The 88,588-nt window shown below is 44.2% G+C and carries 76 protein-coding genes and 2 tRNA genes; 45 read left to right on the forward strand and 33 right to left on the reverse strand.

What is annotated here, in order from left to right; genetic code table 11:
* The first annotated feature begins 34 nt into the window (after positions 1–34).
* From betI to choV, 6 genes are read left to right on the forward strand one after another with little or no spacing between them, the layout of a single operon-like run.
* Positions 35–628 (forward strand): transcriptional regulator BetI, encoded by a 594-nt coding sequence (gene betI / locus AACT18_RS00135; protein WP_017046103.1) that lies wholly within the window; start codon positions 35–37, stop codon positions 626–628.
* A 21-nt stretch (positions 629–649) separates the two neighbouring features.
* Positions 650–2,110 carry a betaine-aldehyde dehydrogenase gene (gene betB, locus AACT18_RS00140; protein WP_094124678.1) on the forward strand — a complete coding sequence of 487 codons (1,461 nt, stop codon included), beginning with the start codon at positions 650–652 and terminating at the stop codon, positions 2,108–2,110.
* Between the two features lie 18 nt (positions 2,111–2,128).
* Positions 2,129–3,829 (forward strand): choline dehydrogenase, encoded by a 1,701-nt coding sequence (gene betA, locus AACT18_RS00145; RefSeq protein ID WP_094124677.1) that lies wholly within the window; start codon positions 2,129–2,131, stop codon positions 3,827–3,829.
* A 36-nt stretch (positions 3,830–3,865) separates the two neighbouring features.
* Positions 3,866–4,810 carry a choline ABC transporter substrate-binding protein gene (locus AACT18_RS00150; RefSeq protein ID WP_094124676.1) on the forward strand — a complete coding sequence of 315 codons (945 nt, stop codon included), beginning with the start codon at positions 3,866–3,868 and terminating at the stop codon, positions 4,808–4,810.
* A 49-nt stretch (positions 4,811–4,859) separates the two neighbouring features.
* Positions 4,860–5,708, forward strand: coding sequence for a choline ABC transporter permease subunit (gene choW, locus AACT18_RS00155; protein ID WP_013867935.1), 849 nt, complete (start codon positions 4,860–4,862; stop codon positions 5,706–5,708).
* 2 nt (positions 5,709–5,710) lie between these two features.
* Positions 5,711–6,898 carry a choline ABC transporter ATP-binding protein gene (choV, locus tag AACT18_RS00160; protein ID WP_094125136.1) on the forward strand — a complete coding sequence of 396 codons (1,188 nt, stop codon included), beginning with the start codon at positions 5,711–5,713 and terminating at the stop codon, positions 6,896–6,898.
* 132 nt (positions 6,899–7,030) lie between these two features.
* Here the strand turns inward: choV and AACT18_RS00165 are convergent.
* The 4 genes from AACT18_RS00165 to AACT18_RS00180 all read right to left on the reverse strand — a co-directional run bounded on the left by AACT18_RS00165 (position 7,031) and on the right by AACT18_RS00180 (position 10,694).
* Positions 7,031–7,104, reverse strand: a tRNA-Cys gene (locus AACT18_RS00165).
* Positions 7,105–7,141: 37 nt separating this feature from the next.
* Positions 7,142–7,228, reverse strand: a tRNA-Leu gene (locus AACT18_RS00170).
* Positions 7,229–7,580: 352 nt separating this feature from the next.
* A complete protein-coding gene (gene viaA / locus AACT18_RS00175) occupies positions 7,581–9,026 on the reverse strand; it encodes an ATPase RavA stimulator ViaA (RefSeq protein ID WP_019283198.1) in 1,446 nt (481 codons plus the stop codon).
* Positions 9,027–9,035: 9 nt separating this feature from the next.
* Entirely contained in the window at positions 9,036–10,694 is a 1,659-nt protein-coding gene (locus AACT18_RS00180; protein ID WP_013867938.1) for an ATPase RavA domain-containing protein, read from the reverse strand.
* 277 nt (positions 10,695–10,971) lie between these two features.
* Between AACT18_RS00180 and AACT18_RS00185 the strand changes: the two genes are divergently transcribed.
* The 3 genes from AACT18_RS00185 (at position 10,972) to AACT18_RS00195 (ending at position 13,435) form a co-directional block, all read left to right on the forward strand.
* On the forward strand, positions 10,972–11,487 hold the full coding sequence (locus AACT18_RS00185; RefSeq protein WP_094125723.1) for an NUDIX hydrolase: 516 nt from the start codon (positions 10,972–10,974) through the stop codon (positions 11,485–11,487).
* A gap of 109 nt (positions 11,488–11,596) precedes the next feature.
* Positions 11,597–12,610 carry a low-specificity L-threonine aldolase gene (gene ltaE, locus AACT18_RS00190; protein ID WP_094125724.1) on the forward strand — a complete coding sequence of 338 codons (1,014 nt, stop codon included), beginning with the start codon at positions 11,597–11,599 and terminating at the stop codon, positions 12,608–12,610.
* 114 nt (positions 12,611–12,724) lie between these two features.
* Positions 12,725–13,435 carry a TetR/AcrR family transcriptional regulator gene (locus AACT18_RS00195; RefSeq protein WP_094125725.1) on the forward strand — a complete coding sequence of 237 codons (711 nt, stop codon included), beginning with the start codon at positions 12,725–12,727 and terminating at the stop codon, positions 13,433–13,435.
* Between the two features lie 10 nt (positions 13,436–13,445).
* Here the strand turns inward: AACT18_RS00195 and AACT18_RS00200 are convergent, their stop codons facing one another.
* Entirely contained in the window at positions 13,446–14,711 is a 1,266-nt protein-coding gene (locus AACT18_RS00200) for a DEAD/DEAH box helicase (protein WP_094125726.1), read from the reverse strand.
* A gap of 606 nt (positions 14,712–15,317) precedes the next feature.
* On the opposite strand from AACT18_RS00200, the gene AACT18_RS00205 reads away from it, so the two are divergent.
* On the forward strand, positions 15,318–16,535 hold the full coding sequence (locus AACT18_RS00205; RefSeq protein WP_017047351.1) for an aromatic amino acid transport family protein: 1,218 nt from the start codon (positions 15,318–15,320) through the stop codon (positions 16,533–16,535).
* Positions 16,536–16,722: 187 nt separating this feature from the next.
* Complete coding sequence (locus AACT18_RS00210) at positions 16,723–18,150, forward strand: methyl-accepting chemotaxis protein (protein WP_026029078.1); 1,428 nt, start codon at positions 16,723–16,725, stop codon at positions 18,148–18,150.
* Positions 18,151–18,245: 95 nt separating this feature from the next.
* Here AACT18_RS00210 and galE read toward each other — a convergent pair whose 3' ends face one another.
* A complete protein-coding gene (galE, locus tag AACT18_RS00215) occupies positions 18,246–19,262 on the reverse strand; it encodes a UDP-glucose 4-epimerase GalE (RefSeq protein ID WP_029189705.1) in 1,017 nt (338 codons plus the stop codon).
* 208 nt (positions 19,263–19,470) lie between these two features.
* Here galE and AACT18_RS00220 point away from each other — a divergent pair, with 208 nt between their 5' ends.
* From AACT18_RS00220 to AACT18_RS00230, 3 genes are read left to right on the forward strand one after another with little or no spacing between them, the layout of a single operon-like run.
* Entirely contained in the window at positions 19,471–20,214 is a 744-nt protein-coding gene (locus AACT18_RS00220; protein ID WP_026027410.1) for a 5-oxoprolinase subunit PxpA, read from the forward strand.
* Positions 20,215–20,267: 53 nt separating this feature from the next.
* Positions 20,268–20,987, forward strand: a complete 720-nt coding sequence (locus tag AACT18_RS00225) for a 5-oxoprolinase subunit B family protein (RefSeq protein WP_094124661.1) — start codon at positions 20,268–20,270, stop codon at positions 20,985–20,987.
* Positions 20,984–21,913, forward strand: coding sequence for a 5-oxoprolinase subunit C family protein (locus tag AACT18_RS00230; protein WP_176428370.1), 930 nt, complete (start codon positions 20,984–20,986; stop codon positions 21,911–21,913). The genes AACT18_RS00225 and AACT18_RS00230 overlap by 4 nt, the downstream gene beginning before the upstream one ends.
* Before the next feature lie 44 nt (positions 21,914–21,957).
* Here the strand turns inward: AACT18_RS00230 and AACT18_RS00235 are convergent, their stop codons facing one another.
* The 3 genes from AACT18_RS00235 to AACT18_RS00245 form a co-directional block, all read right to left on the reverse strand.
* Positions 21,958–23,439 carry an FAD-dependent oxidoreductase gene (locus tag AACT18_RS00235; protein ID WP_094124659.1) on the reverse strand — a complete coding sequence of 494 codons (1,482 nt, stop codon included), beginning with the start codon at positions 23,437–23,439 and terminating at the stop codon, positions 21,958–21,960.
* A 275-nt stretch (positions 23,440–23,714) separates the two neighbouring features.
* Positions 23,715–26,156: an ABC transporter permease gene (locus AACT18_RS00240; protein WP_094124658.1), complete on the reverse strand. Its 2,442-nt coding sequence runs from the start codon at positions 26,154–26,156 to the stop codon at positions 23,715–23,717.
* Positions 26,156–26,830: an ABC transporter ATP-binding protein gene (locus AACT18_RS00245; protein ID WP_013867953.1), complete on the reverse strand. Its 675-nt coding sequence runs from the start codon at positions 26,828–26,830 to the stop codon at positions 26,156–26,158. Before AACT18_RS00245 ends, AACT18_RS00240 begins: the two co-directional genes overlap by 1 nt.
* Between AACT18_RS00245 and tesA the strand changes: the two genes are divergently transcribed.
* The 4 genes from tesA to AACT18_RS00265 all read left to right on the forward strand — a co-directional run bounded on the left by tesA (position 26,829) and on the right by AACT18_RS00265 (position 32,566).
* Positions 26,829–27,431 carry a multifunctional acyl-CoA thioesterase I/protease I/lysophospholipase L1 gene (gene tesA, locus AACT18_RS00250; protein ID WP_094124657.1) on the forward strand — a complete coding sequence of 201 codons (603 nt, stop codon included), beginning with the start codon at positions 26,829–26,831 and terminating at the stop codon, positions 27,429–27,431. The two genes, AACT18_RS00245 and tesA, sit on opposite strands and share 2 nt — an antisense overlap.
* Before the next feature lie 81 nt (positions 27,432–27,512).
* Positions 27,513–28,712 (forward strand): enoyl-ACP reductase FabV, encoded by a 1,200-nt coding sequence (gene fabV, locus AACT18_RS00255; RefSeq protein ID WP_094124656.1) that lies wholly within the window; start codon positions 27,513–27,515, stop codon positions 28,710–28,712.
* 200 nt (positions 28,713–28,912) lie between these two features.
* Entirely contained in the window at positions 28,913–30,823 is a 1,911-nt protein-coding gene (locus tag AACT18_RS00260) for a bifunctional diguanylate cyclase/phosphodiesterase (protein WP_094124655.1), read from the forward strand.
* Positions 30,824–30,910: 87 nt separating this feature from the next.
* Entirely contained in the window at positions 30,911–32,566 is a 1,656-nt protein-coding gene (locus AACT18_RS00265) for an ABC-ATPase domain-containing protein (RefSeq protein WP_094124662.1), read from the forward strand.
* A 166-nt stretch (positions 32,567–32,732) separates the two neighbouring features.
* Here the strand turns inward: AACT18_RS00265 and AACT18_RS00270 are convergent, their stop codons facing one another.
* The gene (locus AACT18_RS00270; protein ID WP_013867958.1) at positions 32,733–33,395 is read right to left on the reverse strand and encodes a DNA-J related domain-containing protein; all 663 of its coding nucleotides are present in this window, start codon (positions 33,393–33,395) and stop codon (positions 32,733–32,735) included.
* A gap of 267 nt (positions 33,396–33,662) precedes the next feature.
* Here AACT18_RS00270 and AACT18_RS00275 point away from each other — a divergent pair, with 267 nt between their 5' ends.
* Both AACT18_RS00275 and AACT18_RS00280 read left to right on the forward strand, forming a co-directional pair.
* Complete coding sequence (locus tag AACT18_RS00275) at positions 33,663–34,331, forward strand: DUF2238 domain-containing protein (RefSeq protein ID WP_064626276.1); 669 nt, start codon at positions 33,663–33,665, stop codon at positions 34,329–34,331.
* 114 nt (positions 34,332–34,445) lie between these two features.
* Positions 34,446–34,658: a hypothetical protein gene (locus tag AACT18_RS00280; RefSeq protein WP_010318303.1), complete on the forward strand. Its 213-nt coding sequence runs from the start codon at positions 34,446–34,448 to the stop codon at positions 34,656–34,658.
* On the opposite strand, the gene AACT18_RS00285 is transcribed toward AACT18_RS00280, so the two are convergent.
* From AACT18_RS00285 to AACT18_RS00295, 3 genes are all read right to left on the reverse strand, one after another.
* Positions 34,615–35,307 (reverse strand): HAD family hydrolase, encoded by a 693-nt coding sequence (locus AACT18_RS00285; protein WP_176428356.1) that lies wholly within the window; start codon positions 35,305–35,307, stop codon positions 34,615–34,617. The genes AACT18_RS00280 and AACT18_RS00285 overlap by 44 nt on opposite strands.
* Before the next feature lie 140 nt (positions 35,308–35,447).
* On the reverse strand, positions 35,448–37,238 hold the full coding sequence (locus AACT18_RS00290) for an HD domain-containing phosphohydrolase (protein ID WP_094124772.1): 1,791 nt from the start codon (positions 37,236–37,238) through the stop codon (positions 35,448–35,450).
* 70 nt (positions 37,239–37,308) lie between these two features.
* On the reverse strand, positions 37,309–37,818 hold the full coding sequence (locus AACT18_RS00295; protein ID WP_094124771.1) for a hypothetical protein: 510 nt from the start codon (positions 37,816–37,818) through the stop codon (positions 37,309–37,311).
* 188 nt (positions 37,819–38,006) lie between these two features.
* On the opposite strand from AACT18_RS00295, the gene AACT18_RS00300 reads away from it, so the two are divergent.
* The 3 genes from AACT18_RS00300 (at position 38,007) to AACT18_RS00310 (ending at position 41,910) form a co-directional block, all read left to right on the forward strand.
* Complete coding sequence (locus tag AACT18_RS00300; RefSeq protein ID WP_026028212.1) at positions 38,007–38,483, forward strand: CreA family protein; 477 nt, start codon at positions 38,007–38,009, stop codon at positions 38,481–38,483.
* Between the two features lie 113 nt (positions 38,484–38,596).
* Positions 38,597–39,901, forward strand: a complete 1,305-nt coding sequence (locus AACT18_RS00305) for an inosine/guanosine kinase (RefSeq protein ID WP_019283210.1) — start codon at positions 38,597–38,599, stop codon at positions 39,899–39,901.
* 293 nt (positions 39,902–40,194) lie between these two features.
* On the forward strand, positions 40,195–41,910 hold the full coding sequence (locus AACT18_RS00310; RefSeq protein WP_094124770.1) for a putative bifunctional diguanylate cyclase/phosphodiesterase: 1,716 nt from the start codon (positions 40,195–40,197) through the stop codon (positions 41,908–41,910).
* Positions 41,911–42,030: 120 nt separating this feature from the next.
* Here AACT18_RS00310 and AACT18_RS00315 read toward each other — a convergent pair whose 3' ends face one another.
* The 6 genes from AACT18_RS00315 to AACT18_RS00340 form a co-directional block, all read right to left on the reverse strand.
* Positions 42,031–42,750 (reverse strand): carbonic anhydrase, encoded by a 720-nt coding sequence (locus AACT18_RS00315; protein ID WP_094124769.1) that lies wholly within the window; start codon positions 42,748–42,750, stop codon positions 42,031–42,033.
* Between the two features lie 158 nt (positions 42,751–42,908).
* Positions 42,909–44,591 (reverse strand): pyridoxal phosphate-dependent decarboxylase family protein, encoded by a 1,683-nt coding sequence (locus AACT18_RS00320; protein ID WP_094124773.1) that lies wholly within the window; start codon positions 44,589–44,591, stop codon positions 42,909–42,911.
* Positions 44,592–44,644: 53 nt separating this feature from the next.
* The gene (locus tag AACT18_RS00325) at positions 44,645–46,555 is read right to left on the reverse strand and encodes a methyl-accepting chemotaxis protein (RefSeq protein WP_020977858.1); all 1,911 of its coding nucleotides are present in this window, start codon (positions 46,553–46,555) and stop codon (positions 44,645–44,647) included.
* A gap of 269 nt (positions 46,556–46,824) precedes the next feature.
* Positions 46,825–47,754 carry an agmatinase gene (speB, locus tag AACT18_RS00330; RefSeq protein WP_013867969.1) on the reverse strand — a complete coding sequence of 310 codons (930 nt, stop codon included), beginning with the start codon at positions 47,752–47,754 and terminating at the stop codon, positions 46,825–46,827.
* Positions 47,755–49,665 (reverse strand): arginine decarboxylase, encoded by a 1,911-nt coding sequence (gene speA, locus AACT18_RS00335; RefSeq protein WP_026027469.1) that lies wholly within the window; start codon positions 49,663–49,665, stop codon positions 47,755–47,757.
* 187 nt (positions 49,666–49,852) lie between these two features.
* Positions 49,853–50,689: a tetratricopeptide repeat protein gene (locus AACT18_RS00340; RefSeq protein WP_202599017.1), complete on the reverse strand. Its 837-nt coding sequence runs from the start codon at positions 50,687–50,689 to the stop codon at positions 49,853–49,855.
* Between the two features lie 327 nt (positions 50,690–51,016).
* On the opposite strand from AACT18_RS00340, the gene proV reads away from it, so the two are divergent.
* The 6 genes from proV (at position 51,017) to AACT18_RS00370 (ending at position 56,898) form a co-directional block, all read left to right on the forward strand.
* Positions 51,017–52,204 (forward strand): glycine betaine/L-proline ABC transporter ATP-binding protein ProV, encoded by a 1,188-nt coding sequence (proV, locus tag AACT18_RS00345; protein ID WP_013867972.1) that lies wholly within the window; start codon positions 51,017–51,019, stop codon positions 52,202–52,204.
* 2 nt (positions 52,205–52,206) lie between these two features.
* Positions 52,207–53,313 carry a glycine betaine/L-proline ABC transporter permease ProW gene (gene proW / locus AACT18_RS00350; protein WP_094123258.1) on the forward strand — a complete coding sequence of 369 codons (1,107 nt, stop codon included), beginning with the start codon at positions 52,207–52,209 and terminating at the stop codon, positions 53,311–53,313.
* Positions 53,310–54,317 (forward strand): glycine betaine/L-proline ABC transporter substrate-binding protein ProX, encoded by a 1,008-nt coding sequence (gene proX, locus AACT18_RS00355; RefSeq protein WP_017043349.1) that lies wholly within the window; start codon positions 53,310–53,312, stop codon positions 54,315–54,317. The genes proW and proX overlap by 4 nt, the downstream gene beginning before the upstream one ends.
* 58 nt (positions 54,318–54,375) lie before the next feature.
* Positions 54,376–54,852 carry a MarR family winged helix-turn-helix transcriptional regulator gene (locus tag AACT18_RS00360; protein ID WP_038148324.1) on the forward strand — a complete coding sequence of 159 codons (477 nt, stop codon included), beginning with the start codon at positions 54,376–54,378 and terminating at the stop codon, positions 54,850–54,852.
* A 136-nt stretch (positions 54,853–54,988) separates the two neighbouring features.
* Positions 54,989–55,555, forward strand: coding sequence for a mechanosensitive ion channel domain-containing protein (locus tag AACT18_RS00365; protein WP_013867977.1), 567 nt, complete (start codon positions 54,989–54,991; stop codon positions 55,553–55,555).
* Positions 55,552–56,898: a magnesium transporter gene (locus tag AACT18_RS00370; RefSeq protein ID WP_047689959.1), complete on the forward strand. Its 1,347-nt coding sequence runs from the start codon at positions 55,552–55,554 to the stop codon at positions 56,896–56,898. Before AACT18_RS00365 ends, AACT18_RS00370 begins: the two co-directional genes overlap by 4 nt.
* A 134-nt stretch (positions 56,899–57,032) precedes the next feature.
* Here AACT18_RS00370 and AACT18_RS00375 read toward each other — a convergent pair whose 3' ends face one another.
* The 6 genes from AACT18_RS00375 to AACT18_RS00400 all read right to left on the reverse strand — a co-directional run bounded on the left by AACT18_RS00375 (position 57,033) and on the right by AACT18_RS00400 (position 62,289).
* A complete protein-coding gene (locus tag AACT18_RS00375) occupies positions 57,033–58,448 on the reverse strand; it encodes an aspartate kinase (RefSeq protein ID WP_094125790.1) in 1,416 nt (471 codons plus the stop codon).
* A gap of 48 nt (positions 58,449–58,496) precedes the next feature.
* Complete coding sequence (locus tag AACT18_RS00380; protein ID WP_013867980.1) at positions 58,497–58,883, reverse strand: ectoine synthase; 387 nt, start codon at positions 58,881–58,883, stop codon at positions 58,497–58,499.
* Positions 58,884–58,892: 9 nt separating this feature from the next.
* Positions 58,893–60,158 (reverse strand): diaminobutyrate--2-oxoglutarate transaminase, encoded by a 1,266-nt coding sequence (gene ectB / locus AACT18_RS00385; RefSeq protein ID WP_047689962.1) that lies wholly within the window; start codon positions 60,156–60,158, stop codon positions 58,893–58,895.
* Positions 60,159–60,169: 11 nt separating this feature from the next.
* The gene (gene ectA, locus AACT18_RS00390) at positions 60,170–60,736 is read right to left on the reverse strand and encodes a diaminobutyrate acetyltransferase (RefSeq protein WP_094144318.1); all 567 of its coding nucleotides are present in this window, start codon (positions 60,734–60,736) and stop codon (positions 60,170–60,172) included.
* A gap of 490 nt (positions 60,737–61,226) precedes the next feature.
* The gene (locus AACT18_RS00395) at positions 61,227–61,736 is read right to left on the reverse strand and encodes a hypothetical protein (RefSeq protein WP_017046067.1); all 510 of its coding nucleotides are present in this window, start codon (positions 61,734–61,736) and stop codon (positions 61,227–61,229) included.
* 40 nt (positions 61,737–61,776) lie between these two features.
* A complete protein-coding gene (locus AACT18_RS00400; RefSeq protein ID WP_010318565.1) occupies positions 61,777–62,289 on the reverse strand; it encodes a nicotinate-nicotinamide nucleotide adenylyltransferase in 513 nt (170 codons plus the stop codon).
* 104 nt (positions 62,290–62,393) lie between these two features.
* Here AACT18_RS00400 and nadE point away from each other — a divergent pair, with 104 nt between their 5' ends.
* Entirely contained in the window at positions 62,394–63,224 is an 831-nt protein-coding gene (gene nadE / locus AACT18_RS00405; RefSeq protein ID WP_026028381.1) for an ammonia-dependent NAD(+) synthetase, read from the forward strand.
* A gap of 103 nt (positions 63,225–63,327) precedes the next feature.
* On the opposite strand, the gene AACT18_RS00410 is transcribed toward nadE, so the two are convergent.
* Positions 63,328–63,789 carry a TetR/AcrR family transcriptional regulator gene (locus AACT18_RS00410; protein ID WP_013867986.1) on the reverse strand — a complete coding sequence of 154 codons (462 nt, stop codon included), beginning with the start codon at positions 63,787–63,789 and terminating at the stop codon, positions 63,328–63,330.
* Between the two features lie 510 nt (positions 63,790–64,299).
* Here AACT18_RS00410 and AACT18_RS00415 point away from each other — a divergent pair.
* Both AACT18_RS00415 and AACT18_RS00420 read left to right on the forward strand, forming a co-directional pair.
* Positions 64,300–64,602, forward strand: coding sequence for a YfcZ/YiiS family protein (locus AACT18_RS00415; RefSeq protein ID WP_010318562.1), 303 nt, complete (start codon positions 64,300–64,302; stop codon positions 64,600–64,602).
* A 121-nt stretch (positions 64,603–64,723) separates the two neighbouring features.
* Entirely contained in the window at positions 64,724–65,350 is a 627-nt protein-coding gene (locus AACT18_RS00420; RefSeq protein ID WP_094124668.1) for a hypothetical protein, read from the forward strand.
* 69 nt (positions 65,351–65,419) lie between these two features.
* On the opposite strand, the gene AACT18_RS00425 is transcribed toward AACT18_RS00420, so the two are convergent.
* The gene (locus AACT18_RS00425; RefSeq protein WP_026028217.1) at positions 65,420–66,526 is read right to left on the reverse strand and encodes a 1-acyl-sn-glycerol-3-phosphate acyltransferase; all 1,107 of its coding nucleotides are present in this window, start codon (positions 66,524–66,526) and stop codon (positions 65,420–65,422) included.
* Between the two features lie 176 nt (positions 66,527–66,702).
* Here AACT18_RS00425 and AACT18_RS00430 point away from each other — a divergent pair, with 176 nt between their 5' ends.
* On the forward strand, positions 66,703–67,311 hold the full coding sequence (locus AACT18_RS00430) for a hypothetical protein (RefSeq protein ID WP_017043337.1): 609 nt from the start codon (positions 66,703–66,705) through the stop codon (positions 67,309–67,311).
* A gap of 97 nt (positions 67,312–67,408) precedes the next feature.
* The gene (locus AACT18_RS00435; protein ID WP_094146625.1) at positions 67,409–69,277 is read left to right on the forward strand and encodes a methyl-accepting chemotaxis protein; all 1,869 of its coding nucleotides are present in this window, start codon (positions 67,409–67,411) and stop codon (positions 69,275–69,277) included.
* Positions 69,278–69,363: 86 nt separating this feature from the next.
* On the opposite strand, the gene AACT18_RS00440 is transcribed toward AACT18_RS00435, so the two are convergent.
* Positions 69,364–70,725 (reverse strand): alpha-amylase family protein, encoded by a 1,362-nt coding sequence (locus AACT18_RS00440; protein ID WP_094123592.1) that lies wholly within the window; start codon positions 70,723–70,725, stop codon positions 69,364–69,366.
* 272 nt (positions 70,726–70,997) lie between these two features.
* Here AACT18_RS00440 and AACT18_RS00445 point away from each other — a divergent pair, with 272 nt between their 5' ends.
* The gene (locus tag AACT18_RS00445) at positions 70,998–71,678 is read left to right on the forward strand and encodes a DsbA family oxidoreductase (protein WP_013867994.1); all 681 of its coding nucleotides are present in this window, start codon (positions 70,998–71,000) and stop codon (positions 71,676–71,678) included.
* Positions 71,679–71,797: 119 nt separating this feature from the next.
* Here the strand turns inward: AACT18_RS00445 and AACT18_RS00450 are convergent, their stop codons facing one another.
* Entirely contained in the window at positions 71,798–71,998 is a 201-nt protein-coding gene (locus AACT18_RS00450; RefSeq protein WP_013867995.1) for a restriction endonuclease subunit S, read from the reverse strand.
* 58 nt (positions 71,999–72,056) lie between these two features.
* Positions 72,057–73,973 carry a methyl-accepting chemotaxis protein gene (locus tag AACT18_RS00455; RefSeq protein ID WP_094125443.1) on the reverse strand — a complete coding sequence of 639 codons (1,917 nt, stop codon included), beginning with the start codon at positions 73,971–73,973 and terminating at the stop codon, positions 72,057–72,059.
* Positions 73,974–74,255: 282 nt separating this feature from the next.
* On the opposite strand from AACT18_RS00455, the gene AACT18_RS00460 reads away from it, so the two are divergent.
* From AACT18_RS00460 to AACT18_RS00490, 7 genes are all read left to right on the forward strand, one after another.
* On the forward strand, positions 74,256–75,212 hold the full coding sequence (locus AACT18_RS00460) for an AAA family ATPase (RefSeq protein WP_094125442.1): 957 nt from the start codon (positions 74,256–74,258) through the stop codon (positions 75,210–75,212).
* Between the two features lie 20 nt (positions 75,213–75,232).
* A complete protein-coding gene (locus tag AACT18_RS00465; RefSeq protein ID WP_017048975.1) occupies positions 75,233–76,159 on the forward strand; it encodes a DUF58 domain-containing protein in 927 nt (308 codons plus the stop codon).
* Positions 76,156–76,626: a DUF4381 domain-containing protein gene (locus AACT18_RS00470; protein ID WP_013867999.1), complete on the forward strand. Its 471-nt coding sequence runs from the start codon at positions 76,156–76,158 to the stop codon at positions 76,624–76,626. Before AACT18_RS00465 ends, AACT18_RS00470 begins: the two co-directional genes overlap by 4 nt.
* A 7-nt stretch (positions 76,627–76,633) precedes the next feature.
* A complete protein-coding gene (locus tag AACT18_RS00475) occupies positions 76,634–77,602 on the forward strand; it encodes a vWA domain-containing protein (RefSeq protein WP_094125441.1) in 969 nt (322 codons plus the stop codon).
* Positions 77,595–79,556 carry a vWA domain-containing protein gene (locus tag AACT18_RS00480; RefSeq protein ID WP_094146626.1) on the forward strand — a complete coding sequence of 654 codons (1,962 nt, stop codon included), beginning with the start codon at positions 77,595–77,597 and terminating at the stop codon, positions 79,554–79,556. The genes AACT18_RS00475 and AACT18_RS00480 overlap by 8 nt, the downstream gene beginning before the upstream one ends.
* Positions 79,550–81,202 (forward strand): BatD family protein, encoded by a 1,653-nt coding sequence (locus AACT18_RS00485; protein ID WP_094125439.1) that lies wholly within the window; start codon positions 79,550–79,552, stop codon positions 81,200–81,202. The genes AACT18_RS00480 and AACT18_RS00485 overlap by 7 nt, the downstream gene beginning before the upstream one ends.
* 118 nt (positions 81,203–81,320) lie before the next feature.
* A complete protein-coding gene (locus tag AACT18_RS00490; RefSeq protein WP_026027736.1) occupies positions 81,321–82,037 on the forward strand; it encodes an SIMPL domain-containing protein in 717 nt (238 codons plus the stop codon).
* Between the two features lie 47 nt (positions 82,038–82,084).
* Here the strand turns inward: AACT18_RS00490 and AACT18_RS00495 are convergent, their stop codons facing one another.
* The gene (locus AACT18_RS00495) at positions 82,085–84,232 is read right to left on the reverse strand and encodes a GGDEF domain-containing protein (protein ID WP_094125438.1); all 2,148 of its coding nucleotides are present in this window, start codon (positions 84,230–84,232) and stop codon (positions 82,085–82,087) included.
* 290 nt (positions 84,233–84,522) lie between these two features.
* Between AACT18_RS00495 and AACT18_RS00500 the strand changes: the two genes are divergently transcribed.
* The gene (locus AACT18_RS00500) at positions 84,523–85,005 is read left to right on the forward strand and encodes a L,D-transpeptidase family protein (protein ID WP_013868005.1); all 483 of its coding nucleotides are present in this window, start codon (positions 84,523–84,525) and stop codon (positions 85,003–85,005) included.
* Between the two features lie 121 nt (positions 85,006–85,126).
* Positions 85,127–85,471 (forward strand): YajD family HNH nuclease, encoded by a 345-nt coding sequence (locus tag AACT18_RS00505; protein ID WP_010318547.1) that lies wholly within the window; start codon positions 85,127–85,129, stop codon positions 85,469–85,471.
* Positions 85,472–85,488: 17 nt separating this feature from the next.
* Here the strand turns inward: AACT18_RS00505 and AACT18_RS00510 are convergent, their stop codons facing one another.
* Both AACT18_RS00510 and AACT18_RS00515 read right to left on the reverse strand, forming a co-directional pair.
* Complete coding sequence (locus AACT18_RS00510) at positions 85,489–85,704, reverse strand: DUF3820 family protein (RefSeq protein WP_026028221.1); 216 nt, start codon at positions 85,702–85,704, stop codon at positions 85,489–85,491.
* A 110-nt stretch (positions 85,705–85,814) separates the two neighbouring features.
* The gene (locus AACT18_RS00515) at positions 85,815–87,770 is read right to left on the reverse strand and encodes an LTA synthase family protein (RefSeq protein ID WP_088729693.1); all 1,956 of its coding nucleotides are present in this window, start codon (positions 87,768–87,770) and stop codon (positions 85,815–85,817) included.
* Positions 87,771–88,043: 273 nt separating this feature from the next.
* Here AACT18_RS00515 and AACT18_RS00520 point away from each other — a divergent pair, with 273 nt between their 5' ends.
* The gene (locus AACT18_RS00520; protein ID WP_094145934.1) at positions 88,044–88,553 is read left to right on the forward strand and encodes a cytochrome b/b6 domain-containing protein; all 510 of its coding nucleotides are present in this window, start codon (positions 88,044–88,046) and stop codon (positions 88,551–88,553) included.
* Positions 88,554–88,588: the final 35 nt, after the last annotated feature.

An 88,588-nucleotide genomic window follows, 5' to 3' on the forward strand; every position in this document is an offset into this window, starting at 1 on the left:
CTAATCGTTCAATATAAAATAATCAGGATGAATTATGCCAAAGGTAGGGATGCCAGACATACGCAAACCTCAACTTGTTGCCGCAACAATGACAGTCATTGAGCGCGTTGGATTACATGGCGCAAGTATCGCTTTAATCAGCAAAGAAGCAGGTGTCTCGACAGGGATTATCAATCACTACTTTGGCGGCAAGCATGGATTATTGGAAGAGACAATGCGTGTTGTTTTACGTGAGCTTTCAACCACCATCACTCAGCATTTAAACCAACTCCCAAAAGAGGCTCATTACGAACGCATTAATGCCATCGTAACCGGCAATTTCAAAGGGTTCCAAGCGGAAAACCAAGTTGTTAAAACATGGTTAGCGTTTTGGGCTTACTCCATGCACGACGCACAATTAAATCGCCTGCAATACGTCAATGAACAGCGTTTACTTTCTCACCTTAAGATTGAACTCAAGCCGCTGCTCCCATCAGAACAAGTCAACCTCGTGGCTCATGGTATCGCGTCATTGATTGATGGCATTTGGCTACGCGGAGCATTAAACCCCAAAGGGATAGACCCTGCTCAAGCACATTCCATCATTAACGATTACCTCAATAAACAATTAGCGTTTTACGCGCAATAACAACCCACTTCAGGCCTTAAAATGGAAATACAATCGCTTTATATCAACGGAACGCTCCGATCTGCGACTTCAGGAGAACGTTTCGATACCTACAACCCAGCAACAGGTGAAGTGATAGCAAGATTGCAGCACGCCAGTGCCAATGACGTTGAACAAGCTATCACCTCAGCCAAGCAAGGATTCGCGGTATGGTCAAGAATGACCGCGACAGAACGCAGCCGTATTTTGCTAAAAGCAGTAAAAATACTTAGAGAACGAAACGATGAACTTGCTGTACTTGAAGTTCTCGATACCGGTAAGCCGATTCAAGAAGCCAATTGCGTTGATATTGCTACTGGCGCAGACGTCATTGAGTACTTTGCAAATTTAGCCCCATCGCTTCAAGGCGAGCAACAACCGCTCAACGACCATCAGTTTTTTTATACTCGCCGCGAACCATTAGGCATCTGCGCGGGCATTGGCGCATGGAATTATCCGATTCAAATCGCGATGTGGAAATCAGCGCCAGCACTGGCTGCCGGCAATGTGATGATTTTCAAGCCCTCAGAGGAAACGCCATTAAGCGCATTAAAACTGGCAGAGATCTTCAGTGAAGCCGGAGTGCCAGACGGCGTCTTTAACGTGGTTCAAGGTGATTACCGCGTAGGTCAAATGCTGACAGCCCACCCTGACATTGCCAAAGTCTCTTTTACCGGTGAATCGGGTACCGGGAAAGCCGTAATGGCGGACAGCGCTCGCAGCTTGAAGTCTGTCACCATGGAATTGGGTGGCAAGTCACCGCTCATTATTTTTGATGATGCCAAGCTTGATCAAGCTGTCTCCGCTGCCATGGTGGCAAACTTTTATACCCAAGGCGAAGTGTGTACCCATGGGACGCGCGTTTTCGTGCACAACAGCCTCTACGATGCGTTTGTCGCTCAGCTTAAGCTGCGTACTGAACAATTAGTGATTGGCGATCCTATGGATATCAACACCCAGATTGGCGCGTTAATTTCCAAACCTCATTTAAGCAAAGTACTCACAGCGATTGAGCAAGCCAAAGCTAGCCAAGCAACTTTGCTCACTGGCGGTTATCAAGTTACCGATAACGACCTAGATAAGGGCAACTTTGTTGCACCAACTGTTTTCATTGATTGCACTGATGACATGCCTCACGTGCAGCAAGAAATCTTTGGCCCTGTAATGTCGGTACTTAAGTTTAGCGATGAAGACGAAGTGATCGCGCGCGCGAATGGCACTCAATATGGCTTAGCTGCAGGAGTGTTCACACAGAACCTTTCACGTGCACACCGAGTAATTCACCAACTTCAGGCCGGGATCTGCTGGATAAATACTTGGGGAGACTCTCCGGCAGAAATGCCTGTTGGTGGTTATAAGCATTCTGGGATTGGCCGTGAAAATGGCATAGAAACCCTTAAGCACTATACCCAAACCAAAAGCATTTTAGTGGAGCTAGATGATTTTGCTAGCCCATATGCTTAATCGTCAAAGGAGCCTTCTATGTTAAATCACTTTGATTACATTATCGTCGGTGCGGGCTCAGCAGGCTGTGTTCTTGCCGATCGCTTAACCGAGTCTGGCGAGCATCAAGTTTTACTGCTCGAAGCTGGCGGAAGCGATAAAAGCATTTTTATTCAAATGCCAACCGCCCTTTCTTACCCGATGAACAGTGACAAATACGCATGGCAATTTGAAACCGGATCAGAATCTGATCTCGATGGGCGTAAATTGCATTGTCCACGAGGCAAAGTGCTCGGTGGCAGCTCGTCTATTAATGGCATGGTATATGTTCGTGGTCACGCTTGCGATTTTGATGAGTGGGAATCACTGGGCGCTGAGGGTTGGAATTATCAAAATTGTTTACCCTATTTTCGCCGCGCTGAATCTTGGATAGGTGGCGAGAACGCTTATCGTGGCGGCAACGGGCCCGTCGGTACTTGTAACGGTAACGACATGCAATTGAACCCACTTTATCAAGCCTTCATCGATGCGGGCAAAGAAGCCGGTTATCCAGAAACTGACGATTACAATGCTTATCAGCAGGAAGGTTTCGGACCAATGCATATGACGGTAGATTCTGGAGTTCGCGCCTCAACGTCCAATGCCTATTTACGCCGCGCGATGAAGCGACCGAACCTCACCGTAAAGACAGGAATTGTGGCACATAAGATCTTGATTGAAGAGCAAAAGGCCATCGGCGTTGAGTTTGAAAAATCAGGCAAGATCCAACAAGCGTTTTGCTTGCGAGAAGTGATGTCAAGTGCTGGTTCTATAGGATCTCCTCAACTTTTGCAACTTTCGGGTATTGGCCCTAAAGCGCTGCTTGAACAAGTTGGTGTGAAACTGAAGCAAGACCTGCCTGGCGTGGGTCAAAACCTGCAAGATCACTTAGAGATCTATTTTCAATACCACTGCAAACAGCCGATCACACTAAACAGTAAACTCGGTTTAATCAGCAAAGGGCTTATCGGCACTGAATGGATCTTAACTCGTAAAGGATTAGGGGCAACCAACCACTTCGAGTCGTGCGCGTTTATTCGCTCTCGCGCAGGGCTCAAATGGCCAAATATTCAATACCACTTTTTACCTGCTGCGATGCGGTACGACGGCCAAGCGGCCTTTGATGGTCACGGCTTCCAAGTTCATGTGGGGCCCAATAAGCCAGAAAGCCGAGGACAAGTACAAATTGTCTCTCGCGATCCAACGGTTTCACCCTCTATCGCATTTAATTACCTATCAACCGAACAAGATCGCCAAGATTGGCGCGATTGCATTCGTCTCACCCGCGAAATTCTAGCGCAACCAGCATTGGATAGTTATCGGGGCGAAGAAATTCAACCGGGTGAAGAGATCCAAAACGATGACGATATTGATTCATGGGTCAAACAGAATGTGGAAAGCGCTTATCACCCCTCTTGCAGCTGCAAAATGGGCGCAGATGACGACCCAATGGCCGTGGTGAATGAACAATGCCAAGTGCGCGGAATTCAAGCTTTACGCGTGGTGGATTCCTCGATATTCCCAAGCATTCCCAACGGAAACCTGAATGCGCCAACCATCATGGTCGCAGAGCGCGCCGCCGATCTTATTTTAGGCAAACCGCTATTAGCCAGTACTGAAGCTCCAGTATGGATTGCACCAGACTGGCAAACCAAACAAAGAATAAAACCACCAATGAGAAAGCCGGACGCTTACTCATAAAATTTATAAAGTCAGTCAAAAATACAAGGAAATAACATGTCTATTACTAAAAAAACCGTGCTCACACTTACAATGACGACTCTGCTCAGCGCCAACGCTTACGCCAATCAATGCGATACGGTGCGCTTTGCTGATGTGGGTTGGACAGACATTACCGCCACGACGGCAATAACCACAGAGCTGCTCAAAGGGTTAGGCTATCAGACAAAAATCGATTTACTCTCAGTACCCGTGACCTACTCATCTATGGCGAACGGTGACATTGATGTATTCCTCGGTAATTGGATGCCAACCATGGAAGGTGATATTGCCAAATACCGTGAAGCTGGAACGGTTGAAACTCTACGCGCTAACTTGGAAGGAGCAAAATACACACTCGCTGTGCCTAAGTACGTTTATGATGCCGGTGTCCATTCGTTTGCTGATATCGCTAAATTTTCAGATAAATTCCGCGACAAAATCTATGGTATTGAACCGGGCAATGACGGTAATCGCTTAATCCAAACGATGATCGATGAAAACGCTTTTGGACTGAACGATTTTAGCGTTGTTGAGTCAAGTGAGGCGGGCATGGTGTCACAAGTAGCACGCTCGGTACGTCGTAATCAGTGGATTGTGTTTCTAGGTTGGGCTCCGCACCCGATGAACAGCAATGTTGAAATGGAATACCTTGATGGCGGTGACGATTACTTTGGCCCAAACTACGGTGGTGCAAATGTCTACACCAATGTTCGTCAGAATTACCTAGCACAATGCCCAAATGTCGGTAATTTATTAAAAAACCTATCCTTCTCGCTTGAAATGGAAAACCAACTGATGGAATCCATTCTCAACCAAGGCGTGTTACCAGAACAAGCCGCTCGCCAATGGTTAATCAAACATCCAGAAAGTATTGTTCCATGGCTAAAGAATGTAAAAACCAAAGCTGGAACACCTGCACAACAAGCTATCAGCAACTATTTAGCGCTATTTAAAGCATAAATTAATTTAAAGGAGGAGGTGAGCATTTCACCTTCCAAAAGGCTATACCGTGAATTTTATTACAGAGAACAAAATCCCCTTAGGTCGTTGGATGGAAACTGGCGTTGACTGGCTGACCATCCATGCAGCCACATTTTTTGATACTGTTTCCTACTTACTTGAGACCATCATTTTATCTTTAGTTGATGTGTTTAAATGGATGCCCCCTGCCGTGCCGATTTTAGTCACCGCAGCCATTGCATGGTATCTGCATCGTCAGATTTCATTGGTGGTATTTGTTATTGCTGCCCTACTGCTTATTCTAAACCTTGGCTACTGGCAAGAAATGCTGGAAACCTTTGTCTTGGTGTTTGCCGCGACAACGATTTCCGTATTAATTGGCGTACCATTGGGCATTATCGCCGCGCATCGACCATGGCTTTATACGCTGATGCGCCCAATTCTTGACTTAATGCAAACGGTACCAACCTTTGTTTACCTCATTCCAACGCTAGTTCTGTTCGGTTTGGGTATTGTTCCGGGGCTCATTTCGACCATTATCTTTGCCATCGCCGCCCCCATTCGCCTCACCTATCTTGGGATAACTAAGGTACCGGAAGAGTTAGTTGAAGCGGGTAAAGCGTTCGGCTCTAGTCGTATGAATTTGTTGCTTAAAGTAGAGTTACCAGCGGCTCTGCCTAGTATCATGGCGGGGATAACACAATGTATTATGTTATCACTTTCCATGGTTGTGATTGCCGCCTTAGTTGGGGCTGACGGCCTTGGCAAACCCGTAATTCGTGCACTCAATACCGTCAATATTTCTCAAGGTTTTGAAGCTGGTTTAGCCATTGTTTTAGTCGCCATCATTCTGGATCGTTTATGCAAAACCCCACATCAAAATAATAAGGACGCATAATCATGGATGCAATTACCATTAAAAACCTCGATGTTATCTTTGGTCAGAACCCAAATGAAGCACTGCAACGACTCGACGCGGGTAAATCTCGCCAAGAGATTATCGATGCCTGCGGTCAAGTCGTAGGGGTAAACAATGTCAGCCTTACTGTTAAAGAAGGCGAGATTTGCGTCTTGATGGGGCTGTCTGGTTCAGGGAAATCGAGCTTGCTACGCGCGGTGAATGGCTTGAATACCATCAGCCGAGGATCATTAGAATTAAAAGATGGCGAACGCTTTGTTGACCTTGCCAGCTGTGATAAAGCAACGCTTCAGCATTTAAGAACAAATCGTGTCTCGATGGTGTTTCAAAAGTTTGCCCTTATGCCTTGGTTATCGGTTTTAGATAACGTGGCGTTTGGCTTAGACATGCAAGGAATGGGTAAGAAAAAACGCCACCAACGTGCTCGTGAACAGCTAGCAATGGTTGGCCTTGCTGAGTGGGAAGATAAATTCCCCCACGAACTTTCTGGCGGCATGCAGCAACGTGTCGGTTTAGCGCGTGCTTTTGCAATGGACAGTGACATCCTATTAATGGATGAACCGTTCTCAGCACTTGATCCGCTGATTCGTGCGCAACTGCAAGATGAGTTATTAGATCTACAAAGCAAACTCAACAAAACCATCTTATTTGTTAGCCACGATTTAGATGAAGCACTAAAAATAGGTAATAACATCGCGATTATGGAGTCAGGTAAGCTGATTCAACACGGTAAGCCTGAAGAAATAGTCCTTACTCCCAAAACGGACTACGTCAAAGAGTTCGTGGCACACACTAACCCTCTTAACGTACTGAAAGGACGTTCGTTAATGCAGCCCATCGAACAGTTAAAGCAACAAGACGAACGTTGGCAGGTCTGCAAAAAGCAGGATGTTTGGGTCGCACAACATGATAAAACTCTGACGCTATATGGAGCAACGTCGACCGCTCTTATCAACTGGGATACCCAAGTCAGCGATATGTCGAACATTGATTCATCGATGATGATCATTACAACACCTGATATTGATATGCGTAGCGCGATTGAGTTGAAACATCGAACTCAAAATCCGATTCTTCTGATGGAAAATAATCAGCTCGTCGGCGTCTTAAGCGACCAAGAAATTTACAGTGCCCTACTGGGAAATTATCAAACCGAAAAGGCGGCTTAACACTCACCTCTGTACATTGCTGTCAATGTCATGTTAACGCCATCATACCGATGGCGTTATTTTCTAAGCAGGCTGTTGATTCTTAATCACACAGATCAAAAAAAGACGCTAAAAAGCGTCTTTTTTTGTTTTTGGAGGCGCGACCCGGAGTCGAACCGAGGTCCACGGATTTGCAATCCGCTGCATAACCAGTCTGCCATCGCGCCTTTAATTTTTTGTTGCTCTTAATGAGCAAAGAATAGATGGTGCCCCGGGCCGGACTTGAACCGGCACGACTCGAAAGTCGAGGGATTTTAAATCCCTTGTGTCTACCAATTTCACCACCAGGGCACGCAATTCTGGATTGCGATGCCGTCAACTGAATCAGTTACACACCATCGAAAATTTTTTGCAGTACATTCGCTAGCTTTATTATTAATAATAATAACATTTGGTTATTAACAACATTTGTTATTAAACATTGCTTTGCAGCTTTTAATAACTCTGCTCACTTTGTTGAGCAACTAACTCCTGACATTGTTCTTTCGAGCTTTGCCGTGAGAACGAGGCGTACTTTAACGGATTAAGAAAATGAGTCAACAATAAATTTTCCACTTATGAATCAAGTGACTAAGAATCGACCCGCAAAGGATAGAAGGCGAACAATTAGAGCAACAATCCATCAGTTTTTATCAAGTGATCGTTACCATTTTTTCATCAGTCGCCCGACGAGATTAGGATGGTATGCCCAGCAGTGATCAAACATCGCCATCAACTGTGGATTACCATAGCGAGACAAACTCACCGCATGGAAACGATTTTTTTGATGTTTTAAGGTCGCGATTTTTTCTAGTAGAGCTTCCGGCGGTTTAGGTGCGATGAAATCCGACAATACGACCAAATCTGCATTGCGGTATTTGTCACTGTTCATTAGTTCAACCGATTGTTCTAGCACAGGGTCTAAATCCGTTCCGCCGTGAAATGAATAACTTAAAAAATCACTCGCTTCACGCAAGCCATCTTGCTTGGTCAGCTCATAGGTAATTTGCTGAGTAGAAAACAGCATCACGTAGCACTCGCGCCTCTCAGCAAGCGCAATCTGCATCAGAGCATAAGCCATCGCTTTTGCACACTGTTCTGGGAAACCACTCATGGAACCAGAAGCGTCCACACATACGATGAACGGCCCTTTTTCAATCTCAAACTGTTTGTGTTCTGGTTGGTACGCTTTGACTTTACGCAAGGTGCGAGACTTGCCTTGCATGCGATAGTTCATCAAGCGCTTATCCACTAAATGCTTGTAGAAAACCACCTCAAGTTCAGGATAGGCAAGAAACATGGTTTCGTTGGGCAGTAGCTTGTTCAGATCATCACTTTCGTGGATGCCGACGATGTCATCCGTCGCTTCGTCCGATTTCTCCTCCACCATTTGCAGCGCTTCGGCTGGAGTGCGGTTGAGATCCGGGTCATCTACTTCGCCAGCCATGCGCCCAAGCTGTTCAGCAATCTCTTGCAATCCTTTGTTCTTTTTCAAAAATTCTGCATGGCGTTTCATGACACTAATGTCTGTTTTACTGAGCTTCGCCGATGCCATATCCCACAAGCGACCGACGCTGCTTTCATCACCCGATTCCGTGACTTTATCCATGTTTTTCATGGTTTCCATACGCTGGTACAAATCGGCCAACACTTTTTCTTTGTTACTTTCAAGTTCGTTGATTTGCGCTTGTTTAATCGCATGGCAAAGGCTTTGATACCATTGATCACAAAAGAAATGAGGGAACATGGGGTTATGCAACCCCTTGTTTTTTTCGATTAAACGACGTGCTTGGAGATAAAATGCTGAGTGCCATTCCAACTGTTTGATTATCTCGTTAATTCGAGTAAAGAAGGTCTCTTCATCCCAGTGAATTACCTCTTGGTATAAGGTCAGCTCTTGTTGAAAACGCTCAGTTTCACACACTTTTGTAATGCGTTTTTTGACACTACCACGCCACTTAGTTAGGTGATTTTTAACTGAATTCGCCACGCCGCGATTTTCAGCCATCATCATCACTTGCGAGCGCGCAAGCAAATCATTCACTGCCGTATCAATGATGCCCGAATCGGCAATCATTAACGCTAAATTTAAACCATCGGCACCAAGCATCTTCTCTCCTTACGCAAAAAACTGGTTTAGGTTTTTAAAACGAAGCACCGTTTTTTCGCATTCGGTATGAGTCGATTCAAGTAATTGCTGCAGATGCTGCAGCGTCGCTTCCATAGCGGTGGGCAGCTCCGGATCAATGAAGTTATGCGGCAAAGCGCCGTGAAACTTAGAACGTACTTTACGCAAATGGTGTTCGGCATGTTGCAACTGTGCAACGGCTTGATCCGCTTTCGTAAGCCACTCTTGATAAAGACTTTCGTCTAAACCTTGCTCAGTCACCAAACTCACCAACACCGAGCGATTAGCAATATCTTTAAGAACGAGGTTATTACCAGCATCTAAATCAAATCTTAAACGGCACAAATTGGTATTTTGATTCACATAACCATACACATCGCCATGCCCCTCTTTGATCGTTCTTTCAAGCTCGCTTTTAGGCACATAAACCCAGCGGCTATCGCCTTTTTCGGCCTCAGAGACGGACATATTGCTTTGCAGCAATACCAATTTGACCAAGTCATGAGCGGTACCTACCTGATAGGTTTTTGCCGATTTGGTATCAAACTGATGCACTTGCTTTTTAATCAAACCGGATGATGTTTCCAGCGAGAGCAACATGCCAAATTCAGACTCTAGCTCTTCTTGAATCTCAGCCAGCTCTTCACGGCACACTACGATTTGATGTTCAACTTCTTGTTGGTCAAAAGCATGTTTCAACGCAAAGTCGCGGATAACGCGGCGTACAATATCGCGAGAATCGGGGCTATTCCAAAGACAATCTTGCAGCAGCAGTAAATCAAGTGGGTTGATTGAGTCGCGGCCATTAAAAAACGCACTCGCTTTGAGCAGCTTCACCGCTTTTTTCCAACGGCGGTCTGAAACGTACATATCAATACTTGCCGCAGCGGGCTGGTTTTCAACGGCATGCTCTAGCATGTTTTTCAGCTCAAATAACTTTTCAAACACGTCATCTGTCAACAGTAAATCGTCAAGTTGTCGCTGCCATGAGTGGTACTCTTCATCGGTAATCGCAAGCCCTTCAGGGATGCGCGCTTCTTGTGGCGTACCGACGGTCAGCATCGATTTGAAATTCTGCTTATTTTGAATACGGTTGACAAACACACGCACTAACATGCGATCGTACAAGGCGTCTAAACCACTCTCTTCATCCGGTAATTCGTTCGATGCCGAAACCAGAAGACGCATTGGTACACGTTCAATATCGCTCCCATTTTTGAAGGTCTTTTCATTCACAACCGTTAATAAGGTGTTCAAAATGGCGGGGCCTGCTTTCCAAATTTCATCAAGAAAAACCACTTGTGCGGTAGGAAGATAGCCTTTGGTTAGGCGAACATAGCGCCCATTATCTTTTAATTCTTGAATGCTTAATGGACCAAATACCTCTTCTGGTGTTGAGAAACGCGTCATGAGGTATTCAAAATAACTGCTGTTATCGAAGGCTTGGATCAGACGTTTCGCAATCAAACTTTTTGCAATGCCAGGAGGGCCGAGTAGGAAAACACTTTCCCCCGCTAAAGCAGCCAGTAGACAAAGTTTGATGGTGTCTTCACGCTCATAAACACCATCCGATAAAGCCTTAGCAAGCTTATTTATGCGCTCTGAAAGTAGCGCTTTTTGCGCATGAGATGCAGGAGTAAAATTGATCACTTAAGCGCTCCAAATGGTTTGTATACATAACTTTATACGACTGCTATTGTTTTGTTACAAATAGATTTTAGTATAAGCGCCCACTTATAGCAGATCTCTTTTCTGTGAAATTCTTCGAAATCAATGTTTGCATATATGAGACTGACATCACTGATTGTGCAAGTAATATTGATACTTAGGTTATCGTTTTACTTTGTCTTAGCCACAGATTCTCGGTAAGGTTGAACCCTTATCACCATATCAGTCATTGGCTAGCCACAATTAAAGAAGAGTTTGCATGAGCAAAACCATACATACATGGAAAACCATTTCATTAGTGCAAGAGGATGTCACCCTTCCTACAGGCAAAAGCATTGAGCACACCACCATCGTCCATCCGGGCGCGGCCGTGATTTTGCCGATCACAGAACAAGACGATATTATTCTGATTAATCAGTTTCGCCCCTCACTCAAAAAGTGGTTGTTAGAGCTCCCAGCAGGCACTTTAGAAAAGGGGGAGCTTCCAGCCGAATGCGCGCACCGTGAGCTTGAAGAAGAGACAGGATACAGCGCAAGTGAGCTGATCACTTTAGGGCAAGTCACACCATTAGCTGGATTTTGTGACGAAATACAGCACCTGTTTGTCGCTAAACAGTTGAGCAAAACTGCACGATTATCATGCGACGATGATGAAGTCATTGAGGTGGTGACGCTTTCGATCCAGGAATTGGAGCAAAAAATCATCACTGGGCAAATCACAGATTCAAAAACCATTGCCTGCCTAAGTAAGGCGAAGCTGTGTGGCTATCTATAAAATACTTAGCTATCGATAAAGTGCTTAGTTATCAATAAAGCACAAGCACAGATAAACATTGAAGTGAAAATGCTTCTAGCAAAAATAGAAAAACGCATGAGGAGATTATATGGATTTTCGATCAGATACCGTTACTAAACCCACCGCCGCGATGCGTGAAGCAATGGCTAATGCCGACGTGGGTGATGATGTGTATGGCGATGACCCAACCGTCAACGCCTTAGAAGAGTGGGCCGCGCAGCGACACGGTTTTGAAGCGGCGCTATTTACCACGTCAGGCACACAAGCCAACCTGCTGGGTTTAATGTCACATTGTGAGCGTGGCGATGAGTACCTGTGTGGCCAACAAGCGCACAACTACAAATATGAAGCGGGTGGCGCCGCGGTTCTTGGCTCTATTCAGCCGCAGCCAATCGAAAATAACCCTGATGGCACGTTAGACTTCGATAAACTGCGCGCGGCCATTAAACCTGATGATGCCCACTTTGCTCGCACTCGATTACTTAGCCTTGAAAACACCATCAATGGCAAAGTTCTACCACTCGCCTATTTAGCGCAAGCGCGAACGTTTGTTGATCAACACCATTTGGCACTGCATTTAGATGGCGCGCGCGTATATAACGCCGCTGTAGCGCTGGATGTGGATGTTAAAGAGATTGCGCAATACTTTGACTCAATGACGGTCTGTTTATCTAAAGGGCTTTCAGCTCCTATCGGCTCGCTACTACTAGGTTCAAAAACCTACATTGCCAAGGCTCGACGTTTAAGAAAAATGCTCGGTGGCGGCATGCGTCAAGCCGGCATTTTGGCCGCAGCAGGCCACCTTGCATTGACTGAACAAGTCACTCAGCTGAAGACTGATCACGACAATGCCCAATATTTAGCGCGCAAATTAGCGGACTTAAACGGGTTTTCCGTCAATCCAGATTTAGTGCAAACTAACATCGTATTTGCCAAATTAGCTGATTCTATCGATATCCATACAATTACCAATCAGTTGGCGCAAGATGGAATAAAAGTTTCGCCAGGTAATCCGGTACGTTTTGTGACCCATAAAGACGTCTCACGCGATGATATTGATTTTCTAATCAGCAAACTCTCCCTTTATCTCCGATCCAATTAACATTGTGCAGTCATAACCTTATCATCGGTTATGACTGTCAAAGCGTTTTTTCCGTGAAACTACCTCTCAAATCTGGTACAACTGCGCTCGTTAAAAAATGAGACGAGTTAAAAAATGACCAAAAGACAAGGCCGCCGAAGTGCCACTGATGCCCAAAAAACCAAAAGAGACATTCTAGTGGTCGCTGCGGATCTGTTTTGCGAGCTAGGTTATGCACGAGTGTCATTACGAACGATCAGCGAAAAAGCTGGGGTTTCGCACAGTTTGCTGCGTCATCATTTCGGTAGTAAAGAGCAAATATGGCGCAGTATCAGCGATGGTCTCCATCTTTATATGGAGAATTATTTACGTCATATATTGAAAGAGATCCCAGCCAACACCGCCGCCAACGTGCAGTTGTATTTGTTCATTGTACGGCTGCTCGCGCATATGCTGACCGTCAAACAGCCGATTCAACTGATCGCCGATGCGGTAAGGCAAGAAGATGCTCTGTTTGATTATTTTATCGACAGTGCAGGTGAAATTGAGCAGCTCGTCGAACAACTTGCCGAGCAATACAACCGTGAATTTTCAGCCACACCAATAAAGGTGTGGGAGATAAAATGGCAGATGATCATGTACGCTCACGGCGCGGCAAGTCTCACACCATTTTTAAAAGAAACATGGTCAGATGAAACTCAAGATGTGAACCAATGCTTACTAAAACATTGGCAACTCTTTAATGACTTGATGATCGCCAAGTTCCATATCGACGAAGCTCAGACGCTCTGTCCGAACTCCATCAATGAGTTGCTGTATGATATTGAATGTGACTGGGCCAGATAAAGCGGGCGCTTTATCGCTTACCTCTACCTGCATGGATGTTTAGTTTTGCTTTCATCTTTCTTTTTTCCGCTGAACGGCTAGGTTTACGACTGCTACGCTCAGTCGGTAAGGCTTCCAACAAACTCGGCTCAAACCCTTTTAACCACTCTTGCGGCAGGCGTTGATTGAGTAAGGCCTCTATCGCTTCAAGCAGATACTCTTCATCTCGGCTCATCAAAGAGACCGCGAAACCCGTTAGCCCGGCCCGGCCTGTGCGACCAATACGGTGCACGTAATCTTCCGCTTTATAGGGCATGTCGTAGTTAACCACTTGCTCAAGTTGCTGAATGTCAATTCCACGAGCCGCAACATCGGTAGCGATCAACGCTCTAACTTTACCTGATTTAAAATCATCCAATGCTTTTTGGCGCGCCCCTTGGCTTTTATCGCCATTGATCGAGGCCGCTTTGATGCCGTCCAATTTCAGTTCTTTGGCTAGCTCATCGCTGCCTTGTTTGGTTTTGGTAAATACCAAGACTTGCTGCCAATTACGTGAACCAATTAGATAAGCTAATAACTCGCTTTTACGTTTTTTATCCACTGGATAAACGATCTGTTTTACAGTATCAGCGGTCGCATTGGCTGGTGAAATTTGCACGCCGACAGGGTCACGCATCATTTTGTGTGCTAATGCTTTGATTTTGTCATCAAAGGTGGCCGAGAAAAACAGCGTTTGGCGTTCATCATTCATGCGTTTCAAAATACGTTGGATATCAGGCAAAAAACCCATATCGAGCATGCGATCGGCTTCATCCAGCACCAACACTTCGGTTTGCGTCAGGATAATGTTGCGCACAAACAGATGGTCAATTAACCGCCCAGGCGTCGCAATTAAAATATCCGCACCGCCACGTAAATTACGTGTTTGCACTTGCATGCTGGTTCCACCGTACGCGGTGACGATCTTCAATGTAGTGCTTTGTGCATAAGCACTTAAGCTATCAAAAACTTGTTGAGCCAGCTCACGAGTCGGAACCAAAACAAGCGCGCGCACAACTTTACTATTGGTTTCTCGCTCGGCTTGGTTATCAAGAAAACGTTGCAAAATAGGTAAACCGAAAGCTGCCGTTTTGCCGGTACCCGTTTGCGCCCCAGCCATGACATCTTTACCAGCCAAAACATGCGGGATAGCTTGAGATTGAACATCCGTCGGTTGTTCAAAACCTAAAGATTGCAGAGCGCTAACTAATGTGGTTGAAAGTCCTAAACGTTGGAATGGGTGCACAGTATCAGACATTGCAGCTTACCTATTGGAAATCAGGGCGCGGATTGTAACAAAGCGCAAGGTAATCGCCTATTCAAAATCAGCGGAAATCAACAGTGTTAGGGAATTGATACATGAGGGGGGAATGTAAGGAGCATAGCCAGCATAGGCTGCTGGCTGGTACTATTCTGCGCTCTGTTCAGAACATTCATGAGATACAGAGTCATAATCGGATAAATCAAATCCGATCTCCATGGCGTCGAGCCACTCTAAGCACTCATCGTTTTTATATTGGTCACTCATTAATCGACCTCCTTTGATATTTACTGAGACGGGATTATCACGTCGCAAGATCCTTTTTAAATGATTTATATGACAGTTTTTTGAAAGCGAATGGTCAAATTAATCATCACCACAATATCTATCACAGCGAAACGATTTCGACCACTCTTATTTAGCCGCTACCCGCCATGTAAACAAAAAAATACACTCATGGATTTTTATTTTTACAAAGCTGTTGAAAATGAATCCGAAGTTCTACAATATAGCCCAAAATGAGTGGATTAATGGTCAACACCCCGTTGTATTCATATATATCACTCCCTGAAACACAACATAACGTATAAAGAACTTTACACCATGACTCAATCAAAGATTTTCGGCAGTACTTTGATCATCGCAGGGACCACTATCGGTGCAGGCATGCTAGCTCTACCGCTCGCTTCTGCAGGTATCGGCTTTGGCACATCATTACTGATTATGATCGCCCTTTGGGCATTAATGGCTTTCACTGCATTGTTAATGGTTGAAATCCATCAATATGCAGACAAAGACGCCACCTTACATACATTGGCTAAACAGATCTTAGGGCAAAAAGGAAAATGGGTAGCGAGCTTTGCTATGCTATTTTTGTTCTATTCGCTTTGTGCAGCTTACATTGCCGGTGGCGGCGCACAATTCACTCATCGCCTGACAGAGTTTGCTGGCATTGAGATCAGCAATCCGCTGGGCACCTTGCTTTTTACTTTACTGGTTGCACTTGTGGTGACGATCGGCACCAGCACGGTTGATAAAGTGAACCGCCTGCTGTTTGCCGGTAAAATGGTCGCGATGATTATAGTGCTCTCATTTCTTGCACCTAATGTTTCTCAGTCATACTTGCTTAGTATGCCACTTGAGCAAGGCTTAATCGTTGCTGCAATTCCCGTCATTTTCACCTCATTCGGTTTCCATGGCAGTATTCCGGCGATTGTGAATTACTTAGATGGCGACACCCCTTCGCTGCGCAAAGCCATCTTAATTGGTTCTGCTATCCCGTTGATTATTTACATTTTTTGGCAGATCGTCACGTTAGGTGTCGTTAGCCAACCTCAGCTGGTTGAGAATTCCGGCCTGAGTGCGCTAATTGTGACATTAGGGCAAACCGTTCATCAATCCAATTTAAGCAGCATTATTGGCGTGTTTGCCGACCTTGCACTTTTGACGTCATTCTTAGGCGTAAGCTTGGGCTTGTTTGAATTCATGGGCGATACGATTAAGAAAAAGAACATTCCATTGCACCGTATGGCTGCCTCCGTCATCACCTATCTGCCACCATTAGTCTTTGCGCTATTTTACCCTCAAGGCTTTATTATGGCGCTCGGTTACGCGGCTATTGCGTTGACTATTTTGGCCATATTCTTACCGATTGTGATGGTGATTAAAGTGCGTTCAAACCAAGTATTCCAACCGCAGGGTGGAACACAATATCAAGTCAGAGGCGGCAAACTGGCTTTGACCATGACAGCAACCATTGGTTTGATGATCGTCACTTCGCAAATCTTTATTAGCCTTGGTGTACTACCCGCCCTGGGTTAATCAATTAAAGTTAAAAGTGGGGAGAGTAATATTACTCTCCCCACTTTTTTTAACCTAAAATAAGATCAAAGTCTCAATCTTGATATTTAAGTCAACATTCATTTCATAAAATTCTGCACGAACACACACATTTAGCCTTAGTATATTTATAAAATTTACTATTACTTTTTTGCATATCGGAGCAGCAATGAAAGAAGTTCAGTTCAGGACGATTGACCGCGTGTTCATTAAAATGTCAATTAATGACAAGATGTGGGTGATCTTCGCTTTATTCCTCACCGCTTTAAGCTTTGTCGCAGGAAATCGCTATGTTGATTCACTGGCCCAGATAGAAGCGCAATCGAAGTTAGCTGTTGAGTACAAACTGCAAGGTCTGCTTGCCAGCGGTGCAGATCCACAAACCCTTTCAGCGGTTGAAACTCGCCATTCTTTAGCCGCAACTAGTTATCAAAAAGGGGTGATTACCGCCACAGCAAAACACAGCGATGGCAAAGTTTACGCACTGACAGAGAATCTCTCTTATCTTGAAAAAGACGCTCAGCGATCGGCACTCTCGACTTTTCTGTTGAGCTATTTGTGGGCAATCCCTTTTGCTATTTTCCTCTATTGGGTCGCTACTTTTATTGGCGGTGCATTGTGGGTGCTGTACACAACAACCTTGAAAATTTCAAAAGGTGATTTAACTTCACGATTAGGTTTTCATCCCGGTCGCGATGAGTTTGGCACCATTGGCTGCGCGCTCGATAACGCCATGGACACCTTGACCGAACTGGTAGTTTCAGTAAAACAAAACGCCACCACTCTCGGTGAAACATCCAGCTCTTTTGCCCATGAGATGAAAGAGAGCGAGCAACAAATCAGTAGCCAATACGCTTCCTTGGATTCCGTCGCCACGGCCATGGAAGAGATGACGGCCTCGGCGCAAGAAGTGTCGACCATTTCCCAACAAGCCAATCAGCAAGCCGAGCAAGATTCAAAACAAGCGGAAGAGAGCTCACAGCTAGTTCAGCAAGCGATTAATGAAATTTCCCAGTTGTCAAAGTTCATTGAACAAGCCTCTCATTCGGTGTCTACATTGAATGAAAATACAGCGCAGATTAATGATGTGATCACCACCATCAATGCCATTTCGCAACAGACGAACTTATTGGCACTGAACGCTGCAATAGAAGCGGCACGTGCTGGTGAACAAGGGCGCGGTTTTGCCGTGGTAGCTGATGAAGTTCGCACCTTAGCTAGCCGCACGCAAGCGGCTACTGTTGAAATTCAATCCATGATTGAGAAGCTGCAAACCGAAAGTCAAGATATCGCACGCATTACTGAGCAAACGGTTAGTCAAGCTCAAACCAGTAGTGATTTAGTCGCTAACATCGGCAATAACGTCAATCAAATTGCTGAATCAGCAAAAATGATCAATGACATGAGTATTCAAATTTCAACTTCAGCCGAAGAGCAAAGCGCCGTTGCTAATGATATTGCTGCTGAGCTGAGCGATATTCGTACACAATCCAATGCGATTCGCAGTGTTGCGCAAACCTCATCGCAAGGTGTCGCTAGCCTTGCAAACGCTTCGCGCAACCTTGGTGAAATTTTAAGCCGTTATCGGACTAACTGATCATTGGATTGCTTGAGTAACCAAGTCAGATCAAAATAGCCAGTCATTTGACTGGCTATTTATTTCATTCATCGCAAAGAAGTTGAAGCAAGAGCTTAAGACTCAGGATAACCTTGTGGATTATTTGACTGCCAACGCCACGTATCTTGTGTCATCGCTTCTAGGCTGCGAGTCGCTTTCCAACCTAGATCCGCCATCGCTTTGCTTGGATCTGCCCAACACTCCGCAATATCACCAGCGCGGCGTTCGACCAATTGGTACGGCACGCTTTTACCTGACGCTTGTTCAAACGCTTTCACCATCTCTAGTACACTGTAGCCATTTCCTGTGCCTAGGTTATAAATGTGCAAGCCTGCTTGTTGGCCTACTTTTTCCAGCGCAGCAATATGACCATCGGCTAGGTCCATTACGTGAATATAATCGCGAACCCCTGTGCCGTCTTTAGTTGGGTAATCACTGCCAAAAACAGAGAGAAATGCTCTTCGACCCACGGCCACTTGCGAGACAAAAGGCATTAGGTTGTTCGGAATACCTTGTGGATCCTCACCTAACTCGCCTGATGGATGTGAACCTACAGGGTTAAAATAGCGCAGCAGTGTAATGCTCCAATCTGGGTTGGCTTTATGGAAATCGGCCAAGCACTCTTCAACCATTAACTTACTACGGCCATAAGGGTTGGTCGCACTGGTTGGGAAATCTTCGGTAATAGGCACTGAGGCTGGGTCACCGTATACGGTTGCAGATGAACTAAAAACAAGTGCCTTCACGCCAGCTTCACGCATGGCCGCCACCAGTACCAATGTGCCATTCACATTGTTATCGTAATATTCCAATGGTTTTTCTACTGACTCACCGACTGCTTTTAAGCCTGCGAAATGGATCACCGCTTGAATATTTTGCGCTTTCATCACTTCAACCAGTTGTGCTTGGTTGCGTACATCACCATGGACGAACAGCGGCTTCACACCGGACACTTTTTCGATGCGCTCTAAAACCGATGCTTTACTATTGTATAAGTTGTCAAAAATTACGGGTGTCATACCGGCGTGGATCATTTGAATGCAGGTATGGCTACCGATATACCCCATCCCGCCTGTCACTAATACTTTCATTGTTTTTACCTTCTGACATTGGTTGTGCAAGTTTAACGACTTTCAACCTAAACTTCACTTATAAATCAATCTGCTTTAATGTTTGTCTATCAGGCCAATTCGCTATCTTTCGGCCCATACTTATCGCCAAACAATGAATCGGATCACTGTATATTGCCTTTGATTACGGCAAGTTACTCAACATGGACACTCAAGGATGATGCAACCCGTGACAAAAAGAACAATCACTCTCAATTGTGACATGGGCGAGAGCTTCGGTGCATGGCAAATGGGCGCTGATGAGTTGGTGATGCCTTGGATTGACATGGCCAATATTGCGTGTGGCTTTCATGCCTCTGACCCGCACGTGATGAGCCGAACGATTGAGCTGGCGATTCAATTTGATGTAATGATTGGCGCTCACCCGGGTTACCCCGATTTGCAAGGTTTTGGTCGCCGTTCAATGAGTTTTAGCGAAGAAGAGATATGCGAGTTACTGATTTACCAGATTGGCGCACTCAAGGCATTATGTGAGAGCAAAAATGCCGAGATAAGCTACGTTAAACCTCATGGGGCTTTATATAACGATATGATGCGTGACAAATCTGTCTTTCGCGCAGTGGTCGATGCAGTTTCTTGCTTCAATGTGCCCTTGATGATCTTAGCTTCAGGCAATAACCAGGATTACCTTGATATCGCCGATATTTATGACGTGCCATTGCTGTTTGAAGCCTTTGCCGACCGAACTTATCTCGCTAATGGTATGCTCACTCCAAGAGGCCAAGCCAATGCGGTGCTGACTAATGAAGAGGCGATCATCAATCAAATTAAACAACTGGTTGATTACGGAAAAGTGACCAGTTCGGATGGCTTTGTGATCCCTATCGAAGCCGATACGATTTGCGTGCATGGCGATAATCCGGCAGCGATTGAACTGATAGAGAAAATCCGAATTTGTCTACGAGAGCGTTGAACCATTACTCGTATATCTCCTAGCAGCCACAACGTCATCACAAGGAGTGTTAAGTGACATTGAACTACAGCATTGAGCCCGTTGCGGAATGCAGCCTCTTATTGCGTTTTACTCACCCGCCATCGGCCGATCTCTCACTCGATATCGGACAAATTGCGCAACAGATCATGGTGCAGTTTTCTGCTTACCTGATGAATGTCACCCCTTCTTACACTACCATTTTGATCGATTACCTTCCTTATCGTATAAGTCAAAGGGAGCTAGAGCTGCAATTGATCACAGCGATCGCGGCCTTATCTTTAGCTGTGGAAGCCACCCACAATTTGGTTGAGCTTGGCGCTTACTACGATGAAAGTGTCGGCCCAGATTTGAAGCGATACCATGCGCTTGGTTTATCCACGCAACAAGTTATCGCGCTGCACACTCAAACGGTCTACACCGTTTGTGCCGTCGGTTTTGCACCAGGCTTTGCCTTTATGGCTGGAGTAGATGAACAATTACGCTTACCGCGCCATACCACCCCACGCCTTAGTGTGACCAAAGGCAGCGTCGCGATTGCAGAACAGCAAACGGCCGTCTATCCGAACAACTCTCCCGGAGGATGGAATATCATCGCCAATTGCCCCCATGCGCTCTTTTCTCCTCATCAAACACCAATGACGCCTTTTTCGATTGGAACTAAAGTGAAGTTTACAGCGATGACTCGCGAGGAATTTTTATCATTAGGAGGTGAAATACCTCAATTAGCCGCGCAGTGGGAGCACCATTCATGAGCCCCCTACTACAGGTGATAAAACCCGGTCAACTGAGCTTAATTCAAGATTTTGGCCGCTTTGGTCTCAGTCATATCGGTGTTACTCAATCAGGACCAGTCGATGATTATGCCTACAGTTGGGCCAACCATTTACTGGGTAACCGAGTCAATTTAGCAACGCTTGAAATCACGCTTGGTCAGGCGGAATTTCATGTTGAACACCCATGTATGCTGGCAATTGCAGGTGGTGATTTATCGGCCACGTTAGATGGAAAACTGATTGGTAATTGGCAAAGCTTTAGCACGCAAGCTGGGCAAACACTAAAATTTGGCCTAGCCAAAAATGGCTTAAGAGCTTATTTGGCCATGCGCGGAGGGTTCATTGTGCCTCACCATTTAGGTAGTGTTGCCACCGTACCCAAAGAACAGCTTGGTGGGTTAACGCAAAACGGCGTACCACTGCAAGCGGGCGATTCACTGCACTTTAATCCACACGCTATCGATAACAAACCCGTACACATCACTTTTCGTTATAAGCCTGATTATAATCTGCCACTTAAATTACGCGTCATTGAAGGCTACCAAGCCTTGCAATTTTCATCGCAGCAACTCGATCGCTTTTATCAAACCAGCTTCACTGTCAGTCAGCATGCCGATCGCATGGGCTATCGTCTTAATGGCGATACGGTTACCCCACCCGCGACACCTATTTTATCGGAAGGAATTGCTTTGGGGGCGATTCAAATCCCGCCAGATGGCCAACCGATCATTTTACTCAACGATCGCCAAACCATCGGCGGTTACCCTAAATTAGGGTGTGTGGCTCGCATTGATCTGCCCCGTTTGGCACAAGCAAAACCGGGGCAGAAAATACGTTTTGTCAAAGGTGATATACAAGGCCTGCAAGAGGTTTGGTGCCAATGGGCGCGTTATTTCGGCTACTAACAACTATCACCTTGCTCCTTTAGAAAACCGCAAGGTGTTACCAATCAAACCATACCGACAATTTTTGCTAATTCTTCAGGATAAGCACGTGCCTTAGCTAACGCGATGGCTTTCTCTTCCACCTGTTCAAGAGACAAACTCATGCTGATTGGGTGACGAACTTCTATCGATTGTAGTAAATCTTCATCATTAACTAACTGCCAATGCTGAACAATTTTAGTTGCAGCTTCCAACGCGGATGAACCTTTGACCACTTCGATTCGCGCATAATTATGAGCTTCAAACGTAACATCAGCGGCTCGTAATGTGGCATCTTGGCCGGGAATTTGCTGCGCACCAAACAGTGGCTTACCAGCCACTTGTGCTTGAATATACTGTGGGATGAACTGACTCATGTGGTGTATGGCTCGTTCACTGCGCTCTTGCAGTGCGTCCTGTTGCCAACCGTTCTTAATTTTGCGTTCGAGATAATCAGGCAATACGGGCTGTGATGATCCAGCTTGCGAGGCCACTAACCCATCTTTAAATAACGTGATTCCCTCGGTCATACCATGCAACTGAAATAGACCATCAGCATACGGTGTTAACTGAGCCATTCCTTGTGGGGTGCCTCTTGGCCCGTGAAAAATCACTTCTGGCCATTGCTGATCGCATTCTGCCCAACGGGTAACGTAGGCCGCTTTAAATTCCACCAAGCGTTGACGGGGAGCCTTAGCCAAATCGTCGACTATTCCCGTTTCATAACCACATGCATTGACTAAATAATCGGCATGGATAACGTGTTCATGCTTATGAGCATCCAAATAAACGAGCTGCCATTGCTCATCAATAAAATCAGATTTGATTAATTTAGCGTGCGTTAAAACTTGGCAATGAGGCATCGCCGCTAACGCAAGCTCAGCACTGGCCGCCAGCCGAAAAACACTCCAACCGTATTCCTGCACCGCAATGACTGGGTACTTCAACTGATTTAAATCTGCATGTTGAGCAAAAGGGATCACCCAATCATCGAATGATGTCGGTTGATCACTCTGTTGCTGAGTTGCTAATACCTGCAGTGCTTCACGGCTGTAGAGTTTGAAATACTCTTGGGGTTGACCAAGCTGCTGATTACGTGGGTCTTCATCAACCAATTGTTGATAGCTGCGCTGAATAAGCTCTAGCCTTGGTAATAAGGCTTGCGGCTCACCGCCATCACTATGCGGAACAGCAATCACAGTAGGTCGCTTATTCAGCGTGTGGGGGTAGAGCCTGACGGTTTCAATCGACTGCTTAAGTAACTCAAGACACTGCTGCTGCGAAATTTCACGATAGAGGTTACCGCCCGCGTGCAGATGGCAAATCGGCGGCCCATTAACGAGGCCAGCGCTTTTTTCCAAAAGCAGCACATTGAGCCCCAGTTCTCCCATATGAACGGCGGCAGTGGCACCAGCCACACCCCCACCAATAATTGCGACACACGGAGAATCTGTATTGAACTTTTTATATGACATAAGATACGAGTACTCTGGAAAACCCGGATGCATTCTAAAGCTTGTAAAGCGTTATTAAAATCACATTTTTCACGTGGTCTTATCTGTTTTACGACTAACAAGCAATACGCATAATCGACAAATAACTTAAAAAATTGCTTGACTCAATAAAGCCAAAACGACGTTTTTTCAACCTTGTGAATAACAAAACTGCGCAACCCAAGGTAACTACGGGGCTAAGCGCAAATAGGCCGTTATCAAGCCGTCGAGTTATCCCAAACTTTATCCACTGTTTTTGTGGATAACTCAGTCTGGGATTATCGATACCGCTAGTTAAAGTCTTTATTTATAGGGGTTAACAGCCGCTTAATTAAACTACTCACGACCAGCGATAATGTGCAAAACGTCGCCAAGGGTAGCACCAACCACATGCTGTAATGCGCCATAGGTTCTAGTTCAAAACCGAACTTCATGACGCTGGCCACCACCGCGTCAGAGCCAAGGCTTGCGACAACTCCGGCAATGAGCGCCATCAAACCGTATTCAGCCCAAATAGTCTGCTCAACGCGGCGCTTGCTGGCCCCTAAAGTGCGGTATAAGCGAATTTCTTGTTGCCTCTGGCTTAAACTTAAACGCAACAGGGTAAAAATCAGTAAAATACCAGCAATCACGCCCATTGCAGCCAGCACTGTCACTGACCAGATAATTTGCGTCAGCAAAGTTTGAATCTTATCGCCCATTGCCCGGATATCCATCAAACTGACCGTAGGGTAAGTGCGAGCAAGGGTGGCAAGCGAGGCGTTATCTTGATCTTGCGCTCTGAAACTCACCAGCCACGTGGCAGGGATCTCCTGCAATAGGTCTGGGGTAAAAATGAAATAGAAGTTAGGCTTCATTTCTCGCCACTCGACTTGGCGAATGGAATTTACTTTCGCTTCCACGGTTTGGCTATTGATCACAAAGCCTAAACTATCACCCAGTTTCAGCCCCAAATCACGAGCAACGTCCGATTCAACCGAAACGCCACCTTGCTCTGTCCACACTCCTGCCGTCAGTTGGTTATTGCTGGGTAGCGATTCTCCCCAAGTGAAATTGAGCTCTCGCCTCAACGCATCACTCCCCTCTTCACCTTGAGCTTGTTGCTTGGCCTCTATGCCATTAATAGTCGATAAACGCCCTCGGATGATCGGATAGGCTTGCGAACGCACAATGTTGGCGCTGTCTAACGTGTTAAGGTAATCATTAACTTCATTTGGTGAAATGTTGAGTGCAAATGCGTTATGAGCATCGCTGGGTAAGGTTCGCTGCCAATCAGAGAGTAAATCGGTACGCACTAACCAGATGATCGCCAATAACATTAACGATAGTCCTAACGCGCCGAACTGGACTCCGGTCGTGATTGCCGAACGATTGATTCGGCTGAGCGCTAATTTAAGCGCGGTAGAGAGCGGAAGACGTCCTAAACTACGAGCAACCAAAACACTGACCACAGCAAGCACTGCAAAAAGCGTCACTATCCCAGCCAACACAATCCACACTAAGAGATTATTCCAATAAGCCCACAGCATCGGCACTAACGGAATCAAGATGAGCAACCCATTACGGCGATGATTCGGTTTCGCTCGCTCTGTTTGCATGACATTGAGCGCACTGGTATCTAGCAAATGCAGTAAAGGAATGCCGAGTGCAGGAAAAGCGATCAATACACTCGCCATCAGCGCAATAAAAGCGGGTTTAGCGCCATAACTCGGTAAAGGCGTAGGCAATAAATCCACCAGCGGCACGCGTAATAAAGACTCTAGGCCAATGCCGATCAATACCCCAAGCACCGCAGCAGAAACAAACAAAATCACCACTTGTACGATCAACCATTGGCGGATCCAACGTTTGCTCGCTCCAAGGCTTTTTAACATGGCGATGGTTTTTTGCCGCGTAGAAACATAGTGCTGACAAGTCAGGACTAATGTGGTTGCCGCCATGATGATCACAATCGCTACGGTTAACGACAAATATTGCTCTGTGCGTTCAAAAACCTCATTCGTTCGGCTGGCGCTATTTCGGTCGCGCCAACGATCGCTAGGCGTTAAAGTAACGGGCTGTTTTACTGCTTCAATCTGTCCATCATCACCATTAATGAACACGCTAAATTGCACTCGGCTCCCCAATTGAAGTGCACCAGTACGAGCCACATCGTCTTGGTGGATCAACACCGCGGGCATCTGTTGAAACGGATTAAAGCTGAGTCCCGGCTCCTCAAGGATGCGTCCCGATACCGTAAAGTCGGCATCGCCCAGCGTGACCTGATCACCAATTTGAACGTCTAATTGCGCAAACACTCGTTCATCTAACCACAATTGATTCGGCGCAAGGTGCTGAAATGTCGTCACATCATCAGAAAGACGCATTTCACCGCGTAGCGGATAAGCACTATCCACTGCTTTGACAGTGACTAACTGCATACCGCGCTCACTGAATGCCATTGTCGCGTAACGCGTAAGTTGTGAAGACGGCAGTTGCAAGCGCTCGATCTGATCGAGCAATGACGCTGGGGGTGGGTTTGCGGAAACAAACACACTATCGGCAGTGAGTGCGTCTTTACCTTGTTTAACAATCACTTGCTCCATACGCTCAGCTAAGGCAGTCAGCGCAAAAATACAAGCAATGATCAAGGTTAGCGCCACTGAAATAGGCCACAACTGTCCGTGGCGGATTTCACCTAAGCTCCAGCGAATTAATCGTTTATTGAGTGAACGGCTCGACATCTCGCTCATTACCGCTCCTCCAACATACCAGCTTGCATGTGGAAAATACGATCACATTGAGCCGCAAGAGCGGGATCATGGGTAACCAGCACTAAGGTCGTTCCGTGCTGCTTATTTAATTCAAACAATAATGAAACCACTTTTGCCGCGGTTTCTTGATCAAGGTTGCCAGTAGGCTCATCGGCAAACAGCACTTTCGGATTGATCATAAAGGCTCTTGCTAGCGCGACTCGTTGCTGCTCGCCCCCTGAAAGTTGTGCAGGAGAGTGATGCATTCGATGTGATAACCCGACGGCCGTCAACAAGGATTTAGCACGATCTACATCCTCTTTTTCACCTTTTAACAAACAAGGTAGCGTCACGTTCTCTAACGCAGACAAGCTTGGGATCAGTAAAAAACTTTGAAACACAAAGCCAACCGATTGACTGCGGATCGCCGCACGTCCTTCATCGTCCAGTTGAGACAATGGCTGACCCAATAGCTCTACCTCTCCGCGTGTCGGCGTATCAAGCCCAGCCAACAGCGTCATCAGGGTTGATTTCCCCGCACCAGACGTTCCGACTATCGCCACGCTTTCACCACTTTTGATCTCTAGGTTTACCTCTTTTAGGATTGTTAAATGCTCTTGATTGGTAGAGACTGTTTTAGATAATGAATGTGCTCTAATAACGGATGTTTGCATGACTCGACTTCTTTCCTTGATTTGTATTTTATTATTCTCGGCTAGCGCTAGTAGTACCACACTCTTGATATTGGGTGATAGTTTAAGCGCCGGTTACCAAATGCCGATTGAAAACGCTTGGCCTAGCTTGCTACCTAATGCGTTGCAAGCTGAAGGTAAATCAAACATTGATGTCATTAATGCCAGTATTTCTGGCGATACAACGGGCAATGGCCTAGCCCGCTTACCGTCACTACTCACCCTGCATACCCCTGATGCGGTGCTTATTGAGCTTGGTGCGAACGACGGATTGCGTGGCTTTCCACCTCAATTGATCAGCAGCAATTTAACCGCCATTATTGGCCAAATAAAAAAAGCAGGCTCAACCCCTCTTTTGATGCAGATTCGCATTCCACCAAATTATGGCAAACGCTACAGCGATGCCTTTTATAGCCTCTATTCTGAGCTTAGCCTCCAACATACTGTGCCGTTACTGCCCTTTTTCTTAGAGCAAGTGATCATTAAACCCGAGTGGATGATGGCCGATGGCTTACATCCGACGGTCGACGCTCAGCCGTGGATCGCCAATTTTGTTGCGCAACATTTAGCAGAGCATCTCTGATTTTAATGCCTCAGCTCAATGAACTTTACCTAGTTTTACGATATTTTTTAGACCATTCCCCTAACCGCAAAGGTACAAACTATGCACATTGAACCTGTGATCAAAGGTGTGGTCGCTCGCTCTGCTCATCCACTCGGATGCGAACAAGCTGTGTTACAACAGATTAATTACGTAAAATCTTGCAGACCGATCACTCACGGGCCAAAACGAGTCCTTATTTTAGGCGCATCTTCAGGCTTTGGGCTCGCCGCCCGCATTGCCCTGACCTTTGGTGGTTCAGAAGCCGATACGATTGGCGTTTCCTTTGAAAAAACGCCATCAGAAAAAGGGGTTGGTAGTGCTGGTTGGTACAACAATCTCTTTTTTAAACAACAGGCCGAGCAAGCGGGTCGAGTCGCCGTCAATATCGATGGGGATGTTTTTTCACCATCAGTACGCGAGCAAGTGATTGAAGCGATAGAGACCTATTTTGAAGGGGAAGTCGATTTAGTCATTTACAGTATCGCCAGCGGCATGAGACCAAAACCCAATTCAGATCAGTATTGGCGCTCCGCCATTAAACCGATTGGTGAGGCCGTTTCTGGTGCGACAATATTACTAGAAAACGATACGTGGGTAGAAACCACCATTGCTCCTGCAAATGACGAAGAGATCGAAAGTACACTGAAAGTGATGGGTGGCGAGGATTGGGAAAATTGGATAGATACGCTGATCAACACTGAATCGATTTCACAAGGGTGTAAAACCATTGCTTTTTCATACATCGGCCCTCAGATTACTCACCCCATTTATCTTGACGGTACACTGGGGCGCGCCAAAATTGATTTGCACCAAACCAGCCACTCTCTCAACCTAAAATTGTCTAACTATGGCGGCGGGGCTTACGCAACTGTTTGCAAAGCTTTAGTCACGAAGGCGAGCGTGTTCATTCCCAATTTAAGCCCTTACATTGTCGCATTGTATAAGGTGATGAAAGAAAAAGAGACGCACGAAGGATGTATCGAGCAAATGCAGCGTCTGTTTAGCGAAAAACTCTCTAGCAAAGGCAAGATACCCGTTGATGGCGAACGACTGATCCGTATGGACGATTGGGAGCTCAACCCAGATACTCAGCAAAAAGTGGCCGATTTACTTGAGAAAATGGATCAGCACAACTTTAAGCAACTAGGTGACTATAAGGGCTTTAAGCGAGAATTCATGCAGCTCAATGGCTTCGACTTTGATTGCGTTGATTATGCTCAAGAAATTAATATCGACCAATACATCAAGCAAGCCAATTAAAAACATCTGTATCATTTACGAGACACAGTTAACTATCTCAATGCCCCAATATTTTATTGGGGCTTTTTTTTGTTACATTGGCGGCGCGTTCTTATTCTTAATACCATACTATGGTCATAGGAGCGGATCTTGTCATCGTCAGTCTAGAGCAATGAATGCTCGGCTTTTTTAAGCTTTGTCGTCCAAAGGAATTTGATAATATGTCGAAAATAAAGACACATGAGATGCTCATCCCCTCTTCAATGATGGATGGATGGCAGCGCATTGTGAATTTACTCGCTGAAATTTTAAACGTTCCGAGCGCATTGATCATGCGTGCTAGCCAGCAAAAACTCGAAATATTCTGTAAAAATACCAACGTCGACAACCCCTATCAAACCGGACATAAAGAACCCTTAGGACAAGGTCTGTACTGTGAAACTGTGATGCAAACACAGCAGGAACTATTGGTCCCGAATGCTTTAGTCGATAAAAAATGGATGCATAATCCAGATGCACCACTGGGCATGATTGCCTATTGTGGCATCCCATTAAAGTGGCCGAATGGTGATATATTTGGCACCATTTGCGTACTCGATAACAAGGAGAACCATTTTGGCCCCACCTATCGGCAGTTACTGGAGAGTTTTCGCGATACCATTGAATCCCATCTCACCACCTTATACCAACAAGTAAGACTTCAGCAGCTCAATGATGAGCTTCAGCTTCGCGTCGATAACCGAACACAAGATCTTGCTGATCTCAACTACTCGCTCACGCAAGAAATCGATAAACGCCGCGCCGCAGAACAACAGATTCAATATCAAAAGTGGCATGACATCAGCACAGGTTTTTTAAATCGCAACGCACTTGAACTGGAGCTCAAAAATAGCCTTTTACAAGCAACAAAGCAGCACACCGAAGTTGCCGCCATTCATATTGGTTTCACTAATGCTCGTCATATTCAATCTCACTTTGGCTACCGAGCATGGGATCAAGTCATCGCTCGATATCGTGAGCGACTAGGCCGCTGCGATAAAATTGAAATATTGACCGCTCGACCCACGTCGACAGATTTAGTCTTGATCGTCAAAACAAAACTATTAGCGCGTCACCTGGAAAAGTTGTGCCATAAATTGGTCGAAATCGGTCATTCTGAATTTAAGCTCGATGACCATAATGTTCATCTTCATTCCTATATTGGTATTGCAACGAGTTTAGACACTGACAATGCTATAGAACTGCTCAAACAAGCTTCTGCTGCCATGGTCTCTTGCAAAGATTCCGGTCATAAATTTTGCTATCACTCGCAAGTATTCAGTGACTCACTCCGGCAAATCAACCAATTAGAAAGCTACTTATTACGAGCAGTGCGCAACGATGAGCTCATGCTCTATTTTCAACCTAAGGTCTCTCCAACCACTCATCGCTGGACGGGGGCAGAAGCGCTACTACGTTGGCGGCATCCCGTATTGGGCGATATATCCAATGAAACCTTAATTCACATGGCCGAACAAAATGGACTGATTTTTGAAGTGGGTAACTTTGTCCTGCGATCGGCCATCGAAAAAACGAGCCAATGGGCAAAACAGGTCGATAATTTCAAAATGGCCATTAACGTTTCAGCCGTCCAATTAAAGAATGCCCAATTCGCAGACCAAGTTCGTGAGCTACTGAACACCTACCAACTTCCAGCTCGGTACTTAGAGTTGGAAGTAACAGAAAGCTGTTTGATTGCGGATGAAGTGGTGGCTCGCAACACACTGCGAATTCTACACCAACTGGGTGTGACGTTGTCACTTGATGATTTCGGCACGGGCTACGCCTCTTTCAGCTATTTGAAAAAATTTCCCTTCGATTGCATAAAAATAGATAAAAGCTTTGTACATCAATTGGATCAAAGTGAGGAAGATAAAGAAATTGTTCGCTCAATCATTCACGTTGCCAAAAAATTAAAGCTGAAAGTGATCCTCGAAGGGATTGAAAATCAAAGCCAAGAAGACTTTATCATCAGTGAAGGGTGTGAGTTTGGCCAAGGCTATTTCTATGGTAAACCAATGCCTTGTGACGAGTTTGAGGCTGGGCTACTGAACCAAAATTATGCACACCCTGCCAAGACAAAGGTTTTGTAGGATAAAGGAATCCCTTATCATGTCTTTACTCTCAGTGTGGCGGTTCCTATAATCGCCGCCTTTCCTTTCCAAACGAGCGATATCGAGATGGATTTATTAACATCAATTCTCAAAAAGCTAGAAAAACAGAACTACCGCGCCTATCAGCAGATCAAAGGTCAATACGAATTTGGTGATTTCACCTTGCATATCGATCATATCCAAGCGGACCCTTATGCTTCTGCATCTCGCTTTCGCGCTACTCGAGCATGGTCTCTGACCGGTCTGGAATGGTTAAAAGAGAAATCACCTGCTTATCAAATGGCTGCAAGAGATTTTATCGCTCGTAGTTTTGCGGAGTTTGCTAAGCAAGAGAACCATATTGCCATCGCATTGACGGGCCAAACGGTGCTTGATAGTACAGCTGTTCTCTTTACGGAGCATGGTATTGAGCTTCGTTTTCGCATCAATTTACCCGCTGAAGGTCGTGACATTCTGGCCAAGAAAGCGCTCAACATCATCACCTTCTACCTGCCAAAATTCATTCGCCGGGCCACCATTGAACGTGAACTGGATAAAGATGCCCTACTTGAGCATTGCGCTGTGATCGAAGATCAAGAAGCAATGCGTGCACAACTGGCACAGCACAATCTGGTTGCTTTTGTGGCTAATGGCAGCGTATTACCTCGCTTGGCAGGTAACTGTGATCTGCCGATGAAAGACGCCGTTACTTTCCAAGCCCCCACATCGCTAGAAGTCGAGCTTGAGACACCAAACCAAGGCAAAATTAAAGGACTCGGTATCCCCAAAGGTATAACCCTTATCGTCGGCGGTGGTTTTCACGGTAAATCGACTTTGTTAACGGCGATTGAGCGTTCAATTTACAACCATATTCCCGGCGATGGCCGTGAGCGAATTGTTACGGATCATCAAGCCATGAAAATTCGCGCTGAAGATGGCCGTTGCGTACATAATTTAAATTTGTCCAACTACATCAATCACCTACCTATGGGTAAAGAAACCTCCGATTTCAGCACTCAAGATGCGTCCGGTTCAACATCGCAAGCAGCGTGGTTACAAGAATCCATTGAATCTGGCGCTAGTACATTACTGATTGATGAAGATACTTCCGCCACCAACTTCATGATCCGTGATGAGCGTATGCAAGCGCTGGTTAGTAAAGGTGATGAGCCCATTACACCATTGGTTGATCGTATCGGGCAACTTCGCGATGATTTGGATATCTCGACACTGATCGTCATGGGGGGATCCGGTGATTACTTAGATGTCGCCGATACTGTCATCCAGATGCATGACTACCACGCCGTTGATGTGACTAACAAAGCTAAAGAAGTCATCAAACAGCATCCAACTGCTCGTCACAACGAGTGTGAAACGCCACTGGCTATTTTCCCAGGACGCGCTGTGAATCGCACTGCGCTGCAAAAATTACTGGTTGATGGTAAATTCCGAGTCTCTGCCAAAGGCGTTGATTCGCTTCGCTTTGGCAAAGAATTTACGGATTTAAATGCGTTAGAACAATTGGAGTCACCTTCTGAAGTCAATGCGATTGGCTGGACTTGGTTCCAGTTTGCGCAGACTCCGGGGTGGTCAGCGCAACCAAGCAAAGAGATGATGGCTTTATTAGCAGGAACATGGCACCAAAATATGCCAAACCACGGTGATTTGGCGAAACCACGTGTCATCGATGTGATGGCGGCGTTGAACCGTATGCGCAAGTCGCAATTTAAAAACCACCAGTAAAGATTAACTCCCCTACAACAAAAGCAAAAAGAAGCGAGAGATCGCTTCTTTTTTACTTCAGTACCTTATTGCTTCAGTACATTACAGGTAGTTAGCTTAGGTATGCCTTACAGTGCCAGTTGACCTTATTCGGCGAACATCTTGTCTAGAGTTTAAGGTTTGGGCTTTAACTATTTTGCCGCAAAATATTCCATGCTTCACACAACACTCGAAACGTTTCAGCATTGCCATTGTCTCGATCTGGATGCCACTTTAGTGCCAACTTGCGCCATGTTTTCCGGATTTCAATTTGCGTCGCTTCCACTGGTAATTTAAACAGCCTCAATGCTTGAAGACGATTCATATTAAGGTTACTCGTTCCACCCATTGCTTTACGGTAACGAGTCCAAAATTCGTTCAACAAGCGGCGCACTTCTCCTTCATCAGCCTCATAATTTTTCCACTGAGTGTAATAATCACGCAATGGATCATCTGGGTCGATTTCGCAACTAACGGCACGATGCGCAGGCATTAGTACAATGTCCATTGCTGATACTTGTAACCACTTTTCAGGGTAAAGCGTCTCTTGAAGCTGATAGAGCGCGTTCATGATCAAAAAATTACGCTTAAAGAGGTCTTTTTCAGGTGCGCTATCAAGTACAGGCATGAATCCCTGTTCACTTAAATGTGCCGCTAACGTATGGACTTTCCAACCGGAAGGCTGTTTACGCAACACCTCCAACATTGGCCAAAGCAGCGGATTTTCCATGTAAGATTGAAACTGAGCGGTAAGTTCTAAGCTTTCAGACATACTTTCGGGCCTACTTTGGGACATAGTCTCGACGTTCATATTAAGGTTCTCTCTTCATTCAAATCCAATATCGCTTTTTTGTCGAGTTTCTTACCGCATATTATCTTGGCTTTTTGAACTAGAGTCCGTTTATCACACGCACTATCTATCAATACATAAAAAGAGAAAGATCGAGTTGTTGCATGATCTTCTCCACCTTGCTGATCTCTTTGCTAAGACGATGCGAAAATCAATCACAAAACGAAGGTAGATACACACATCTCAAACACAAATTTCTACGTCTATAAGATACAGAATTCAACAAAATTGAACATCGTGCAAAATAGTGGCACTATCCATCGGTATTTTGTGATAGGAAAAAACATGTCTCTCAACTTCTCACGCACGCTTTTATTTTTGACGGCGATCTACGGTGTACTCTTTCTATTTTCAGCGATCGCGCCGGTTTCTCGTGCTGTCTGGTTAGCAGAAATCATCCCTGCGCTAGGGATCTTAGCACTCGTCTATTGGGCTTCAACAAAACTACGCTTTAGCTCAACGGCTTATATTCTGATGTTTGTGTGGCTTAGTTTGCATACCATTGGGGCTAAATATACATTTGCAGATGTTCCGTTTGCTTGGTTCAACGAACTGATCGGATCATCTCGTAATAATTTTGATCGCGTCGCTCATTTCTCAATTGGCTTTTATGCCTACCCTATCGCTGAATATTTAATTAGAAAGCAGCTCTGTAAACCGCTAATTGCCTCATTGTTCGGGCTTTTCTCTATCATGAGTATCGCAGCAGGTTACGAAATTATTGAATGGTGGTATGCCTCAATCGCGGGTGGTGATGAGGGAATCGCTTTTCTGGGTTCACAAGGCGACATTTGGGACGCACAAAAAGACATGTTATGCGATACCCTTGGGGCAATGACGGCACTTTGCCTATTATGGTTTAGGCCAAAATCAAACATTCCTTACAGTGAAGTATGAAATGCCTCTAATTTTTGGAACTAAGGTAAATATTACCGAGAGCAAGTTTTGATTAGTGTTTATTCTGTGAGTACGGAGAACATGACTCTCCCTTTTTGCTGCTGAGAATTGATTATGAAAAATATAAATAAAACACTTGAAAAAATAGACTGCTGTCCACTTTGTCAACATGACGAATACTTTATTTCCACAAACAATGAAAAGTTTATCTGCGCACAATGTGGTTTTAAAACCGACCACTTACAAAGCGTCCAGCAAATGATTGGTGTACACACAGCGCTAATCAGTCATAAACACATTCATTGCTTGGCCAACAATGTGCATTGAGCCATGGTTTAAGCTCGAGTAATGTGTCGATAACAACGACATTAGGCGCTTGAGAAAAACCCTGTGGGTTAAGAGGTGCTAGCTGAACGGTTGGTACCTCTGCATTGATACCCGCTTCAACCCCTTTTGCTGAATCATCCACATAAATACATTCTTGCAAAAGAAATCCCATATTCATCGCACAATAACGAATCAAATCAGGTTCAGGCTTCCAGCTATTCGCATCAAAGGCTGAAAAAATGCGTCCTTCAAACAAAGGGAGCAAACCGCTCCGTTGTAAAATTGATGATATTTTTTCTTTAGGTGCATTAGAGGTGACACAGTATTCAATACCCTGCTGGCGTAAATACTCAAGTAGTTCTATCGCACCATCCATGGGTGAAAGATATTGCTGGAAGAGCTCATTAACTTTATCCCGATAAAGGTTCTCTAAAAGATCAAGATCGGCGTTAATATTCGTATGTTCAAGCGCCTGAAACAGTATGTCCGCAATCTTCCCACCTTCAAAATGGTTACTCACTTGTGCAAAAGTAATGTGGGCTCCTAGTTGGTTCAATACATTGACTAGCGCTTCGCAGCACAAACGCTCACTATCAACTAAAGTACCTTCACAGTCGAAAATAATACATTTTATTTTTTTCTCAGTCATAAACACTTCCTTCATCCAATGCTTAATTTTAACCGCTGGATGAATGTATAAAATGATTGAGTTAACAGAATGAAACGAAGATAAGAGTTGATATGCATAACTTATAGCCACATCACTCTTTGATACTCAATGGGGCGTATTTAGCCGGCTCTGTAATAGCTTGTCGTATCGGGATACAAATTACGGATTTGGATAAAATCATCCAAATGATTAAGCAATAAATTGACTAAAGTAGGGTCAAACTGAAAACCGCATTCACGTTCAAATAAACTTACTACATTCTCAAGCGGCCACGCTTCTTTATAACAACGTTCACTTAGCAAAGCATCAAACACATCCGCTATCGCAGTAATGCGAGCAAATATATGAATGTCTGTGCCTTTTTTCTGATTAGGATAACCTTTACCATCCCAACGCTCATGGTGTTCATGTGCGACAATCGCAGCTAATTTAGTTATATCACCTTCGCTTGTATTGAGGATGTTATAACCAGCGGTAGTGTGAGTCTGCATGATTTCCCACTCATCTGGTGTTAATTTTCCAGGCTTATCCAAAATCGACTCTGGAATCGCAATTTTTCCCACATCGTGCATTGGGCTGATGATCTCGATCATTTCTACCTCGCGCTGCGTTAACCCGCACAAACGAGCCAGCAGCGCAGAGAGCCTTGCTACCCGCTTAACATGATTACCCGTTTCACCAGAGCGCGTTTCTATTGCTTCTCCGAGTAAATGAATCATTTCCCGCTGTACGGCTAATGTACGCTCTTGCAATACCACTATTTTACGGTTTTTGACGCCAAGCTCTCTTTTTTGTCTGAGGGTCACCCCTTGCATAACAATCACAACCAGCAAACAGAGAATAATAAAGCTAGCCGCGAGTAACACTTTCCAATGCTGTTCAAAATAAGAAAGAGGACGATTAAGAACCAACACATCCTGTGGTAAGGCTTTCATGTCAATCTGATGTCGCTGCATGGCTTGGTAATCAAAAACCGCTCTTGCACTACTGATTTGCATGTCAACTGCGGAGGCCAAATCTAATGATACAAATTGGTTTAACGCCATCAAGATATCTTTTCCCAGTTGCTCAGAACGATTAACATACCCTCCAACGATACCATCACGAATATAAAACTCCCACAGTACAAAAATGGGGGCAGCGCTAGCTTGTGCTAGGCGGTAGGAAATCTCTTGATAAGTATGGTAAACACCTTGATTTGTCTCTGTATTAAAGTGCGATAGCAGTACCGCATCATCAGGGGAAATCTGGAATAGCACCTTTTCTGCTTCAGCCAAAGTGATGGAGTTAATATCGATAAACTCGATACCTTTTAAAAGATCCGTAGCCAGCACTTCATCGACTTTTTTTCGGATCAATTGCGAAGTATGACTTTGATCTGATAAATAATAGATTTTCTTGAGTTTTGGCCGTAATGATTTGATTAAATGGAAGTTTTCTATGATAGCTTCAGATTCATAAATAATTTTATTGTACTTAGTCATGTCATCGAGTGTGGCACTTTTGTCGTTGATGCCAACCGCAACCATAGGCGTATCTGGTTTAAATAGGCTTGAGAGCCCTTTAGTGAACTTTAACGCATTGTCATCGGTAATAATAACCGCATCGAATGGATAATCACGATATTTAACGTGGAGGTATTTTTTGGCCTCCTCAAGATACTCTTGGCTATAAATTCTTTTTGTATCAAGGTATTCAATGGAGAGCTTAATCGGTGTTTTGCTGCTCTTAACTACAGCATCAATGCCCTTTTGAAATTCATATGTCCATTGATAAGATGATTCGTATGAATGCAGCACAAGAATATTTTTAGGCTCCCAGCGAGTTGACTTAGCAGGAAACGACAAAAACAGCGCATAACAGACCATAGCAGTCCAACTAAGCCAATATGTTATTTGCTGTTTATTCATACATAGCTCTCCGTGCAGGCTAAAATTAATACCAAACCAGGCGCTATAGTACCAATTTCATCAGGACAAGCTACTGTTCTATAAAAACATTACCATTGCACTCATGATTAGCACGCCATTTTGCGAGCAACAACCGCGTGAATACATCTTCACCTCCAAATGCATTTTTATCCAGGGTCACGATATCAGAGATGAGTATCTCATGTGAAGTGGAGGTGACGATACCAGCAGCCACAGGCTCCCCATTTTGAAAACCTAAGTAAAGCTCGCAAGGTGCTGAATAAATGATTTGGGTAAAGAATTCGATAACTTTTGATTGATCGTTTTTATCGCTCCATAAGCTTGCTTGCAACAGAGCAAACCATATTGTCATCCGATGAAAATCAACCAAATAAACCTCTTCGAGCAACGATAGGTTAGGCTCCTCAGTGAGCTCAATAAAAGCGCGAAAACTGCGTTGAACAACCGCTTTTTGGTAGAGATCTCGACCTTGTAAGCTCTCTTCTGTTGGAAATTCGACATTCACTTGGTCAAATAGCCATTGGTTTTTAATGGCGGCAACGTCAGGTTGGTTAATCATTGTTATTTACTTCTTCTTCTAATTGTTGCAAGCAGGATACTGACCAGATCGATATGCGACAAGCCATTACTCACATTATCCTCATCTAAACTGCAGATATGCTGGCCAAAACATCAACATAACAGCCTATATCATTCTCCTTTGATGCTGCTATCATGTGCAGAAAGATGGATAAATGGATTATAGACATGAACAAGAAACTCATCACCACCGCATTCATACTTAGCTTTGGTTTAGTTGGCTGCGATAGCAATGAAGTTGGCGATGTATCGCTCGGATTTTTCACGCTTAAAGACGTAAAAATCGAAAATCTAAGTGATGATATTGTGACTGGTGTTACGTGCCATATTGCTTCAATTGAGGCTAATTTGAGTCTTTCTGATCCAAGTGATAGCTCAATCTCGTGTCGTCAGACTGGTGATATTACGCCAGAGATGATTGCAAAAATTGATAAGAGCAAATCAGGCGAAATCGTGTTTAAGAAGTCAAAAAGCATTTTCTTCAAGTCAATGAAAGTCAGACGTATCTACGATGCAGAAAATCAAACCCTGATCTACTTGTCTTATACTACCAAAGAAACAGATGGTAGCTTCAAACACAGCCTATCGACCGTACCGCTTTGGGGGACTAAGGCTTATAGTACGGACATAACGCTCACTAAATAGCCGCTAACGCCTCGGCGATCTGGATTTAGCTCACTTTTTTATGTAATAAAAATGAAAGGAACCTTTCATATCCGTGATATGATGCGGGAAATTTTCAATTCTCATTTTTCAACATGAAGTTTCCTGGACAGCGTAAATCTAAGCACTATTTTCCGACTCATGCTCGTGACCCTCTCGTCAATCAAATTCAACAAACGGCTATGCTCCACCGCCCAACAGTGGTCGGTGTTGGGCAAACCATTGTTGATATTGAAGCCCGTGTAGACAATGAGTTCTTAGAGAAACATCAATTGAGTAAAGGTCACTCACTGGTGCTCGAAGAGAGCAAAGCCGATGCGCTCTATGAAGAGCTAGTCGAACGAGGTTTAATTACTCACCAATACCCGGGAGATACGATTGGCAACACACTGCACAACTACTCTGTGTTGGCCGATAGCAAATCCGTTTTGCTCGGCGTGATGTCCAAAAATATTGAAGTCGGCTCATACAGCTATCGTTATTTGTGTAGAACCTCATCGCGCATGAACCTAAACCATCTTCAAACTGTCGATGGTCCTATCGGGCGTTGCTACACCCTAATTTCTGATGATGGAGAGCGCACCTTCGCCATTAATGAAGGGCATATGAATAAACTTCGCCCTGATAGTATTCCTGAAGAGGTTTTTGAAAAAGCTTCCGCTTTAGTTGTTTCTTCTTACTTAATGCGTGGAAAACCCGAAGATCCAATGCCACTTGCGGTCAAACGCGCTATTGAGATCGCTAAATCCAAGCACATTCCAGTGGTGTTAACCCTAGGCACTAAGTATGTAATTGAAGGTAATGCGAAGTGGTGGCAAGACTACATCAAAGAAAACATCACAGTCGTCGCCATGAATGAAGAAGAAGGTGAAGCGTTAACTGGTGAGAAAGATCCACTGCTTGCAGCTAACAAAGCACTCGAATGGGTAGATTTAATCCTCTGCACCGCGGGGCCCGTAGGTCTTTATATGGCTAGCTACACCGATGAAAGCGCAAAGCGCGAAACTGAATTACCTCTCCTACCGGGTAATATTGCTGAATTTAACAAGTACGAATTTAGCCGTGCGATGCGAAAACAAGACTGCCTCAACCCAATAAAAGTGTATTCACATATTGGCCCTTACTTGGGTGGCCCATTGGAAATCAAAAACACTAACGGAGCGGGAGACGGAGCGCTATCGGCTTTATTGCACGATATGGCCGCGAATAGTTATCATCAACGTAATGTTCCAAACTCTGCCAAACATGATGTGCCGTACCTCACTTACTCTTCGTTATCTCAGATCTGCAAATATGCAAACCGTGTCAGCTACGAAGTGCTCACACAGCACTCTCCTCGTTTATCACGAGCATTACCAGAACGTGAAGATAGTCTAGAAGAAGCGTATTGGGATCGTTAAATCGTATGACTTCTACATGAATAAAAGCGACAATTTGTCGCTTTTATTCTTTCCACAACGAATAAACCGCACGATGCGATCCTACGTTATTTAACGTCTCACCATTTCGTTTCAGAAATAACAACTTCCGTGAAATAAACTGATAACTTGTGCCTAATTGATGAATCAATAGTTTTATAATTGAGACATCTTAGTACAAGCGTTATAGTACTCTTTAAAGATGAGTCATAAAGGTTTTGGATCAAGACTCACAATTATCATCCATTGCTGCTTTCGCTTGAATTAGGATTAACATGACAATGTCATTTCCGCAGGAAGAGTATTCAATTTCAGACCTAGACAGTGCCGTTGCAAAGCAGCGTCTGGTTCATGTTCTCGATTTTTTTAGTCAAGGTCTGTTTTATATGAGCAGCGATGGAAACATGGTGCTCTATAATCCAACATTTTATGTACAATTTGGTGTAAACAGCGAAACTATTTCCTATGCTGATTGGCTGAGTTTGGTTCATCCTATGGATCGTGCACTGCTCAATAGCCGCGTCGACGAGCATATCAGCACCACTGAATCAAGGGAAACGATTCAATACCGAGTCAAAAAAGCAAATGGTCAATATATCTGGTTAGAGGGGAATGCGGTCACAAAAAGTGTGAACGGTGAACATTTTATGGTGGGTAGCCATAAAGATATCTCCGATCAAAAATTGATGGAAGATTACATTCATCAAGCTGCATTTTTTGACAGCTCATCAGGCCTCTATAATCGAAGTAAATTACTGCTCGATATTGATGAGAAAGCACTCAAAATTGGAGAGCCTTATTCACTTATCTACATCCAACTTGAAGATATTAAGTCTTATCTCAATCAATACGGCTCAGACATTGTTAAAGATTTACTGAATCACGTCGTCAGTGCACTGCGTGAACTGCCCGATGAATTTGCTGATTTTTACCGTATTCGCTCTGACGATTTTGCCATATTACTTAGAGGAGAACGCTCATACGATGAGCTCAAGCATATCTGCTCTCAAATAATGAAGCACTATTCGAAATCAGCCACGGAGCATGGGCACCTCTATGGTAATGATATTAGCATTGGTGTCTATCCTGAGATAAACCGTGCTATATCTGCCGATGAGTTGTTAAATATTGCATCACGAACTTGCCAATTTGCTAGTGCCAAAAATCATTCTCGTATCGAAATTTACAGTGGCCGAATTCAAAAAAACGTTGATCGTTATTTCTTCATCGAAAGAGGCTTAAAGGAAGCATTAGATCAACGTTCATTGTCCGTGAAATTCCAACCCATTATTCATGCACAATCAGGACAGGTATCCAGCTTTGAAGCCTTAGTCCGCTGGCGCTCAAAAGAGTTTGGTGAGATTTTCCCGGACGAATTTATTCCCGTTGCAGAAAAAAAGGGGCTGATTGTTGATTTAGGCTATTTTGTCTTCAAAAAAGCCTGTGAGTTTATTGGCCGTTACAATAAACAAAATGGGGTTAATATTCGGGTTAATATTAATGTTTCAGTCCTTCAACTTCTGAAAAGTGACTTCCCACAACAGATACTAACAATGGCTAAGGCTTCCGGTGTATTGCCCTCTTCTATTGTGTTAGAACTGACGGAAACTGTCATACTCGATGGCGATAAAAATGCGATTAACCAGCTTCACTCCTTAAATGAAATGGGGTTTCAACTGTCGCTGGATGATTTTGGAGCTGGTTTTAGCTCACTCAATAGCTTCTTTGATTTGCCCCTCAATCAAATTAAAATAGACAAAAGCATTGTATGGAAAACACTGACTAACCCAGCATCAGAACAATATTTAGCCTTTCTCATCCAGTTTTGTCACACCAATGGCGTCGACATTGTTATTGAGGGGGTTGAAAATGGCGACATGTACCAAAAATTTAAAGAGATGGGGGCAACTTATTTACAAGGCTATTGGTTTTCAAAACCACTATCTTTAGCCAGTGCAAGCCGCTATACATTAAATGCTGTCAATGAATAAGCACAAAAAATAGCTTAGCTAAATTAAGCACTTACACCTAAATTTTGAAGAAGCAGAGCGGAAAGGAAATAGTAAACCCTGTGAGCCCGACTGCGACTTCAAATCGCTTAAAGAACGTTGTTATTCTTTTTCTAGCACTAAGCGAGCATTGTGAGCTTGTATGGGCCGATTGTTATTTCCCATCACACTATGTAGTGCTGCACTTTGTTGCTGTGACAAACTTTTCGGCTGCTTGACCACCAACCATCTCACGCCTTCACTGCAAGGCGGCGTTGTGAGTGACCCATTAAAACGGTAATACTCATCTAGCTTAGGTAACAGTGACTGTACTGCTAACCCTTTTGCTAACGGCACATTCGCCCCAACTTTAGGCAACTCCGCAATAAGCTGAGCTAATGGTTCGTTCTGTGCACCCGTTTCAAACATCACCGCCAAAACTGCCAGATTGCCAGACGCATCAGCATGCACAAAATGCGCTTCTAAAGGATATTGATGTCCTTTAATTAAGTTTTCAGAAGGGGTATGGAAGTGAAATTGTTTGAGTTCAAATTCTGTACCATCCACTACCAGTGTATTTTTCCCTGAAACTGAGGCTTGCAGCGTGTGTCCATTGTTGGTCAATGCACTCACAACGCCTGAATAATGGATATCCAAAGATTTTAAATCAGCTTCAACGAGGCCATTGATATCAATTGGGCTTTGATTTTTGCCCATTTCACAAATTTTAGAAACATGTCCCCAATGTTCAGGGCCACGTTCACCTTCATATCCCCATTCATTTGCTTGCGCCACATAGGTAAAGCAAACGCTAATTGCCAGGGTCAACAGTTGTTTTTTCATTATCGTTCCTTGAGACAGCTTGTTATCTAAAATGTAACATTCAGGTTAATATCACGCGCACATGGTAATACATTCTTCATACCGCATCCGTGGTGAAAAATAACATTACATTGACGTGACTAGTCATTCATTTCAGTTCGCGCTCACCCTTTCCATGGCTAGCGCCGAACAATGTTTTGGCAAAACTGTTCGATATGTTTTCGGGTGGTATTGGGGTTCATTAAAACCGCTTTTTCTCCCGGAATATGTAAGCAATGTCCAGTATCATCATAATGAGTGCGCGCAATCGAATCGACCCAATTGGTGTTGAGATGCTGGCCTTTATGAGATAAGAACTGATGACGATGGTAGAGCGTATTCTCTACTATCGAATCAACCATAGAACCCTGACGGGCGACGTTCATTTCTTGCTCAAACATCGATTCAGCACACGTCACTTTCTGTGGGTCATAGAGACGAAAAGTAACACTTGGCCCTTGGTTTTCTACTGCTGCCACCTTGCAGTGTGGTAGAGCGGCTAATTGGCAGCGTAAATAATTAGCATTTTGCAATGTATGACCAATCACGGTTTGGTAGCCTTCGATACCTAAATGTTGCAGTGCTGAATAGGCAGAAAAAACACCCACGGCACTGCGTGAACATTCAATGGTCGATTGCAAATGGCTCTCTTCTCTTTGAGCATGTTCAAAGTAGGAGTAATAACCGGGATCTGTTTTTAATACCGCGAGATCGTGTTTGTTTTTGAGCATCACCAAGCTGGAAGTATAAGGGACATAACCCCATTTTTGAAAATCGACCGTAAATGAATCCGCTAATTGTAAACTTTTAATCCTCGGCAATAAGGATTCAATACCCGTCAGTGTTGCCCGATTAAGCGATAAAGGGTTGCGTTCAAAATCATACTCTTGAAAAAACAACATACTCCACCCAACAGCAGCATCAACATGAATATGTGGTTTCATCGAAATCGCATATTCTTGGCATCTTCTTTCTCTTATCGCATAAACCTGTTCAATATCATCAGTTGCGAAGGTATCGGTACTGCCAAATGTCAACATTATGCTAGGAACAGCAATGCCATTTTTAAAACAGAAAATCAATTGTTGGTCTAATTCAGCCAAATCCATTTCATTGTTATCTTTAACTTTGATCCGAATCGCTTTACCTTGAACATCAACCCCCAACAACGACAAATTTGTCATGTTTGAATAGTGACCTGCCTCTGAATTGAATATCCTGTAATCTTCTCCCGCCAAACCATTCAGAGCTGACTTTGGCAACGCTTTTCGAATACCTAATAGATAGCCGTACAAATTACAAAATGTACCTCCTTGTGTGAATACTCCAGTCGCTTGATCACTATCATAACCAGCTAAATGCGCGATCTGCCGCACGACTAATTTTTCCAGTTCAATGGCATCTCCCGCATATTCGCTATAAACCAAGTTAGGGTTGGCGATAGTCGCAAGTAGCGCACCGTGAATGGCCGGATCACAAGGTGTCGAGATCACATTTTCCACTGAGCGAGGGTCATCCCAGTTTTTTGAACGTTTGGCGGCATAAAGCGCTAAGTCGTTAAAAGGGTGAATGACGTGGCTCGAGTGTCGAGGAATGGTGTTTGAATGCCGTAATTGTTGCTGCAACGCAGTATTTACCACGGTTGGCGCATCAATTTTTCGCTCTTCAAGCCAACGGGCAATCTCGTGAATACGATACAAAGGCCAACGATTGGGATCGCGAGCAAAAAAATGCGCTTTCACTGTCTGGAAAATTTGCTCAAACGCAGGATTCAGTTGGTTGGCGTGCTCATCTAGCCACACGCTATAATACGCTGTTTTCATGATGCTCTCTCCGTGCTTAATCCCAAATAAAACGCCGCGTTAGCGGCGTTTTATTACTTTAACTTAAAGTTGGAGACCAAGCGGTCAAGCTCATGGTTTGAGTAAGAGAGTGACTCCGTAGCACTGACGGTTTGTCTGCCACTCACCACCAATGATTCAACGATGTCTCTTATCGCTAGCATATTGCGACTGAGCTCTTCTGCGACTGTACTTTGCTGTTCGGTCGCAGCAGCAATCTGCGTACTCAAATCATCAATTTCGGAAACGGAAGTACTCATGATGTTTAAACTACCAGAAACTTCGGACGTTTTATCTGCTGTGGTTTGACATTGGTTTTTAGTTTTGTCCATTGCGGCTACAACGCTATCCGTCCCTTCAAGTAGCTTGGCCAGCATATCTGATATTTCAGTAGTGCTGTTTTGCGTTCTCGCCGCTAAAGCACGAACTTCATCTGCAACCACCGCAAACCCACGGCCTTGCTCACCCGCACGCGCCGCTTCGATCGCCGCATTCAACGCAAGCAAGTTCGTTTGCTCTGAAATAGCGCCAATCACGGTCAATACTTCGCTGATCTTGATCGCATCTTTGTTCATATTGGCAATGCGCTCAGACATCTGTTCAACATCACTCACCAATGAGCTGACCGTTTCAACCGCATTATTCACAATAATAATCGATTGTTTGGCCTCTTTGCTCGCAGAGTCAGTAATGTGATTCGATTGCGTGACGCTCTCTGCCACAGTACGTGCACTTTCACTCATTTCAGTAATGGCCGTCACCACTTGCTCTGTTTCAGATGAGTGCGAAAGCAGCATCCGCTCATTTTCCTTTGCCGTTTGACCTAACTGCTCAATATTAGAGGAGATGTTTTGACTGGCATCAGATATTTGCAACATCATTTTTTGTAGATTTTCTGAGAATAAATTGAAGCCTTGGCTTATCTGCGCTAAGTCATCATCACCATTCACCTCCAAGCGGCGTGTCAAATCACCAGAGCCTTTCGAAAGATCAAGTACCGCTTTTTTCAGGCGTAGCAAAGGCTTGTAGATATAATTAAGAATGACGAAGATTGCCGCGACGCTGATAATGAGCAAAATCACCCCAGTGTAAATAGCGCTACTTTGCGCTTCATACACATTAGCTAACGCCGTACCTTTGTCGACGAACACCATCATGGTCCAGTACATGTTATCGGTTAGGTTAACGCGCTTGAAATAACCATCAAATTCAATGCCTAAATAAGGAAATGACAAGTGACCAGCATCCTGCTGGCTAAAAAGTTTCTCCATTTCGAGGAAATTAGGGCTGACTTGCGAGGGCGTTCGTCCAATATCACTAGGATCATCACTAGCAAAAAAGACAGCATTCTTGTCGGTTAGTGTCGCTGCACCGCCGGCAAAGCGCATATTACTGACTTGGACAATAACCTCATCCAGTTGGATATCTCCCAGCAAAACACCAATGAAACGGCTTTGTTGGTAGACAGGCATAACTACACTAATAACCTGTTTACCGGTGATTTTATCTTCATAAATTTCAGTTACCTGAGCAGTTCGAGAGGTTTTTGCTTGCTGATACCAATCCCTACTGGTGAAATTTTGTTGACCTGTAACAACTCCGTTGTCTTTGTCAAACGACATATAGGCACGGCCATCGTCATACGCCATAATGACATTTGAAATTTGTGCACTCTCAGCTAACAATCGAACCAAGTTGACATTCTCTTGATCAGAAAGAGCAGATCGGAAATGTTGTGAACCTTTAACTACGGCTTGATAACGTGTTTTCACCCAAGATTCGAGTTCAGAAACGTGATAGTTGAGCTTGTTTTGAGTTTCTGTGGTTAAAGAGGTAATCATCTTCTCTTTTAACGACAGCATGTTGATGGTGCCCAAAACGATTAAAGAAATCGCAACGAGCAGTGCTACGCTCACATATATTCTGCTTTTAAAACCTAAAGTCATAGATTCACCCTCACCGTGTAACAGCTAGAAAGATTAAGGTGAAACTTGATCATATTATTAATATGAATGGTAGACCAATGAGACACCTAGCCAACCTAATAAAATTGGTACACGGCGAACACTTATGCAAGTTATGTCATTAATATTTATTATTGAGTGCGCAAAGTGAATTTTACATTAGAAGACAACATGATGATTTTTAATGGAAATACGTTGAGATGATGGTTAAGAAAAACGCGCAGTGGTGATGCTGCGCGCTGACTTATTTTTTATGACGCCACATTTGGCTTAGAAGCCCAAACGTAAAGCAGCTCTAGAGCAATTGTCGCACCAGCCAAAGCCGTTAGCTCACTTTGATCGTACGGAGGAGAAACTTCAACAACATCCATTCCCACCAAATTAATACCGGCCAATGCACGAATGATTTTCAGCACTTTATCGGAATTCAATCCACCACATACTGGCGTACCCGTTCCAGGAGCAAAAGCGGGATCTAAGCAGTCAATATCAAACGTCAGGTATACGGGTTTATCACCAATAGTTTGACGAATATTAGCGACGATTTCTTCCACTGACATATCATTCGCTTGCATCGCATTGATGACATTAAAACCGTGGCCTTCCTGTTTGTATTCGGTACGAATACCCACTTGCACAGAATGCTTGGCTGAGATTAACCCTTCCTTCGGCGCATGATAGAACATAGTGCCGTGATCATAAGCGCTGCCATTGGCATAGGTGTCTGTATGAGCATCAAAGTGAATCAATGCCATTTCGCCATAATATTTGGCATAAGCGCGCAATATAGGCAGCGTGATAAAGTGGTCACCACCTAAAGCAAGCATGGTTTTGCCACTTTTTAGAATTTCGCTAGTCGCCGCTTCTAAGCGATAAGTGAAATCTTCAGCGTCACCACAATCAAACACCAAATCACCCGCGTCGATCACTTTGGTATCTTGGAACAAATTAAAGTTCCAAGGAAACTTTTTACCTTCCCATGCAAGGTTCACTGAAGCGCGACGAATCGCATCTGGACCCATTCTCGCCCCTGGGCGACCTGATGTAGCCATATCCAAAGGTACGCCCAGTACCACGACATCGGCATCTGCACTTACTGGGTCTTTAACATAAGGACGACGTACAAACGTCATCGCATTGGAATACAGGGAATAATCAGTTTTAGTAAACAAATCATTCATTTAGAAATCCTCTAGATAGGTATAACCGCTCAAGCCTTGCTCAAGCTCTTGCAATACATTTTCTTGTTCTTCAACCGCCACACGCTGGCTAACTAATTCGCGGTAGTTTTTACGGATGGCATCCACATCAATATGAACATAGCGCATCATATCTTCAACCGTGTCTCCTTCGTTGATCGATACGATTTCAGTTTCGCCATTCTCTGCCATGTTCACCACCACGCTGTGTGTGTCGCCAAATAGGTTATGCATATCGCCTAAGATCTCTTGATAGGCCCCTACAAGGAAGAATCCCATCAAATACGGTTCATCGGCATTCCATGCTGGCACTGGCAGCGTCGTTTCAATACCTTGCCCCTCGACGTACTGCTCGATTGCACCATCAGAATCACAGGTGATATCCAGCATCACGGCGCGGCGATCTTCCACTTTTTCAAGGCCAGACAATGGCAACACAGGGAAAACTTGGTCGATTCCCCACGCATCTGGCAATGATTGAAACAATGAAAAGTTAACAAAAAACTTATCCGCCAAACGCTCATTCAGTTCATCCAAAATAGGACGATGGAAACGGTTTTTGGTACTCATTTGCAGTGTCAGTTCGTGATAAATGCGCAGCGATAGCTGTTCAGCCCAAGCACGGTGCTGAAGGTTAATAACGCCAGTCGAAAACTGGTTGTGCGCTTCCGACAGATCGCTTTGCGTATCGTTGTAAATTTCAATCAGTGCACGCGCATCAGAGCCTTCACTTAAGCTTTGCCAGTTACGCCACATGTTTTGTAGCAATACCGGAGCTTCTTCACCGACTTCTGGAATCTCTTCTGGGTAATACGCTTCTGTACCAATAACATTAGTGATAAGTACGGCGTGGTGCGCGGTAATCGAGCGGCCTGATTCAGAAATAATGACTGGCCTTGGCTGACTATATAACTGGCACACATCGCTTACCGTGCTTACGATATTGCGTGCATATTCAGCTAAACCATAGTTCATCGAGTTGGATGATTGACTGCGTGTACCGTCGTAGTCCACCGCCAAACCGCCACCCACATCGAAGAAGTCAATCTCCGCACCAATATCACGCAGCTCGCAGTAAAAACGCGCCGCTTCGTTCACGCCATTACGCACATCACGAATATTCGCCATTTGCGAACCTAAGTGGAAATGCACCAGTTGCAATGCTTCTAATTGCTGCTCTTTTTTAAGGCGTTCGATAACGGTCAACACTTGAGATGCAGAGAGCCCAAACTTCGATTTTTCACCACCACTCGCCTGCCATTTCCCCGCGCCTTGAGAAGCTAAACGAATACGGAGCCCTAAACGTGGTTTCACGCCTAGGCTTTTCGCTTCTTTCAGCACGAGATCCAGCTCAGACAATTTTTCCAAAACGATGAATACTTTATGGCCAAGCTTTTCACCAATCAGGGCCAGACGAATGTACTCTCTGTCTTTGTAGCCGTTACATACAATCACTGAACTTGCTTGTTGGGCTAAAGCCAATACCGCCAATAATTCTGGCTTACTGCCCGCTTCCAATCCAAGCTGTTTAGTCTCTAGCTGCGCTTGGCTGGCTAAAATCTCATCTACCACTTCTTTTTGTTGGTTCACTTTGATTGGGTAGACCAACAGGTAGTTGTTTGGATATTGGTATTCTTCAATCGCCTGATTAAAGGCGTCACAAATGTTATGTACGCGTTGATGCAGGATCTGCGGAAAACGTACAAGCACAGGCAAATTTAAATCACGCGCTTCAAGCTGCTTTACGATCGAACTCAAGGGGGTTTGGTGCGCCTTATCATGGCGCGGCGAAACATAAACTTCGCCTTGATTGTCAATACCGAAGAAGCCTTGGCTCCAATAATGAACATTGTAGTCAGCGCGAACGCGATCTAATTTGGATGGTTGTTCCACATCTAATCTCACAAAAACAGAGAGTAAAAAGTGAATCAGAAAGTCTGATATCACGACTTGACGCCTGTAACGTCAGGCGCATTAACGGTTAAAAGCGTATGTGTGTCTAATGATAATAATTTGTCGTTAAGATTACGTTTGATTATCACCAGTTCGCTATAAAAAGTGGATGAAATTTAATACAAAATCAAATGTTGCTACTGATAAGCTCGTCAAACTTCTTATTGCCGTGTAGCCCTTCTAAATCAGCTTCTTCTGCAATTAAATCTCGCAATGAAGCGCTAATTTCCGTGGCTCTTTGTAAATCCTCAATCGCTTGTTCTTCGGCTCCGATACGCGCATACGCACATGCTCGTTGGTACAAGGCTGGCGCATTAGCATCATCTAACTCTAGCACGCGATTACATAGACTCAGTGCCCAGTAGTATTCTCGAATTTCCATCGCAGCATCTGCTTTGTATGTCAACGCTTCCAAATCTCCGGGACGGATTTTTAAAATTTCGTCATACACTTCAATACGCTGTTCTGGTGTTTGGACACTTTGCGCTCTCAACCATAAGTTATGGATTTCATTAATAATTTCAATTTCACGGTTGTTTTCGGTAATGATGCGTGTTTTGCGCTTGAGATCTCGCTCCAAGGCGAGGAATTTTTTCTCATATTCCTGCGCAATTTGATTTAGCCGTTTATCGGCCAGTTCACGCGTGTTGTGCTTCACTTCTTTAAGTGACTGCCAACCAATTAATGCAACTAATGAGGCAACACCAGCGATGACATAGAAAAAATAGGTCACCGTCACATTCGAGTAATTCAGTGACTTGTCTGCAACGGACAATTCTCTGTCGGTAATTTGAATCGTGAGTCGCCGTTCAAGATCTTGTTGATCTTGTCTTAACGCTTTCAGCTCATCCAATATGTAGCGCTCAACCAAAGGACGATCCAGTATTGGCGATTCAGAATAAGACTCTTCCTGTGCCAGTGTTGGGAAAGACGTTAGCACTATCAGGAACAAGAATAGCTGCAATAATTGCCGCACAATCGGTTGCTCATTTATTTTTCTCACTCTCTACCTCTTTCATCAGACACGTTGTCGATTTATTCGTCGCCATTTTCAGTTCTTCACACCAATAAAGCCAAGCCTCTCAGGCTTACCATTTTCACACAAAAATTTCAGCTCAAACTATTTTTCATTTCTTACGTTTTATTTTATACATAAAAAATCAATAACTTAATGACAAAAAGACCAATAAATATTCAGTTAAAACTTGAAATCCGTCAAACTAATGTTTAGTGTACTATACATATTTACGGCTAAACATTAAATAGCCATGAAGAACAAAGGATGTAAATCATGTCACCCGTGTTAGAAGTTAAGAACCTCTACAAGGTATTTGGAGAGACTCCACAACAGGCTTTCCCGCTGTTAGAAAAAGGGTTGGATAAGGACCAAATTTTCGAGCAAACCGGGCTCACTGTTGGGGTCAAGGATGTGTCTCTTTCAATCAATGAAGGGGAGATTTTTGTCATTATGGGTTTGTCCGGTTCGGGCAAGTCCACTTTAGTTCGATTGTTGAACCGCCTGATTGAGCCAACCCAAGGAAGTGTTTTACTGAAGGGTAAGGATATTGCTCATATTTCAGAGCAAGAGCTGCGCGATGTAAGACGTAAAAATATCTCAATGGTATTTCAGAACTTCGCACTCATGCCACATATGACCGTTCTTGAAAACGCTGCCTTTGGATTAGAACTATCAGGAGTGGTGGCTCATGAACGTAATAAAAGTGCAAAAGAAGCGCTCGCTCGAGTTGGCTTAGACGCCTACTGTGAGTCATTCCCTGATGAGTTATCGGGTGGGATGAAACAACGCGTTGGTTTGGCTCGTGCACTCGCCAACGACCCTGACATTTTGTTAATGGACGAAGCATTTTCCGCACTCGACCCGTTAATCCGCACCGAAATGCAAGATGAACTAATCCGCCTGCAAAATGATGATAAGCGAACCATCGTTTTTATTTCTCATGACCTTGATGAAGCAATGAGAATTGGTGACCGTATCGCCATCATGCAAGATGGCATCGTCGTACAAACGGGCACGCCCGATGAAATATTGCATCATCCTGCTAACGATTACGTCAGTTCATTCTTTCGTGGCGTTAATGTTGCCAGTGTTTTTTCAGCTAAAGACATTGCCCGTAAAAAACCCGCGGCCGTTTTTAAAAAACACGACAATGATGGCCCGGCTGCAGCAATGCAGTTACTGATGGATCATGACCGAGACTACGGAATTGTAGTTGACCGTACGAATAAATACTCTGGCATTGTGTCGCTCGACTCTCTGAAACAAGCTCTCAAGCAACAAACATCGCTTAGCGCGGCACTACTGCCTGACATTGTGACGGTTGATCCGGAGCTGTCTGTTAGTGAATTAATCAGCCAAGTTGCTGAAGTCCCCTACGCCGTGCCTGTTGTCGATCAGCAGGGAAATTATTACGGCGTGATCACCAAATCACGCTTATTGCAGACTTTGGATAGGGAATAATTATGACAACGGAAACCAACATTCAATCCACAGAGGCGCTTGACCCATGGGCGTCTACCACGCAAACGCCTGTCAGCAGCGATCCTTGGTCAGCGACTACTGCGTCTCCAACTACAGCAGGTGATTGGTTAAATGGCGCAACCGACGCTCCCGCGCCTTTCGATTGGCTGCACCCATTTCAAGATGCAATTATCCCCTTTGATCACTGGGTTGAAACCGGGCTGGGTTGGTTAGTGGAACACGGTAGGCCATTATTTCAAGCTGTCAGAGTACCTGTTGATTTTATTTTAAGTTCATTTGAAACCACGTTAGTTTCAACGCCAGCGCCTGTGATGTTGTTGATTTTATTTTTGATCACATGGCAACTTGCTGGACCTAAAATGGGTATCGCTTCATTAGCCTCGCTGATTACGATTGGATTAATCGGAGCGTGGTCACAAGCAATGGTCACCCTCGCCTTGGTCATGACCTCGGTATTCTTTTGCCTATTGATTGGCTTGCCACTTGGGATTTGGCTGGCCAGAAATCAAACGGCTGCAAAATTCATCCGCCCCGTTTTGGATGCGATGCAAACCACACCCGCATTCGTGTATTTAGTCCCGATCGTGATGCTGTTCGGAATTGGCAACGTACCTGGCGTGGTGGTAACCATTATTTTCGCCCTGCCACCGATTGTTCGTTTAACCATCTTAGGTATTCAACAAGTTCCCGAAGAGCTTATCGAAGCAGGCCATGCATTCGGCGCAAGCCCAAAACAGATGCTCTACCGTATTCAGTTACCACTAGCCATGCCGACCATTATGGCTGGTGTCAACCAAACACTGATGCTATCGCTGTCGATGGTTGTAATTGCCTCCATGATTGCTGTCGGTGGCTTGGGGCAAATGGTTTTGCGTGGTATTGGCCGACTTGATATGGGACTCGCTGCCGTGGGGGGACTTGGCATTGTCATTCTCGCCATCTTACTTGATCGCCTAACTCAGCATATCGGTACAGAAAATCGCGATCAAAAAGTACGCTGGTATCAAACCGGCCCTATCTCACCCTTTTATTTACTGAAGCAAAAACTGACTCATCAGAGTGCCAACAATCTAGGAGAACAGAAATGAATTACGCATGGAAGACGTTAATCTCAACCAGTTTAATCGCATCGGCGGCATTACCCATCAGCGCTTGGGCTGATAAACTTCCTGGCAAAGGTATTAGTGTACAACCCGTACAATCGACAGTGGCTGAAGAAACATTTCAAACTCTCATCGTGAACAAAGCGATGGAAGCGCTGGGGTACGATGTCAAACCGACCAAAGAAGTCGACTACAACGTGGCTTATACTTCGATTGCCGAAGGCGATGCAACCTATCTCGCCGTTGGGTGGTTTCCTTTACACGCCGACAAATACTCGATGGCGGGCGGCGACGCTAAGTTCTATCGAAAAGGTCAATATATATCAGGAGCAGCGCAAGGCTACTTGATTGATAAAAAAACGGCAGATAAGTACGGTATTACTAATATTGCTCAGTTAAAAGACCCTAAAATCGCCAAGCTGTTTGATGCAAATGGCGATGGTAAAGCAGACTTAACTGGCTGCACACCCGGCTGGGGTTGTGAGATGGTGATTGAGGAGCACTTAACCGCCTACGGTTTACGACCGACCGTTACTCACAACCAAGGTAACTATGCCGCTATCATTGCCGATACAATTTCACGCTACAAAAAAGGCGACCCTATCCTTTATTACACTTGGACACCTTATTGGGTGAGTGGGGTGTTGGTCCCTGGTAAAGATGTCACTTGGCTTGAAGTCCCTTTCTCTGCCCTACCTGGTGAGCGCAAAAATATCGATACAACCCTACCCAACGGAAAGAACTTCGGCTTTGAGATGAACAGCATGCTGATTGTCGCCAATAAAAAATTCGCTCTAGAAAACCCAGCCGCAGCAAAACTTTTTGAAATCATGAAGTTGAATATTAATGATATCAGTGCGCAAAACATGATCATGAGTAAAGGTAAAAACTCTGCCAAAGATATTGAAGCTCATGCCAATGGTTGGATAAAAGCTCACCAATCTGAATTCGATTCGTGGATAAAAACCGCCAAAGAAGCAGCGAAGTAAGAGTATGGAGCCACCCTTTTAATGTGGGTGGCTCCGCTTATTTTCAAGGAGGAAAGTATTGGATATTCATGAAGAAGTACTGGTCGCTATACGCCAAATTATTCGTGCGACAGATCTCCATTCCAAAAAAATAAACAAAGATTTTGGCCTCACTAGCCCCCAACTATTGTTAATGCGTGCGATCCAAAACTCGGCCGATATGACCATAAAGCAACTCTCCGATCATACTAATATGAGCCAAGCTACAGCGACCAGCATTTTGGATCGCTTAGAAAAGCGCGCACTGATCATTCGAGAGCGAGATCAACAAGATAAACGTAAAGTTCATGCATTGTTGACCCCAACAGGAGATGAATTATTACTCAAAGCACCCACACTGCTAAAAGATAGCTTTATTGAACAATTTCAGGCGTTAAACGCATGGGAACAAACTCTCATTCTCTCCACTTTACAGCGGTTATCGATGATGATGAAAACACCAGAAATAGAAGCATCGACGCTATTGTCTAGTCTAGAACCCGATGACCCTCTCTAGTTTTTATTCGACCGAGTAAAGCAAATTGGTTACTTTTTTCTCAACCCAATTCCAATTATCAATCTCAGCCAGATTAGAGGTTGTAATTGACTGAATTTCGGTTATTTTGAACCAAATCTCCTTTTTCTGATTCGTCATGGAATACTTAGACTTATTTCAAAAAAATTATCAATGGATCATCACGATCATGGCGTTGCTTATTTATCCTAAAACAGCCAGCTACACCGTGCGATGGTTTGAGAATATGGTCATAGGCAAAGTCGATATTCATCGGCTTAAACGAGCACGTTGGCTGGTGAAGACCTTACTCTTCTTGGTGTTAGTGTTGACTCTGCTAATGATGTGGGGCGTGGAACTGCGTGGGTTATTGGTTGTTGGCTCATCACTTTTTGCGTTGCTTGGCGTCGGTTTGTTTGCAGGTTGGTCTTTGCTGAGCAACGTCACCTCATTTCTGGTTTTATTTGTACAAAACCACTGTCGCATCGGTTTATGGGTGCGAGTGGTGGATGGCGCAAATTTTGTTGAAGGTAAAATCGTCGACATGAACCTACTCAATGTCGTATTAGAGAATGTTGATGGCAATACAGTGCTCTATCCAAACAACCTCTTTATTGTTCGCCCTGTAATTGTATTAAACAAAACTCCAGAAAAAGCCGTGAAAAAAATCGAGAAGAAACAACTTCCTATCGGAGTAAAACGTTGAACGAATATCAAGACCTTTCACTGCATATTGAAACGATTTCAAAAGCCGATGAGCAGCAACAAATCGACTTACTCGGCGAGTACGTGGAAAGTGGGCTTGATGAAAGCTCGATCGCAATCATCTTAGAAGCTTTTCCTGTCGAGCAGCGGGTACGTCTGTGGCGTAGCCTACCCTTAGAGCTACACATTGATGTACTGACAGAGATGCGTGCTGAAGTACGTTTTTCTATCATCAACGCACTGTCAGAAATAGAACTAAAACTGACTCTCGCCAAACTCGATAACTTATCTCTGCTCGAATGGGCCGATTCTCTGCCAGATGAAATCATCAGTGAAGCGCTGCGCTTAATTAGTCGCGACGAGCTTGAATTGTATGATCAAGCCAATGCCTATGAAGATAGTGAAGTTGGCCACTGGGCAAACCGTAAAGTGTATACCTTGCCTTTCAGCATCAGTGTCGACAAAGCCAAGATACTATTGGAGAAATATCATTATGACTCTCCACAACATATCTATTTGATCAACAAAGCAAAAAAATTCCAAGGTATCGTGAGTTATACAGAAATTTTGCTTGCTGAAAGCAAAACTTTACTGAAAAACATCAAGCAAGATGATCTCTTTACGCTGAATGCTCACCAGTCACTTTCTGAAGCAGTAGAAGCGTTAGAACATTCCCAATTGCCGACTGTCGCCATCATTGATAACCATGAAATCTTAGTGGGTGAAATTGACTGGCAATTTGCCCTGAGTACACAACGAGAGATTTACGAATCGCGCTTAATGGCCGGTACGGGTATGGATGAAGGAGATGACTTATTTGCACCCATCATTAAAAGTTCCAAAAAGCGAGGCCTTTGGCTCGGGATCAACCTGCTGACCGCCATCCTCGCTTCGGTCACTATAGGTATGTTTGAAACGGTCATCTCGCAAGTTGTCGCGTTAGCGGTATTGATGCCAATTGTTGCCTCGATGGGCGGTATTGCGGGAAGTCAAACCTTAACCTTGATGGTACGTGCCATGGCATTGAACCAAATTACACCGGGTAACCGTTTTGCGTTGCTCAAAAATGAAATTGGTATTGGTTCCATTAACGGTTTGTTATGGGCGTTGATCATTGGTGCCTTGGCAGGGCTCTGGTTCCAGTCAGCGATGATTGGCGCCACCATTTCACTGGCCATTGTTGTAAATATCATTACCGCCGCGCTGTTTGGGGTACTCATCCCGATCACGCTTGATAAGTTTAAGCTTGACCCAGCATTAGCGGGCTCTGTCATCTTAACCACAGTAACGGATGTTGTCGGCTTCTTTGCCTTCTTGGGCACAGCAAGTTTAGTGATGTTGTAGCTTTCCAAACCGCTTGAAACCTAAGCGAGCTAAACCACTTAAAAAAATAGCCGCTCAGAAAATAAATCCCCAATCACGTAGATTACTATGTGATTGGGGGGCGATTGGAGGGAACGATGCTTCAATCTGAACCGCTAAGCCGCTTTTTTGGTAGATAGCGGTTTCGCAATCAACACATCATGTAAAACACAAATCGCGCGATTGTAATCGTTGTCTTCTACGACGAATTGTACATTGACATTACGCATCGACGAGTGAGCGGCAATAGGGCTAATTTTTGCGTTAACTAACGCTTGCATGCCTTGCGTTAATGCGTTGTTGGTGTTCATTGATGCACCGATTGCGGAAATGAGGGCGACCATTTTTCCTGATACGGATGCATTCGGGTAGCGCTTCTCTATTTTGTACAACACGTGGTTTAAGTTATCGCAGCTGCCACTGAGGTAATACGTCATCGAGTTTGCATTCATCTCTTTACCAACGAGATGTACCTTAGCTTCGGCGATCACTTCCATCAATTCATAACTGGCATTATCAATTTTCCCGACCATACTTTGGTCAAAAATATGCAAGGCGAACACTTTGTCCTTACCCGCAATAATCTCTACCTTATTGTTCTGAGGCTTATGAACATTGGAAATGAGAGTACCTTTATGCTCTGGTTCGAACGTATTTTTGATTCTGAGCTCAATCCCCTGCTGACGCAGCCCAGCTGCCGCATTCGGATGAATCGCTTCCATACCTAAATTAGCCAGTTGGTCTGCTACGTCAAAGTTCGTCAATCCCATCGGACTAACCTTATCGGCGCCTACAATTCTCGGGTCTGCGGAACTTAAGTGATACTCTTTATGGATGATCGCTTGCGTTGCGTTGGTTAATGCAGCAATGCGGCTAAAGGTCATTTCACTATAGCCACGATCATAGGTTTTCATTAATCCTTCATTACAGTAGGCGTAGCCAGTCACGATTGGCAATTGCGTTGCTACATCAATGTCTTCGAAGGCAGTCAAAATCACCTCATCTAAGCTTCCTGCTTGCCCATTATTCCACCCGGAGAGATCAATGAAGCATGCATTAATCCCAAGAGTTTTTAGCTTCAAACTGGTGTTATAGGCACTATGAGCCTCGCCTATTGAAGATAAAAATTCTCTCACCTGAGGCAAATACTGACGCAATGAAAACTGCCCGTATTGACACGTTTCTAGAATATTATTAATGCAGTTGACTGCTTCTGAGATCCGCGAACGAATAAATTTATCCGCGCGAATACGACTCATAGGATCGGCGAACAAATGCTCATTAATCAGCAACATACGTTGCTCAAGTTGGTACATAGCTTCTTGCCATTGCGTATCATGTTTCGCGATCATCTGGTAAATACCGGGCTTGCCAGTGCGTTTGCATTCCAGTAGAGCATCGGTAATGGTTGCATACGCTGATACCACAAACACTCGATCATAAGGGTGATGAGGCCTTAGTAAAATATTGTCGAGCACAGCATCAAAAGCGCTCATTGATGTTCCACCGATTTTTTCTACGGTGTAAGACATGGGATCTCCTTTTCTTTTAAATTGAATGCAGTGAATCGTCGCGAGTGATTACTCAATGATTGGGTAAACACCTTTTTCATCATGCGTTTCAGTTCCTGTCAGTGGCGGGTTAAAAACACATGCCATAACCATATCTGCACCAGAATAAGCTCTTAAATAGTGCTCGTCATGTTGATCAAGGATGTACAAAGTGCCGGGCTTTATCGGGTAAGTTTCCCCTCCTATCACTTCGATTTCCCCTTCACCTGACATGCAATACACGGATTCCAAATGGTTTTGATAGTGAATATGGGTCTCGCCGCCTTTAAAAATGGTCGTAACATGGAATGAAAAACCCATATTGTCATCTTTCAGCAGCATACGAACGCTTTCCCAAGTTTGAGCAACAACCCGGCGCTCACTTTGGCGACACTCTTCTAATGTTCTAACAATCATTTTTTATTCCTAAGATGCTTTTTTAATTAACTGAGAGGCTAGCTCTTCTACCGCTTGTGCAAAAATATCTAAACCTTGGTCAAGTTCGGTTTCTGTGATAGTAAGTGGGCAGAAAAACTTAATTACTTCGTCATTTGGGCCTGCGGTTTCAATCACCATCCCTAGTTGAAAACAACGACGAGCAATTTTATGGGCGATCTCACCACTGCTGCATTCAATGCCTTGCATTAGTCCACGCCCTTTGTGGCGGTTAAACAGTGTGGGGAAACGACGCAGTGTGGTTTGAATGACATGCGTCACTTGCTTGGCTCGATGTGCGATATGAGTGGTAAAATCATCATTTGACCAATAGGTTTCCAGCGCTTTTGTAGCGGTTACAAAGGCGTGATTATTACCGCGAAAGGTTCCGTTGTGCTCTCCCGGTTTCCACACATCTAACTCAGGTTTCAGCAGCACAATCGCCATAGGTAACCCATAACCACTGAGCGATTTCGATAGCGTCACTATGTCCGGTTTTATTGCTGATGGCTCAAAACTGAAAAAGGTTCCCGTACGTCCACAACCAGCTTGAATATCGTCAACGATAAGCAGAATGTCGTTTTTCTTACAGAGACGACTTAAGCGTTGCAACCACTCGTTGGACGCGCAATTCAAGCCGCCCTCGCCTTGGACAACCTCCAATAATACCGCAGCCGGTTTGTCTAAACCCGATGAGTTGTCATTCAGCATATTTTCAAATAGCGACAGGCCATCAATATTGGCATAGCCATCATAAGGGAGCCGCGTCACGCCACCTAAGCTAAGCCCAGCGCCGCCTCGATGATGTTGATTTCCTGTTGCGGCAAGTGCGCCATAAGAGCAACCATGAAAGCCGTTAGTGAAAGCCACAATATTACTTCTACCCGTGGCTTTTCTGGCCAGCTTCATTGCCGCCTCTACAGCATTAGTCCCAGTTGGACCAGTAAACTGCACTTTGTAGTCGAGGTTTCTTGGTTCAAGAATGAGACTTTCAAATACCGCGAGGAACTCAGCCTTGGCAGAGGAGTGCATATCCAAGCCGTGAGTAATGCCGTCTTTATCAATGTACTCCAATAGCGCCTGCTTAAAGAGGGCGTTATTGTGACCATAATTTAACGAACCAGCTCCAGCCAAAAAATCTAAGTAGCGATCACCAGAATCGGTAAATAGCCAGCTTCCTTTTGCCGTAGAGAAAACTACGGGAAAGTGATTGGCATAAGATTGCACGTTTGATTCTTTCTTTTTAAAAATGTCCATAACGATGATAGTTATCCTGTTAAGTTAGAACGAGGTTTGAGCGGAATACGGTATAAATACTCGGTATCATGTTCACCTTCAAAGTGACGAGTTTGATCGAGAAAGGTCGATACCTCTCCTTGCTCGCCATGTGCTCGATCAAACTTCTTAAAGAGGCTCCATGAACCTTGATTGTTTTTCGTGATAGTCGTTTCCAATATACGAACATCAGCCATAACATCACGAGCGAGCAATTCATGTAACAAATGTGAGGCAAGCCCTAGCCCACGAGCCTTTGGATGCACGGCCACTTGCCAAATAAACAATTCATCAGAATTGTCAGGCTTTAAATAGGCCGAAATAAACCCCACGGTTTCGCCATTTCTTTCCGCTAAGATGCAAGTCTCTTGAAAGTGAATCGCTTGTAGGAAATTACAGTATGAGGAGTTTTCATCTAAGGGAGGACACAGCCCAATCAAATCATGTACACGCTGCCCGTCGGCTTGATTAGGGGTACGAAACGTCCATTGTTCTGTCTTTGTTTGCATAATTTCCGGGTATGCAACCCAAGGTGCTGCTGTAATCATTGTCTGCCACATGAATAGTTAGAGCTCTAATTAAAAACCTCTATATAAACTAACAGCACAAATGAAAAATTCAACCAAAAAATTCAAACAAATAGCAATCATAGGTATAGACTGCTGATTTAAAACGAATAAATAATTTTTAACATTTAACCAAAAAACCACCAATTAGTTAGATGTGTAATTAAATCAAAGTAAGATAGCAGAGCGAATGTGATTGAACCTAGCGGCATTAGCAATCTGAGTCGTTTTTGCAGTTTGCATTTTCAGTCTGCAAAAATTTTCTTGGGGAAGTTTGAAAAAACAAGGAAACAATAGCAACTAAGCGCTATAAAACTTGGCACGTATTCTGCAATGACTATATCGACCCTTCTTAAGCCGAGGGTCACCTAGCCAACTGACGTTGTTAGTGAATACTCTTTGTTCACAATTTACATAGGCCAATCGCGAATATTGCGATTGGCTTTTTTGTTTTCTGAGGGAGTGTGTTTACTGAGGGAAAACGTTAGAAGGGAACTTCAATTTGCATCATGACAACGCTGTCGAAATCTTCATGCCAACGATAGTCAAAACGCATGCGCGGCTCACCCGCTTTTTTCTCGCCAAAACCGATACTCAGCTGTAAGCCGTGACTCATTAACCACTCTTCGGTTGACATATCACTTTGCTCGTCAAGCAATTCAGAGGGTATCCAGACTCCAAAGCCAATGTAGCTTGTGGCCAATTTCTGAGTAAACAGGGGATCCGAATCGGCTTTTAAAAACCAATCGGCCCAGTAAGATGAGTCGGCTGGAGATTCTTCAAATAAACCTAAAGCCAGCAGTTGTTTCGATGCGTAACCCATACTATCTAATATAGAAAAGCAGACGCCCGATGCTGGTAACATTGTTGGGCTACTATCTGCACCTAGTGTTAATTCTAACTCTGGCGTTAATAATGAACCGGAATAGAGATCGCAAGCTTCCGTCAGCGACGAAAACATGATTAACGCACAAACAGCCACATTTAACTTCATGAATGCAAACAGCTCCGACTACGAAAAGGGCGTGGATTGTCTAGTAAAGTTTTCTTTGCTGCAAGATTTTCCTAACAGAGATAGTCGTTAAATCGGCAATATCTAAATTTTCAGCTAACCGCTGACGAATATCAGTACTACGAATAGCGACTTTTTCAGGACAGGCCATGACTGACCAGCGTTGTAAGATATCTTGAGCTTTATAGAATTTCGCAAAATTGAACAGATTATCCGGGCCCATTACAAAAGTAATGTCAGCATCAGGTGATTGTTTTTGCAGTAATGACAAAACAGCGTGAGTTGTGACGCTCTGCCCGGGCTGTTGCAGTTCCTCTTCAACTATTGAGCGTTGTATCTTATCTGACTGCAAATCACGAATAAAAGCATCAATAAGTTCACAACGGATCTCATAACTGAGCATCTGCTTACCCCAAGCGTGTGAAATGCTCGGTACCAACAGAATTAAATCGAAATGGCTTAGCGATTCAATCACACTTTTATGTCCTAAGCTCGGAGGGTTAAAAGCACTCCCAAAGACGGCAATTTTGGTCATAGCAATCCTATTCAAGTCTGAAAACCATTTTCTCGGTTTTCTAATCTGATGATTTCGGTATGATACACCAAAGATTTATATTGCTTGCAGGAAAAGGAACCCTAATGGAACAAATGATCCGTGATGAGATGCGTGTTCTCTCATCCATTGACCCTGTTTATGAAATTGAACGGCGCGTTGAGTTTATTAAACGCAAATTGGTAGAATCTGGTTGTAAGTCTTTAGTGCTTGGCATCAGTGGTGGCGTCGACTCAACAACGTGCGGCCGTCTAGCCCAGCTCGCCGTGACACAACTCAACCAAGAATACGCTGTTAACGACTATCAGTTTATCGCCGTTCGTTTACCCTATGGCGAACAAAAAGATGAGGATGAAGCGCAGCTTGCTCTCTCCTTCATTCAACCTACACACTCAATTTCGGTCAATATTAAAACGGGTGTAGATGGCCTGCACTCAGCCTCTCTTGATGCGCTACAAGGCACAAGCTTAACTCCAACTGACAGTACCAAAATTGATTTCGTGAAAGGAAATGTAAAGGCGCGCGCTCGCATGGTTGCGCAGTACGAAATTGCAGGTTTTGTTGGTGCGTTAGTACTCGGCACGGATCATTCCGCAGAAAACATCACCGGTTTTTATACTAAATTTGGTGATGGCGCGTGTGATTTAGCACCACTTTTTGGCTTGAGTAAACGTCAAGTGCGCGCGGTAGCGGCTCAATTAGGCGCACCACAGCAATTGGTTCAAAAAACACCCACCGCGGATTTAGAAGAGCTCGCACCACAAAAAGCAGATGAAGATGCGTTAAACTTAAGTTATGACCAAATCGATGATTTTTTAGAAGGGAAGCCTGTTTCACAGCACGTGATTGACCGTCTTGTCGCGATTTACACAGCAACTCAGCATAAACGTCAACCGATCCCAACGTTGTACGATTGATCGACACAATCTCTCTATAACTCTCTATAAAAAGCACTAAAGCCAACTTCTCAGTTGGCTTTAGTATTAAAGTCGACAATACAAGCTTGCACAAAGTGCCAAATTATTGACTCATTTTAATCAGTGATTTACCAATCAGCCACTCAAGCTCCCTTGCGCTCTCTTTGCCAAACTGTACAGCCACCGTTTTGTATAACCGATCGACACCATTTGCTGCAAATTCATCCGCATTTTCAGTCGTCACAACATGATGAAATAATAAACGCAAAATAGCCAAAAATTGTGCATTTTCTAGCGCATTTATCCAGCTATTTGAAAAACTTGAAAGGTCATTTTCAAAATCTAAATGCTCAACAAACAGCTTAAAAATCCGCCCATCTAAAGCGGCCGTAAAATCGGTTTTCTTTGGAAAATGGTGGCTAATCCCCGTTCGTGAAACCCCTGTTTGCTGACTCAACGTGGTATACGACATTTTGTCGTAACCCAGTCTCAATAGCTGATCGACAACAGCATCCATTATTCTCTGAATGGTGATTTCAGTATCTTCTTTACTACGCTTTGGCATGGTCCAGACTCTTCTCTTTTTTATTAATCCATCTAACTCAATTGCGATGATAGTGCCGTTTCGCGAATCACCCCTCGTGGCATGGCATTTTCTGTCTAAAAAACCATCCCTTAAAACAGTAAATTCAAACCAGAATTATCTTGTTAAAAGCGTTATCTACTGGCTTGTTACTGTCACTCCTTTAGCTATCACTAATGAAACTTAAATTTCCAGTTTATTAGTCATCACCACTAATGGATGAAGCGCAATTTATAATATTAATAATTGTTTCAACCGAATAATCGTACAATCGTCAACAATTCGCAACGAACTGAACACTGTTCTGACAAATTTATGACACAAAAACTAGTGATTATTTGAGCAGTATCACACTCATTAATTCATAACGATGGCTAAAAACTTTCGAACAACCAAAATAAGACGCGATTTACCCCAAACCTGATTGGCTTTTTGTGGCTGATAAACGATTTGCCCGTTAGAATATCCATACATTTACTAAGAGGATTCACAATGAGTATCGAAAAAGACGTTGATATCCAAGTCTGCGAAGCATGTGGCTGCGCTGGCGAAATTGGCTTTATTATCAAAGAAGGTGATGAAGTTGCCGAAGTGATGGTCATGGCACCCAACAAAGCTCAGCTAGAAGCTGAATTTGAGAAGTACCTCGCTCTTGCCAAACAGGTTTCAGATAATGTTGAGTTTGAAGTTTCACCGTTAGATGATAACTCGACTGAATTGCATGCACGTTTCAAATTTGAAGTCAGTGCTGAAAAACTTATTTTTGAACTGAAGTCGCGCTCTTTGGCTCGTTAATCTAATTGCTCTTAGCGGGCCTAATCATGGCTCGCTTTTTTATCGCCCAAGCACTTTGCTTTCTCATCCTAGGCAATGCATTATTGAAGCTTAACCGTAATCTGCCGATACTCTAGGTATCGTGTCTTCATCTGCAGGCTTTATGAATAAGTTTTCGCTTTTACTAACATTATGCAACCTTCTCTATGCCTCTTGTGCATGGTCACAGCCGCTCGATCAATATCAAATCCTTAACCACCTTGATAATTATGGCAATCTCTATTTGCGTAATAAACCCTACACAACACTACCCGAAAATCTCACGCTCAAAGGCAACCTAAATATTGCTAAGACATCGATAAAATCCCTGCCTAAGGGCTTGAATGTACAGGGTAGTTTAGAAGCATCTAATAGCTTGCTAGAGAATATTCCAAAAGGTACCACCATTCGTGGTTATGCGAACTTACTGGGTAGTAAAATCAAATCGTGGCCAATGAGAATCAAGGTCGGTGGTTACCTGAATTTCACGGATACACCGCTTGAAACGCTGCCTGCGAATCTCTTAGTCAAGGGGGATTTGAGCGTAATTCGAACGCCATTAACCCAATTGCCCGAAGGTTTGGTTGTGGAAGGGAGTTTGTTTATTGGCGGTTCCAAAATCACCGAATTTCCTGACATGATGACCGTCAATGGCAATATTTATTTGGGAGGTAATGTCATCAGTAAATGGCCAAGCAAACTGACCCTTGGCGGCGCGGTCGCAAGATAGGCTAGAAAAAGAGAAGAGAAGAGAAGAGAAGAGAAGAAGCCGTGGGCCCCTCTCTTCATCGTTTAATGATTATTGCTGATTCTTTACTGGGTTGGCGTAACTATCGAGTAAATAACGCTGTGCCCCTTCAGGGATTTGGGTCAGCTTGCTTTCTAAGTGAGCGCGGATATCTGGCGTGATATCACTACTTTCTATCCCAGCCGCTAACTTATTGATCGGGAATAATTTGTAGTTTGCGTGAATTTGGCGATCGATCTCTTGCGCCAATGCTTCTGGCGTTTCAAATGCTTGAGTAATCACTTCACCAAAACCAACATGCACTCGGCCTTTCTCACCGACAATGCCTTGGACAATGCTTTCAATATCTTCAAATTCCCCTTTTTCATAACGCCCATGCGTCGCTTTTTCATACAACTCACACGCTTTGGCCATATCGCACGGATCGTTTTCATATGAAATCGCGACCGGGACAATTTTGAGCGATTGAATATACTGAGCAAACTCTATTTTCTGCTTGCGCCCTTCCACATGGAACATTTTCAAAATGGCCGGATCGGTAAAATCGTTACCATCTTTTGCTCGTCCCTCTTTTTGCGCTATCCAGATAGAATTTCCAGTTTCAAGTGAGTGTTTAATGTAGGCAGATAAGGTACTGAGCGCTTTCATCATCTCGCGCGGGCCTTTAGCCGAGCGTTTCACAATAAAGCTCTTATTAAGACGCATCAGCTCTGTAGCACAAGGCTTTTTCAATAAGTTATCACCAATCGCAATACGCACAGTTTTATGCCCAGACATATACAGACCATAATTGACCAATGCTGGGTCCATCGCGATATCACGGTGGTTCGAAATAAATAAATAAGCCGTCTGTTTATCCAATTTATCGAGACCACTGAAGGTGACACCTTGTGTCGTTGATTCTAGCGTTTTCGTGAGGTATTTCTTCACTTCAAGTTGGATTGCTTCCACGGACGTGAGTTTGGCCCATTTAAACTTTAAGTATGCTTTTACAAAAGGGCTCAGTATCGATTTTAGCCAAGCAGATCGTTTGTCAAAACGATGTTGCAAAATAGCTGAGATAAATTCTTCATCATTGATTAAACGGTCAATAGCCGCTGGAATCTCATCGTCGTTGTAAGGACGGATATCTACATAAGGATCAGTTGTGGTGGTCATATATTCATACATCAAATAAAAAGCTGGCTCATTCTACGCATAGTTGACGTAGCTCGCAGCTACAGTCGTAACAGATTCACTAAGGTCAGACCAGAATAAGGTGATTTTAGTTCGCATATTTGGCATTTTCTGTGAGACAAGGTACTCTTAGCGCCCCAAAATCAGTGAGAAGTACCATGAACTACGCGATTCAATTTGAAGCCTTACTGTCTGCTAACTTAGTTGTCACCCCTCGCAAGAAAGTCATCAAACACAGTTTGATTCGAGTAATGAGCGGATTAGTACTGTGTAAACTTGGCAAACATGAATATTCAGTTGAAGCAAAACAGAGTTTTTGGATCCCTTTTGACTGTTTATGCTCGCTGACTATTTTTCCTAATACGCAGTGGCAGCGTGTCGATTTTTCAGTACGTTTAACCGCCGATTTTTCCCATCAAGCGGGTTACGTCACCTTATCTGAACTGAGCCAAGCCGCTTGTGATCACCTGAGTCAATGTCAACCTAACGATGAAATCTATTCGCACCTTCTTCATGTACTAAAAAGTGAAGCCACGCATTTTAAACCCAAATTATCGTTAAACAACTTCAGCGAAAAGCTATCAGCGTGGCAACCACATCAAGTAAGTGAGCTACCAATTGAATGTCAAATAGCACTACGTGTTCGTGAGGCACAAAAGCGCAAACTGTCTGGCATCAAGTTGAACCAAATCGTCGATGAGCTTTTCCAAGGAAATGAACAAGAGTGCCAACAACTTGCGCTTTTAGTTCTCGGGCGAAATTTGTAATTTTTCGATTAAAAATGGATTGTTTACTGGCTGAATGATTAATCCCTAACTATACATTTATTAATAATATTAATATTTATTGATGGAAGGGATTGCCATGAAATTCAGCCATAAGATCGTCACGGCGTCATCTTTGCTGCTGTTGGTCACCGTTACTCTGCTGACGATACAACAATACTTCACCGTCCAAAAAGAAGTGAAGTCACAAGTTGAAGCGAGTGTAACTGAAATAGTGGATGGGGTTAGCAATACAGCTGGTGCAGAGATCAATAGCCGCAAGGCCATTGCCGCTTACGCCACCAGCATGTTGGAAGTAGACATTAACCGAGAAAGTATGTCTAAGGTCATCACAAGGCCGATTGTCAAACAAACTTTTTTACTGGCTGGGGTCGGTTTTGAGAGCGATGGCTCTTACATAAGTAATGATCCTACTTGGAACCCAGGCGCATCATGGAATCCACGCGTGCGCCCTTGGTATATTGATGCAAAAAATGCCGACAAACTGATTATTACTGCACCTTACGCCGACTCTGCCACTAATGAAATATTGGTGTCTATTGCTACCCCAGTTAAAGATAACGGCAAATTTATCGGCGCCATCTTCTACGATGTTAGCCTTGCTGGGTTAGCAGAATTGGTCAACACCGTAAAATTATTTGATGCAGGCTATGTGTTTATTGTTTCATCCGACGGCACAACCATAGCCCACCCCCGAGCAGAGATGAACGGCAAGCCAATGAAAGAATACTTAGGCAATGCCGTTATCGCCGAAGAGCCTAAACAAGTGCTGATTGATGGCAAACACTACACACTCGATTTTTCAAAAGTACCCGGAGAGAATTGGTATGTCGGTGTCGTTTTGGATGAAGAGATCGCCTATGCGTCTTTAGCAACACTGCGCAACAGTTCGATCATCTATACGTTAATCGCTTTAGTCTTCAGTATTGCGATACTGCTTGTGCTTATCCGTCTGTTGATGAAACCGCTTGATGCACTTAATAATGCAATACAGAACGTTGCCTCTGGTAGTGGTGACTTAACCCAACGCTTAGCCACCGACACGGATAAAGAATTCTCGGTATTAGCGGTCGGTTTCAATACCTTTACTGAAGCCTTACAACAACAAATTACCCAGTCTAAAGCCATCGGTTCAGAAATTTTACGCGGTTCGGAAATGACCTCGATGGGGTTGCAAGAATCGGCCGAAGCGATGCGTGATCAACTCCATGAACTTGAGCAATTAGCCACAGCCATGCATGAGATGGCCACCACTTCTGGCGATGTCGCCAACAACGCGCAAGGCGCGGCGTCGGCGGCAAAAGATGCTGATGATGCGACAGAATTTGGTACCAATGTTGTGACCCAAACCACTCAAGCGATTGATAATCTTTCGACGCGTATTGATGAAGCAGTAACAGAGGTAAGTGCACTAGAAAATGCAACGGCAAACATCGAAACCATTTTGAAAGTGATCAACGACATTGCCGACCAAACCAACTTGCTGGCACTAAACGCAGCGATAGAGGCGGCTCGGGCTGGAGAGTCAGGCCGAGGCTTTGCGGTCGTTGCAGACGAAGTGCGTACGCTGGCGCAAAGAACGCAGCAATCCACGACGGAGATCCGTAATATGATTGAGAAGTTGCAGTCGAGCGCTACTTCTGTTGCCAATGCGATGAATCAGAGTAAAACAACGGCAGCTGAGGCGGTCAATCGTGCCGAAGAAGCGAATAATGCTCTGCTGAAAATCCGCGATGCTATTCAGCAAATTAGTGATATGAATATCCAAATAGCTTCGGCAGCCGAAGAACAAAGCTTGGTAGCAGAAGAGATCAACAACAACACGGTTAAGATCAAAGATCTTTCCGTTCAAGTTGCAGACGCCGCTGACAATGCCAACATAGCCATGCAAGCTCAAACCGAAAATATCAGAGAGCAAGATGCTATATTGAATAAATTTATCGTTTAATCCTCTACCGCAGCAACTGGGTAGACTCAGTAAAGGCGCTGATTACGCGCCTTTACTTTTCTAACGAGTCACCGTTTTATTCACCATCAGACATTTGATAGCCGACAAAGCATGGCGCTAGAGCGAGCGGCGATATCCATGACAATCTTTTGGTTATTGGGTTGATACTGCTGCTTCGTAAACAATTCTAGCATTGGATTTGTCCAATCAATTTCAACGCGCTGACTGCGTTGAGATTTGTTCAAAACCACTATCCCTTCCTTACCGCGGCTGAACACTAACAAGTCATCACTCGCTTCTAGCGTTTTCATTGGCAACGCATGCATTTTATTATGAAAAGCAATACACGCCGCCATTTGTGGCGAACACCATGCCTCTTGCCAGCGCGGAAGACCAGCATGGTTCAAAATGCCACTGGTGTTTAAATCGGTGTAAATTAATGGCACTCCCCCATCGCGACCAAGAATGTAGCTGTAGGCGATATTTTCTAAGGCTTCATCCATGACGAGGTCGGCAAACACAGCGTTGTTGGGGATATCATGCGTAATGGTGAACGTAATCGCTCGGTTGTTGGAAAGCGCCTGACCAAAACAATAAGGGTCAATCAGCCATTTCAGGCTACCTTTTGTTTGTAACGCATCGTATACCGTTTGAAATAGTGGAAAATCATAAGCACCCAACTTTGTTTCTTGCAGATAAGGCTCGAGAAAAAGTTGGTACTCTTCTTTGGTTGCACCGCCATCAGTAATGATCTCGCCAAAAATATGCATGCCTTGCGTAATGTCATCGGTCCATACTTTCTTCAAATGCTCAATAGACATATGCTTAGCAGCATCAATTCGAAATCCTTTGACTCCTAACGCTTTCAATGCCCTTAAATAAGCCTGTTGTTGCACAACCACATGTTCATTATCACGCAACGTCGGTAGGCCCGGGTCATGCGCCCCTCCAGTAATGCGGCCATTTTGCACTTGCCAACGATCCTTCCAATCTTTTATGCCAAACGCTTCCACAAAGTCATCTTTATCAAAGAGTGGCTGGGTCAGATCACCAAAGAGGCGCAGCGCGTGGTACTCATCGCTTTTATTCTGGTAGGAAGCTAAGTCTTGTGCGCTCGGGTATTGTAAATCCAAACGCAATTTGGATTCGTTGGCCATATGGTTGAACACTACATCGGCATAAATTCGCAAGCCTAATGCGGTTAAGGTTTCAACCATCTGTTTAAAATCATGGGTATTGCCTAGTTGATTATCAATGATGCGATAATCTTGCGGCTGGTAACGTTGCCACCATTTTGTACCTTGAGCGGTTTTGAACGATTTCATCGGCGGTGAAATCAACACCGTTTTATAACCCAGTTGGAAAATTTGCTCTGCACGCTCAGCGACTAAACGATACGGCCAATCAAAAGCATGCAAAATCACATCGGTTGGTTGAACATTTGTCATACGTCAATGTCCCTGTTCATCATGGTTAACTCACAAGTTGAAAGAGGCGAAACCTCACAATACATCACTTGTTTCTCAAAGCGCAGTTTAATTCTCTGCATTTAACGTTTTTAGAGTATAGAGAGCGTTTCAGCAATTCCATCAGCCTTATTGCAATATTGTTTGTATGAGAGAAAAGGCGTAGAGCGATAAAAAAGCGCCTAGCTTTCCAAAGGGCTACACAACAAGTCACAGTTTATGCTGATAATCTCGCTATAATTAAGGTCAGTGAATTGCCAATCGCGGTAGGGAAGAAAATGAAAAAACTACGCATTGATATCGTGTCAGATGTTGTCTGCCCTTGGTGCATCATTGGGTATAAACGGTTAGAGCAAGCGCTGCTGGCTCTCAGCGATACGATCGATGCAGACATCCATTGGCACCCTTTTGAACTCAACCCTGCTATGCCTATAGGTGGTGAACACCTACAGCAACATTTAGCCAAAAAATATGGCACGTCGATAGAAGCAAGTTTACAAGCACGCCAAACCCTCAGCGCCCTAGGGCAAGAAGTCGGCTTTCAATTCAACTTCAGTGACGACATGCGTATTTATAATACCCGTAAAGCGCATCAATTATTAATGTGGGCGAATAGCCAAGGAAAACAATTAGAGCTGGAAATGGCACTATTTCGTGCTTATTTCACTTTCGGGCAAGCCTTAGATGACGATGATGTCTTGCTCGACCTAGTACAGAGCCTTGGTTTAGACAGAGAAATCTGCCGCGCAGTTTTAACTGATGAGTCGTGGGCGAAAACCGTTTCTGTCACAGAGCAACAGTGGTTAGAGGCAGGAATTCAAGCTGTGCCAGCCTTGATCATTGAGCAACGCCATCTTATCTCAGGCGCGCAAACGACAGAGATCCTTCAACAGGCACTAGAAGATATCGCGCAACAGCTTCCTATGACTCAATAACGTTTTCTGATAAAAAAGGGCACCACTACTGTGTGCCCTAAATACTATTGTGTACTCTAAATACTATTGTGTACTCTAAATAAACTTGTGTGCTCTAAATTAAATAAAGTGGGTTTGAATTAATGGACGGGGGTATCCGTTTCTGTAAAGAATTGCCCAAAATGCTTTTCCAGCACTTCTGGCGTCAACTTGCCTTCCGCTTCTAGCTGCTTAAGCTCAGCCACAATCGCTTTTTGCTCTTCCAACGAAGGCAGTTTCACTTCAGGTTCACCCGCCACCTGTTGCGACAATTGTGCTAACTCTTTTTCGAAATCACTCATTTTACTTACCTAAACATAAACATAATGGGGGAAGTGTACCGATTTCCCCCTCATGATTCTAGAGCTTAAAGCTACCCACCATTTTATCTAAACGGCCAGACAGATCACGCAGCTCTTGGCTCGCTTCTGCCAACTCTTCTGCGGTGCTGGTGGTCACTTCATTGATGGCGTTGATCTCTTCAATATTTTGATTGATTGTGTGCACCACCGTTGATTGCTCTTCAGTCGCCGTGGCAACCTGAGTGTTCCGATCGGAAATATCGTGGATCCTGTTTGAAATATTCACTAAAACGTTCACCGCTTCATCGGAAGCGTCAACCCCTTCCTGTGTAACAGTCTTACCAGAAGACATCGCCGAGACCGCATCTTTTACATCGTTTTGTAATTGATTGATCATCTTTTGAATTTCTTCCGTTGAAGAGGCCGTGCGGCTGGCCAAATTGCGTACTTCGTCTGCCACCACAGCAAAACCTCGGCCTTGCTCTCCAGCTCTCGCCGCTTCAATTGCAGCGTTTAATGCCAGCAAGTTGGTTTGTTCAGAAATACCACGGATAACACCTAAAATAGAGCCAATATCTTGAGTGGTCGATGCTAGCTGCTCCACCACTTTACCCGTATTTTCGATATCCGCTGCTAAACGACTGATGGCATCTTTGGCTTTGCTTACCACTTCACGTCCTACTTCAGTGTTATCAGCCGCGTGATTTGCTGTTTCAGCTGCCGTCGCCGCGTTAGAAGCAATTTCACTGATAGTGGCCCCCATTTGATTGATCGCCGCCACCACTTGTATAGTTTGGTCACGCTGTTCTTGGCTATTGTCATGAGTTCGCGTCGATTTTTCCGACACCCGACCCGCCGCCGACTGCAATGCATGGCTGGTAGAAGCGACTTCTTTCATCGATTGATGAATCTTCTCAATAAAACCGTTGAAGCCCGCTGATAATTGAGCGATTTCATCGCGGCCCAATACCTCAATCCGTTGCGATAAATCACCATCGCCTTTACCTAAATCGGTAAAGCGTTGTGCAATCTGTTTAATTGGGTTAGCAATACTATTGGCCAGAAAAAGACCCATCAAAATAAATAAACCCGCCACAGCTAAGGTTGTGAACAACATTTTTTGCGCAACGGCATTTAATTCGGCGAAGACTTCCGACACAGGTACTGAACCAATCACAAACCAGTCCATCGATTTCACGTAGACACTAGCGACAAAAACATCTTGGTTTTGATAGGTTGTCGAAATCAGGTTGAAGCGGCTTTTATTCAATAGTTGGTTTGCGTTTGAGCCGTATAATTGTGTTAATGAGGCTTTAGCTTTCTCTTTTTGGCGATGGATTTGCACTTCCCCTTTCGAGTTGGTCAAAAAGACAAAACCTGTGTCCTCGATTTTAAATCCATTGAGCAGGTTCACCATGTCATCCATTGATTTCGACAAACCAGACATCGTATCGCCACTGACATTTTGGTAGTTGGCAAACATTTTCACTTCGCCACTTGCCTCTTGGAACATACTGACCATGGTCTTTTGTCCCGATTGCGTAAAACCAAAAAACCAGCCATCTTGCTGTTGATTAAGCTGACGCAGAAAACCATTTTGGTTCCAGTAATACGCCGTTTTTCGGTTAGCCACAGAAGCATCATTTAACGAATATTGATCGCGTACATTATTGAGCTGCTTAATCAGCATCGCCTCAGCGTCAGCATTAATATCGGTCGTCTGAACGGCTTGCTTGATGAATTCATTATTGGCTAGTTGCTCAGCAGAAAAGAGCAATTGCGATACTTCTCGATCTATCTGGCTACTGATTTGATCAAGTAACGAGGGAAGTTCGATATCAATTAATCGGTGCTCCAGTACCTCTCGTGCTTGACGCTGCGCCATTACACCAACGATAACCGTCGAAGCGAGTACCGCGAACGTAATTCCTAATACAACCTTTTGCTTAATACTCATCGAATTAAGTTTGAACATTATTTGCGCTCTTTATTATTGGCTTGTCATGAATAACTTTTTTGTATCGGCAACAAACCCTCTCTCTTGAGAAATTTATCGATAGAATCGATTTATCTTCACGTAGAATGTGATCATGGCCAACAATGGTTGTTCCTAAGCATAGTCGAGCATGGTGACCAAACATTCTTTCGTTTCGCCAAATGGATAATAATTCGCCAATCAGTTGATGCATCACACTTTTCATGGAACTTTTCGAATCAATAAATTACTAATTCAGCAAAACAGCAGGAGACCCATTCAATGCCATCGCACGCGTTTCAATCGCTACAACACTATTTAAATCAGCAAGTCATAGGCCAGACAGGTTTGGTTAAACAGTTATTAGTTGCACTTCTTGCTGATGGGCACATTTTGGTCGAGGGGCCTCCTGGCCTTGCAAAAACCCGTGCCGTGAAATCACTCGCCGATTGCATAGAAGGTGATTTTCATCGAATCCAATTTACGCCTGATCTGCTCCCCGCCGATTTAACCGGTACCGATATCTTCCGCCCTGAAACAGGTGAGTTCACCTTTCAAGCGGGCCCGATTTTTAACTCATTAGTATTGGCTGATGAAATCAACCGCGCTCCAGCCAAAGTACAAGCTGCGATGCTCGAGGCGATGGCTGAAAAACAGATCACGGCAGGTCGAAAAACCTACCCGTTACCTGAACTTTTTTTAGTGATGGCTACCCAAAACCCGATCGAGCAAGAGGGTACTTATCCTCTACCCGAAGCGCAGTTGGATCGTTTTTTATTGCATTTAAACGTTGATTATCCAGACGCTGAAAATGAACTCGCCATTTTACGTTTGAACCGCGGGGAAGCGCAGGGAATTGAGAAAATCTCTCCGCCAACATTAAGCCAAAGCGATATTTTCAGTGCTCGACAAGCAGTGCTGAACATTCACATGGCCGAACCTATTGAGCAATATATTATTCGCCTGATCATGGCAACACGTAAACCCGCAGACTACGATACCACGTTGGCACAATGGCTAGAGATGGGCGTCAGCCCGCGAGCAACCATCGCGCTTGATCGATGCGCTCGCGCTCATGCATGGCTCAGTGGGCGTGATTTTGTCAGCCCTGAAGATGTTCAAGCGATAGTATTTCCGGTTTTGCGCCACCGTCTATTATTGAGCTACCAAGCACAGGCTGAGGGCGTACATCCCAACCAAGTTATCACTCACTTACTTTCACTGGTTGGTAGTGCTTAGCACTAAGACTAAGGTTTACTATGCAAGAGTCACTTCCACCGTTTAGTACGGGTGTCACACTTTCATTGGCTGAACTGTTGCCTTACAAGCAGCACGCTATTCGCTGGCTGCCACCTGCTAAAAGTTTATGGGCGCAAGTATTGGGGCAGCATCAGAGCAAGCAACTCGGCCGAGGAATGGACTTTGCTGAGGTCAGGCAATACCAAGCAGGAGATGATATTCGGACCATCGACTGGCGCGTTACTGCGCGTACGGGAAAGCCTCATACCAAACTGTTCAGTGAAGAACGAGAAAAACCCGTCATTCTTTACGTTGATCTGAGCCGCTCTATGCAGTTTGGATCGCAGTTAATGCTCAAATCAGTGCAAGCGGCGCACATGGCAAGCTTGCTCAGTTGGTTAAGCATTGCCAACAAGGACCGAGTGGGCGCGGTGATTGATACTGGTTCGACACTGGTTGAGTTAAAACCGACTAGCCGCCAAAAAGGGCCATTACAGCTGTTGCAACAGTTGGTGACACTACAAAACCAACAGCTGCTGGAGCTTGATAAAACGAAATCACACAGCATGCAGCGCGGCCTAACTGCGTTGAATCGTTTGTGCCCTAAAGGCAGTGAAGTGATTTTGATCAGTGACTTCGTCCATTTCAATGCCACATTACAACCAATACTCAACCAATTGCAGCGACATAATCGTGTAAAAATTGTGCACATTTACGATCCATTAGAGCAAGGAGAGACCCAATTTCGCGGTGTAGAACGCGTAACCGATGACCAACAGACGAGCTGGCTCAACTTTTCGAAAAATAGTACGCGCTTAGGGTTAAAAAAAGCCTTTGAATCTCAAAAAGAAAAACTAAAATCATTGAGTCAAACTATGGCAATTTCTTATACCTCACTCTCTAGTGAGAAACCTTTGTTGCAACAACTATCCGGATATAAAGAATGAAGGAATCATCAATAGCTACACTTTTAGATTTAAGCGCGATGCAACTGCCTGAGCTACCCTCTTGGTTTCCCTTGGCTTGGGGATGGTGGGCAAGCGCGGCGGGCATACTGCTCTGTCTGCTGATTCTGGTGTTAGCCATTCGTTGGCGTCGTAAACGCTTAGCCCCGAAAAAAACGGCGCTGCGTTTACTCAACCCCCAATTTGGGCATTTAACTCCTTCTTCAGCGATTGAGCTACTTCGTCAAGCCGCGCTTTGTTACTACCCTCGTATGGAAATCGCACATCTTACCGGCAAAGAGTGGTACACCTTTTTAGATTCACAAATTTCTTACCCTCTTTTTGTTCCCAATGAAACATTGTGGCAGCAAGCGTTATACCAAAAGCAGAAAACAGAAAACAGTCAAGAGCTGATTAATCACTGCTATCAATGGGTTAATGATGCTTTGCCGCCTAAAAAACGGAGATAGCTAGGCTTTGGCAAATATAGAGTTATTGTGGTGGTGGATGCTATGTCTGCTGCCACTCCCGCTGGTCGTTTATCGATTCTTACCACCAGCAAAAGAAAGGGCAGCGATTCACCTGCCCTACCTTCCTAAAGATAATCAGCGTCAAGCACCAAACCAGATCATCGCTAAAATCATTGCGAGCATTATTTGGTGCTTAGTATTGATCGCCGCAGCCCGTCCAGTGTGGTTTGGCGACCCGGTTATTGCTCAGCCCAAACACCGAGATCTGATGCTGGTGGTTGACCTCTCTTACTCCATGAGCCAAGAAGATATGCTGCTTGGCGATCAGTACATTGATCGTTTGAGCGCCGTTAAAAATGTGCTCTCTGATTTTATTGACAAGCGCGAAGGTGATCGCCTTGGGTTAGTCTTATTTGCCGATCACGCCTATCTACAGACGCCGTTGACTCTGGATAGAAACACCATTCGCCAGCAGCTTAATCAAGCCGTCCTTAAGCTGATCGGCACCCAAACCGCCATTGGTGAAGGGATTGGGCTTGCGACCAAAACGTTTATCGATAGTGATGCCCCACAGCGGGTGATGATTTTACTCAGCGATGGCAGCAATACCGCTGGCGTGCTCGACCCAATCGAAGCTGCGAAAATTGCCCAAAAATACAATGCCACCATTTACACAGTCGGTGTTGGCGCTGGCGAAATGATGGTCAAAGAGTTTTTTATGACTCGAAAAATCAATACCGCGGAAGATTTAGATGAGAAGACGTTAACACAAATAGCGACCATGACTGGTGGCCAATATTTTCGCGCACGAAATAGCCAAGATCTCGCCAAAATATACGACACCATTAATCAATTAGAACCCATAAGCCAAGCAAGCCAAACTTGGCGTCCACAAAGCGAATGGTTTGGTTATCCGTTGGCGATAGCGCTCGCGCTTTCTGTACTCTTAGCGCTACTAAGGAGAAATCATGTCTGAGTTTGTTTTTCTTACACCTTGGTGGTTAACCGCACTATTCCCCTTAGCACTACTGCTGGGCTGGTTCACTCTGCGTGCCAAACGACACTCTTTGATAGCACCTCATCTGGCTAAGGCGATGGGTTTGAGCGATAAAAAGCATAACGCGGCCATTGTGATCATCAGCATCAGTTGGCTGCTCGCAGTACTGGCGCTAGCTGGTCCGAGTTTTGAATCTCAAACACGCCCCAGTTACAGCAATAGTAACGCGCGCGTATTAGTGATGGACATGTCACTATCGATGTACGCTACTGATATAAAACCCAACCGCTTAACGCAAGCGCGTTATAAAGCGCTCGACTTACTCATGCAATGGCAAGAAGGTAGTACAGGGCTTGTCGCCTATGCTGGTGATGCCTATACCGTTAGCCCATTAACCACCGACACCGCAACCCTAAGCAACTTAGTACCCAATCTATCGCCCGATATTATGCCCTACCCCGGCGCAGATGCAGCTCGCGCGGTTCAATTAGCCATCGACATGATGAAAAATGCCGGCCTTGCACAAGGTGACATTGTGTTATTGACCGATGACATCGACTCACAAGAGCAAGCTCAGATTGAAACACAGCTTACCAATACGCGTTGGAAATTGGTGATCTTAGGCATTGGTACACAAGCGGGCGCGCCCATTACGCTCAGCGATGGCAGCTTACTGAAAAATGCACAAGGGCAGACCGTGGTGGCCAAGACCAACTTTGCCAATATGCAGTCGCTCGCGCAGACTATAAATGGATTATTTACGCCAATCAGCTTAGACAATAGCGATGTTGCAATGATCGCTAAGCTAGACCAAAACGAACAACCACACAGTACAACCAAGAGTCAACAAATGGTGAAAGAGCGCGTTAACAATGGCTATTGGTTAGTGCTGATCCTCATTATCCCGTGTTTGCTTTTGTTTCGCCGTGGCGTCATTTTTTCTTTGTTACTGCTCTTCATCCCTATACTGCACAGCAATAGTGTACAGGCTTCACCTTGGCTAAATAGCAATCAACAAGCCAAAAAAGCCTTTGATGCAAAAGAGTATCAAGCGGCCAGTGAACAATTTACAGACTTAGAGTGGAAAGGCATCGCTCAATATCAGGCTGGAGAATATCAGGCAGCGGTGGAGACCCTCTCTCAACTGCCACAAGACAGTGTGCGAGTGCAATACAACTTGGCCAACGCCTACGCGCAAAATGGAGAATTGGAAAAGGCCCAAACCTTGTATGAAGAGGTGTTAAAACGCGACCCAAACCATAAAGATGCTCAGCATAATTTGGAAATCGTAAAAAAAGCACAGCAACAGCAACAGCAACAGCAACAGCAACAGCAACAGCAACAGCAACAGCAACAGCAACAGCAACAGCAACAGCAACAGCAACAGCAACAGCAACAGCAACAGCAACAGCAACAGCAACAGCAACAGTCTGGTGAGCCTTCCGATCCAAATCAAGATCAAAATCGGTCGGAAAATAAAAATAATGAACAGAATAAAAACGATGCACAACAACAAGATGGCGAACAAACAGAAGATAAATCTGACGACCAAAGCGATGGCTCACCGCAAGATGACGGCTCTCAGTCTTCGCCTCAATCGGCACAAAGTAAAGATGAGCAAAGTGAGCGATCCAAGGCCAACACGGCGGATGAATCGCCTGCCTCTCAACAGCCGACTGAAGCGACTCAAACAAATGGATCAATGAACAACGAAGATGAGGTCAGTGACAAAGAAGCCTCTGAGCAGCAAACACAGAAGCAATCGCAACAGCAAAGCGATAGCCAAACTGTTGACCCGCAACTTCGTAAGCTAGAACAAGTCGAAAGTGCACGAGATCCTAGTGGCTTACTCAAAGCACAATTGTTGCTACAAGCAAGACAACGGCAAGAAGACCAAGCACAACCTCCACAAAATAACAGCAAGAAGTGGTAAGTATGAAATCGATCAAGCGTTCATTTTGGGCTGCGATTATCAGCCTAGTTTCTGTTGCTCTACTGAGCTCGGCCGCTAACGCGGCTGCACTTTACGCCAGCGTCAGTAAAAATAAGGTCGCGAAAAATGAAGTATTCCAATTACGAATTGTTGCCGATGAAAAAGTATCGACCGATGCGATCGACTTTAAGGTGTTAGAAGACGATTTTTTTCTTGGCCGCCCAAGTTTTGGTACTTCGGTGAACATCATCAATGGCGATCGCAGCACGCGCAGTGAATGGAATGTATCGTTGGCAGCCAACAAACTCGGCATACTGACCATTCCTAGTTTTAGCGTCAATGGGGCAACTACTCAACCGATCGCGATTCAAGTTATCGCTGATGGTGAAGCGCCCAAGCAATCTGACCTTGTTGAAATACAAGCCGATCTAGAACGTAGCAAACTCTACCCGAGTGAAAGCACTTTTCTCAATGCTCGCCTAATCATCAAAGCTGATCCAAGAAGGCTGCAAAATCCACAAATTACGCCACCCGCTGTACAAGGATTAGAACTGACGACCGAGGGAGAAGCTAACCAGTACCAAAGCTTATTGGATGGGGTTGAAGTCACCGTTGTAGACCAAAAATTTAGAGTCACGGCCCAAGAGGCAGGAACTTTCACGTTATCCGGCCCTGCGTTTAAAGCTGGCCTCATCTATGGTAACAACCAAACGGGCAGCACCCGCTTGCTGCAAGTCGATATTCCGGCCAAAACCTTTTCGCTCACCGTACTGCCGAAACCAGATAGCTATCAAGGCACTTGGCTACCTACGCCAAAACTAACACTCAACCAAACGTGGCGAGATGCCACAGGGCAGATCATCACCGCCGAGAACTTTAAAACCAAAGTAGGTGAATCGTTGACTCGTGAATGGATTCTGACAGTGAAAGGCCTTACGCAGACGCAGTTGCCTAACCTCTCAGTGCAATATCCAGACTCAATTCGGCTCTATGCTGAAAAGCCTCAGTTTAAAAGCTTAGATAATGGCGATGTGCAAATGACGCTAAAACAAGTACTCATCCCAAAAACCGTCGGTAAGGTTGAGCTGGCGGATCTCACCGTCAGTTGGTGGGACACCAAAAACGAATCTCAGCAAAGCGCGCAAGCCAAAGGACTAACGCTAGAGGTTTCGCCAGGTGAATTACTCAACCCATCCACCTCTGTGCTGACACCACCAACAGTACAAACCGTCACCGTTAAAGATGCAGGATACTGGCCCTACTTTACCGCATTTTTTGCACTGTTATGGATGGCGACTATGGTAGTCGCTTGGTCATTTCATAACGCGCCACAAACAGCAGCACAGGAAACCAACGCTCATCATCAACCGCTTGAAGACCACCAATATCAACAGTTAAAAGAAGCAGTACAAAGCCAAGATGGTGCCAAAATCAGCTATTACTTCACCCTCTGGCGTGATTCAGTCGTATTAAGTGATGAAGAGAAAACCGCACTAGATGCACAAGTCAACCAGCAACTTAAAACTTTGTACGCACCTCAGAAAAGTGATTGGGATGGCTCAGCGTTAATCTCTATGATTGATGCCATTCAAAAAAAGCAAACTAAGCGCCAGCATAAAAAGTTAGAATCTCTGGCAAAACTCTAACCGAAAATAGCTGTCGAAATCACAAGATCAAATCTAAGGTGTGTTGTTATATCCAAACGACTAGCCGCTGTGACTTCAAGTCATTTTGGGACTGTTGCCAACAAAAGGAAAACAAGGCATGCAAATAAAAAGTAGCGCTTCATTGATCATCGGTTTGAGTTTAATACTCGGGCTCGCAACCCTCGGTTACTTTGTGCAGCAAACGGCTGTGAAATATAAAGAGTATGAGCGCGTGGTGACCGTTAAAGGATTATCAGAGCGAGAATATCCCGCCGACACCGTTGTTTGGCCGATCCAATTTAGTGTGGCCGACAATGATTTACCCACTATGTTCAACACGATTGAAAAGCAGAGCCAACTGGTGACCGCATTTTTAGCTCAACAAGGCATTGATGAAAAAAGTGTCTCGCTATCATCGCCAGCGGTGATCGACAAAAAGGCACAGCAGTATGGTGGAGAAAATTTAGTCGAGTTTCGTTATTTAGCGAACCAAACCATTACGGTGTACAGCAATCAAGTTGACCTAGTGCGCGAGGCCATTAATAAGCTCGGCAATTTAGGAAAACAAGGCATCGTTTTTAATCAAGATCCTTACAACAACCGCGTTGATTATTCATTCTCTGGACTGAATGAAATCAAACCCGACATGATTGAAGAAGCGACCAAACAGGCAAGAGAAGTCGCAGAGAAATTTGCCAAAGATTCGCAAAGCTCACTTGGCAAGATTAAACGCGCTTCACAGGGACAATTTAGTATTGTGGATCGTGATAACAATACTCCTTACATCAAAAAAGTACGCGTCGTTTCAACGGTTGAATATTACCTCTCAGACTGAATAATTTGCTGTTCTCATTATTTTTGTCATGGCTCGTCGCGCCAACACTATGAATTTGGCGCGGCGACTTTATCATTTCGAGTACGGTGTTTTTGCTCAGAGTAACCAACGACTTGGTTTCTGCCATTATCTTTTGCTTGGTAAAGTGCCTTATCCGCTTTGCTGTACATCTCCTCAAACTTAAGTTCACTGGGAAGGTACTGGGCAATAGTGTAACCAATCGAGACACTTAAGCAGTCACCATCAGGGTTCTCACTATGTTCAATCTGCTCTCGTTCAATACTAAAGCGTATGCTTTCAGCCAACGCTTTCACTTCTGCTGCATCGCGGTTGGCCACCAACAATATAAATTCTTCACCACCAATTCGGCAAAAGAGTTCATTCTCTGCCTGAGCATGTTGGTTGAGAATATGGCCAATACGAATCAAAGCAATATCCCCTTCTAAGTGACCGTAGTAATTATTAAATAAACCAAAGTGATCAATATCAAGCAGAATTAAACCATAGCTTACGGTCTCCGCTTGTACTCTCGAACCGATGCGTTCCAATAAATGAGATAACATCCGACGATTTCCAAGGCGAGTTAATGGATCCATTTTGGCCATTAAGTCCAGTTTGTCGTTCACTTTTTGTAACTCATAGGTACGGTTACGCACCTCAATTTCTAAATTCTCATTCAGTTCACTGATCGCCTGCTGAGCACTGGTGCGCATCAATACTTCGGTTAAATTCGAGGCGAACATGCGGATCACTTCTCGCAGTTGTGAAGTCAGTGGTGAGCGGCGGATCAAATTGTCCGCAGCAATGAAAGCGATAGGCTCACCATTGTTGGTAAGCATGGTCATGGCTGTCCAGCCAAAACCAACAATGTTGCTGTCATGATAAATAGGGACTGACTCTTCAAACACCACCTCATTGGGATTGGCTTTGGCCATATCAACAATCATATTATTGGTGGTTCCAGAACGGAAATAGGATTCATCCACGATATTGCCTTGGATATCGGTTCCCCACGTTCCTTGAATGTACGAGCAGTGTTTATCGGTCAAAAATACTGCCAGACGATCAATACCCATGCGGTTAATCGCAAAACTGACCGCCGATTTGCACACGTCACTCACCGTCATACAACGTGACAGTTCAACCATGCTCGCATGCAACATGCGAACATTTTGCTCCTGACGCTTGCGAATATAAATTTGCGCAAGCAATGAACCAAAAGATTCCAACATCTGCTTTTGGTATTCAGTAATGGGCTGTCGATTAATGTAGTTATCAATCGCGATCCAACCAATGGTTTCATTACCATCACGTAGGATTAACATCCCATTCCACCCTTGTCCTACCACATTTCCTGCCGTGTATAGAGGAGCATCGTCGATCAGCACCAAACTTTTAGTATCATCAGAAAGACCGCTTAAATAACTTTCTTCTAGCTGGTGCAAATCGTATTGGGTATGGTGTTCGCTCACCGTTTTTCCGCTTTCATCCGTACCATAAGTTCCGCTAAAACAACGTTTTTTCATATCAAGAACTAAAAAAGCGGCTCGATCAAACCCTAAGCGTGTTTTCGTTACATCAACGGCCGCTCTGTGCAGCGCATCCAAATTGTCTGGGTTAGCCAGTTCAATCGCTAATTGATGAACCAGCTTCATATTATCAATGAACATTTCGCGCTGTTTAATTTCATCCAAATACTTTGCTTCGCGGATATCTCTATTTTTAAACTCCTTTGCCGCTTCAGATTCCGCGCGAAGACATTGCCAACGAGCCGCAATCAGTTGCAAACAATCGAGCTCTCCGGATTCTGTTTTCGCATGAATGTTGACGTTATCAATTGCCTCAAGCAGCAAATAGGTTCTTAAATCAGGGTGGTTATCTAACATAAAAAGATAAGACTCACCGCCCATCACACTACGGTAGTCCCAATTACAGGTGTTGATCGCTAGTGGAATTAGACCATCTGAGGTGTCAAATTGTGCGGCCCAATTCCAAAAGGTATTTGGATACTTTTGCAGAGCAGTCGGTAAGTTGTACTCAAATAATGACTCATTGCGCTTGTTTAATGTTGGTGCATGAAAGATCCGCATTGATTTGGGAGAAATGAAACTTTGAAGAAAATCAAACGTTGCTTCCGCGAGCATACGGTGGTTGCGAGCAGAAGAAATCTGTTTGAGTAAAGTACGAGAGAACATATGAGCGGCCTGACATTTTAATAATTTTCATTGCAAAATTAGACAAAAGATCATGTGCAATCAAACTCTTAAGAAAGTCACTGTTAAGTCGGCCGCAAATTTGCACTCTATGTTTTTACATCCTAGAGTTAACCTACATTTTTGAGATTCTGTTTCCATTTATTACATGGTTAGCCCTATTATTTTTAGCATTGTCTTATTTACAAGACAACATTGACAACTAGCCACGTTCATTCTTCCGCTGCATAATGTCTCTCTATTTGCCACCTTATCAGTACTGACACTCTCTTATGACTCGATACTTTAGGCTACTTTTGTTTCTATGTTTTTCACTCAACAGCGCAGCGGCTGAGATTGATCTGGTCAAAGTGGATAAATCTAAGCGTCGCATGTACTTAATCTCGGGACAGCAGATCATTCAAGAGTATCGAATTGCCTTGGGTAAAGAACCCAAAGGCCATAAACAGCAAGAAGGCGATCAACGTACTCCAGAAGGTCGATACTATCTTGAAGCTATCAGTAATGATTCTGGCTATTATCGTTCGATTCATATCAGTTACCCGAATCATCAAGATAAAGTGCATGCACAGCGCTTAAACATCAATCCCGGTGGTGATATAAAAATCCATGGTCTAAAAAATGGCGACAAGCAACGACCAGAATATGTGCAAAGTTTTGATTGGACTAATGGTTGTATTGCACTGACTAACTCAGAAATGGATGAATTTTTGAGCCTAGTCAAAGAAGGCACGCCGATTGAGATTGAGTGGTAAAAGTGACACTTACGCTAAGGTGTGAGGACGTGCATTAAAATAAATCACACAAACTTTGATTAGCGCAGATTTTTGGTTTTTAATATCGAAAAAGTATTTTTAATCAATGGTTGGAATTAACATGTCGTCAGATTTTTATGGTTCAAGTGCCAATTATGCTCGTAAAGAGAGCGGTTACCGAGAAAAAGCACTTAAACTTTACCCTTGGGTGTGTGGCAATTGCGCGCGTGAATTCGTTTATTCAAATTTACGAGAATTAACTGTGCACCACAAAGATCACGATCACACCAATAACCCTGAAGATGGCAGTAACTGGGAGCTTTTATGCCTCTATTGTCACGATCATGAGCACTCTAAATATTCAGACCACGACCGATTTGGCGCTGAGCCTGTTGCGAGATTAGACGATCATCAAAGCGCGACCTATAACCCCTTTGCCGATCTCGCCAAACTGATGAAAAAATAACGCGGTTAGCCACTAGATCACATACGCTTTAGTGGCTTAACCACGCTATCCAATCCTTCAATTTTCAACGCTAAGCAAAGTTGCAGCAAACGCCCGAGCTCCCCTTCAGGGAAGCCCTTCTTATCAAACCACAGCAAATACTCTTCTGGTAAGTCGATAAGCGCTCGCCCTGCATACTTACCAAACGGCATTGGCATACGCGCAAGTTTAATCAGGTTCTCTTTTTCTAACATTTTGCGCCTCACAAACTGGCTAAACTTGTTTAAGTCCAACCAGTTTATGTTTCTCAGCCACGTTTGGGTACTGATTTATCGCATAACGCTATAAGTGGATAAAAATATAATCAATATGAATCAGATGCGGTGTAGTAGTTTTCTTTAAACGCTAAGCTTCCCCACATAGCATTGGCATGAGCACGTTTAACCACTTCTGGATCCAACTCTTTTTCTGTCAGGGTATCTGATTTAAAATCATATTGATAAGTAGAAATACCTTGCTCAGGCCGAATAACAACCAGTTGGTTGTCTGCTGTCATATAGCCATAGTTTTTATCTCGTTGCATCATTACTCGCTGCTTCTCAGCAGGAACATCATGAGTTAAATCGAACCCAATCATTGGGTTTTGGCTACTGATACCGGCCAAAGAAAGCAGTGTGGGTGCAAGGTCAATTTGACTAACTAGACGATCGTCAATGCGGTGTTCAATGCCGCCACCAAAAATCACCGCTGGAATTCGGAAGTAATCGACTGGTACAGGCTGATTACCCTGTGTTCTAGCATCATGATCTGCCACAGCAACAAACACCGTGTTATCCCAATATGATGACTTTTTCGCTTTTTCAATGAACTGTCCAAGCGCATAGTCTGCATATTTCACCGCATTTTCCACCGTTTGCTTTGGCTCATTATACGGTTCAATCACGTTATCAGGGTATTCAAATGGGCTGTGGTTCGATGAGCTAAAAACTAAGCTAAAGAACGGTTTACCTTCACGACTCATCTTCGTAAATTGCTGATCTGCCTTATTGTAGAGATCTTCATCTGACGCGCCCCATGAACCAACATATTTAGGCGACTCAAAAGTTGGGAAGTCTTGCATATCGACAAAACCGTTACCTAAGAAGAAACTCTTCATATTGTCAAAGTGGCTTTCACCACCGTAAATAAATTGTGTGTGGTAATTTCGAGACTTTAATAAATCCGCAATTGAAAAGAAATTCGTTTGGCTTTTACCTAACTTGACCACCGAACGTGCAGGAGTCGGAGAAAACCCAGTGGTCACCGCTTCAATACCACGAACAGAACGCGTTCCCGTTGCGTACAAACGGGTGAATGCCCACCCCTCATCAATCAGTTTATCGATATTGGGTGACGCATCGATACCACCAAGACGGCTAACATAACGTGCACCGTGACTTTCAAGCAGAAGGATTACGATATTTTTAGGCTGGCCTTGATAGGTCGCTTGATGCATTGCCATGCTAGGTTGTTGTGCAGAGACAAAGTCTTTATTGTCGACATTCATGGATGCACGAATTTCTTGGACGATCTCCTGCTTATCCATTTTCGGGTAAAACTCAAAAGCACTCGCTTCAGATTTCATCTGTTTGGCAGCAAAAATCGCTGAAAATGAGGAGTTTAACGTTAAATCATTCACCAAAGGGTCACTAGAAAAAGCCACCATCGCCGGATTTAATGGACGGTGTCCCAGTGAAGAACGCGCCCCCAAAATACCAATAGCCACAACAAAAATAGCAATCAGCGGACGCCAATACCATTTAGGAAAGCTTAAGTTCGAAACAAGCTGCTTGCTCCATTTCCAACCGACAAAAAGTGTGAACGTGGAAACTACGGCACCAAGGAAAAGTTCAAATTTATAGCCACTCCAAAGCATACTGAAAACTTCTTTGGGATAAATGAGATATTCGATAAAAATTCGATTAGGTCGCAGATCGTACTCAATAATAAATGGCGGTGTTGCTGCTTCCATGTAAACAATCAACCACAAACCGCCGGTAATCCACACACGTAAAAACCAATGCCAAACCCGACCGACAGCATGATCGCCAGACAGTAGGCTAGATAACAACGCTGGTAAAATGAGCAAATAACAAAGAGAAACAATATCAACTCGCAGACCACTTAAGAAAATGGTGAGCCATCCACCAGCATCACTCACCCGTTCAAAATGCCAGATAGCCAGTCCTAAACGAGAAACAAAAAAGATAACTAGCCCCACCACGAATACGGCAGCAATCGGATAGAGAGGCCCTAAGTAGGGTTTGATTTTATTGAGCATAAATTTCAACAACTATTAAGATTAAATGAATGATTAGATAATACGTTAAGGCATTGATAAAAGAAATAAGTTCCATTTCATTTTGTAAAACGAAAAACTATCGCCTATTTTATCTTCATGCGTTAAATGTCTTAAGTTTTTCTTAAGATTAATATGGCAAATTCCTTTATCGAACACTGACAGAATTAATAATGGCGGGATTTATTTAGATTAATTAAACGACAGAAATCCATTTCAATCTTGATAATATAAACAAAATAGAGGAACGCTAAAATGCCTAAAACTTACAAATGGGATCTATTTGTTCGCTTGACACATTGGATTATGGCGGGATCTTTCTTAACCAACTACCTCATAACAGAAGAAGGTAGTAAAACACACCAATGGATTGGCTATCTACTGATGATCACGATATGCCTTCGTCTCATTTGGGGGCTTATTGTCCATTCCCCTGCTCGCTTGTCTGCCTTTAAGCCTTCAATACACAATGCGTTTATTCACATAAAGCAAGTTATAGAAACAAAAGAAGATCACCATGAAGGGCACAACCCAGCTGGAGCTGTGATGGTCTGGATTTTGTGGTCTGGCCTCCTCCTAACAGGACTTAGCGGCTGGGCAACACAACTGGACATGTTATCGGCAAATGACTGGCTCAGCGAATTGCATGGAGCGTTCGCAAATCTAACGATGCTGGCAACGATAAGCCATATAGCCGCCATTGTGATAATGAGCCACTGGACTGACCACAATTATTTAAAAAATATGCTGTTACATAAAAAATAGAAATATGTTCATTGAACCTGAGTGCTTAGGTTCAT

Source organism: Vibrio sp. V04_P4A5T148 (assembly GCF_963875605.1).
GTDB classification, from domain to species: Bacteria; Pseudomonadota; Gammaproteobacteria; order Enterobacterales; family Vibrionaceae; genus Vibrio; species Vibrio anguillarum.

Coding starts and splice junctions, on each gene's coding strand:
- AACT18_RS00435 (WP_094146625.1), top strand. CDS start 67,409: ATGAAATTCAGCCATAAGATCGTCACGGCGTCATCTTTGCTGCTGTTG.
- AACT18_RS00495 (WP_094125438.1), bottom strand. CDS start 84,232: ATGTTCTCTCGTACTTTACTCAAACAGATTTCTTCTGCTCGCAACCAC.
- AACT18_RS00260 (WP_094124655.1), top strand. CDS start 28,913: ATGTCGAAAATAAAGACACATGAGATGCTCATCCCCTCTTCAATGATG.
- AACT18_RS00430 (WP_017043337.1), top strand. CDS start 66,703: ATGAACTACGCGATTCAATTTGAAGCCTTACTGTCTGCTAACTTAGTT.
- AACT18_RS00515 (WP_088729693.1), bottom strand. CDS start 87,770: ATGCTCAATAAAATCAAACCCTACTTAGGGCCTCTCTATCCGATTGCT.
- AACT18_RS00460 (WP_094125442.1), top strand. CDS start 74,256: ATGCCATCGCACGCGTTTCAATCGCTACAACACTATTTAAATCAGCAA.
- choV (WP_094125136.1), top strand. CDS start 5,711: ATGGATGCAATTACCATTAAAAACCTCGATGTTATCTTTGGTCAGAAC.
- AACT18_RS00195 (WP_094125725.1), top strand. CDS start 12,725: ATGACCAAAAGACAAGGCCGCCGAAGTGCCACTGATGCCCAAAAAACC.
- AACT18_RS00325 (WP_020977858.1), bottom strand. CDS start 46,555: ATGACTTTAGGTTTTAAAAGCAGAATATATGTGAGCGTAGCACTGCTC.
- AACT18_RS00300 (WP_026028212.1), top strand. CDS start 38,007: ATGAACAAGAAACTCATCACCACCGCATTCATACTTAGCTTTGGTTTA.
- AACT18_RS00285 (WP_176428356.1), bottom strand. CDS start 35,307: ATGACTGAGAAAAAAATAAAATGTATTATTTTCGACTGTGAAGGTACT.
- AACT18_RS00235 (WP_094124659.1), bottom strand. CDS start 23,439: ATGCATCCGGGTTTTCCAGAGTACTCGTATCTTATGTCATATAAAAAG.
- AACT18_RS00425 (WP_026028217.1), bottom strand. CDS start 66,526: ATGACCACCACAACTGATCCTTATGTAGATATCCGTCCTTACAACGAC.
- AACT18_RS00440 (WP_094123592.1), bottom strand. CDS start 70,725: ATGACAAATGTTCAACCAACCGATGTGATTTTGCATGCTTTTGATTGG.
- AACT18_RS00150 (WP_094124676.1), top strand. CDS start 3,866: ATGTCTATTACTAAAAAAACCGTGCTCACACTTACAATGACGACTCTG.
- betI (WP_017046103.1), top strand. CDS start 35: ATGCCAAAGGTAGGGATGCCAGACATACGCAAACCTCAACTTGTTGCC.
- AACT18_RS00185 (WP_094125723.1), top strand. CDS start 10,972: ATGAGCAAAACCATACATACATGGAAAACCATTTCATTAGTGCAAGAG.
- fabV (WP_094124656.1), top strand. CDS start 27,513: ATGCACATTGAACCTGTGATCAAAGGTGTGGTCGCTCGCTCTGCTCAT.
- AACT18_RS00295 (WP_094124771.1), bottom strand. CDS start 37,818: ATGATTAACCAACCTGACGTTGCCGCCATTAAAAACCAATGGCTATTT.
- AACT18_RS00520 (WP_094145934.1), top strand. CDS start 88,044: ATGCCTAAAACTTACAAATGGGATCTATTTGTTCGCTTGACACATTGG.
- AACT18_RS00315 (WP_094124769.1), bottom strand. CDS start 42,750: ATGAAAAAACAACTGTTGACCCTGGCAATTAGCGTTTGCTTTACCTAT.
- AACT18_RS00450 (WP_013867995.1), bottom strand. CDS start 71,998: ATGAGTGATTTCGAAAAAGAGTTAGCACAATTGTCGCAACAGGTGGCG.
- AACT18_RS00455 (WP_094125443.1), bottom strand. CDS start 73,973: ATGTTCAAACTTAATTCGATGAGTATTAAGCAAAAGGTTGTATTAGGA.
- speB (WP_013867969.1), bottom strand. CDS start 47,754: ATGAATGATTTGTTTACTAAAACTGATTATTCCCTGTATTCCAATGCG.
- proX (WP_017043349.1), top strand. CDS start 53,310: ATGAATTACGCATGGAAGACGTTAATCTCAACCAGTTTAATCGCATCG.
- AACT18_RS00280 (WP_010318303.1), top strand. CDS start 34,446: ATGAAAAATATAAATAAAACACTTGAAAAAATAGACTGCTGTCCACTT.
- proW (WP_094123258.1), top strand. CDS start 52,207: ATGACAACGGAAACCAACATTCAATCCACAGAGGCGCTTGACCCATGG.
- proV (WP_013867972.1), top strand. CDS start 51,017: ATGTCACCCGTGTTAGAAGTTAAGAACCTCTACAAGGTATTTGGAGAG.
- AACT18_RS00200 (WP_094125726.1), bottom strand. CDS start 14,711: ATGTCTGATACTGTGCACCCATTCCAACGTTTAGGACTTTCAACCACA.
- AACT18_RS00365 (WP_013867977.1), top strand. CDS start 54,989: ATGGAATACTTAGACTTATTTCAAAAAAATTATCAATGGATCATCACG.
- AACT18_RS00500 (WP_013868005.1), top strand. CDS start 84,523: ATGACTCGATACTTTAGGCTACTTTTGTTTCTATGTTTTTCACTCAAC.
- tesA (WP_094124657.1), top strand. CDS start 26,829: ATGACTCGACTTCTTTCCTTGATTTGTATTTTATTATTCTCGGCTAGC.
- AACT18_RS00410 (WP_013867986.1), bottom strand. CDS start 63,789: ATGCCAAAGCGTAGTAAAGAAGATACTGAAATCACCATTCAGAGAATA.
- AACT18_RS00310 (WP_094124770.1), top strand. CDS start 40,195: ATGACAATGTCATTTCCGCAGGAAGAGTATTCAATTTCAGACCTAGAC.
- AACT18_RS00505 (WP_010318547.1), top strand. CDS start 85,127: ATGTCGTCAGATTTTTATGGTTCAAGTGCCAATTATGCTCGTAAAGAG.
- AACT18_RS00470 (WP_013867999.1), top strand. CDS start 76,156: ATGAAGGAATCATCAATAGCTACACTTTTAGATTTAAGCGCGATGCAA.
- AACT18_RS00490 (WP_026027736.1), top strand. CDS start 81,321: ATGCAAATAAAAAGTAGCGCTTCATTGATCATCGGTTTGAGTTTAATA.
- AACT18_RS00230 (WP_176428370.1), top strand. CDS start 20,984: ATGAGCCCCCTACTACAGGTGATAAAACCCGGTCAACTGAGCTTAATT.
- AACT18_RS00210 (WP_026029078.1), top strand. CDS start 16,723: ATGAAAGAAGTTCAGTTCAGGACGATTGACCGCGTGTTCATTAAAATG.
- AACT18_RS00480 (WP_094146626.1), top strand. CDS start 77,595: ATGTCTGAGTTTGTTTTTCTTACACCTTGGTGGTTAACCGCACTATTC.
- AACT18_RS00320 (WP_094124773.1), bottom strand. CDS start 44,591: ATGAAAACAGCGTATTATAGCGTGTGGCTAGATGAGCACGCCAACCAA.
- betB (WP_094124678.1), top strand. CDS start 650: ATGGAAATACAATCGCTTTATATCAACGGAACGCTCCGATCTGCGACT.
- AACT18_RS00205 (WP_017047351.1), top strand. CDS start 15,318: ATGACTCAATCAAAGATTTTCGGCAGTACTTTGATCATCGCAGGGACC.
- AACT18_RS00265 (WP_094124662.1), top strand. CDS start 30,911: ATGGATTTATTAACATCAATTCTCAAAAAGCTAGAAAAACAGAACTAC.
- galE (WP_029189705.1), bottom strand. CDS start 19,262: ATGAAAGTATTAGTGACAGGCGGGATGGGGTATATCGGTAGCCATACC.
- AACT18_RS00305 (WP_019283210.1), top strand. CDS start 38,597: ATGAAGTTTCCTGGACAGCGTAAATCTAAGCACTATTTTCCGACTCAT.
- AACT18_RS00395 (WP_017046067.1), bottom strand. CDS start 61,736: ATGAAGTTAAATGTGGCTGTTTGTGCGTTAATCATGTTTTCGTCGCTG.
- AACT18_RS00465 (WP_017048975.1), top strand. CDS start 75,233: ATGCAAGAGTCACTTCCACCGTTTAGTACGGGTGTCACACTTTCATTG.
- AACT18_RS00270 (WP_013867958.1), bottom strand. CDS start 33,395: ATGAACGTCGAGACTATGTCCCAAAGTAGGCCCGAAAGTATGTCTGAA.
- nadE (WP_026028381.1), top strand. CDS start 62,394: ATGGAACAAATGATCCGTGATGAGATGCGTGTTCTCTCATCCATTGAC.
- ectA (WP_094144318.1), bottom strand. CDS start 60,736: ATGTGGCAGACAATGATTACAGCAGCACCTTGGGTTGCATACCCGGAA.
- ectB (WP_047689962.1), bottom strand. CDS start 60,158: ATGGACATTTTTAAAAAGAAAGAATCAAACGTGCAATCTTATGCCAAT.
- viaA (WP_019283198.1), bottom strand. CDS start 9,026: ATGCTTGGTGCCGATGGTTTAAATTTAGCGTTAATGATTGCCGATTCG.
- AACT18_RS00375 (WP_094125790.1), bottom strand. CDS start 58,448: ATGTCTTACACCGTAGAAAAAATCGGTGGAACATCAATGAGCGCTTTT.
- AACT18_RS00400 (WP_010318565.1), bottom strand. CDS start 62,289: ATGACCAAAATTGCCGTCTTTGGGAGTGCTTTTAACCCTCCGAGCTTA.
- ltaE (WP_094125724.1), top strand. CDS start 11,597: ATGGATTTTCGATCAGATACCGTTACTAAACCCACCGCCGCGATGCGT.
- AACT18_RS00380 (WP_013867980.1), bottom strand. CDS start 58,883: ATGATTGTTAGAACATTAGAAGAGTGTCGCCAAAGTGAGCGCCGGGTT.
- AACT18_RS00415 (WP_010318562.1), top strand. CDS start 64,300: ATGAGTATCGAAAAAGACGTTGATATCCAAGTCTGCGAAGCATGTGGC.
- betA (WP_094124677.1), top strand. CDS start 2,129: ATGTTAAATCACTTTGATTACATTATCGTCGGTGCGGGCTCAGCAGGC.
- AACT18_RS00245 (WP_013867953.1), bottom strand. CDS start 26,830: ATGCAAACATCCGTTATTAGAGCACATTCATTATCTAAAACAGTCTCT.
- AACT18_RS00240 (WP_094124658.1), bottom strand. CDS start 26,156: ATGAGCGAGATGTCGAGCCGTTCACTCAATAAACGATTAATTCGCTGG.
- AACT18_RS00510 (WP_026028221.1), bottom strand. CDS start 85,704: ATGTTAGAAAAAGAGAACCTGATTAAACTTGCGCGTATGCCAATGCCG.
- AACT18_RS00290 (WP_094124772.1), bottom strand. CDS start 37,238: ATGAATAAACAGCAAATAACATATTGGCTTAGTTGGACTGCTATGGTC.